Annotated in this window: 104 protein-coding genes and 1 riboswitch (2 of these 105 cut by a window edge); of the genes, 57 read left to right on the top strand and 47 right to left on the bottom strand. The window is 36.3% G+C overall.

What is annotated here, in order from left to right:
- The 9 genes from KIK00_RS14130 to serS all read left to right on the top strand — a co-directional run.
- On the top strand, positions 1–711 hold the 3' portion of the coding sequence (locus KIK00_RS14130) for a (Fe-S)-binding protein (RefSeq protein WP_255813020.1). The gene continues 627 nt to the left of window position 1, outside the view; 711 of the gene's 1,338 nt are visible here — the last part of the coding sequence; its start codon lies off the left edge, out of view; it ends in the stop codon at positions 709–711.
- A gap of 88 nt (positions 712–799) precedes the next feature.
- Positions 800–1,585: a (Fe-S)-binding protein gene (locus KIK00_RS14125; protein WP_047377320.1), complete on the top strand. Its 786-nt coding sequence runs from the start codon at positions 800–802 to the stop codon at positions 1,583–1,585.
- Positions 1,586–1,605: 20 nt separating this feature from the next.
- Entirely contained in the window at positions 1,606–2,742 is a 1,137-nt protein-coding gene (locus tag KIK00_RS14120; protein ID WP_255813019.1) for a hypothetical protein, read from the top strand.
- 109 nt (positions 2,743–2,851) lie between these two features.
- Positions 2,852–3,340 (top strand): hypothetical protein, encoded by a 489-nt coding sequence (locus KIK00_RS14115; RefSeq protein WP_255813018.1) that lies wholly within the window; start codon positions 2,852–2,854, stop codon positions 3,338–3,340.
- A gap of 97 nt (positions 3,341–3,437) precedes the next feature.
- The gene (locus tag KIK00_RS14110; protein ID WP_255813017.1) at positions 3,438–4,571 is read left to right on the top strand and encodes a glycosyltransferase; all 1,134 of its coding nucleotides are present in this window, start codon (positions 3,438–3,440) and stop codon (positions 4,569–4,571) included.
- A 5-nt stretch (positions 4,572–4,576) separates the two neighbouring features.
- Positions 4,577–5,830: a polysaccharide biosynthesis C-terminal domain-containing protein gene (locus KIK00_RS14105; protein ID WP_255813016.1), complete on the top strand. Its 1,254-nt coding sequence runs from the start codon at positions 4,577–4,579 to the stop codon at positions 5,828–5,830.
- A gap of 66 nt (positions 5,831–5,896) precedes the next feature.
- On the top strand, positions 5,897–7,795 hold the full coding sequence (gene asnB / locus KIK00_RS14100; RefSeq protein ID WP_255813015.1) for an asparagine synthase (glutamine-hydrolyzing): 1,899 nt from the start codon (positions 5,897–5,899) through the stop codon (positions 7,793–7,795).
- A gap of 38 nt (positions 7,796–7,833) precedes the next feature.
- Positions 7,834–8,352, top strand: coding sequence for a hypothetical protein (locus KIK00_RS14095; RefSeq protein ID WP_255813014.1), 519 nt, complete (start codon positions 7,834–7,836; stop codon positions 8,350–8,352).
- 66 nt (positions 8,353–8,418) lie between these two features.
- Positions 8,419–9,687: a serine--tRNA ligase gene (gene serS / locus KIK00_RS14090; protein ID WP_255813013.1), complete on the top strand. Its 1,269-nt coding sequence runs from the start codon at positions 8,419–8,421 to the stop codon at positions 9,685–9,687.
- A gap of 54 nt (positions 9,688–9,741) precedes the next feature.
- On the opposite strand, the gene KIK00_RS14085 is transcribed toward serS, so the two are convergent.
- From KIK00_RS14085 to KIK00_RS14045, 9 genes are all read right to left on the bottom strand, one after another.
- Positions 9,742–10,479 (bottom strand): hypothetical protein, encoded by a 738-nt coding sequence (locus KIK00_RS14085; RefSeq protein ID WP_255813011.1) that lies wholly within the window; start codon positions 10,477–10,479, stop codon positions 9,742–9,744.
- Between the two features lie 18 nt (positions 10,480–10,497).
- Positions 10,498–11,223 carry a sulfite exporter TauE/SafE family protein gene (locus KIK00_RS14080; protein ID WP_255813009.1) on the bottom strand — a complete coding sequence of 242 codons (726 nt, stop codon included), beginning with the start codon at positions 11,221–11,223 and terminating at the stop codon, positions 10,498–10,500.
- Positions 11,214–11,666 (bottom strand): FixH family protein, encoded by a 453-nt coding sequence (locus tag KIK00_RS14075; RefSeq protein ID WP_255813008.1) that lies wholly within the window; start codon positions 11,664–11,666, stop codon positions 11,214–11,216. Before KIK00_RS14075 ends, KIK00_RS14080 begins: the two co-directional genes overlap by 10 nt.
- Positions 11,667–11,676: 10 nt before the next feature.
- Positions 11,677–13,131 carry a cytochrome c oxidase accessory protein CcoG gene (ccoG, locus tag KIK00_RS14070; protein WP_255813007.1) on the bottom strand — a complete coding sequence of 485 codons (1,455 nt, stop codon included), beginning with the start codon at positions 13,129–13,131 and terminating at the stop codon, positions 11,677–11,679.
- Positions 13,132–13,225: 94 nt separating this feature from the next.
- Positions 13,226–14,107, bottom strand: coding sequence for a cbb3-type cytochrome c oxidase N-terminal domain-containing protein (locus tag KIK00_RS14065; RefSeq protein WP_047377332.1), 882 nt, complete (start codon positions 14,105–14,107; stop codon positions 13,226–13,228).
- Between the two features lie 10 nt (positions 14,108–14,117).
- Complete coding sequence (locus KIK00_RS14060) at positions 14,118–14,318, bottom strand: cbb3-type cytochrome c oxidase subunit 3 (protein ID WP_002983870.1); 201 nt, start codon at positions 14,316–14,318, stop codon at positions 14,118–14,120.
- 16 nt (positions 14,319–14,334) lie between these two features.
- The gene (gene ccoN / locus KIK00_RS14055; protein WP_213277360.1) at positions 14,335–16,596 is read right to left on the bottom strand and encodes a cytochrome-c oxidase, cbb3-type subunit I; all 2,262 of its coding nucleotides are present in this window, start codon (positions 16,594–16,596) and stop codon (positions 14,335–14,337) included.
- Between the two features lie 21 nt (positions 16,597–16,617).
- Positions 16,618–16,830 (bottom strand): cbb3-type cytochrome oxidase assembly protein CcoS, encoded by a 213-nt coding sequence (gene ccoS, locus KIK00_RS14050; protein WP_255813006.1) that lies wholly within the window; start codon positions 16,828–16,830, stop codon positions 16,618–16,620.
- Between the two features lie 109 nt (positions 16,831–16,939).
- On the bottom strand, positions 16,940–19,318 hold the full coding sequence (locus KIK00_RS14045) for a heavy metal translocating P-type ATPase metal-binding domain-containing protein (protein WP_255813005.1): 2,379 nt from the start codon (positions 19,316–19,318) through the stop codon (positions 16,940–16,942).
- Positions 19,319–19,406: 88 nt separating this feature from the next.
- Here KIK00_RS14045 and KIK00_RS14040 point away from each other — a divergent pair, with 88 nt between their 5' ends.
- The 12 genes from KIK00_RS14040 (at position 19,407) to KIK00_RS13985 (ending at position 29,010) form a co-directional block, all read left to right on the top strand.
- Positions 19,407–20,120, top strand: a complete 714-nt coding sequence (locus KIK00_RS14040; protein ID WP_034692595.1) for a Crp/Fnr family transcriptional regulator — start codon at positions 19,407–19,409, stop codon at positions 20,118–20,120.
- A 61-nt stretch (positions 20,121–20,181) separates the two neighbouring features.
- Complete coding sequence (gene panB / locus KIK00_RS14035) at positions 20,182–20,997, top strand: 3-methyl-2-oxobutanoate hydroxymethyltransferase (protein ID WP_255813003.1); 816 nt, start codon at positions 20,182–20,184, stop codon at positions 20,995–20,997.
- A gap of 3 nt (positions 20,998–21,000) precedes the next feature.
- Positions 21,001–21,315, top strand: coding sequence for a hypothetical protein (locus KIK00_RS14030; RefSeq protein WP_047424697.1), 315 nt, complete (start codon positions 21,001–21,003; stop codon positions 21,313–21,315).
- 11 nt (positions 21,316–21,326) lie between these two features.
- Positions 21,327–22,007, top strand: coding sequence for an RluA family pseudouridine synthase (locus KIK00_RS14025; RefSeq protein WP_255813002.1), 681 nt, complete (start codon positions 21,327–21,329; stop codon positions 22,005–22,007).
- Between the two features lie 139 nt (positions 22,008–22,146).
- Positions 22,147–22,242, top strand: a riboswitch (TPP riboswitch).
- Between the two features lie 57 nt (positions 22,243–22,299).
- The gene (gene thiS / locus KIK00_RS14020) at positions 22,300–22,506 is read left to right on the top strand and encodes a sulfur carrier protein ThiS (RefSeq protein ID WP_255813001.1); all 207 of its coding nucleotides are present in this window, start codon (positions 22,300–22,302) and stop codon (positions 22,504–22,506) included.
- 24 nt (positions 22,507–22,530) lie between these two features.
- A complete protein-coding gene (gene thiC / locus KIK00_RS14015) occupies positions 22,531–24,342 on the top strand; it encodes a phosphomethylpyrimidine synthase ThiC (RefSeq protein ID WP_255813000.1) in 1,812 nt (603 codons plus the stop codon).
- Complete coding sequence (locus tag KIK00_RS14010) at positions 24,339–24,926, top strand: thiamine phosphate synthase (protein WP_255812999.1); 588 nt, start codon at positions 24,339–24,341, stop codon at positions 24,924–24,926. Before thiC ends, KIK00_RS14010 begins: the two co-directional genes overlap by 4 nt.
- Positions 24,902–25,639, top strand: coding sequence for a hydroxymethylpyrimidine/phosphomethylpyrimidine kinase (locus tag KIK00_RS14005; protein ID WP_255812998.1), 738 nt, complete (start codon positions 24,902–24,904; stop codon positions 25,637–25,639). Before KIK00_RS14010 ends, KIK00_RS14005 begins: the two co-directional genes overlap by 25 nt.
- A 5-nt stretch (positions 25,640–25,644) precedes the next feature.
- Positions 25,645–26,259: a thiamine phosphate synthase gene (locus tag KIK00_RS14000; protein WP_255812997.1), complete on the top strand. Its 615-nt coding sequence runs from the start codon at positions 25,645–25,647 to the stop codon at positions 26,257–26,259.
- Entirely contained in the window at positions 26,256–27,032 is a 777-nt protein-coding gene (locus KIK00_RS13995; protein ID WP_255812996.1) for a thiazole synthase, read from the top strand. The genes KIK00_RS14000 and KIK00_RS13995 overlap by 4 nt, the downstream gene beginning before the upstream one ends.
- Positions 27,033–27,041: 9 nt before the next feature.
- A complete protein-coding gene (gene thiH / locus KIK00_RS13990) occupies positions 27,042–28,160 on the top strand; it encodes a 2-iminoacetate synthase ThiH (RefSeq protein ID WP_255812995.1) in 1,119 nt (372 codons plus the stop codon).
- 142 nt (positions 28,161–28,302) lie between these two features.
- Positions 28,303–29,010, top strand: a complete 708-nt coding sequence (locus tag KIK00_RS13985; protein WP_255812994.1) for a HesA/MoeB/ThiF family protein — start codon at positions 28,303–28,305, stop codon at positions 29,008–29,010.
- 103 nt (positions 29,011–29,113) lie between these two features.
- On the opposite strand, the gene KIK00_RS13980 is transcribed toward KIK00_RS13985, so the two are convergent.
- The gene (locus KIK00_RS13980; RefSeq protein WP_255812993.1) at positions 29,114–31,339 is read right to left on the bottom strand and encodes an outer membrane beta-barrel protein; all 2,226 of its coding nucleotides are present in this window, start codon (positions 31,337–31,339) and stop codon (positions 29,114–29,116) included.
- Between the two features lie 131 nt (positions 31,340–31,470).
- The gene (locus KIK00_RS13975; protein ID WP_255812992.1) at positions 31,471–33,594 is read right to left on the bottom strand and encodes an outer membrane beta-barrel family protein; all 2,124 of its coding nucleotides are present in this window, start codon (positions 33,592–33,594) and stop codon (positions 31,471–31,473) included.
- A gap of 191 nt (positions 33,595–33,785) precedes the next feature.
- Between KIK00_RS13975 and KIK00_RS13970 the strand changes: the two genes are divergently transcribed.
- A complete protein-coding gene (locus KIK00_RS13970; protein ID WP_255812991.1) occupies positions 33,786–34,805 on the top strand; it encodes a sensor histidine kinase in 1,020 nt (339 codons plus the stop codon).
- Complete coding sequence (locus KIK00_RS13965) at positions 34,798–35,475, top strand: LytTR family DNA-binding domain-containing protein (protein WP_255812990.1); 678 nt, start codon at positions 34,798–34,800, stop codon at positions 35,473–35,475. Before KIK00_RS13970 ends, KIK00_RS13965 begins: the two co-directional genes overlap by 8 nt.
- A gap of 166 nt (positions 35,476–35,641) precedes the next feature.
- On the opposite strand, the gene KIK00_RS13960 is transcribed toward KIK00_RS13965, so the two are convergent.
- Both KIK00_RS13960 and KIK00_RS13955 read right to left on the bottom strand, forming a co-directional pair.
- Complete coding sequence (locus tag KIK00_RS13960) at positions 35,642–37,909, bottom strand: aconitate hydratase (protein WP_255812989.1); 2,268 nt, start codon at positions 37,907–37,909, stop codon at positions 35,642–35,644.
- A gap of 320 nt (positions 37,910–38,229) precedes the next feature.
- Positions 38,230–41,013 (bottom strand): bifunctional aconitate hydratase 2/2-methylisocitrate dehydratase, encoded by a 2,784-nt coding sequence (locus KIK00_RS13955; RefSeq protein ID WP_255812988.1) that lies wholly within the window; start codon positions 41,011–41,013, stop codon positions 38,230–38,232.
- 287 nt (positions 41,014–41,300) lie between these two features.
- Here KIK00_RS13955 and KIK00_RS13950 point away from each other — a divergent pair, with 287 nt between their 5' ends.
- The 8 genes from KIK00_RS13950 (at position 41,301) to KIK00_RS13915 (ending at position 50,933) form a co-directional block, all read left to right on the top strand.
- A complete protein-coding gene (locus KIK00_RS13950) occupies positions 41,301–42,071 on the top strand; it encodes a WG repeat-containing protein (RefSeq protein ID WP_255812987.1) in 771 nt (256 codons plus the stop codon).
- Positions 42,072–42,349: 278 nt separating this feature from the next.
- Positions 42,350–44,467 carry a TonB-dependent receptor gene (locus tag KIK00_RS13945; protein ID WP_255812986.1) on the top strand — a complete coding sequence of 706 codons (2,118 nt, stop codon included), beginning with the start codon at positions 42,350–42,352 and terminating at the stop codon, positions 44,465–44,467.
- Between the two features lie 204 nt (positions 44,468–44,671).
- Complete coding sequence (locus KIK00_RS13940) at positions 44,672–45,424, top strand: hypothetical protein (protein WP_255812985.1); 753 nt, start codon at positions 44,672–44,674, stop codon at positions 45,422–45,424.
- Positions 45,412–45,954 carry an acyl-CoA thioesterase gene (locus tag KIK00_RS13935; RefSeq protein WP_105702355.1) on the top strand — a complete coding sequence of 181 codons (543 nt, stop codon included), beginning with the start codon at positions 45,412–45,414 and terminating at the stop codon, positions 45,952–45,954. Before KIK00_RS13940 ends, KIK00_RS13935 begins: the two co-directional genes overlap by 13 nt.
- A gap of 163 nt (positions 45,955–46,117) precedes the next feature.
- Entirely contained in the window at positions 46,118–47,047 is a 930-nt protein-coding gene (locus KIK00_RS13930) for a 2-hydroxyacid dehydrogenase (protein ID WP_255812984.1), read from the top strand.
- 335 nt (positions 47,048–47,382) lie between these two features.
- Positions 47,383–48,645 (top strand): serine hydrolase, encoded by a 1,263-nt coding sequence (locus KIK00_RS13925; protein ID WP_255812983.1) that lies wholly within the window; start codon positions 47,383–47,385, stop codon positions 48,643–48,645.
- 25 nt (positions 48,646–48,670) lie between these two features.
- Positions 48,671–50,470, top strand: coding sequence for an Ig-like domain-containing protein (locus KIK00_RS13920; protein ID WP_255812982.1), 1,800 nt, complete (start codon positions 48,671–48,673; stop codon positions 50,468–50,470).
- Positions 50,471–50,474: 4 nt separating this feature from the next.
- Complete coding sequence (locus KIK00_RS13915) at positions 50,475–50,933, top strand: heme-binding domain-containing protein (protein WP_255812981.1); 459 nt, start codon at positions 50,475–50,477, stop codon at positions 50,931–50,933.
- Positions 50,934–51,038: 105 nt separating this feature from the next.
- On the opposite strand, the gene KIK00_RS13910 is transcribed toward KIK00_RS13915, so the two are convergent.
- The 5 genes from KIK00_RS13910 to KIK00_RS13890 form a co-directional block, all read right to left on the bottom strand.
- Complete coding sequence (locus tag KIK00_RS13910; RefSeq protein ID WP_255812980.1) at positions 51,039–51,551, bottom strand: NUDIX domain-containing protein; 513 nt, start codon at positions 51,549–51,551, stop codon at positions 51,039–51,041.
- Positions 51,548–52,462 (bottom strand): site-specific tyrosine recombinase XerD, encoded by a 915-nt coding sequence (gene xerD / locus KIK00_RS13905; RefSeq protein WP_255812979.1) that lies wholly within the window; start codon positions 52,460–52,462, stop codon positions 51,548–51,550. The genes KIK00_RS13910 and xerD overlap by 4 nt, the downstream gene beginning before the upstream one ends.
- A gap of 6 nt (positions 52,463–52,468) precedes the next feature.
- Positions 52,469–52,891, bottom strand: a complete 423-nt coding sequence (locus KIK00_RS13900; protein WP_034692520.1) for a dCMP deaminase family protein — start codon at positions 52,889–52,891, stop codon at positions 52,469–52,471.
- 52 nt (positions 52,892–52,943) lie between these two features.
- Positions 52,944–53,711, bottom strand: a complete 768-nt coding sequence (locus KIK00_RS13895; protein ID WP_255812978.1) for an enoyl-CoA hydratase-related protein — start codon at positions 53,709–53,711, stop codon at positions 52,944–52,946.
- A gap of 105 nt (positions 53,712–53,816) precedes the next feature.
- Positions 53,817–55,304 (bottom strand): catalase, encoded by a 1,488-nt coding sequence (locus KIK00_RS13890; protein ID WP_255812976.1) that lies wholly within the window; start codon positions 55,302–55,304, stop codon positions 53,817–53,819.
- 134 nt (positions 55,305–55,438) lie between these two features.
- Here KIK00_RS13890 and KIK00_RS13885 point away from each other — a divergent pair, with 134 nt between their 5' ends.
- From KIK00_RS13885 to KIK00_RS13845, 9 genes are all read left to right on the top strand, one after another.
- Positions 55,439–56,389 carry a LysR substrate-binding domain-containing protein gene (locus tag KIK00_RS13885; RefSeq protein WP_047377365.1) on the top strand — a complete coding sequence of 317 codons (951 nt, stop codon included), beginning with the start codon at positions 55,439–55,441 and terminating at the stop codon, positions 56,387–56,389.
- Positions 56,390–56,629: 240 nt separating this feature from the next.
- Complete coding sequence (gene metK / locus KIK00_RS13880; RefSeq protein ID WP_255812975.1) at positions 56,630–57,910, top strand: methionine adenosyltransferase; 1,281 nt, start codon at positions 56,630–56,632, stop codon at positions 57,908–57,910.
- Positions 57,911–57,994: 84 nt separating this feature from the next.
- A complete protein-coding gene (locus tag KIK00_RS13875; protein WP_255812974.1) occupies positions 57,995–58,486 on the top strand; it encodes a hypothetical protein in 492 nt (163 codons plus the stop codon).
- A gap of 195 nt (positions 58,487–58,681) precedes the next feature.
- Entirely contained in the window at positions 58,682–59,272 is a 591-nt protein-coding gene (locus KIK00_RS13870) for an RNA polymerase sigma factor (protein ID WP_047377368.1), read from the top strand.
- A gap of 202 nt (positions 59,273–59,474) precedes the next feature.
- On the top strand, positions 59,475–60,170 hold the full coding sequence (locus KIK00_RS13865; protein ID WP_255812973.1) for a YjjG family noncanonical pyrimidine nucleotidase: 696 nt from the start codon (positions 59,475–59,477) through the stop codon (positions 60,168–60,170).
- A gap of 224 nt (positions 60,171–60,394) precedes the next feature.
- Positions 60,395–60,844 carry a PepSY-like domain-containing protein gene (locus KIK00_RS13860; RefSeq protein WP_255812971.1) on the top strand — a complete coding sequence of 150 codons (450 nt, stop codon included), beginning with the start codon at positions 60,395–60,397 and terminating at the stop codon, positions 60,842–60,844.
- Positions 60,845–60,878: 34 nt separating this feature from the next.
- Positions 60,879–61,085, top strand: a complete 207-nt coding sequence (locus tag KIK00_RS13855) for a hypothetical protein (RefSeq protein ID WP_255812970.1) — start codon at positions 60,879–60,881, stop codon at positions 61,083–61,085.
- 206 nt (positions 61,086–61,291) lie between these two features.
- Positions 61,292–61,963 (top strand): response regulator transcription factor, encoded by a 672-nt coding sequence (locus KIK00_RS13850; RefSeq protein WP_255812968.1) that lies wholly within the window; start codon positions 61,292–61,294, stop codon positions 61,961–61,963.
- On the top strand, positions 61,963–63,249 hold the full coding sequence (locus KIK00_RS13845; protein ID WP_255812966.1) for a HAMP domain-containing sensor histidine kinase: 1,287 nt from the start codon (positions 61,963–61,965) through the stop codon (positions 63,247–63,249). Before KIK00_RS13850 ends, KIK00_RS13845 begins: the two co-directional genes overlap by 1 nt.
- Positions 63,250–63,328: 79 nt before the next feature.
- On the opposite strand, the gene trpS is transcribed toward KIK00_RS13845, so the two are convergent.
- The 7 genes from trpS to ileS all read right to left on the bottom strand — a co-directional run bounded on the left by trpS (position 63,329) and on the right by ileS (position 70,293).
- Positions 63,329–64,297 carry a tryptophan--tRNA ligase gene (gene trpS / locus KIK00_RS13840; protein WP_255812964.1) on the bottom strand — a complete coding sequence of 323 codons (969 nt, stop codon included), beginning with the start codon at positions 64,295–64,297 and terminating at the stop codon, positions 63,329–63,331.
- A gap of 325 nt (positions 64,298–64,622) precedes the next feature.
- Positions 64,623–65,267, bottom strand: a complete 645-nt coding sequence (locus KIK00_RS13835; RefSeq protein ID WP_255812962.1) for a vancomycin high temperature exclusion protein — start codon at positions 65,265–65,267, stop codon at positions 64,623–64,625.
- Between the two features lie 15 nt (positions 65,268–65,282).
- Complete coding sequence (locus tag KIK00_RS13830) at positions 65,283–65,924, bottom strand: lipoprotein signal peptidase (protein WP_255812960.1); 642 nt, start codon at positions 65,922–65,924, stop codon at positions 65,283–65,285.
- Positions 65,924–66,118 carry a DUF2683 family protein gene (locus KIK00_RS13825; RefSeq protein WP_255812958.1) on the bottom strand — a complete coding sequence of 65 codons (195 nt, stop codon included), beginning with the start codon at positions 66,116–66,118 and terminating at the stop codon, positions 65,924–65,926. Before KIK00_RS13825 ends, KIK00_RS13830 begins: the two co-directional genes overlap by 1 nt.
- A gap of 16 nt (positions 66,119–66,134) precedes the next feature.
- Complete coding sequence (locus tag KIK00_RS13820; protein ID WP_047377377.1) at positions 66,135–66,380, bottom strand: DUF6576 domain-containing protein; 246 nt, start codon at positions 66,378–66,380, stop codon at positions 66,135–66,137.
- Positions 66,381–66,458: 78 nt separating this feature from the next.
- Complete coding sequence (locus KIK00_RS13815) at positions 66,459–66,839, bottom strand: TraR/DksA C4-type zinc finger protein (protein WP_002983772.1); 381 nt, start codon at positions 66,837–66,839, stop codon at positions 66,459–66,461.
- A 58-nt stretch (positions 66,840–66,897) separates the two neighbouring features.
- The gene (ileS, locus tag KIK00_RS13810) at positions 66,898–70,293 is read right to left on the bottom strand and encodes an isoleucine--tRNA ligase (RefSeq protein WP_255812957.1); all 3,396 of its coding nucleotides are present in this window, start codon (positions 70,291–70,293) and stop codon (positions 66,898–66,900) included.
- A gap of 431 nt (positions 70,294–70,724) precedes the next feature.
- Here ileS and KIK00_RS13805 point away from each other — a divergent pair, with 431 nt between their 5' ends.
- The 3 genes from KIK00_RS13805 (at position 70,725) to KIK00_RS13795 (ending at position 74,478) form a co-directional block, all read left to right on the top strand.
- Positions 70,725–72,413 carry a M23 family metallopeptidase gene (locus tag KIK00_RS13805; RefSeq protein WP_255812956.1) on the top strand — a complete coding sequence of 563 codons (1,689 nt, stop codon included), beginning with the start codon at positions 70,725–70,727 and terminating at the stop codon, positions 72,411–72,413.
- Positions 72,414–72,504: 91 nt separating this feature from the next.
- A complete protein-coding gene (locus KIK00_RS13800) occupies positions 72,505–73,797 on the top strand; it encodes a phenylacetate--CoA ligase family protein (protein WP_255812955.1) in 1,293 nt (430 codons plus the stop codon).
- A gap of 75 nt (positions 73,798–73,872) precedes the next feature.
- Positions 73,873–74,478 (top strand): hypothetical protein, encoded by a 606-nt coding sequence (locus tag KIK00_RS13795; protein ID WP_255812954.1) that lies wholly within the window; start codon positions 73,873–73,875, stop codon positions 74,476–74,478.
- Positions 74,479–74,510: 32 nt separating this feature from the next.
- Here KIK00_RS13795 and KIK00_RS13790 read toward each other — a convergent pair whose 3' ends face one another.
- Complete coding sequence (locus KIK00_RS13790) at positions 74,511–75,767, bottom strand: NAD(P)/FAD-dependent oxidoreductase (RefSeq protein ID WP_255812953.1); 1,257 nt, start codon at positions 75,765–75,767, stop codon at positions 74,511–74,513.
- 98 nt (positions 75,768–75,865) lie between these two features.
- Here KIK00_RS13790 and hutH point away from each other — a divergent pair, with 98 nt between their 5' ends.
- The 10 genes from hutH to KIK00_RS13740 all read left to right on the top strand — a co-directional run bounded on the left by hutH (position 75,866) and on the right by KIK00_RS13740 (position 88,601).
- Positions 75,866–77,386, top strand: coding sequence for a histidine ammonia-lyase (gene hutH, locus KIK00_RS13785; protein ID WP_255812952.1), 1,521 nt, complete (start codon positions 75,866–75,868; stop codon positions 77,384–77,386).
- An 81-nt stretch (positions 77,387–77,467) separates the two neighbouring features.
- Positions 77,468–78,199, top strand: coding sequence for a 3-oxoacyl-ACP reductase FabG (gene fabG, locus KIK00_RS13780; protein WP_255812951.1), 732 nt, complete (start codon positions 77,468–77,470; stop codon positions 78,197–78,199).
- A gap of 105 nt (positions 78,200–78,304) precedes the next feature.
- Positions 78,305–79,525, top strand: a complete 1,221-nt coding sequence (locus tag KIK00_RS13775) for a beta-ketoacyl synthase (RefSeq protein ID WP_255812950.1) — start codon at positions 78,305–78,307, stop codon at positions 79,523–79,525.
- Positions 79,526–79,529: 4 nt separating this feature from the next.
- Complete coding sequence (locus KIK00_RS13770) at positions 79,530–79,784, top strand: acyl carrier protein (RefSeq protein ID WP_034692469.1); 255 nt, start codon at positions 79,530–79,532, stop codon at positions 79,782–79,784.
- 119 nt (positions 79,785–79,903) lie between these two features.
- Positions 79,904–80,788 (top strand): lipid A biosynthesis acyltransferase, encoded by an 885-nt coding sequence (locus tag KIK00_RS13765; protein WP_255812949.1) that lies wholly within the window; start codon positions 79,904–79,906, stop codon positions 80,786–80,788.
- Positions 80,789–80,962: 174 nt separating this feature from the next.
- Positions 80,963–82,489 (top strand): NAD(P)/FAD-dependent oxidoreductase, encoded by a 1,527-nt coding sequence (locus KIK00_RS13760; protein ID WP_255812948.1) that lies wholly within the window; start codon positions 80,963–80,965, stop codon positions 82,487–82,489.
- A gap of 1 nt (position 82,490) precedes the next feature.
- On the top strand, positions 82,491–84,179 hold the full coding sequence (locus tag KIK00_RS13755; RefSeq protein WP_370647711.1) for a C45 family autoproteolytic acyltransferase/hydolase: 1,689 nt from the start codon (positions 82,491–82,493) through the stop codon (positions 84,177–84,179).
- Complete coding sequence (locus KIK00_RS13750) at positions 84,176–84,541, top strand: hypothetical protein (protein WP_255812947.1); 366 nt, start codon at positions 84,176–84,178, stop codon at positions 84,539–84,541. The genes KIK00_RS13755 and KIK00_RS13750 overlap by 4 nt, the downstream gene beginning before the upstream one ends.
- Before the next feature lie 8 nt (positions 84,542–84,549).
- A complete protein-coding gene (locus KIK00_RS13745) occupies positions 84,550–85,803 on the top strand; it encodes a DUF3887 domain-containing protein (protein ID WP_255812946.1) in 1,254 nt (417 codons plus the stop codon).
- 158 nt (positions 85,804–85,961) lie between these two features.
- A complete protein-coding gene (locus tag KIK00_RS13740; RefSeq protein ID WP_255812945.1) occupies positions 85,962–88,601 on the top strand; it encodes a T9SS-dependent M36 family metallopeptidase in 2,640 nt (879 codons plus the stop codon).
- Positions 88,602–88,653: 52 nt separating this feature from the next.
- On the opposite strand, the gene KIK00_RS13735 is transcribed toward KIK00_RS13740, so the two are convergent.
- The 16 genes from KIK00_RS13735 to KIK00_RS13660 form a co-directional block, all read right to left on the bottom strand.
- Positions 88,654–89,826: a DUF2062 domain-containing protein gene (locus KIK00_RS13735; RefSeq protein WP_255812944.1), complete on the bottom strand. Its 1,173-nt coding sequence runs from the start codon at positions 89,824–89,826 to the stop codon at positions 88,654–88,656.
- Positions 89,827–89,830: 4 nt separating this feature from the next.
- Positions 89,831–90,307, bottom strand: coding sequence for a hypothetical protein (locus KIK00_RS13730; protein ID WP_255812943.1), 477 nt, complete (start codon positions 90,305–90,307; stop codon positions 89,831–89,833).
- The gene (locus KIK00_RS13725) at positions 90,304–90,684 is read right to left on the bottom strand and encodes a 3-hydroxyacyl-ACP dehydratase (protein WP_255812942.1); all 381 of its coding nucleotides are present in this window, start codon (positions 90,682–90,684) and stop codon (positions 90,304–90,306) included. The genes KIK00_RS13730 and KIK00_RS13725 overlap by 4 nt, the downstream gene beginning before the upstream one ends.
- A gap of 84 nt (positions 90,685–90,768) precedes the next feature.
- Positions 90,769–91,404, bottom strand: a complete 636-nt coding sequence (locus tag KIK00_RS13720; RefSeq protein ID WP_255812941.1) for a hypothetical protein — start codon at positions 91,402–91,404, stop codon at positions 90,769–90,771.
- The gene (locus tag KIK00_RS13715; protein ID WP_255812940.1) at positions 91,370–91,996 is read right to left on the bottom strand and encodes an outer membrane lipoprotein carrier protein LolA; all 627 of its coding nucleotides are present in this window, start codon (positions 91,994–91,996) and stop codon (positions 91,370–91,372) included. Before KIK00_RS13715 ends, KIK00_RS13720 begins: the two co-directional genes overlap by 35 nt.
- Entirely contained in the window at positions 91,989–92,744 is a 756-nt protein-coding gene (locus KIK00_RS13710; RefSeq protein ID WP_255812939.1) for a polysaccharide deacetylase family protein, read from the bottom strand. Before KIK00_RS13710 ends, KIK00_RS13715 begins: the two co-directional genes overlap by 8 nt.
- Positions 92,745–92,927: 183 nt before the next feature.
- Complete coding sequence (locus KIK00_RS13705; RefSeq protein ID WP_255812938.1) at positions 92,928–93,989, bottom strand: beta-ketoacyl synthase N-terminal-like domain-containing protein; 1,062 nt, start codon at positions 93,987–93,989, stop codon at positions 92,928–92,930.
- Positions 93,986–95,185 (bottom strand): beta-ketoacyl synthase, encoded by a 1,200-nt coding sequence (locus KIK00_RS13700; protein WP_255812937.1) that lies wholly within the window; start codon positions 95,183–95,185, stop codon positions 93,986–93,988. The genes KIK00_RS13705 and KIK00_RS13700 overlap by 4 nt, the downstream gene beginning before the upstream one ends.
- A gap of 83 nt (positions 95,186–95,268) precedes the next feature.
- Positions 95,269–95,526, bottom strand: coding sequence for a phosphopantetheine-binding protein (locus KIK00_RS13695; protein WP_034692439.1), 258 nt, complete (start codon positions 95,524–95,526; stop codon positions 95,269–95,271).
- 99 nt (positions 95,527–95,625) lie between these two features.
- Positions 95,626–96,165 (bottom strand): 3-oxoacyl-ACP synthase, encoded by a 540-nt coding sequence (locus KIK00_RS13690; RefSeq protein ID WP_255812935.1) that lies wholly within the window; start codon positions 96,163–96,165, stop codon positions 95,626–95,628.
- Between the two features lie 10 nt (positions 96,166–96,175).
- Positions 96,176–97,333 (bottom strand): beta-ketoacyl synthase N-terminal-like domain-containing protein, encoded by a 1,158-nt coding sequence (locus tag KIK00_RS13685; protein WP_255812934.1) that lies wholly within the window; start codon positions 97,331–97,333, stop codon positions 96,176–96,178.
- On the bottom strand, positions 97,330–97,758 hold the full coding sequence (locus KIK00_RS13680; protein ID WP_255812933.1) for a thioesterase family protein: 429 nt from the start codon (positions 97,756–97,758) through the stop codon (positions 97,330–97,332). Before KIK00_RS13680 ends, KIK00_RS13685 begins: the two co-directional genes overlap by 4 nt.
- 76 nt (positions 97,759–97,834) lie before the next feature.
- Positions 97,835–99,103, bottom strand: a complete 1,269-nt coding sequence (locus KIK00_RS13675) for an ABC transporter permease (RefSeq protein WP_255812932.1) — start codon at positions 99,101–99,103, stop codon at positions 97,835–97,837.
- Positions 99,090–99,848 (bottom strand): ABC transporter ATP-binding protein, encoded by a 759-nt coding sequence (locus KIK00_RS13670; protein WP_255812931.1) that lies wholly within the window; start codon positions 99,846–99,848, stop codon positions 99,090–99,092. The genes KIK00_RS13675 and KIK00_RS13670 overlap by 14 nt, the downstream gene beginning before the upstream one ends.
- 1 nt (position 99,849) lies before the next feature.
- Entirely contained in the window at positions 99,850–100,845 is a 996-nt protein-coding gene (locus KIK00_RS13665) for a BtrH N-terminal domain-containing protein (RefSeq protein WP_255812930.1), read from the bottom strand.
- A 59-nt stretch (positions 100,846–100,904) separates the two neighbouring features.
- On the bottom strand, positions 100,905–101,309 hold the full coding sequence (locus KIK00_RS13660) for a hypothetical protein (protein ID WP_255812929.1): 405 nt from the start codon (positions 101,307–101,309) through the stop codon (positions 100,905–100,907).
- A gap of 359 nt (positions 101,310–101,668) precedes the next feature.
- Between KIK00_RS13660 and KIK00_RS13655 the strand changes: the two genes are divergently transcribed.
- Positions 101,669–104,581, top strand: coding sequence for a pitrilysin family protein (locus KIK00_RS13655; protein WP_255812928.1), 2,913 nt, complete (start codon positions 101,669–101,671; stop codon positions 104,579–104,581).
- 402 nt (positions 104,582–104,983) lie between these two features.
- Here KIK00_RS13655 and KIK00_RS13650 read toward each other — a convergent pair whose 3' ends face one another.
- The 5 genes from KIK00_RS13650 to KIK00_RS13630 are packed head-to-tail and all read right to left on the bottom strand — an operon-like array spanning position 104,984 to position 111,617.
- Entirely contained in the window at positions 104,984–105,427 is a 444-nt protein-coding gene (locus KIK00_RS13650) for an ABC transporter permease (protein WP_079243425.1), read from the bottom strand.
- A 7-nt stretch (positions 105,428–105,434) separates the two neighbouring features.
- Positions 105,435–105,866 (bottom strand): hypothetical protein, encoded by a 432-nt coding sequence (locus tag KIK00_RS13645; protein WP_255812927.1) that lies wholly within the window; start codon positions 105,864–105,866, stop codon positions 105,435–105,437.
- On the bottom strand, positions 105,866–107,005 hold the full coding sequence (locus KIK00_RS13640; RefSeq protein WP_255812926.1) for a beta-ketoacyl-ACP synthase III: 1,140 nt from the start codon (positions 107,003–107,005) through the stop codon (positions 105,866–105,868). Before KIK00_RS13640 ends, KIK00_RS13645 begins: the two co-directional genes overlap by 1 nt.
- A gap of 1 nt (position 107,006) precedes the next feature.
- On the bottom strand, positions 107,007–107,921 hold the full coding sequence (locus KIK00_RS13635; RefSeq protein ID WP_255812925.1) for a dialkylrecorsinol condensing enzyme DarA: 915 nt from the start codon (positions 107,919–107,921) through the stop codon (positions 107,007–107,009).
- A 42-nt stretch (positions 107,922–107,963) separates the two neighbouring features.
- Positions 107,964–111,617, bottom strand: a complete 3,654-nt coding sequence (locus tag KIK00_RS13630; protein WP_255812924.1) for an MMPL family transporter — start codon at positions 111,615–111,617, stop codon at positions 107,964–107,966.
- A gap of 192 nt (positions 111,618–111,809) precedes the next feature.
- Here KIK00_RS13630 and KIK00_RS13625 point away from each other — a divergent pair, with 192 nt between their 5' ends.
- The 3 genes from KIK00_RS13625 to KIK00_RS13615 form a co-directional block, all read left to right on the top strand.
- Positions 111,810–112,817 carry a hypothetical protein gene (locus tag KIK00_RS13625; protein WP_255812923.1) on the top strand — a complete coding sequence of 336 codons (1,008 nt, stop codon included), beginning with the start codon at positions 111,810–111,812 and terminating at the stop codon, positions 112,815–112,817.
- 1 nt (position 112,818) lies between these two features.
- Positions 112,819–113,958, top strand: a complete 1,140-nt coding sequence (locus KIK00_RS13620; protein WP_255812922.1) for an EpsG family protein — start codon at positions 112,819–112,821, stop codon at positions 113,956–113,958.
- Between the two features lie 204 nt (positions 113,959–114,162).
- Positions 114,163–115,343: the 5' end (the start) of a T9SS type A sorting domain-containing protein gene (locus tag KIK00_RS13615; RefSeq protein ID WP_255812921.1), read on the top strand. Its footprint extends 2,239 nt past the window's final position; 1,181 of the gene's 3,420 nt are visible here — the first part of the coding sequence; it begins with the start codon at positions 114,163–114,165; its stop codon lies beyond the right edge, outside the window.

The following is a 115,343-nucleotide window of genomic DNA, read 5'->3' as shown; positions in this document are numbered from 1 at the left end:
TTTTTGATGTTCACAGAGAAAGGAGCTTGGTGGTTTCACTTTGTAGGAATCCTTTTCTTTATGAATTATCTTTATTACTCAAAACACTTGCATATTATCCTTGCATTTCCAAGTACATGGTATGCAAATCTTGATAAAAAAGGAAAATTCAATAACCTTGAGTCTGTAACAAAGGAAATCAAGTTAATGATGGATCCTAATGCAGATCCTTATGCTGCACCAGCAGAAGGAGCTGAAGCTGATGGGCCTTCTAAATTCGGTGCTGAAGATATCTTTGATCTGAACCAGGTACAGCTGCTTAATGCTTACTCATGTACAGAATGTGGACGTTGTACTTCCGTTTGTCCGGCTAATATTACCGGTAAAAAACTTTCTCCGAGACTCATCCTGATGAAGACAAGAGACAGGCTTGAGGAAGTAGGAAGAAACATTGATAAAAACGGAAAATTCGTTGATGACGGTAAAAAACTGCTGAACGATTATATTACAAAAGAAGAACTTTGGGCCTGTACAACATGTAATGCATGTACAGATGCTTGTCCGGTATTGCTTGATCCGCTTTCCATTATTTTTGAAATGAGAAGATTCCTGGTAATGGAACAGTCTGCTGCTCCACAGGAACTTAATCTGATGATGACCAATGTGGAAAACAATGCAGCCCCTTGGCAGTATAATCAGGCTGACCGTCTGAACTGGGCATCGGAAAACTAGATAATTAATCAATTTGAAAATTTGAAATTGATACAGATCTATATCATTTCAAATTTCCAAATTCTCACATTTTCAAATTGAAAAAGAAATGGATTTCAATATAAAAACAATGGCAGAATATGCTGCCGAAGGAAAAGCCCCGGAAGTTTTATTTTGGGTTGGATGTGCGGGAAGCTTTGATGACCGTGCTAAAAAAATTACAAAAGCGTTTTGCAAGATATTAAATAAAATAGGGGTAGAATTTGCGGTTTTGGGACAGGAAGAAAGCTGTACCGGAGACCCTGCAAAAAGAGCAGGAAACGAATTCGTTTTCCAGATGATGGCCCTTACAAATATTGAAGTGCTGAATGCTTACGAAGTAAAGAAAATCGTAACGGCTTGTCCACACTGTTTCAACACCCTGAAAAATGAATACCCAAGCTTAGGTGGTCATTTTGACGTAGTACACCATACCCAGTTCCTTAAAACCTTAATGGAAGAAGGAAGGCTGAAAATAGAAGGAGGAGCATTCAAAGGGAAAAAAATCACTTTCCATGATCCGTGTTACCTGGGACGTGCCAATGACGAATATGAAGCTCCGAGAATGCTGCTTGAGAAGCTGGATGCTGAGCTTGTAGAAATGAAGCGTTGCAAGACCAACGGTCTTTGCTGTGGAGCAGGAGGAGCACAGATGTTTAAAGAACCTGAAAAAGGAAATAAAGACATCAATATTGAAAGAACAGAAGAAGCTTTATCTTTTGAACCAAAGGTAATTGCCACAGGATGCCCTTTCTGTAATACCATGATGACAGATGGTGTAAAACACTTTAACAAAAATACCGAAGTTGCCGTAAAAGATATCGTTGAACTTCTTGCTGAAGCAGAAGATTTATAATTGTAATCTTATACAGGTTTATGAAGGTAGAATGGAGACTCTCCTTTTTGTTTATAATTTCGATACTAGCTGCTCTTACATTCTGGAATTACCAAAACAGAGTATATGACTGGGATATGCCGGGTTATTTAGGATGTATGTATACTTCTGAATTTCCGAATTCACCAGATAAAGTTCGAATCATCACCTATGATGAAATAAAAAAAGAGGCTCCCGCAGACCATTATACAGACATCATCGGAATAAAGCAGTGGGATATTCCAAGGCAGTATTTCGTAAAAAATACACAATCTTTTACAGAACAATTACCCTATTTTCAAATCAAAGTAGGGTATATTCTTGTGATCACTATTTTTTATAAGCTGGGACTTTCTTCCCCAATGGCCGTCCTGTTTACCAGTCTTATTTCTTACTTTTTTTCAGGATTATTATTATTTTATATTCTAAAGCTCCTGTTTCCAAAGAAATACTGGCTTGCAATAGGACTAACGGTTGCTGCCATGCTTTTGCCGCCAATGACGTATATGTCCAGAGTTTCCACACCGGATATGTTTATTTTTCAGTTTATCCTGATCTTTATCATTGGTTTGATCAAAAAGTGGAGCAAATGGGGCATGTTTGTGCTTTTGTTTGCAATTACTTTTATACGTCCTGACTATATTACATTTACCCTGACTTATATTATTGCTGTTTTCTTCTTTTACTACATCAGAGAAAAGAAAATTGATGTTTCCCTTATTGCACAGGGCACAGTACTTTTAGTGATGTATCTGGCGATCATTAAATTTTATCATTATCCCGGCTGGAAAGACGTCTTTTATGATACTTTTATCGAGAGAAGACCTATTATTTCAACACATCCCATCGAAGTCAGCTTAAAAGACTATCTGAGCATTATTTATATCAAGATTATCTACTTTAAAAAGGTGACCTTGTCTGTAAGCATCATGATTGCAGTCGTATTTTGGCGTTCCAAAGATGCGTGGGTAAGGATGATTTCAGTACTTTTCCTGGTGAATGTGTACATCAAATTCTTTTTCTTTCCGCAGTCGGCAGCATTAAGGTTCTTCTTCCCGTTTATTTTTCCGCTTTTCATTATGATGCTCTATGTGTTGAGTAAAAAATACAATGATCTCAAACTCGAGAAAATTGCGTAATTTTGTCTTTAAAATGATAAGGATTTGAAATCACAATTACAGTAACATTCTGTTCAATAATCAGAACTGAAAGTGATTGCGCAGTTCCTTGAAAATAAATACTTACATTATGAAAATCGAAGAATCTAATATTGTAGAAACCAACGACTACAGAGTCATTATATATCCGGCTTCAAGACCTTTTGAAACGAAAGAAGCAAAAGCAATTACCGAAAAACTGTTTGATTTCCTTGCTACATGGGCCGCTCACGGAAAACCACTTTCTTCTTCATTTAAAATTGAAAAGAATCAGTTTATTGTGGTGTGTGTAGATGAAGAAAAAGAAATGGCTTCAGGATGCAGCATTGATGCTTTAGGAAAGGTAATGAGAGAAATTGATGAGGAATATCAGTTGGGGCTTTTCGACAGAATGAAAGCTAGTTTTATAGAAAATGGTGAAGTGAAGACTTTAAAGCTGATTGATTTTAAAACGAAGTTGAGAAATGGAGAACTTTCAGAGGATATTCAGGTTTTTGACTTTTCAAAAAATACCTACCTTGACTTTTTGAGCCACTTCCTGCTTCCTTTGGAGAAAAGCTGGGCGGCTTCTGTAAAATAAACGCTATTAAGCTGATATAGACGAATAATCTTAAAGTGGGAACCTGTTTCTCACTTTTTTGTTTTAATGTATCTTTGTACAGATTCGAGTAAGACTAATGCCTAAAGTACTTTTTTTAACGACATCCCACAGCTATAATGATGACCGAATTTTTTATCATCAGGCGAAGGCTCTTAGAGATAACGGGTATGAAGTAAAAATATGCAGTTTATATGCAGAATATAAAGGCATTATTGAAGGAATTGAAATAGAATCTTATGCCGTTCTGGAGGAAAGTATAGAAAAGAAAATGGAAACATTCCGTAAGGTTTGTGACAATTTTCAACCCCAGACTATCGTTTGCTCTGAACCTCTTGCAGTGGTGGCATCAAAGAAATTTGTAAAAGAACATAATGCAAGCTGTATCTATGATGTTACAGAATGGTATCCTTCTATGTCAATGCTTGGCAAGTATCGGTTTCCAGCTAAAATCTTTCAGACCATTAAGTTTTCTCTTATTCAATGGTATGCAGGATTTTTGAGCACTCATTTTATTTTTGGAGAAACTACCAAAAAGTTTCCTTTAGCGTATTTTTTTTGCTTTAAAAAGCAGATGATCCTTCCTTATTATCCAGATACTGCTTACATCAATGAAAATATCAAAAATATTGATTCTGATGCTATTACCCTTTGTTATACAGGTCAGATTTCTAAAGATAAAGGAATTGAAAACTTTTTTAATGCCATAGATAAGCTTTGTCAAAAAGTCCCAGCACTTCATGTCAGGATTCTGATTATCGGATCAACAGTACAGGAAAGTGATGAACTTTATTTTTCAGCGCTACTGAAGAAATATTCTTTTGATCATATTGAGCTCAGAAAACCCACGACATTTGAGCGGTTTACAGAAGCATTTGCAGATGCAGATATATGTTTTGACCTTCGTGAAATCAATTTTGAAAACAATCACTCACTGCCGATAAAATTGTTTTACTTTATGGGAGCAGGAAAACCGGTGATCTATTCAAACTTGAAGGGAATCCGAAAACATATGGGTTCACTTTCATTTGGCAGTCTGGTAGATCCGCAGAATGCTGATGCCATTTCAGAAGTTATCCTTAATTATATAAGAAATCCGGAGCTGTATCATTTGCATGCTCTCAATGCCAGGAAAGAATTTGAAGAAAAATATAATTGGAGCACGATAAAAGAGTCCTTTGTTGATTTTGTGAAAAGATCTATTGATAAATAATTGCTATGCAGCTTACTATTATTAAAACTTTTGTCTCACGTTTTCTTATTCTGATTCTGAGTTTCGGCCTGGTGATCTATTCTACGAATATGTGGGGAAGTGAAGGAAAGGGAACTATTTCTATTGTGATAGCCAATGCTGCAGCGGTGAGTTTTTTCAGCAGTATTTTTTCAGGAAGCAGTGCTTCCTATTTTGCTTCAAGGTTTAAAATAGAAAAGGTTTTATTATTTGCCTATCTGTGGTCTCTTCTGACAGGGCTTTTAATCCCGTTTTTATTCAGTCTGGCTTCTATTCAGGATGAATACCTTTTGTATCTTATCGGTATCTCTGTTTTTTCTTCACTGTTATCTACCAATATTAGTTTATTTATTGGAACACAGGATATTAGGAGTTTTAATGTTTACACTGTTTTACAACAACTTGTACATATTATCTTTATCGGAATATTGGTATATCTGTTTGGTAAAAAAGATGTTTCAGTATACTTTCTTGCACAAATCGGGTGTCTGGCGCTTCTCTTCCTGACCAGCTTTTTTCAGATCATCAAAAAATGTAATATTTCCGAAATATCATTCTGTAAAGATGTTGCCAGAAATATGTTTGAATATGGCTGGAAAACCCAGCTGAGTGCTTTTGTTCAGTTTCTGAACTATAGACTTTCTTTTTATTTCCTGGAATATTTTGAAGGGATCGCCAGCGTAGGAATATTTTCTATCGGAGTGACTTTTTCTGAAGCCATATGGACAATTTCCAGAAGTATTGCTGTGGTTTTATATTCAGATGTGGTTAATAGCAAAAGCAGGGAAGAATCTGTAGAGAAAACCAAGAATTCTTTAAAACTGACCTTTATTTTGATGATAGGTTTTATACTGGGAATCATTATCATCCCGTCACAGATCTATGAATTGATTTTCGGAAAAGAATTCAGGGATACTAAAGAAATCATGCTTCTTTTATCCCCGGGAATTTTTGCCATTGCTGTAAGTGACATGGTAGGACATTACTTCTCAGGAATGAGGGAGCTAAAGATTCTCAATGTAAAATCAATAGTCGGGTTGGTTGTTACAGTTATATTTTCTTTCATTGCAATACCCAGATGGGGAATTTTGGGAGCCTGTCTTGCAACCACATCATCTTATTTGGTTTCAGCGTTCCTGCTGTTCCGGAAATTTTATAGTTCTACTACATTCAGTTTGAAAGATTATATGGTGTCAAAAGAGGAAATTCAGCTTTTAAAAGAAAAATTTCTGAAGAAATAATTTACTCTGTTCAGGTACAGAAAACAAAGTCATTTTCCTATTTTTACAAATCTATTAAGTCATACTATGTGCGGAATCAGCGGTTATTATTCATTTCATAAAAGTATTTCCTCAACAAATATTCTGGAAATGAATCAGGCGATCAGACATCGCGGACCGGATGATGAAGGATTCTGGCTGTATGATCATGACCAGGGGATTTCTTTTTCAGGAAATGATTCTACCTCAAAAATTAAAGAACAGTTTCCGGTTTTAGATGAAAGAAGTTCAGAGATTGCCTTGGGTTTCCGCAGACTATCCATTATTGACCTGTCCGAAAAAGGCCATCAGCCTATGCTCTCAGAGAATCAGCAGATCATTATTACTTTTAATGGAGAGATTTATAACTTTAAGAAATTAAAGAAAGAACTTGAGATTTTAGGACATTTTTTCCAAAGCAATTCTGATACGGAAGTTATTCTCGAGGCTTATCAGGAGTGGGGAAATTCAGCCTTTGCAAAGCTGGATGGGATGTTTGCGATCTGTATTGTTGATCTCTCCAGCCAGAAACTTACATTGGCAAGAGACAGAATAGGGATGAAACCACTCTTTTACCATCAGAGTGAAGAAGGATTGGTTTGGGCTTCGGAAATAAAAGCATTGTTGAAAAATGAATTTGTAAAACCTGAAATCAACTGGAATGGAGTGTATACCAATTTTCTTTTTCAAACAACATTGGCTCCCCAAACCTGCTTTCAGGATATTTTATCCCTGGAACCTGGTTCTTTTATGGTCATTGATTTAACAGATCAGAAAATTACCAAAGAAAAATTCTGGACACTGCCTTCACCGTCTATGAAGGATGTTTCGGAAGAAGAAGCTGTAAGAAAAATAGATGAATTGCTTTCTGAAAGTATATCAGAACAATTGTATGCAGATGTTTCTGTTGCAGTGATGATGAGCGGTGGGATAGATTCTACCTTAATTGCTTCAAAATCAAAATCTTTTAATCCAAATATTAATACTTACACCATATCTTACCCATTTTCTGAAGAAGAAGTAAAAAATGCATCTCTGGCTGCCAGACATTTTGGCGTTTCGCATGATATAAAAGAGGTGAGTGATCATGAAGCGCTGGAGCAGCTTAAGGAAAATATCCAGCACTTTGAAGAACCTTACAGCAGCTTTGAAGTCTTGATCAATGCAGCAAAATATGCACATGATAAAGATTTTAAAGTTGTACTAAGCGGAAATGGAGCCGATGAACTTTTTGCCGGCTATTCCCATACTCTGAAGCTGAATAGATGGATGCTGATGAGGAATTTCAATTTTGTAAGCCCTTTTATTTTCACAAAAGATAAATTTTCTCAACGGGTAAAAAATTATTTCTCTCAGGATCATATGTTTGATTTTTTCAGACAGAGTCAGATCAGCATGATGCCTCATGAGGCTAAATCTCTCCTCCAACCAGATATTTATACTAAACTTGACTCAAAGCTTTCAAAATACCACGCTTCGGAATCAAAAAACTATTCCGGGTATTTTGAATATGATATGAAATATTCGCTGTCTTCCCATCATGTATTTCGGGATGATCTGAGTGCGATGAAATATAGTGTGGAATTCCGTTATCCTTACCTGAGCAACAGCCTGATCAATTATGTAGCTTCATTGCCTGAAAAGATTAGATTTAATGGAATTCAGAATAAACCATTACTGCGTAAAACAGCTGAAAAATATCTCCCTGAATCTGTTTTGAATATGCCTAAAAAAGGGTTTTCCTTTCCGGTTCATTATTTCATTAAAAACGAAAAAAGAGTGAGAGATTTCATTGTTGAAAATCTTGAAAGTTTAAAAAAGAGAAATTTCTTTAACGCTGCAGTGATTGATGAATGGTGGAACCACCAGGAATATGAATATGACTGGGTGAAAATCTGGCAGCTGGTTACTTTTGAACTGTGGTATCAGAAATATTTTGAAAAATAAAGAAGCAGCCTAAAGATTAATATTTTACCTTTGTATTTATGATGAAATATTTTTGGGGCATACTTGTTGTGGTTTTTGCACTTGTAAGTTGTAAAAGTGATGATGATTCTTTGCAGAGAATAGATCAGTTAATGAATATCTATGTGAGAAACAGCGCTGGTCAGGATCTGCTGAACAATAAGAAAACAGGATCTTTTACAGGTTATTCTGTGAATGATATTTTCGGGACTAAAGATATTGCTCCGGTAAGCGTTTCTTTGAAGATGACTGCGGATTCATTGTTTTATATGGAGTATCTGGCAGGAGCCAAAAGAAGAAGACTGGATTCTATTAGCCCTGAGAATCCTGGAACAGGAACTTCCTATTATTCCAGAATGCAGATTACGTATACGAAAAGTACGAATGCAAGTGATAATGTTGTTGACACTTTGGAAGTTCAGTATCGTAATACACCAACGGTATTCCAGGTTTCAAAAGTTTTATATAACAATGTTCCGGTATTTTCTAAGGATGAAAATGCTCCCACTTCTATAAATACTGTTACGATCACAAAATAATTTTTAAATTTGTACAATTGTTAGCTTATTATGAGCTAAACATCTAATATTTAACATCTAAATAAAATGTTACAAGTCAATTTTTTGCGCGACAATAAAGAACGCGTTTTAGAAGGTCTTAAGAAAAGACAATTCAAAAATCTTGAGTTGGTGGACGAGGCTATCGCTGCCGACGACGAAAGAAAAAGAATCCAGTTTGAACTAGATTCCCAGCTTTCCGAAATCAACAAAATTTCGAAAGAAATCGGGCTTTTGATGAAAGAAGGGAAAAAAGAAGAAGCGGAATCTGCAAAATCTAAAACAGCACAATACAAAGAGTCGAGCTCAGAATTGAAATCCCAGTTAGAAGTTAAAGAAAACGACTTACTGAATATTCTGTATCAGCTTCCGAACATTCCAAATGAATTGGTAAAAAGCGGTGCTTCTGCTGATGATAATGAAATGATTTTCCAGTCTCATCCGGTAGAAGGTCTTGGTGAAGGAGCTATTCCTCACTGGGAACTGGCCAAAAAATATAACCTTATTGATTTTGAATTAGGGGTTAAAATTGCAGGAGCAGGTTTTCCTGTTTATTTAGGGAAAGGAGCAAGATTGCAGAGAGCTTTGGTTCAGTATTTCTTAGATAAAAACGTAGAGAAGGGGTATACAGAAGTAAATCCTCCTCACGTTGTAAATGAAGCATCAGGTTTTGGAACCGGGCAGCTGCCGGATAAAGAAGGACAGATGTATTATATCAACGAAGATAAATTATATCTTATTCCTACAGCAGAAGTACCTGTAACGAATCTTTACCGTGATGTATTGCTGGATGAAAAAGATCTTCCGATTAAAAATACAGCATTCTCTCAGTGTTACAGAAGAGAAGCGGGAAGCTACGGAGCTCACGTAAGAGGATTGAACCGTCTTCACCAGTTTGAAAAAGTAGAGATTGTAAGAATTGAAAAGCCTGAAAACTCTTATGCTGTTTTGGAAGAAATGGTAGAGCACATCAAAGAAATTCTTACAGACCTTGAGCTTCCATTCAGAGTATTAAGACTTTGTGGGGGTGATACTGGTTTTGCTTCTGCAATGACGTATGATTTTGAAGTATGGAGTGCAGCTCAGGAAATGTGGCTGGAAGTAAGCTCTGTGTCTAACTTTGAAACGTTCCAGGCTAACAGATTGAAATGCCGTTACAAAGGAGATGGCAAATCTCAATTGGTTCACACTCTGAATGGATCTGCAATGGCACTGCCAAGAATTATGGCGGCATTGCTTGAAAACAACCAGACAGCAGAGGGAATCAAACTTCCTAAGAAGATTGCAGAATACGCTAGATTTGAAGTAATCAACTAAACTATCAGTTTTAGTATGCAAATAAAAACCCACCGGATTCCGGTGGGTTTTGTTTTATTCTGTAACGATGATAATCTTTTTATCTGCGTTTTTTAGTTTTGAATCTTTATCATAAATGGCTTTCAGATCATATTCTATTCTTATCGAATGATCATCAATCTGCTTTACCCAGTCATGTTTTCCTGTAATTGATTGTATGGGATTTTCAAACTTTAAAGTAGTACCAATCTTTTTGAAAAACATGATCATCATACCAGCTATTTTTTCAGCTTCTTCCTTTGAGCTTTTGGATTGGATGGCTTCTTCAATACTTTTAAGATTAAAATTCTCTGTATCAATCTTCAGGGTTTTCCCATCCCAATTGTTGTAAATATTCTGATCCATTGGGATTTTTTCAGTTTTTGTAAAACTTTTCAGAACCAGATAATCTTCCGGCGAAAAATGATCCATCTTAAAAGAAAACCCTGCAAGTTTGTTATCTTCTTTCGTAGACTTCATGAAGATTTTTTTCATGATTCTGATTGAATCCGGATTTTCTGGTTTTAATTTTCCTTCCTTTTTGGCAACATCGTACATGCTTGTCCAGATAGTCGGAAGTCTGTCCATTTCTCCAAATTCCTTTTGCTTTAATGAATCTGGTGTCATAGCCATCATCTCTGTCATAAACTCTCTTGTATCAATATCCATTACGGAAGTAGAGGCGGAATCTTTGTGATAGACAATTTCAGAATTCACACTGCAGGATTGCAGCATAAAAAGGCTTATCAGAAATAAGACAATGGTTTTCTTCATGGTGTATTTAAATACAAATTAATGGCAGTTAACAGCTCCGTTTGGATCTTTAATAATCGTCATAGCTTCGGCTTTCGGAGAAACATAGGGAATTCCCAGCTCAAGACCTCTTAGAATGAATAATCCTCCCAATATGATCATGATGACCGGAACTGCTTTCAAAACTTTTACCCTGAAGGCCTGATTCATCAGATTTCCGGCTAAAACGATAGCAAACATGAACGGAAGGGTTCCAAGACCAAATAAAGCCATATATAAAGCTCCCTGCCATATTCCTCCTCCTGCAAGACTGGCAGTAAGTGCCATGTAAACCATTCCGCACGGTAAAAACCCATTCAAAACTCCTGTAGAGAATCTTGAACGGTAATCTGCCTTCTGAAGTAGTTTTCCTAAGTTTAATTTGACAGTGTATAAAAATTTGGAAAGGAAGGGGATTTTCGAAGCAAAATCTTTTCCACCAAATGAAAATACAGCCATAATAATTAGAAGAGCTCCTGCAGTAATAGTCAGGTATTTCTGGAAGCCTGCCATTTCAAATCCCTGCCCAATAATTCCAAGAAGTGCGCCTAATAATGAATAGGTAAATATTCTCCCCAATTGATAGGTAAGGTTCTGAAGATAGAAGTTAGCTGCCTGTTTTTTGGTTAATCCCATCGACAGGGCAATAGGACCGCACATTCCGATACAGTGAAAACCGGAAGCAAAGCCTAAAGCAATAGCCGATACAATAAGTCCTATTTCCATATCACGTCATAATCCATTCGGTAGTCTGCTTTATCTTTTGTCCAACTTAATCTTAATGTGTAGTTTCCTACTTTCAATACCTGTGCTGGTATTGTGAAAGACTGGCTGGCATCAAGCTGTACAGATTTTTTGATATCTAAATTCTGGTCGTCGGTTCTGTTTAAAACAAATTTTACCGTAGTATTTGAGTTGTTATATTCTTTTGGAAAAGTAATTTTAATTCCTTTGGTATCCTGGCTGTATACAGGTTTTTCCTGTAACTCATCTGCTTTTTTCTTCGCATCAATCACATCTTGGTACTTCAACTCCTCTTCGTAATAATTATCTGTTACCATTTCAGAGTTTTTCTGCCCGTTCGGGAAAAGAAACATCATGGATAGTATAAAAACTATGAATGCAAGTAATGCAATTACAACACCGTGTCCCCAACTAAAGTTCTTCATTTTTTTCTAATTAAAATTGCAGTTTAAATGGCCCTTCAAAATAAGTCTGGTATGAATCAATCAGTTTACCCTTCATATCATAAACGCCAATTGTGATATTCTGTTTAGAGAGTTTCATTTCATCTTCCGGGAAGCTGATATTAATCGTTCCTTTTGAAATTTTATCCCTGTCTACCTGAATTTTGCTTGATGCACTATAAGTAATTTCACCATGTGCCGGATCAATCACTTTGATAGTAACGATTTTTTTGTCGTTTGTTTTATTAAGGAAAGTATAATTATAGGTATTGGTAATTTTACCATCTCTTACAAAGAATGTACTCCCTGCCGGCTTGATGAATTTAGCCTCCATCTCACCACGGCTGTACAGAAGGTATCCTAAGAATCCTACCAAAAGGAATAAGAATACTGTAAATCCTTTCATTCTGCCTGTAAACTTAAATTGAGTTTGTTTTTCAATTTCGTTTTCAGAAGCATATCGGATCAGTCCTTTCGGAAGTCCTACTTTTTCCATTACTTCATCACAGGCGTCAATACAGGCTGTACAGTTTATACATTCCAATTGTTGTCCGTCTCTGATGTCAATTCCGGTAGGACATACTACTACACACTGGTGACAGTCTATACAATCTCCTTTGCCAGCAGCCTGACGGTCTTCACCTTTTCTCCATTTTGATCTGTTTTCTCCTCTTTTAAAATCATAGAAAACATTGATGGTGTCTTTATCAATCAATACTCCCTGAAGTCTTCCGTATGGGCATACCAATGTACAAACCTGCTCTCTGAACCATGCAAATACAAAATAAAATGCAGCGGTAAGAAGAATCATTACGATAAAATTGGTAGGATGTGCAAATGGTCCTTCACCAATGATCTTAAATACCTCTTCATATCCTACAATATACATGAACATAAAGTGGGTGATCACCAATGAAATGATGATATAAACAGACCATTTCAAACTTCTTTTCCAGATCTTTTCACTGTTCCACTCCTGTCTGTCCAGCTTCATCTGCTTGTTTCGGTCACCTTCAATCAGATATTCTATTTTACGGAAGATCGATTCCATAAAAATTGTCTGAGGGCAAATCCACCCGCAGAAAATTCTTCCGAACGCAATCGTAAAAACAATAATGAAGATTAAAGATGCAATAGCACCTAAAGTGAGGATAAAAAAGTCTTGTGGATAGAAAGGCTGTCCAAAGATGAAAAACTCTCTGTCTATGACATTGAACAACAATAATGGATTACCATTGATTTTGATAAACGGTAATGTAAAATAAATAATTAATAATAAATAGCTTACAATGTTTCTATAGTTGGTATACTTCCCTTTAGGCTTTCTTGGGAATACCCATCTTCTTTTTCCGGATTGCTCCATTGTCCCTATAGAATCTCTGTAAGTCTCAGGGTCCAGAACCTGTCCCTGTCCGCCGCGTACTTCTATTTCTTCTATGTCTGACATATGTAATAGGTTTTAAAAAAGAAAAAACATAATTCGTTACTATTTTTATCTAATAACAAATTATGTTTTTTTCATATGTTTCTAATTTTTTAAATTATTCTTTTTCCCAATGTGCTTCAGTTCCTTGAGGAGCTGCTCCTCCTTGAGCCTGAGTCACCGGTGGTTGTTCCTGATTGATGTGATATACATACGCTGCAATCTTTTCAATCTCTGCACCTGAAACTTCTCCGTTTTTACCGAATGCTCTCATCGCAGGGTTAGTAGGAGAACCATTCCAGTCCATATGGAATACGTTTTTGAATAACGTTTTCTCAGGCTGGTTGATCCAGTAGTTATCAGTAAGGTTTGGTCCGATACCTCCACTACCGTCTTCTTTGTGACAAGATGCACAGTTTGTTTTAAATAATTCTTTCCCTTCTGCAATATTATCAGCAGAGTATTTTGCTGTTTCTATCGTAACAGGAGGTTGAGTTTTTTGATATTCTTCAATACTTGCCAACTGTTCTTTATATTCTTTTTCATATTCGCTTAACGGGTGAGCGAAGTCTGTGAAAGAGTATGCTGCAATATACACAATACAAAATGCGGTCCCAAAATAGAATAAACCTACCCACCATTTTGGTAACTGGTTATCCAGCTCCATGATTCCATCGAAACCGTGGTCAATAAGGATATCTTTTTCTTCAGTTTCAGATTGCTTTTTGAATGCAGCCAAATACATTCTTTTTAAGAAAGGAACTTTCTTTTCAGCTAGATAAGCTGCTTTCTCTTCTGGAGATAATTTTTTGAATTTGTTGTTTTCAATCAGATCTCCAATTGCACCATGGATATAGGCAAGGATACCAGCGATCACAACAGTTCCCCAGAAGTAAGGCGAAGCTAGGAACGCGTAGCTCTGTACAAATAAATAATAAAAAACTATTAAAAGCCCGATTATTATTAAGATGTTTACGACAACAGGTGTTCTTTGTTTCATAAAAAATAGTTTAATTTTTTAAATTAAAATCGTCATCCTCATCATCCCCAAGTGGTGCTTCTTCTTCTTCTTTGTAATATTTCTTAGGTCTGCTAAAAACATAGATTACTAAAGCTATGAAGAACAGCATAAAGAAAATCAGAGCCAGCGTCTGGTAAAAACCAGCGTTTTCTGTATTGGATAATATATCTTTAAAGTTCTGAGGAATCATATGAACCTTTTAATGTTTAGTTATTACTAGCTGTTTTGATTTCAGTTGTTTTGATATCTGTACCTAATCTCTGAAGATAAGAAATAAGAGCTACAATTTCTTTTTTCTCTAATTCTCCCTGAGGTCTCTTAGCATAAGCCTGCTTAAGGTCATTTGCTTCAGAGAAGATATCTTTTACAATTTTTGCTGATTGGTTGTTAGCCCATTTATCTGCAGAATCGATTTCAGCCTTAGAATAAGGAACATCGAATACATTTTTCATCAGCTTCATTTTGTCTACCATCTTAGTTCTGTCTAAGTCAGTAGCAATTAACCAAGGGTAACGAGGCATGATGGAACCTGCAGAAGTAGATCTTGGGTTATACATGTGCTTGTAGTGCCAAGAACTTGGGTTTTTACCACCTTCTCTATGTAAATCCGGTCCTGTTCTCTTAGAACCCCATAGGAATGGTCTGTCGTATACAAATTCTCCAGCTTTGGAGTATTGTCCGTTTTTACCGTTGAATCTTGTGATCTCATCTCTGAACGGTCTGATCATTTGAGAGTGACAAGCGTTACATCCTTCACGGATATAAATATCTCTACCTTCAAGTTCAAGTGGTGAATAAGGTTTTACCGCTGAAATCGTAGGTACACTTTTCTTAAGAGATAGCGTAGGAATGATTTCAATTGAACTACCAATAGATATTGTGATGAAAGATAAAATACCTAATAATACCGGAGTTCTTTCCAGCCAAAGGTGAGTACCTTCTCCTTCTTTTCTGTTTTTACTGATGTTTGCTAATGCAGGAGCTTCAGCAGGAACTTCTTTCTGGAATGATCCTTTTCTTACCGTAGCAATTACGTTTACGATCATTAAGATAGATCCTGAGATATAGAATAAACCTCCTACAAATCTCATTTTAAAGTAAGGGATAATAGCAGTTACTGTATCTAACCAGTTTTTCCATAATAATGTTCCGTCTGGGTTGAATTGCTTCCACATTAATCCTTGTGTGAATCCTGAAATATACATTGGAACTGCATAGAAAATGATTCCTAAAGTACCTAACCAGAAATGCCAGTTAGCTAATTTTACAGACCAAAGTTTTGTTCTCCACATAATTGGTACCAAATAATAGATAACCCCGAATGCCATGAAACCATTCCATCCAAGAGCTCCTAAGTGTACGTGACCGATAACCCAGTCTGTAAAGTGACCAATTTTGTTGATGTTTTTAGTTGCCAAAAGTGGTCCTTCAAACGTTGCCATACCATAACAAGTTACAGCTACAACGAAGAACTTAAGGATAGGATTTTCTCTTACTTTATCCCAAGCTCCTCTTAGCGTAAGAAGACCATTTAACATTCCTCCCCAAGATGGTGCAATAAGCATGATAGAGAACCCTGTTCCTACCGCCTGAGCCCAAGCCGGAAGAGCTGTATACTGAAGGTGGTGAGGACCAGCCCAGATATATACGAAAATTAATGACCAGAAGTGAATAATAGACAGTTTATAAGAGAATACCGGTCTGTCTGCAGCCTTCGGAAGGAAGTAATACATTAAACCTAGAACCGGAGTCGTCAATACGAATGCAACCGCATTGTGTCCATACCACCACTGTACAATAGCATCTTTTACCCCTGCATATGCTGAATAAGATTTCCAGCCTGTGAAAGATAAAGGTACTTCAAGGTTGTTGAAGATGTGAAGCATTGCTACTGCAATCCATGTACCGATATAGAACCAGATTGCTACATAAAGGTGTCTCACTCTTCTCTTTGAAATAGTCAGGAACATATTGATACCAAAAATGATCCATGAGAATGCGATCAATATGTCGATCGGCCACTCGTGTTCAGCATATTCCTTAGAGGTATTGATTCCCATAAAGAACGTAATGAACGTAGCAACGATCATAAACTGCCAAGTCCAGAAATGTAACCAAGACAATGTGTCACTGTACATTCTTGTTTTTAATAATCTTTGTAATGAGTAATAAATACCCGTGTAAACAATGTTACAAACGAATGCAAAGATTACGGTGTTGGTGTGCAGCATTCTGATTCTACCAAAACCAAATGCACCATGAGTGTTTATTAACCCTTGAATGTTTCCTGATGCCAAACTTTTGATGGTTGTATCATCTGTCCCGAAAAAGAATTCAGGTAATTCAGGGTAGAAAAGCATTAATGCCGCCGTAAGCCCGAACGTAAACCCTATAAGACCGAAAACTAAGGTCGCATAAAGGAACGCACGGACAATACTATTGTCATAACTAAACTTCTGTGTTTCCATATCAACTATTCACTATTTTTCTCAATTTTTATTATTTTCTCCTATTTTTTTCTCGTCTTTATCTTTGTTGCCTGCTTCATCATTTTCTTTGATTTTTTCATCATCAAAAAGGATTCTGACAGCCGGAGATTCATCATCTTCAAACTGTCCTTTTCGGGCATACACTATAAATACGACCAAGAAAATCGCAGCCAAAGAAACACTGCAGAGGATCATTAAATATAGAATATCCATTGGACAACAAAATTAACCTATTTTCGGGGTTCAAATTTAGTGAAAAATAATGACATTCATCACGAAATGCCGATTTCAGCTAATTTAAAATCAGTCTAAATAAGGGCTTCTACGCCTGTTTTTTGAAATGTTTACGTCCTAATATCCAGGTTGAAAGTGTAGTAAAGGTAACCACCGTGATGGAACTGATTGGCATGATGATTGCAGCGAAGAGCGGATGCATATGTCCTGTAACAGCGTAACTTAAACCAACGATATTGTATAGAAAACTGATTATAAATGTCATTTTCACAATGGTGATGGAACCCTTACAAACATTCAGGTAATTGTCTAATGTAACCACTTTATCACCGTTCATAATTACATCAGAAGATGGTGTAAAACTGTTGGTGTCATCAGCAATTGCAATCCCTACATTACTTTGTTTTAAAGCTCCCGCATCATTAAGGCCATCTCCAAGCATTGCTACTTTCATGTGCTGATCCTGAAGCGCTTTAATATAATTCAGTTTATCTTCCGGATTCTGATTAAAGGCCATTCCTTTGTAATTTGGAATAAGCTCTTTAAGCTGGCTTTCTTCCGAGGAATTATCCCCACTCAGGATAAATATTTTGTAGTTGGTGAGTTTTGTGAAAAGTTCTCTCAGTTTCGGACGGTATTCATTCTTAAAAATGAATTTTCCTAAATATGCTCCGTTTTTGCTGATATAAACCGCTGTTTCCAGGTTTTTAGGTTCCTGGTCATTATAACGGGCAGACCCAATTTTATAAAGAGATCCTCTTACGCTTGCTTCATAACCTTTTCCTGAGATTTCAACAAATTTCTCTACAGGGAAATACTCATCATTTACTTCGATGAATTCATACAATGATTTTGAAAGCGGGTGGTTGGAGTTCTTTAATAATGTTTTGATATTCAGGGAATCAAATTCGTTGATTTCAGGTCCTTCGTATTTGATATTTGATTTTTTTCTGTGGGTAATCGTTCCGGTTTTATCAAAGACAATTGTATCAAGCTTCGCGATTTTTTCAATCGTTAAAGTGTCTTTTACATAGAATTTATTTCGACCTAAAATCCTCATAATGTGTCCAAAAGTGAACGGTGCAGACAAGGCAAGCGCACAAGGGCATGCAATGATCAGAATGGCAGAAATAACCTGGAACATCTTCTCCAAATCAATAAATGCCCAATAGGTTCCCGCAACGAGAGCAATACCTAAAATAATGAATGTGAAGTATTTACTGATGTTGTTTGTTAATGTGTCAAGTCCGGTCTCATGTTTCTTAAAGGCCTCCTTGTTCCACAGCTGGGTAAGGTAACTTTGATCTACGTCTTTGATAACTTCCAGTTCCAGAGATGATCCTATTTGCTTACCTCCGGCAAAAATCTTATCACCAGGCTGTTTGCTGATACTTTCACTTTCTCCGGTAATAAAACTGTTATCAATATTTCCTTCTCCGTTGATCAGAATGGCATCTACCGGAATGATTTCCTGGTTTCTAACCAGAATTCTATCACCCACTTTTATTTCAGACAGTAAAATATTATCCTGTTTTCCTTCAAAATCAACTTTCGTTACGGCAATGGGATAGAAAGATTTATAATCTCTGTCATAGGAAAGAGCACTGTATGTTCTTTTTTGGAAAATTTTTCCGAGAAGCATAAAGAATAAAAGTCCACAAAGGGTGTCAAAATATCCTGGGCCATAATCTGTTACAACTTCGTAGATACTTCTTCCATATAGGACAAAAATTCCTAAGACAATCGGAACATCAATATTGACGATCTTATTTTTTAAACCATACCATGCAGATTTATAATAATCTGAAGCTGAGTAAAATACAACAGGTGTTGCCAGAAGAAATATCAAAGTTCTGAATAAACCTTTATAATGGTCCATCCAATAATCTTCACCTCCAATATATTCAGGAAAGGCAAGGAACATTCCATTACCAAAAGCAAAGGCGGCAATGGCAAATTTTACTAATAAGGATTTGTCAAGATGATCTTCATTTTTATCAGCAGTTTCAAGGCTGATAACCGGTTTATATCCTAGATTAGTTAAAAATTTAGCTAGTTCGCTTAATTTCATATCATTATGATTGAATGAAATCTGTAAGGTCTTTCTTGTGAAATTAACCTGCGAATATTTAATATGCTTATTTAACGTGTGAAGGCTTTCTAACAGCCAGATACAAGAAGAACAGTGAATGACAGGGATTTTGAATGTAACCAGACTGGTGTTTCCTTCAGAAAAATCAGTAACTTTTTCAAAGATTTCCGGTGTGTCCAAGTAATCAAATTGAGAAGAATTTTCATCATTCGGACGAATTCCCGCTCCTTTATTAAGCTCATAGAAATTGCTTAAATTATTTAAATTTAGAATTTCGTAAACAGACTTACATCCATTACAACAGAAAGTCTTTTCATCAAATAAAATTCTCTCTTTTTCTATCCCTTGACCACAATGAAAACAGTTCTCGCTCACCCCATAAAATATTGAACTACAAAATTATAACAAATTTTTTTGTTTATCGCGTTAAAAAGTTCTATTTTTGTGATAAATATCATATAAAATGCCGCAGGAACAACAGATAGCAATTGAAGAGAGGTTCGCCAGAGTTTTTAATGATAAATCATTTAAAGAAAGACTTTCTAGCGCAGATTTTGAAAAATACATTAATGGCAAAAAGAAACTGAGTTTTCAGAAACATGATACCATTTTCGAGGATGGTGAAACTCCGAAGGGAGTATTTGTTTTGGAAAAAGGTGCTGCCAAACTTTCAAAATCAGGAGCGTTCGGGAAAGATCAAATTTTAAGATTTATCAAAGAAGGGGATATCATCGGCTATCGTTCTTTGCTTTGTGGGGAAAATTTCCAGGCCAAAGCAGAAGCAATGACAGATATTGAATGTGTTTTCTTACCCGCAGATATTTTCATGTATCTTCTGGAAGTAGACCCACAGCTGTCTTTCGTCATGCTTCAGAAAATCTCATACGAATTAGGAGAATCTTCCAACACCATCACTTTCCTTGCTCAGAAAACGGTAAGAGAAAGGTTGGCAGAAATTCTTTTGCTTCTGGAACAGAAATTGGGAGTAGATCCTGAAGGCTTTATCAAGATCTCATTAACGAGAGAAGAAATTGCCAATATTATCGGTACCGCTACAGAAAGTGCCATCCGTCTGATATCAGAATTCAAACAGGATAGTCTCATTGAAGTAGACGGAAGAAATATCAAGATCTTAAATCACGACAAACTCATGAAACTCGGTCACGTAGTTTTATAAATCATACAAAAACTTAAGTCGGCTCAAGGCCGACTTTTTAACTTTTAAAAATAGATAAATTATGTCTGTTCACTCTGAAATTAAAAAAGTTACGACTGAAACCTTGCGTAAAATGAAATTCGACAAGGAAAAAATAACAATGCTTACAGCCTATGATTTTACCACAGCAAAGATGGTAGATGCAGGTGGAGTAGACGCTATTTTGATTGGAGACTCTGCAGCGAATGTAATGGCTGGTTTTGAAACTACATTGCCCATTACGCTGGATCAAATGATCTATCATGCTCAAAGTGTGGTAAGAGGAACCGATAGAGCTTTGGTGGTAGCAGATTTACCTTTCGGAACTTATCAGAGTAATCCTGAAAAAGCACTGGAGTCTGCGGTAAGAATGATGAAGGAAGGTGGAGCACATGCTGTGAAAATTGAAGGCGGAAAAGAAATTTCCAAGTCTATCAAAAAGATCATCAATGCCGGAATTCCGGTAATGGGACATTTGGGATTAACACCACAGTCTATCTATAAATTCGGAACATATAAAGTAAGAGCTAAGGAAGAAGCAGAGGCTGAAAAACTGATTGCTGATGCACAACTTTTGGAAGAATTAGGATGTTTTTCAATCGTATTAGAAAAAATTCCGGCAGAATTAGCTAAAAAAGTAACTGAAAGCATTTCTATCCCAACCATCGGAATCGGGGCCGGAGCAGATTGTGACGGACAGGTTTTGGTTTATCATGATATGGTAGGGATGAACAAAGGTTTCAGCCCGAAATTCTTAAGAAGATATCTTGACCTTTATACAGAAATTACTGGAGCTGTTGCTCAGTATGTAAAAGATGTGAAGAATGTAGAGTTTCCAAACGAAAACGAAAGCTATTAATCCATGCAGAATCAACAATCTATCCAGGGAATATTATCTATCGCAGCACTGATTTGTCTTGCTGTGGGATGGTTTAATTTATTTTCCCCGGAAATCAATCATTTACTTTCAAGAAAAGTCTTTTATGTTCTCATAGGAGCGAGCTTCTTTATTCAGGCACCCCTGCTTACCAATAAAAACTTTGTATATGCAATGTATGCTGCTGCTGCAATCTGTGTATTGGGTGCATTCATTCCGGAAGGTTCAAAACTTTCAGCCGTTAAAACTGTAGGTCTTCTGGCAGGAATTATCCTTTCTTTATCCAATAGAAGAAGATAGACGAAAGAAATATGAAGGAGCAGATTATATATGAAGACAACCATCTTCTGGTGATTAATAAAAAGGTTGGCCAGCTTGTACAGGGTGATAAAACCGGAGATGAATCACTATTAGAATCCATCAAGAATTTTATAAAAATAAGAGATGCTAAGCCGGGAAATGTTTTTCTCGGCTTGGTTCATCGTATAGACCGTCCTACATCAGGACTGGTAATATATGCAAAAACGTCCAAAGCACTTTCCCGTTTGACACAGATGGTGAAAAACCGCGAAGTGAAGAAAACGTATTGGGCTGTTGTAGGAAAAGAAATGATTCCACAAACTCAAAGGCTGGTACACTATTTAAAGAAAAACGAAAAGAATAATAAAGCCATTGTTTTTCCAAAAGCTACGGAAGGAGCAAAAGAAGCGATTCTGACTTATAACGTGATCAAGACTTTGGATAATTACCTGCTTCTTGAAATAGATCTTGAAACTGGAAGACACCATCAGATCAGAGCACAATTATCTAAAACAGGAATTCCGATCAAAGGTGATCTGAAATACGGAGCACCACGTTCCAATCCTGATGGAGGAATCAATCTTCATGCAAGAAAGCTGGAATTTATTCATCCTGTTACTAAAGAAAATATTGAAATTACAGCTCCGGTGCCGCAGAATGATGCGATTTGGAGAGCTTGTGAGGAACAATAAGAGAAAAATAAAAATAGGCTGGGAGTTTTACACTTTCAGCCTATTTTTTTTGATTAAATAATTTCCAAATTCCATTATCGGGTTTCAAACAGTGTATTACAAAAAATTTTGCACATTCTAAAAAAATGTCTAACTTCGTTCCCAACTTTAGGGGTGTCTGTATCAACAGACTGAGACTTTACCCTTTGAACCTGATCTGGATCATACCAGCGTAGGGAAAAGTAGATGACTTTTGCTGTACATTCTATTGTACAATAATAGCCATTCCTAAAGTATATTTAAATTATTAGGAATGGAACTTATAATCAACCACACCCGAAAAACATTTGATGTACTTCCCGAAAATCTGGAAGCATTACTGGCTATGGAGCTGCCCGGAAAGAAAAAAGGCATCGCTGTAGCTCTCAACAATCGCATTATTCCCCTGTCAGTCTGGGCGGAAACCATCCTTAATAACAACGATTCAGTTTTAATCATTACTGCCACTCAAGGTGGTTAATTCTCATATTTAATACCAATATTTATGGCTCACTCCATTACATGTTCGCCATTTCCGAACTCAAAGAAAATCTATATTGAAGGTACATTACACCCTATCAATGTAGCAATGCGTGAAATACAACTTAGCCCAACCAAACTGACCAATGGCGGCTTTGAACATAATGCTCCGGTAACCATTTACGACACTTCAGGTCCTTATACCGATGAAAATGCAGTCATTGATATTCAGAAAGGACTTCCAAGAATCAGAGAACAGTGGATTCTGGACAGAAATGATGTGAATATCCTGGACGGAATTACATCTGAATACGGAAAAGCTCGTTTAGCAGATCCACGTCTTAATGAATTAAGGTTTTCCTATGATCATAAACCTAAAGTAGCACAGGAAGGAAAAGAGCTTACCCAGCTTTACTATGCAAAACAGGGAATCATCACTCCGGAAATGGAATATGTGGCAATCAGAGAAAATCAAAGAATAGAACAGCTTGATTCCGTATCCAAAGAAATGGCTTTTCAACATCCCGGACATAGTTTTGGAGCCAATACTCCGAAAAGCAAGATCACTCCGGAATTTGTAAGAGACGAAATTGCTGCCGGAAGAGCAATTATTCCCAATAACATCAACCATCCGGAAAGTGAGCCGATGATCATCGGAAGAAATTTCCTGGTGAAAATCAATGCTAATATTGGAAACAGTGCCGTTTCATCCAGTATTGAAGAGGAGGTAGAAAAAGCGGTATGGGCCTGCCGATGGGGAGCTGATACCATTATGGACCTTTCAACCGGAAAAAATATTCATGAAACAAGAGAATGGATTATCAGAAACAGTCCGGTTCCCATTGGTACTGTTCCCATCTATCAGGCATTGGAAAAAGTAAAAGGAGTTCCGGAAGATCTTACATGGGAAATTTTCAGAGATACCCTGATTGAACAAGCTGAACAAGGGGTTTCCTACTTCACGATCCATGCAGGCGTTTTGTTGAGATATATTCATTTAACAGCGAAAAGAGTAACCGGAATTGTTTCCAGAGGAGGATCGATTATGGCGAAATGGTGCTTATTTCATCATAAAGAAAGTTTTCTGTACACTCATTTTGAAGAGATCTGCGAGATCATGAAGAAATATGATGTGGCTTTCTCTCTGGGAGATGGTCTTCGTCCCGGATCTATTGCAGATGCCAATGATGCCGCTCAGTTTGCAGAACTGGAAACTTTAGGTGAACTAACCAAAATTGCCTGGAAACACAATGTACAGGTAATGATTGAAGGACCCGGACACGTTCCGATGCATATGATCAAAGAAAACATGGAAAAGCAATTGGAAGAATGCCATGAAGCTCCATTTTATACCTTAGGGCCTTTAACAACGGATATTGCACCGGGTTATGATCATATCACGTCCGGAATTGGAGCAGCAATGATCGGATGGTTTGGCTGTGCGATGCTTTGCTATGTAACTCCAAAAGAACATTTAGGTCTTCCGAATAAAGAAGATGTAAAAGTTGGGGTAATTACTTATAAGTTAGCTGCACACGCAGCAGATCTGGCAAAAGGTCATCCCGGAGCTCAATACAGAGACAATGCATTAAGTAAAGCAAGATTTGAATTCAGATGGGAAGATCAGTTCAACCTTTCATTAGACCCTGAAACAGCAAGAGCTTATCACGATGAGACACTGCCGGCAGAAGGAGCAAAAATTGCCCATTTCTGTTCAATGTGCGGGCCGAAATTCTGTTCGATGAAAATCACTCAGGAAATACGTGAATCTGCAGAACAAGGAATGCTGGATAAATCACAGGAGTTTATCGAAAAAGGGAAAGAAATTTATATATGATCCTAGTTATCACTACTGAATTGATTCTCCCGAACGAAACTGATCTTATTAATCAAATGTTTCAGGAAGGACTTGATTTGCTTCATATCCGTAAACCATGGCTCAGCCGCAATGAAATGCTTGAATTCATCACTCAGATTGATAAAACCTTTCATTCACAATTGGTGCTGCATACGTATTATGATCTTGGGAAGGAATTTAATATTTCAAGATTTCATTTCAGGGAGATTGATAGAAGGGAAGAAGCATATAAACCTTTTGTGGAAGAAAATACGATTTCAACTTCAGTACACGATATCACAACATACAATACTTTGGACAAAGAATGGGAGTATGCTTTCATAAGCCCGTTCTTTCCGAGTATATCCAAAAAAGGATATGGATTGGATTCTACTATTAAGGAAGAAGTAAAACACCGGAACAATCCGGATGTAAAATTGATTGCCCTTGGAGGAATTAATCAGGATAATATTCATGAAGTTTTCGAAGCAGAAACAGATGGAGCCGCTTTATTAGGTGCCATCTGGGAAAGTGAAGAACCCTTAAAAGTATTCAGAAAATGCAGGAACGCCCTTATGTCATAAGTATTGCAGGCTTTGATCCCAGTGGTGGAGCAGGCCTGTTATCAGATAGTAAAACCTTTGAACAGTCAAAAGTAATAGGACTGGGAGTATGTACTGCATTGACATTGCAAACCGCTGCCAAATGCCTGAGCTTAGAATGGCGTCCTATAGATGAAGTAACCGAAGCCATTCAGATGCTGATGGAAAATTATCTCATTTTAGCCGTGAAAATCGGAATTGTAAAGGATGCAGAATTTTTGAATAAGATTATAGAAACATTAAAGAAAGCAAATCCTGAAGTGAAAATCGTTTGGGATCCTGTTCTGAAAAGTACTTCTGAATTCTCTTTTTTTGATACTGAAACACTTCATCAATTAAAAAGTACGGTTAATCAACTCAGTTTAATAACTCCCAATTATAATGAATATGGTGTTTTAAAAGAAAATAATCTTTTACCAGATACCAATAAATGTGCATTGCTAATTAAAGGTGGGCACAGAGAAGATCATTTAGGAACAGATATTTTAGTTGAAAACGGAAAAGAAACTCTTTTAGTTCCCACTGAGGACAATACCATATATTTTCCTAAACATGGTTCCGGCTGTGTTTTATCATCAGCAATTACAGCAGAACTCGCCAAAGGTCAAAATAGGGAAACCGCCTGTAGAAATGGGAAATTATACATCGAAAAATTTTTAAAAAGCAATCCCTCTTTACTGGGAACACATTCATAGTAAACATGGAAAAATTACAATACATATCACAGGGAAATACCCAACAGGAACAGGAACTTTGTATCCGTAAAGCCCTTGATAACGGGATCAAATGGGTGCAGGTTCGATGGAAAAATGCACCTGAAAATGAATTAATCAGCCTTTGTGAAGTTTCAAAACAACTTTGTTCAGAATATCAGTCGGTTTGTATTATCAATGATCATGTACAAATAGCCAAAGAAATAGATGCTGACGGGGTACATTTAGGATTAAACGACAGCACTATCGAAGAAGCAAGATTGATCTTAGGCGAAAATAAAATTATTGGAGGAACGGCTAATACCCTTTCAGATGTCATCCAGAGAATCAAAGAATCTTGTGATTATATTGGTTTGGGACCATTGAGGTTTACTACAACCAAAGAAAAACTAAGCCCGGTTCTTGGGTTTGAAGGATATCAGTATATCATTGATGGATTAAGAGAAAAATCAATAGACATTCCCAGAATATTTGCAATCGGAAGCGTTACTCTTGAAGATATTTTGCCGTTACAGGAGATCGGAATTTATGGTGTTGCCGTATCCGGGCTCATTACAAAGCAGCCGACTATTATTAATGAACTAAAAAAAGTAATGATATGAACAATCAGAAATTAGAAATAGCAGGAAGAATTTTTGAATCAAGACTGTTTTTAGGAACAGGAAAATTCGGTAGCCTGAGAGATATGGTACAGTCTGTTATCGCATCCGAAACCAATATGGTAACAATGGCGCTAAAAAGAATTGATGCCCAATCTAACGAAGACGATCTGCTTGATTCATTAAAAGAAACCAATGTTCATCTTCTACCAAATACCTCCGGCGCAAGAACTGCCAAAGAAGCGGTATTAGCCGCACAATTGGCCAGAGAAGCGCTGGAAACGAACTGGGTAAAACTGGAAATTCATCCGGACCCGAAATATTTACTGCCGGACCCTATTGAAACCTTATATGCCACTGAAGAATTGGCGAAATTAGGATTTATTGTAATGCCTTACATTCATGCAGATCCTGTTTTGTGCAAACGTCTTGAAGATGCCGGAACAGCTGTAGTAATGCCTTTGGGAGCACCTATTGGAACCAATAAAGGATTAAGAACACAGGACTTTTTGGAAATAATCATCAGCCAGAGTAATGTTCCTGTCGTGGTAGATGCAGGAATCGGGGCGCCATCAGATGCTGCAAAAGCAATGGAAATGGGAGCAGATGCTGTTTTGGTGAATACAGCCATTGCCGTTGCCGGAAATCCTTTGAATATGGCTTTAGCTTTTAAAGAAGGCGTAATTGCTGGAAGAAGAGCCTTTGAATCTGAATTGGGAGCCATTGCTAACCATGCTGAAGCTTCAAGTCCACTTACTTCGTTTTTATTTGAATAAATCAGACTCATGAAAAGCTTTAAAGATGTTTTTGAAAACTACCGATGGGATGAGGTAAAAAATAAGCTTGAAAAAGTAAGTCTGGCTGATGTAAAATACAGTCTTCAGAAAAAGAATAAAACCCTTGATGATTTTCTGAATCTCCTGTCACCAGCCGCTTCTCATGAACTGGAACTGATGGCAAGAATGACGCAGATGCTTACCCAAAAACGATTTGGAAAAACCATTCAGTTGTATGCTCCGCTGTATCTCAGTAATGAATGTCAGAATATCTGTACCTATTGCGGCTTCAGTCTCGATAATAACCTGAAAAGGAAAACCCTTTCTGATATGGAGCTGATGATTGAAGCATCTGTTCTGAAATCAATGGGAGTGAATCATGTATTGCTGGTAAGTGGTGAAGCCAATAAAATAGTGGGAGTCCCTTATTTCCAGAATGCTGTCCGTAAGTTAAAACCTCATTTTTCCAATATTTCCATTGAAGTTCAGCCATTAATGGAAGAAGAGTACAAGTTACTTCATGAAGAAGGAGTACATTCCGTTTTGGTGTATCAGGAAACCTATCATCAGGATGTCTACAGAGAATACCATCCGAAAGGGAAAAAATCAAATTTTCATTTTCGCCTGGAGACTCCGGACAGAATAGGACGAGCTGGAATTCATAAAATAGGACTCGGAGTTCTCCTTGGGCTTGAAGATTGGAGAGTTGATAGTTTTTTCAACGCACTACATATAGATTACCTTCAGAAACAATACTGGAAAAGCAAGTTTTCTGTTTCCTTTCCAAGGCTCAGACCTGCTGAAGGAATTATTGAACCTAATTTTAGCATGGAAGACAAAGACCTTCTTCAGTTGATCTGTGCCTACAGAATCTGGAATGAAGACCTTGAAATCTCCATTTCTACAAGAGAAAATGAAGTATTCAGGAATAATATAGTGTCTCTGGGAGCAACAGCAATGAGCGCAGGATCAAAAACAAACCCGGGAGGTTATGCTGTAGATAAAGAATCTCTGGAACAGTTTGAAACCAGTGACGAACGAAGTATGGATGAAATCAGACTCATGATCAAAAAAGCAGGCTACGATCCTGTGATGAAAGACTGGGACTCTGTTTATAGTGGATTTTAAAATTTTTAAACCATTAAGAACTTAGAAGAGGTAAAGTTAATTAAGAAAAATCGAAGATTTTTTAAGATAGCATCTTTTTAAAGCGAAGCTCAACTTAATTTTCCTTGTAAACTTAAAGAATCTTAATGGCTCAATAATAATTATGAAAGAAGATCATTTTTCACGATACAGCCGGCAGATATTTATCGAAGAAATAGGATTAGAGGGACAAAAGAAAATAAGTTCTTCCAAAGTTCTTATCGTAGGTGCAGGAGGCTTGGGAAGTCCGGTTATACAATACCTGGCCGCTGCAGGAGTAGGAATCTTAGGCGTTGCAGATTTTGATGAGGTTGAGCTTCATAATTTGAACCGGCAGATCATTCATACTGAAAATAGGGTAGGATTATCCAAAGTGAAAAGCGCAGAAACATTTGTAAAAGAACTTAATCATCAGGTTAAATTGATAGGAATTGAGGAAAAAATCAATGAGAATAATGCCGAAGAAATCATTTCTCAATATGATCTTATTGTTGACGGCTCTGACAATTTTTTCACAAGATATCTGGTGAATGATACCTGCGTGAAACTGAAAAAAACTTTGGTTTATGGAAGTATTTTAGGGTTTTCAGGACAGGTTTCTGTGTTTAATCATAACGGAAGTAAAAACCTGAGAGATATTTTCCCGGAGCCTCCTTTTGATGAAAATATACCGGATTGTGACAGCCTTGGCGTATTGGGGGCTCTTCCCGGAATAATAGGCAGTATGATGGCTCTTCAGATTTTAAAAATTATCACGGATCTTCCGGTAAGTGTCAATCAGTTGACATTGGTAGACACGCTGAACTGGAGATTTCAGACGATAGATTTTTAATGTAAACACTAATATCACAAATATTTTCACAAATAACACTACTTCAATATCTATAGAAAGAGGCAGTAAAAATAATTACTGCCTCTTTTATTTATCTTAAGAATTATTGTGCCTGCTGCATAACACCTCCATTATCTTCTTTTTTAGTCTGGTTAAGGATATTCGGATCCTCTTTCGCCAGCTTATTTCTTGTCGGAATTTTATAGTTGATAGAAAATCCGAAATTTCTCGTGTCATACTTGCTGCTGATCATTACCGGAGTTCCTGATGGTGGATTAGAACGTACCTGCATCATCTGTCCGTTGAAAATATCATTCGCAAAAACAGAAAGCGTCAGACGGTTGTTCATAAACTTCTTTGTTAACGTAATATCCAGAGAGTTGTTGAACGGTTTTTCTGCCGTGAAGTAGAAATATCCTGCCTTTGGAGTCAGATAGCTGTAATTGGCTGTCATTTTGATGTCTTTAGGCAAAAGAATCTGAGTCATAATATTGAAAATCCAGAACCCTTTATTATTCAGATTGTCGATTTCATGTTTCTGATAACCGGCATATAAGTACATGAAGTTAATTTTATCAGGATTGAAATCAAACTTCATGATTTCGCTCAAAGGCTTGCTGAAAATCATGAAAGGAACCGGCAGACCCACGTTAAAGTTATGAATTTTCATATTCGAAATATTCACCTGCTCGTTGTAAAGTTTTCTTCCGTCTTTTCGGATGATCTGTGCCACCTGATTGCTTGCCGAACTTACGCTGTATCCGATAAATGCATAATCAAAAGCCGAAATTTTCAATTCATAATTATCAAAAATAGTAGGCTGTAGATTAGGGTTACCATTTACTTCCGTACTTGGTCCGGAGAACGTCACGTTATTCGGGTTCAGGGCAGAAATACTTGGTAAGCTGATTTTTCTGTTATAATTCGCAGCAATATAAACCTGATTCATCATATTATACTGTATACTCGCGTTCGGGAAAAATTTAAACTTATTGAAAGGAATCAAATTAGCCTCTACCAATTTTGCATCTTTATCAAAATACCTTGTTACCCCTGAAATGTCATAGTTCTCAGCACGGGAACCCAATGTGAAGTCAAATTTTTTCAATTTTGCCTGAAACTCCAAATACGTAGATGCCGTTTGTCTCTGATATTCAAGATTGGTTAGTCCAAAACTTTCCGTATCATAATCCTGTTTTTCGTACAATCCTCCAAAGCTCACTTTTCCGCCATCAAGAAGCTTGATAGGCTGGGCATAATCTACTTTGAAATTGGCAATATTCATCACCGATTTATTGTTCAGAATATCTTTCAAACCATTGGTAGGGCTGTTAATAGGTAAATAAGGTGCTGCTGCAAAATTACCGTTCTGAAAGAAATTATCCTGTGCAAATTTACTGTCTGATCTTGTATACCCAAGCTGGAAGTCCAGTTTTTGAGATTTGTCAGCAAAACGTTTCTGATATGTTACCACGGCTTCCTGTCTCAGGCTATTGGTGTGGGCAACATCCGAAGACGTATAAAAAGCTTCTCTTAAATCTTTTGGATTATTCTGAAAAGGTAAATCTCCATGACCGTTACTTAAAGTATAATTGTCATTATTATTGTGATAAATATCGTAGTTTAATAATAATCTGTCCTGACCCAAGTCAAAAGTTAATCCAGATTTTGCAAAATATCCGCGTCCATATCTGTCGGTATGACTCGTTAAAAGTTCATCCTGCTGACCATTCAGCATACTTTCACGGTAATTTTGACCTACGTTCAGCTGCCATCCGAAATATTTATTCCTTGCATTTAAATTAACAGAATTGGTCGTTCTGTTTCTGTATTTATCATAATTCGTGAAAGAATAGTTCCCCGAATACGTAGCGGTTAAATATTTATTGGCGTTTTTGTTGGTAATAATATTCATGATGGCACCTCCGGAAGTAGCCGGAAATTCAGCACCGGGCTGTGTGATTACCTCAATTCTTTCTACAGAATTGGCAGGCATTCCTTCAAGGAAGGAGTTTAATTCATTGGATGTGATGTTCAAAGGTCTCCCATTCAGGTATACTTCAAGCATTTTTCCCTGATACATCATTCCTGCGATGTCGGTAGATACAAGTCCCGGAAGTTTTTTAATTCCCTCCAAAACGTTCCCGTTGTTCAGCTGAGGCTGTTCGGAAAAGTCAAAAATAGTACGGTCTGCTTTTTGTTCAACGGCTTTTTTAGTTTTGGTGATAACTACCCCTTCAATTTGTTTTTCCTGAGGTTTATTACTTTTCTCCTGCGAGAAAACAAAAACAGAGCCTAATAAAGATAAAGCGAAAATCGTTTTTTTCATAATGTTTTTACTGATATCCGGTTAGACGCTGAAAAAGATAATTTGTTACGCTAAAATGTTGAAAATCGAAAATTTAGGATAAATATTTTTTTATTTTGCATGACATTATAATTGTTTAATCTTCTGGCAAGTTATTGAGCACGGTTTTTCTCTTCAAAATTGACAGCCCTACTATTTGATTTTACTTTTTGATTCCCCAAATTATAAGTGATACTTAGTGTCAGTCTCCTGGCATCCCAATAGTTGTTGAAAGATTGTGTATTATCAGTAAAATACATATCAGCTCTCAATCCGGACTGTCTGAAAATATCGCTTACAGAAAGATTGACCTGAAGGGCTTTTTCCGCAAAACTCATTTTGATTCCCACATCCAGGCTTGCTGTGTTTTTCATAGAAAAATATCCGTCTCTGGAAGGAAGATTATTCCAGTAATTGACAAATAGCATGAATGTCTTAGCTTTATTCAGTTGGAAAGTATTGTTCAAAGAAAAATAAAATGACTGTCCGTTTTTAGCAACCAGATTGAACTTTGTAATCTGAGTTTCATTATAACTGAATGAGGTTGAGATATTACTTTCCCAGATTTTGAAAAACGTATCCGTATAATTGAAATTGAGCCCGTAAATATTCTGATTGTAATAATTTTCATAGGTACTGACAAGGTTAATTCCGTTCAGGAATGAAATCTGGTCAAAATTATTTGTGGTTCTCTGGTAGTAAAGATTGGCAGAGAATTTACTTTTAAAAATATAATTGAATTCAATATTATGGTTAAAAGACGGTTGCAGGCTTGGATTTCCGGCATAATAGGTATTAGGATTAGAATACCATCGGAACGGATCTAAAGCCCGGAAATAAGGACGGTTGATTCTTCGGGAATAATTAATGCTGAACTGATTATTGTCATTGGCTTTATAAGATAAATAAGCTGTTGGGAAAAACTTTCCGTAATTATTCTCGGATCTTGACTGTGCAGTAGGGGAGAAACCACTGGTTTGTGAATATTCATAACGGAGCCCCGCCTTTACTGACCATTTTTCGCCAAGGTCTTTGCTGGCACTGATATAAGCTGCATAATTCTTTTCATTATAATCAAAAAGATTGCTCTTTGCAGGATCTATGATATAATTCCCGTTGGTGAAATTAAAATATCCGATGTCCGAATTATTAGAAAACTGGCTGTATTTCGCACCGGTTTCTAACTGGATTTTTTTGAAATTTAAAATTAAATCTGCCTGTCCGGAGTAGATTTTATAATCTACCGAAGAGAGGTTTCTTACAACCTGTATTGCATTGCTGGCGACATTTCTGGTTGTGAAATTAACTTCCGTATCGGGCAAATTTCCATAATAGTTGGCTCCAAAACTAAGTTTATGCTCCCCCAATTTTTGATCAAAATAGAGATTAAGCATTTGGGTTGTAAAAGGAGAACGATGCTTTGAGTCCGTCTCTGTTTGTAAAGTAGATGTATCATCTGTAAAGTAATTTTGCGTGGAATTGATATCCATATTAGAATGCCCCTTGGTAATATCATATACCAATCCTATATTGGAATTTTTAGAAAGAGAATAATCAAAATTAGCATTCAGACCAAGTCCGTCATTCATATCCCGTCTATCATTCTTACTTATAGAAGAATTTTGACCGATAATATTATATTTTTCTACTGATCTTTTATCTCCGTCATAACCCATAAGCTTAACGGAAGCTTTCATTTTTTCATTCTGATAATTTATTCCTGCCACACTGCTGAAACCGGCATATGTTTTTTGAGTATAATTGGTAGTCAGATAGCCATTCCAACCAAGATTCTGATTCTTTTTAAGAATGATATTAATAATTCCGCTGTTTCCCTGCGCTTCATATTTGGCAGGAGGGGTAGTGATCACTTCTATTTTCAATATATTTTCAGAACGCAGATTTCTAAGATAATTGATCAGTTCAGATCCGGAAAGATTGAGCATACGGTCGTTGACCATCACAGAAACCCCGTTTTTTCCGGCAATGGAAAGAAGACCTTTGTTTTCATCCACCTGTAATAAGGGAGTGCCGGCAAGAACTTCCGTACCGGAACTTCCCTGAGATAGCATAGAATTCTGAACATTGTAAACAAGGCGGTCCACTTTACGTTCTACCAAAACTTTTTTACCATTTACCGTTACTGCCTCAATTTTGTTGATATTGGCAGAATCTTTTGTTTGTGCTGTTATAAAAGAACAAAAAAGGGTAGTTATAAATAAAAGGTGCTTTTTCATAGGTTATCAATGACAGATTAAATGATGTTTATATTAAATTTCTCTGACAAAAGTATAGGAAGAGCCCTTCAGTGGAAATAGCGTTTAGATGAAGTCCAGGATTATACACGTCAAAATAGTTTCGTCGGAAAAAAACAGGTTTTTATCGAAAAGGGTTGATGAATTATCCCCACAGAGATTTATATTTGAGTATGAATAAAAAGCAAATTATCTGGCTGCAAATTATTTATTGGGGGTTCAACTTTTTTGGAACCGTCATTACGCCTAATTTTTTTGTACCGGAAACCAATCGTACTGAATTACATATTCTGAGAATTACCTTTTTTATTGTAAAAATTAGCACATTCTATATTTCTTATCTGTTTATATTTCCGAAGGTTTTTAAGCTTGAGAAATTGTATTCGGCGGTTTTCGTTTTTATCCTGACACTTTTATGTTTTGCCAGTATGAGATATGCTTTAGAAGAAATGATTCTACCTTCTACTCTTGGTTTTCGGAATTATGATGAAAAAACAGGACTTCTCTACTATTTCTTTGATAATATATACAATAGCTCACTGACTACTTTTATAGCAGGTATTCTATGGATATTGGAGAGATATGGTATAGCAGAAAATGATAAAAAGCAACTTCTGATCGAAAAAAAACAAGCGGAGCTGCAGGCGCTAAAAACCCAGATCAATCCCCATTTTATTTTTAATTCATTAAATAATATCTATTCTTTGGTCTATCAGAAATCAGATAAAGCACTTCCTGCCATTGAAGAACTTGGGCAATTGTTGAGGTACAGCACAAAAGACCTTGAAAAAGACTCAATTTCTCTGGATAAGGAAATTGGATATATTGACAGTTTAATTGCTCTGGAGAAACTTAGGATCAGAAATCCTGACCTGTTGAGTATAGAAAAAGATATTCAGTATCTACAGCTTAAAATTTCACCGATGCTCTTGGTTCCTTTTGTTGAGAATGCATTTAAACATGGTGATTTTCGTGATAAAGGTTTTGAAATGAAAATCTCAGATCATGATAAGGTGCTGCACTTTTATCTTTTAAATTTTAAAACGCATAGAATGAAAGATACTGTTTCAGGAATAGGTATTCAGAATGTGAAAAAAAGACTGGAAATATTATATCCTAAGCATCAGCTTGAAATCCGGGATTCAGAAACAGAATTTATTGTAGATTTAAAAATTGATTTACGGGATGAATAAGATAAAATGTATCATCGTTGATGACGAGCCATTGGCAATCTCTCTTCTTGAACATTATGTAGAAAAAATACCTTTTCTTGAGTTGGTTTTTTCTACAGAAAACCCGATTCTCGCTTTAGAATATCTTCAGAAGAACGATTCTGACCTCATCTTTCTGGATATTCAGATGCCGGAGCTTACGGGAATCAATTTTATGAAGATTGTTGGGCCTGATCAAAAGTATATACTGACAACAGCTTATTCAGAATATGCCCTGGAAGGATATGAGCATAATGTTGTGGATTACCTTTTAAAACCTATTTCCTTTGAAAGATTTCAAAAAAGCGTATTAAAGGTTCAGGAGCGGTTTTCCTTTCCACAGGAGGAAAATACCCATTTCTTTGTGAAATCCTCAGGACAAAGGTATCGTATTGGCTTTCATGAGATCCTTTATGTGGAAAGCATCAAAGACTATGTCAATATCCGGACAGAAAATGATGAGTTTATTGTTCTTGATACTCTTAAATCAATGGAAACCCAGCTTTCTGAAAGATTTGTACGGATTCATAAATCTTTCATTGTCAATTTGGATAAAGTCAAAAGTATCGGGGCTAAAAAAGTTATTCTTCCCGACTATGAAATTCCTATCGGGGAAAGTTATAGGGCAGGTCTTCTTGAGAGATTAAAGTGATGAAATATCATGATATTAATTTGAGAGTTAAACCTTACAGGTTTCTAAAACCTGTAAGGTTTGGAATATTTGCCAAATCTCAACAAAGGATATTTCAATACAGTTAAAATAAAAAAGACGACTTCTAGTGAAGCCGCCTTTATATTAATTAATCTAACAATTAATCTTATTTTTCCTGTTGTTTGATCAGATTCAGAGCAGAACCAGCCTTAAACCAATCAATTTGCTGATCGTTGTAAGTGTGGTTGGCCATGATGATGTCTTTAGTTCCGTCAGCATGAACGAATTCTAAAGTCAGTTGCTTTCCTGGAGCAAACTGGTCAAGATCTAAGAAGTTAACTGTGTCATCCTCCTTGATTTTATCATAATCTGCTTCATTAGCGAAAGTTATTCCAAGCATCCCTTGTTTTTTAAGGTTGGTTTCATGGATTCTCGCAAATGATTTTACCAATACAGCTTTCACACCAAGGTGTCTAGGCTCCATTGCAGCGTGTTCTCTTGAAGAACCTTCACCGTAGTTCTGGTCTCCCACAACAATTGTTGGAACGCCTGCCGCTTTGTATGCTCTTTGTACAGCCGGAACCTCACCGTATTCGCCGGTTAATTCATTTTTAACTTTATTGGTTTCCATGTTGTAAGCATTTACAGCTCCTATCAACATGTTGTTTGAAATATTATCTAAGTGACCTCGGTATTTCAACCATGGTCCAGCCATAGAAATGTGGTCAGTAGTACATTTTCCGAAAGCTTTGATCAATACTTTAGCTCCTTCAATGTTTTTACCATCCCAAGCCGGGAATTCTTCTAATAACTGAAGTCTGTCTGAAGTAGGGCTTACGTTGACAACAACACTGGAACCATCTTCTGATGGAGCCTGATATCCATTATCATCTACTGCAAATCCTTTTGAAGGAAGCTCGAAACCTTTAGGTTCGTCAAGTTTTACCTGTTCGCCTGCTTCATTAGTTAAAGTATCAGTAATTGGGTTAAAATCTAGTCTACCTGAAATCGCAACAGCAGCTACCATTTCAGGAGAAGCTACGAATGCGTGGGTATTTGGGTTTCCGTCAGCTCTTTTTGCAAAGTTTCTGTTGAATGAGTGAATAATAGAGTTTTTCTCTCCTTTTTCAGCACCTTCTCTGTCCCATTGTCCGATACATGGCCCACAAGCATTAGTAAAGATTCTTGCATTTTCAAATTTTCTGAAAGAATCTAAGAAACCGTCTCTTTCTGCAGTAAATTTCACCTGCTCAGAACCAGGGTTGATTCCTAAGATTGCTTTAGGTTTTACCCCTTTGGATACAGCGTCTTCTACAATTGACGCTGCTCTTGATAAATCTTCATAAGAAGAGTTGGTACAAGAACCGATAAGAGCCCACTCAACTTCTAAAGGCCATCCATTAGCTTCAGCTTTAGCTCTGAATTCAGCAACTGGAGTCGCCAAGTCCGGAGTGAAAGGTCCGTTTAAGTGAGGAGTCAGTTCAGAAAGATTAATTTCTATTAATTGGTCGAAATATTGTTCAGGGTTAGCATATACTTCAGCATCACCCGTTAAGTGTTCAGCAATTTTATCGGCAGCATCCACTACATCCTGTCTTCCTGTCGCAGAAAGATATCTTCTCATAGAATCATCGTATCCGAAAGTAGAAGTTGTAGCTCCAATTTCAGCACCCATGTTACAGATTGTACCTTTACCGGTTGCAGAAAGAGATTCAGCACCTTCACCGAAATATTCTACGATGCATCCTGTACCTCCTTTTACGGTAAGGATTCCTGCTACTTTTAAGATAACATCTTTTGCAGAAGTCCATCCGCTCATTTTACCGGTTAATTTTACCCCGATAAGTTTAGGCATTTTAAGCTCCCATGCCATTCCTGCCATTACGTCTACCGCATCAGCACCTCCTACACCTATTGCTACCATTCCCAATCCTCCTGCATTTACCGTATGAGAGTCAGTACCAATCATCATTCCTCCAGGGAAGGCATAATTTTCCAATACAACCTGGTGAATGATACCCGCTCCCGGCTTCCAGAATCCGATTCCGTATTTATCACATACAGAACTAAGGAAGTTGAATACCTCAGAGTTTTTGTTGATACCTTCCTGCAAGTCTTTGTTAGCCCCTACTTTCGCCTGGATTAGGTGATCCGCGTGAGCAGTGGAAGGAACGGCTACTTTAGTTTTTCCTGCCTGCATGAATTGTAAAAGTGCCATCTGTGCGGTGGCATCCTGCATCGCTACTCTGTCTGGTGCGAAGTCTACATAAGAGTTTCCTCTTTCATATTCTTTTGTAGCATTTCCCTCCCAAAGGTGGGTGTAAAGAATTTTTTCTGAAAGGGTAAGAGGTTTTCCCACGGTTTGTCTTGCCGCAGCAATTCTTTCCGGGTAACGCTCATACACCTTTTTGATCATATCAATATCAAAAGTCATATCTTAATTTAGTTTTGTTCTTTTTCCGTTAATGCTTCTTTTTCTACTGTCTGAAAAAGAAAAATCACTTTGTTTATATATCAAAAAACGTTCCTATAATCCATAAACAGGGATGTTTTTGATTCCAAAATCAATAGATTTTATAACTTTCAATTTAAGAAAAAATAGAATTTATTTTCCGGATTTTATCGAAAAAAAAACGTAACTATCTTAAAATAGAAACGTTCTAAACAAAAAATTGGAAAATTTTAAATCCTTGAGGACTAAAATCTTCCAATTATATAATTTTCAATAGTCTTGCGACGTATTTATTAATACTCTTAGTGAGCGCTTGTACTTGTCAATTCTTTAATAGAAGGTACAAAAGTGGTAAGGTCTATACCCTCAACCGCAGCTTTATACTCGTCAATGCTAGGAATTCTTCCGATGATTGCAGAAAGAACAACAACCGGAGTTGAAGCAAGCAGGGATTCTCCTTTTTTACGTTCAGAATCTTCAACTACTCTTCCCTGGAAAAGACGGGTAGAAGTAGCTAAAACAGTATCTCCTTTAGCTGCTTTTTCCTGATTACCCATACAAAGGTTACATCCAGGACGCTCAAGGTACATTACGTTTTTGTATTCAACACGAGCTTCTCCTTTTGGAGCATTGTCATCAAATTCAAAAGCTGAATATTTTTCTAGTAATTCCCAGTCTCCTTCTGCCTTTAATTCATCAATGATGTTGTAAGTAGGAGCTGCTACTACAAGAGGAGCACTAAATTCTACTTTTCCTTGTTGCTTTTCAATGTTTCTAAGCATCTGAGAAACAATCTTAAGGTCTCCTTTGTGAACCATACAAGATCCTACGAAACCAAGGTCTACTTTTTTCTCACCTCCATAATAAGAAAGATCTCTGATGGTATCGTGTGTATATCTCTTAGATACATCGTCGTTGTTTACATCCGGGTCAGCAATCATTGGTTCAACAATTACGTCAAGATCTACCACTACTTCAGCATAATATTTAGCGTTTGAATCAGGAGTCAAAGCAGGTTTTTCTCCTGATCTGATCTCTGCAATTCTCTTGTTTGCTTTGTCAATTAGTCCCTGAAGAACTTTATTATGGTTATCCATACCCTTGTCAATCATGATCTGGATTCTGCCTTTTGCAATTTCCAGTGATTCAATCAAAGTATTATCTTCAGAAATGTTGATAGAAGCTTTTGCCTTCATCTCAGCAGTCCAGTCTGTAAATGTAAATGCTTGGTCAGCAGGAAGTGTTCCGATGTGAACCTCAATGATTCTACCCTGGAATACGTTTTCTCCTCCAAACTGCTTTAACATCTGAGCTTGAGTAGCATGAACCACATCACGGAAATCCATGTGTTCTTTCATGTTTCCTTTGAACGTTACTTTTACAGATTCAGGAATTGGCATTGATGCTTCACCTGTAGCTAATGCAAGAGCAACCGTTCCTGAGTCAGCTCCGAAAGCTACTCCTTTAGACATTCTTGTATGAGAGTCACCTCCAATGATGATGGCCCACTCGTCTACAGTGATATCGTTAAGAACTTTGTGGATAACGTCAGTCATCGCGTGGTATTCACCTTTCGGGTCACGGGCTGTAATAAGACCGAACTCGTTCATGAATTTCATCAGTTTTGGAATGTTAGCCTGAGCTTTTTTATCCCATACTGAAGCGGTGTGACATCCTGACTGGTAAGCACCGTCAACAATTGGAGAAATCACCGTTGCTGCCATGGATTCAAGTTCCTGAGAAGTCATAAGACCTGTTGTATCCTGAGATCCAACGATATTTACCTGTACACGAACATCTGAACCGGCGTGTAAAACTTTTCCTGGCGTAGTTCCAACAGCATTTCTGTTGAATATTTTTTCTACAGCTGTAAGTCCTTGTCCTTCATGAGAAATTTCCTTTGATGGAGCAAAAACAGCAGGAGCTTCAACTCCTAAAAGCTGAGCTGCAAATGTCTGTAGTTTTTTGCCAAATACGATAGCATAAGATCCGCCCGCTTTGATGAATTCCATCTTTTGCGGAGTGAAAGATCTCGTAAGATCAATTAATTCCTTATCTCCGTTATATAGTTTCTTTTCTTTTGTATTAATCGTTAAAACAGTTCCTGTTGCTACAGAATAAGCTTCCTCAAGAACTATGTCACCATTTTCGTTACGAATAGGATTTCCGTTTTCGTCTAATTTTTTCACCCAGTTTTTAAGGTCAATACCAATACCTCCGGTAACGTCTACTGTTGTAAGGAAGATCGGAGAAATACCGTTTGTTCCTCCTACAATTGGAGCAATGTTTACGAATGGTACATATGGGCTTGCCTGTTTTCCTGTCCAAAGAGCAACGTTATTTACTCCGGACATTCTTGATGACCCTACACCCATTGTTCCTTTTTCAGCGATAAGCATAACGCTTGCATCAGGATGTTGTGCCTGTAAAGCTTTAATTTCTTCCTGAGCCTGAGGAGTGATCATGCATTTACCATGAAGTTCACGGTCTGATCTTGAATGGGCCTGGTTACCCGGAGAAAGTAAATCTGTAGAGATATCTCCTTCACCAGCGATAAATGTTACTACTTTAATTTCTTCAGCAACTTCAGGAAGTTTTGTGAAAAACTCTGCTTTTGCATAGCTTTCAAGAATTTCTTTTGCAATTTCGTTACCGCTATTGAATGCTTCTTTCAGACGGTTAGTATCTGCCTCATAAAGGAAAACCTGTGTTTTAAGAACAGTTGCAGCTTCTTTAGCAATAGCTGTGTCATTACCTAAAGCAAGATCAAGCAATACTTCAATAGAAGGTCCGCCTTTCATGTGAGATAATAGTTCAAAAGCATATGCCTGAGAAATTTCTTCTACTATGGATTCACCCAGAATAATTTCTTTTAAAAATTTTGCTTTTACTCCCGCTGCACTTGTAGTTCCGGGTAGCGTGTTATAAATGAAAAATTTAAGAGAATCCGATCGGTCTGCATTACCTGAATCTTTAATCTGTGTAATGATTTCGCTTAGTAATTCAGCACTATCAATTGGCTTTGGATGAAGCCCCTGGGTTTTTCTTTCTTCAATCTCTTTGATGTAATCCTTATAAATATTCATAATAGAAGGTCTTTCAACATTAAAGGTAGGCCTGCTTCTTCTTTACCGGTCTGTACAAATACAGTTAATGACATTTTGAGTTCTCGCATTTTGATGCAACATTAACCGAATAAAGTCAGCATAATCTACACTTTTTTAAAAGTTTTTTAAAATTATCAAACAATTCAAAATGTTCCCAAAATTACGAATTTTTAATATTTTATAGAAACGAAATTATTTAGATTCTTTATAAATATGAATTTTATAATATCTATTTTTGGTCGTATTTTTGTAGACAAATGGTGAATATGAAAAATATCCTGATTGTTTTATGCGTTTTTATTTCGGCTTTCGTTTTTTCACAGACTAAATCTGTGAAGAAAATGACGGTGAAAAAAGGGGCTAAAACTATGGTTAAGAAAGGGGTTAAAGCCAATAAGCCTAATCCAGATTTGGTGTTAATCAATAAAGATATTCCGGTTTTGATTCCTAAAAAGAAGGGAGATCATTTCGGGTATGTTAACCAGAATGGAAAATTTATTATTCAGCCGGAATATCATATTGCTGTATTTTTTTATGAAGACTGTAATCTTTTGAATTCACCCAATGAAAAAGTTAGAAAATTTGGAACAAAAAACTATGCTACCGTAGAAAAAGATATGATTTCTTACCGTATAGATCAGTCGGGAAAGAGAGTTTATCAATTTAAAGAAGCAGACTTTGGTAAATGTAAATTTGAAGAATATAAGCAGCAGTTATTTCAGGCTTACACTTTGAACGGCTTTTACGGAATCATTGAAAAATCAAAATTTGTCAATGCTGCAGATTACAGGCAGTTCCAGATTTATCCTCAATATCAGTATCTGTATATTATGGAAGGAGATGATGTAGCCAATCCAATGATTGTTGCTTCCAATAATGATAAATTTGGAGTGATTGATGTTAACAATAAGATCATTATTCCTTTTGAGTATGCCAATATTAAAAGAAACTTCAGCTGGAAACTGGGGAAGATGTTTGAAGTTACGAAAGATGGAAAAAGCTACTATTATGTTGACTCAGACAACAAAACTTACTAAAGAATTATAAATGATGAATAACTCGTATTTTTCATAATGTTTTTGCCATCCTGTAACCCAATATCCTGCAACCCATAACCTGAATTTTAAATTCTCATTCATCTCATATATTTTTTGTAATTTTGCGGCTGAAATAAAGGGGTGCTTTAACAGGCTGAGATTATACCCAATGAACCTGGAACAGGTAATGCTGTTTAGGGATGCGTCATTATAGAGCGCTGAATTGTATAATATCTTATCGATCCCCTTTTATTCATTAAATGTCAAAGATTTATAGAATGAAAGGATTATTTTTTTTAGCGCTTAGCGTAGGTTCTGTGGCCTTTATCCAGGCTCAGAATAAGGATTCTCTGAAAGTCAGAGAAATAGAAGCCGTCAACTTTACCAAAAGACTGCCGGTAGCGAAGGAAATCATCAATGTACAGAAAGATTTAGACGGGAAAAATTTAGGACAGGATCTTCCTATCCTTTTAAAAAATCAAACCTCCATTATTTCTACTTCAGATGCAGGAAATGGGGTAGGATATACCGGTTTTAGAATTCGTGGAGTTTCAGGAAGCGGGATTAATGTAATGATGAATGGTGTCCCATATAATGATTCTGAAAGTCAGGGAACATTTTTTGTCAACGTTCCGGATTTAACAAGCTCTGCTTCACAGATTGTCATTCAAAGAGGGGTGGGAACTTCCAATAACGGTGTTTCAGCCTTCGGAGCAAGTATCAATGTGATTTCTAAAGATCCTGAAGACAAGTTTTATTTTAAAACAGATGACAGCTATGGCTCATTTAATACCTATAAATATTCAGCTGAGATAGGTTCCGGCAAGTTCTGGAAAAACCGTCTTTCCGTAATGGGAAGATATACCCATATTCATTCTGACGGATATATCGACAGGGCTTCATCAAACTTACATTCCTATAATTTTACTGCCTTATTTGAAGAAGGGAACACCAAGTTACGCTTAATGGCTTTTGGTGGAAAAGAGAAAACGTATCAGGCATGGAACGGTATTGACCGTAAAACATGGGAAACCGATCCTAAGTTTAATGTCTCAGGAGCAATTTATGATGCCAATTGGGAGAATATCGTAAGTTTCTATGACAACGAAACAGACAATTACAGACAGAACCACTATCAGCTGCTTTGGGAACAGAAATTCAGTGACAGATGGAATCTTGAAACTACTTTTCACTATACCAAAGGAAAAGGATATTACGAAAACTATAAGCAGGGAGATCCTTTTTCCAGATACAATTTACCTGATTTGACTGAAGGAGGGCAAACTATAAAATATTCAGACTTTATCAGAAAAAAATGGCTGAATAATGATTTTTATGGAATCGTTTCAACACTTTACGGAAAGTTTGAAAACTTAGATTTGAATGCAGGAGTAGTAGCCAACCAATATTACGGAAGGCACTACGGAAATGTTACAGGAGTATTTTTTCCTCAGATTGATGAAAGTGAGTATTACAGAAGCCGCTCGATAAAGAATGAAATTTCCGGTTTTGCAAAAGCTTTGTTAAGAGTAAATGACTTTGAATTTTTTGGTGATTTACAGCTTAGAAAAATCAACTATAACACCAAAATCCTGATGGCAGGTGATGGCGAAGGAGCAGATTTAAGCAAAAACTGGCTGTTCTTTAATCCAAAAGCCGGAGTAAATTACAGAATCGAAGGAGGTAAAGTATTTCTGTCATACGCTCATGCCCACCGTGAACCAAACAGAGATGATTTGATGGCTAATAACGATGTGAAAGCTGAAAAACTTCACGATATTGAGGCTGGTTTTGAAAAACAGTTCGGGGTTGTATCATTTACTGCAAATGTCTATTATATGTACTATGTGAACCAATTGGTTTTAAATGGGGAACTTAATAATGTAGGAGCGTTCATCAGAACCAATTCCGGAAAGAGCTACAGGAGAGGTGTTGAGGTTGGCGCTTTGGCAAAACTATCCAAGCAATGGGAGGTTTCCGGAAATGTAACACTAAGCCAGAACAGAAATCAGGATTTTAATATTCAAAATGGAGATATTCCTAAGAGCCTGGGAAATACTCAGATTTCATTTTCTCCGAATGTTATTGCCAATTTAAGCTTGAAATTCAATCCCACAAAGAATTTCCAGTTTGCTTTAATGAATCAATATGTAGGAAAACAATACCTGGATAATACAGAAGATGCCAACCTGCAGCTTAAAGATTACTTCCTGACAGATTTCAATGCTCAGTATCAGTTTAAAATTGCCAATAATGAAATTGCTTTAAAACTATTGGTGAATAATCTATTCAACAAAAAATATGTCAACAATGGATCTGTTTACGAAGGACAGCCGTATTATTTTTCACAGGCAGGAACCAACTTTATGTTTGGTGTGAGCTGGAAGATTCAATAATGAGAAGGTTAGGGAAACAAATAAGTGAATCTGCAAATCTGCTCTTTTACTCATTTCATTATAATTGTTAAGCTTAAAAAAAGAAGTTTAAATACCTGTATTCCTGTTTTGATACAGAATAATCAAAAGACTGTTTCGGCGGTCTTTTTTTATATAGGTTAAATATCTTAAAAAGTCATGAAAAAGTTATAAATTTGCTGCCAAATGAATATTTCAGCATACATTTTAGAATACTTAAAACAATTTGGAACTGCCACGGTTCCAGGCTTTGGGGTGTTTTCACTGAAAAATTCTAAGGCAATTATCAATTCCGAAAACGGGAGCATCTTACCTCCGGCCAGTCAGATTGAATTTACAATAGACTACGAAGTACAGGCTGAAGATCTTACTGCTTTTATTGCAGGACAGAAACAGATGTCTTTAGAAGCTTCAAGAAGTGATCTGAAGATCCAGACAGATTTTTGGAAGAAGAAACTTCAGGCCGAACAGGTTCTTGAAATTCAAAACCTTGGAACAGTCTTCATTGAAGAAGGACATACCCATTTCAAAGGAAAAAGAATAGAATCAGGACGTCCGGACTTTTATGGACTGGAAGAGATCAGATTTTCAGATATCAATAACGGAGAAAAGGTTAGTCCTTCAGTCAATCGCGAAAAAGATTTTAAATTCAGAAAGACTATTCTCTGGGTTTTTCTTTTGATTATTCCGGTTTTGGGGATTTTATACCTTGCATTTACCCAGCAGGAGCTTCTTTTTGGTAAGAAGTCTTTCAATAAGGTTTCTGTACAGACCTCTACCCACAGAATTGTAAAAGATACAACTAAGGTGATGGTACATACCCCGAAAACATCCGTTTCAGATTCTTTGAAAAAAGATTCATTAGCAAAACCTGCCGGAAAAGGAGTAAAACCAGCTCCGGCCGTTCCAAACAACACTAAGACTAGATGGCAAAAATAAAAAAAGCGTCAGAATCTCTGACCATTATGACCAATATCGTTCTTCCGAACGAAACCAATTCTTTAAGAAATCTTTTTGGAGGTGAACTTTTAGCGAAAATGGACCGTTGTGCGTCTATTTCTGCAGCAAGACACTGCGAAAGAAGAGTGGTAACAGCTTCTGTAAACCACGTATCTTTCAATCACCCGATTCCGGAAGGCGGAGTAGTGGTATTGGAATCTAAAGTTTCCAGAGCATTCTCTACTTCTATGGAAGTATATGTGGATGTATGGTTGGATGACCCAATCAATCAGAAGAAAATTCACACCAATGCAGGTATTTATACCTTCGTTGCTGTAGATGAATTCAACCGTCCGATTCCTATTCCGGAAATGATCCCGGAAACAGATGAAGAGAAAGAAAGATTTGCAGCTGCATTCCGTAGAAAAGAACTTTCATTAATTCTTTCCGGAAGAATGAAACCTTTGGAATCTGTAGAACTTAAAAAACTCTTCCAGGAACCGCAGGAATCTAAGAAAGACAAAAAATAGAGTTATATACTTTATCAATAAAAATGCTTTTAAACTTTGCTGAGTGCTAACGCCTTTGCGAGCTTAAAAGCATTTGTTTTTTCAGAAATTTGCGAACTTTGCGGTAGAATAAAAACAGTAATCTTAGGAATATGCTCCTATCTCTAAAACCATTAAATAAAAAATGAAAATACTTCTTTTAGATAAAAACCATCCTCTTATCACAGAACAGTTGATTGCTAAAAACTTTATACTGGAAGAGGATTTTACATCGTCTTATGATGAGGTTTGTGATAAAATTGGAAATTACGACGGGATTATTATCAGAAGCCGTATTCCTTTAGACCAAAACTTTCTGGAAAAAGGTAAGAACCTGAAATTTATTGCAAGAGTAGGTGCCGGAATGGAAAATATAGACATTCCTGTTGCTGAAAAGCTGGGAATCCAACTGATCAATTCTCCGGAAGGAAACAGAGATTCTGTAGCAGAGCATGTGGTAGGAATGCTGCTTGTGATCATGAACAGACTTTTTATTGCTTCTCAGGAAGTGAAAAACGGGATCTGGAAGCGTGAAGAAAACAGAGGAGATGAATTGCTGGGAAAAACTGTGGGGCTTATCGGATATGGAAATATGGGGAAGGCAACTGCTAAAAGGCTTTCAGGATTCGGATGTAAAGTGATCTTCCATGATATACTCCCTGATCTTTCGGATGAATATGCAACACAGGTTTCACTGGAAGAGCTGAAGCAGTCTGCAGAGGTTTTAAGTTTACATATTCCTTTGACTTCAGAAACTCATTATCTTATTGACGAAAATTTCATTGCAGAGATGAAAAATGACTTCTATTTTGTCAATACGGCAAGAGGAAAAAATGTGAAAACTAAAAGTTTAGTAGAAGGATTGAAATCAGGAAAAGTAAAAGGCACCTGTCTTGATGTATTGGAATATGAAAAGTCTTCTTTCGAAAATATTGAAGCAGAAAATGAAAATCTAAAATACCTTCTTGAATCCGAAAAAGCGATTGTAACACCACATATTGCCGGATGGACGCATCAGAGTAAAGAAAAACTGGCCCAGTTTATTGTGGATAAAATTGTAGCTTCACATTGTTAAGCTAATAAACGAAGAAAATAAAAGCTAAAGGCGGATTTACAAAAAGTAAATTCGCTTTTTCGTATATTTTCAATTTTATATTGATTTTTAAACAAGTAAGAAACTCTGTAATCATGATTTGGACACCAATAACAATTGAAGAAATCTTAGAAATGATTTTCTCCACAGAAAAAAGGGTCTTCCTGTTTAGAAAACAAATTTTTGCTTCTGGTCATCTTGGCTATTTTATCTATTCGCGATTTTCACTCTCATTTATGTTAAATAATTCATAATATGCCTATCTTATTTATTATTTATTTTTGAGTTTTATTAAATTGCCGCTCATTTTGAATCTCATGACGAAGCGTAATTTTGTACTTATCCTAACTGTTCTTTTATCAATATTTTCTTGTAAAAAAAAGTCTGAAGCCACAGAAGCTTCAGCAGAGAATGCAACCAATCTTCCTAACTATGGAAACGTAGATCTTGGGGACATTTTCACTAAAGGTGATGGACAGCTTCTGAACAGGCAGACAACAGTAAGTTATATAGATCAGTATTACAAAAAAATATGGGATGGAGGAGATCTTAGCGGTGGAATTTTAGTTGCTAAAGGAGATGAGATTCTTTACGAAAACTACAGAGGTTTTGGAAGAGAAGGCAATCAGATGCCGATTGATAAAAATACACCTTTACATGTAGCTTCGGTTTCAAAAACATTAACAGCAATGGCAATGATGAAACTTATTGAGGCAGGAAAAATAAAACTTACAGACCATCTTACCCAATTTTTTCCGGGATTTCCATATCCGAATGTTACCGTTCAGACTTTATTGGATCAAAGAAGCGGTCTTCCGAAATACGAATATTTTATTCCTAAAATACAGCCTGTACCGGCAGAACTTTCCAAACCGTTTATTACGAACCAGGATGTATTGAATATGATTATTAAATACAAACCTGATCTGGCAAGAGATACCGATACAGGATTTATGTACTGTAATACCAACTTTGCTTTATTGGCTTTATTGGTTGAAAAAGTAACAAAAACTCCTTTCCCGCAGGCGATGAAAGAAATGGTTTTCACTCCGTTGAAAATGAATAATACTTACATCTTCCAGGAAAAAGATATTCCAACAGCTTCACAGTCTTTTTATTATGGGGGAAATAAATTGTATCCTTTAGACAGACTGGATCTTATTTATGGTGACAAAAATGTGTACACTACCCCAAGAGATTTGTACAATTTCTCAAAAGCAATGTTTTCGAAAAACTTTCTGAAACCAGAACTGATGCAAATGGTTTTCACTCCTTACAGTAATGAAAAGGCAGGAATGAATAACTATGGTTTAGGATTCAGGATGAAAATTTTTGATAATGGTGAAAAGCTGACGTATCATAATGGATGGTGGCATGGTACAAACTCTGTATTTGCCCACCTTTTAAAATCTAAAGTTACCATCGTGGCTATCGGAAACAAATATTCAAACAAAGTATATACAGCCCTTGCATTATCCGGATTATTCGAGGATTTTCCTTTACAGAAGGAGAAGCTGCACACCGTTATGCATGACAATAAAGATACTTTAAATTCCGGACAGGAAGTTTTTGGAGAATAATGTTTATTTTTGCTTAAACATTTTCATGAAAAGGTTTCTTTTATTATTTGTTATCTGTTTTCTTGTACATTCATGTGCAAGAGTGGGATCTCCTGTTGGAGGGCCTAAAGATACTCTAGCGCCAAGGTTTTTAAGTTCAAACATTGATACTACAAGAATTAACGTCAAAAAAGATATTCACGAGCTCCGTCTGGATTTTGATGAATATGTGACATTGAAGGATATCAATAAAAACCTGATTATTTCACCTCCTATTAAAGGGATAACGAGGATTCTTCCTTCAAATATAGCCAACAAGTTTGTGCTGATCCAATGGACGGATACTCTTCAGGCCAATACAACTTATAATTTCAATTTCGGAAATTCTATTGTAGATAATAACGAGTCGAATATACTGAGGTATTTTAATTTTGCTTTTTCTACGGGAGACAAACTGGATGATCTTTACATCAGTGGTGAGGTAAAAGATGCAATGGATATTAAAAAGAAAACGGGAACAACAACAGAAAATAAGCTTGTGGTTGGATTGTATCAGGTAAAAGATACAATGGATTATAAGAAAAAACCTTACTATATCACCAAGGTAGATGAAGATGGGTATTATGAACTGAATTATCTTACCCCTGGAAAATATAAAATTATTGCTTTTGACGACGAGAACGGAAATTCTATGTATGACCCGGGAAAAGAAAAGGTTGGGTTTCAGAAGGATCCTGTAAATGTAGAGAAATCTATTTCAGGATTGAATTTAAAAGTATATCCTTCCAAAAAAGCAGTGAAATATGTGGAAATGAAAGAAATCGCAGGAGGAGCTTTGATGACATTTGAAGGAAATCCTGATGACGTAAAAGTTCAGTCACTGAATGAGAAAATAAAAGATATCAAAATAACGCATAACCCAAAATCCGACTCTGTCAGAATTTGGTTTGATGCAGTAAAAGATGATGTGGGGCAGACAGCGAATGAAAAACTCACGTTTACTCATAATAAAGGTCCGAAAAAAGATAGTGCCTACAGCGTTTCTTTATTTTACAGATATAATAAGAAGAATGCGATGGATGTCGTGAGCGATAATGATGGAACTTCAATCGCTCCAAAAGCAGATTTAAAGCTTGCATCAAACTATATTGTAGATAAAATTGATCCTTCAAAATGGACATTAAAAATCAAAGGCGACAGTTTAACAACTATACCATTCACAGCTAAAATTTCAGAAACAAATCCTTATCAGATCCATGTTCAATCGGATTTTGTGATGGGAAAAAGCTATGAACTTACTGTTCCTAAGGAAACCGTATCTTCATTCTATACAAAAAATAGCCAATCAAAGCGTTTCGACTTTGATGTTGCTAAAATAGATCAGTTTGGAAGTGTTGAGTTCTCTATTTCAAATGCTCCGGAAGCAAATTATTGGATTCAGCTGATAGATTCTTCGGACAAAATTGCCTATCAGAAATATATAAAAGGTGACAAAGTAAAGTTTGATATATTGAGACCTGCAGAATATATTGTAAGAATTCTGGTAGATAATAACGGAAATAAATACTGGGATGAAGCAGATTTCGCTAATGATGTATTTGCTGAAGATGCATATATCTTCCATAAAAAAGTGATCGTAAGAGGATTGTGGGAAACAAGAGAAGATTGGGATCTGAAGGATACCAGAACACTCGATAGCCCTAAATCAGCATCAGGAGCTTCGGCACCAACATCAACCTCTATTCCGGTATCAGAAACTCCACAGCCTGTAACACCTACGACAACGAAGGCACCGCTGAAAAAAGAATTTAAATCCGGTAATGCTGTTTTAACTCCGGCAAAGTAAGCAGATGAAAATGGCTAAGAAAATCATATTTTGGATATTGGTGGGTTTTGCCCTGATTCAGTTTTTTCCTATTGACAGGACCAATAAACCGGTTGATTTTGCAACGAATTTCGTTGATGCAAGGAAAACACCCGAAAAGATTGGAACACTGCTTAAAAATGCATGTTATGACTGCCATTCCAATGAAACAGTTTATCCGAAATATGCTTTTATTGCACCTGTATCATGGTCTGTAAAAAGCCATGTAAATGAAGGCAGAGAACACCTTAACTTTTCTACCTGGGAAACGTATAATAAGGATTTGAAGGAGAATATGATTACTAAATCTATTCAGACTATCCAAAGCAAGGCAATGCCAATGCCGGGCTATATTGTCTATCATAAAGAGGCCAATCTTTCAGAAGCAGAAAGAGCATTGCTGATTCAGTATTTTGAAGAAATGCTTAAGGCTAAAACCTATTAAATTTTATAACAAAAAAACTCTCGCAGATTTTGCAAATTGAGCAGATTGTAAAAACACAATCATCTGCTGGATCTGCAAAATCTGCGAGAGAATATATTACAAAAATTATTTCTTTAAATAGCTCTCAAAAAATCTCTTCTGAGAATCAAAAGCAATATCTTCAAGGTCTAGCTCCTGTAAAGGAATCCATACCGCTTCTGAGATCTCTGTGAGTTCAAGATTTACCTCAAACTTTTCCGAAACATTATACTCATAAAAGAGATCGATGGTATTGTAATCGATTTCCTTGTATTGATAGATATTAGGGAGGCTGGTAAGGTATTTCAGGTTAGAAATATCGATGTCAAGCTGAAGTTCTTCAAAAAGTTCTCTTTTACAGGTTTCCTCTGCACTTTCTTTAGGGTCAACGAATCCTCCGGCAAGATCGAGTTTTCCTTTTTTAGGATCTCTGTTTCTTCGGGTAAGGTAAATTTCGTTACCACATCTTATGACAACCGCCACGGCACCTGCCACATTATTATACAAAGTAAAACCACATTCCGGACAGCTCCATTTCTTTTCACCGTCCCAGTGTAAGGACTCTTTGCCACAGCTTGGGCAATATTTCAATAGTTTCATTGAGCAATATTAATATTTCTCGGGTGATAACTCAAAATAACATCCCTTAATTCTTCTGTTTTCAGATGTGTATAGATTTCCGTTGTGGTAATACTGGAGTGTCCCAGCATTTCCTGAATATAGCGGAGATCTGCTCCATTCTGCAGTAAATGCGTAGCAAATGAATGTCTGAAGGTGTGTGGAGATATTTTTTTGTTAACCCCTGCTTTATCTGTAAGTTCTTTAATGATAAGAAATACGATTACTCTGGACATAGAGGTCCCACGGCTGTTCAAAAACAGAGTATCTTCATATTTCTTATTGATCTTACCTTTAGAACGTACCTCTTTGATATAAGTTTCCAGCAAATCAGCGGTATAGTCGGCCAAAGGAACAAAACGGGTTTTGTTTCCTTTTCCATTTACCTTGATATATTGCTCTTTAAAGTTGATATTGGAGATCTTCAGATCAATCAGTTCAGAAACGCGAAGTCCACACCCATATAGTACCTCTATGATGCAGTGGTTTCTTTTTCCAAGATCTGTATTGACCTCAATAGCAGCGATAATTTTGTTGATATCAGGCAGGCTTAAAGTATCAGGTAGGTATAATCCCAGTTTAGGGCCTTCAAGTAACGCAGCAGGATTGTCTTCACGATATTCATCTTCAAGTAGAAATTTGAAAAAAGCTTTGATGGAAGATATCCACCTTGCCTGTGATCTCTCACTGAATTTCTGTTTGGAAAGATTGAAAATGTATTCCTGCAGGTTTTCGTAACCGATAGAGTCTGGACCGACATTTTCCAGATCCTCTTGTGCGTAATCTTTTAATTTCTTAATGTCCCGAACGTAGGCGTCGAGCGTGTTTTCTGAAAAATTTCTTTCGAAACGAAGAAATATTTCAAAATCTTTGATCTTTTCATCCCAAGTCATTTGTGCTTATTTTTTTAGTTCACAGTCCGATATTTGTTCTATTTCAATGTTATGGTTTCTTAGGAACGATATTCCATCGTCATCCGAATACTCATTAATATACACCAGTCTCGTAATTCCTGCCTGCAGAATCAGTTTACTGCATTCTTTACAAGGAGAAAGCGTCAGATATAACGTTGCTCCCTTTGCAGATTGAGTAGAAGCGGCCAGCTTTAATATAGCGTTGGCTTCAGCATGCAATACGTACCAGTGTGTTTTTCCTTCTCCATCTTCACAGCAGTTTTCGAATCCCGAAGGAGTCCCGTTGTAACCATCTGAAATAATCATCCTATCTTTTACGATAAGAGCTCCCACCTGTTTTCTCTTACAGTAGGAGAGTTTTGCCCATTCCTGAGCCATTTTTAGATAAGCTTTATCAAACTTATTCATACCACAGCATTGTTTTTTTCGAAATAATTTGGATTAAAATCTTTTAGAAAGTTTAGAAGTTCGGCTTTCTCTTCTCTAGAAACGCAGTAACTCCTTCTTTCTTATCTTCCATTTCAAAAAGTTCCCCGAAATATTTGATTTCAGTTTCAAAACCTTTCTCCGTGTCAGATAAATTCACGGCATTTATAGCCTTTGATATTGCCATTGGTGAATTGTAGGCAATAGTGTTTGCTAATTCTTTCGTTTTGGTTAATAATTCTTCAATAGGGTATACTTCATTTACCAGCCCGATCTCTTTTGCTTTTTGAGCAGCGATCATTTTGGCAGAGAAGATCATTTCATTGGCAATACCTTTTCCTACAAGCTTTGGAAGCCTTTGAGTTCCTCCGTATCCCGGGATTAATCCAAGAGTTACCTCAGGAAGTCCTAATCTGGCGTTTTCCGATGCGTATCTGATGTGGCATGCCATGGCAAGCTCCAAACCTCCTCCTAATGCAAAACCGTTTACGGCTGCAATGACAGGTTTAGACATGTTTTCAATTTTGTTGAACAATATATTTTGTCCGTTTCTTGCAAGTTCTTCCGCTCTTTCCTGTCCGAAGTCGCTGAATTCCTTGATATCAGCTCCCGCTACAAAAGATTTTTCTCCACTTCCGGTAAGGATAATTACTCTGCAGGAAGTATCAGCGTTAAGCTCATCCAGTGCGGTACTGATTTCCTGAATTGTTTTTGCATTTAAAGCATTTAAACTTTCAGGTCTGTTTATGGTAATGATAGATAATTTATCTTCTTTTTTTAATAATATGTTCTCGTAACTCATTTTTCCACTTTAAAATATCATCCTTTGCAAATTATGAATTTTTTACAAAAAAAAGGAAAAAATATTATTTTTTTTTCCTTTTTTTTAATTTATCATTCAATATGATTATTTGGAATGATTCATCATATTTGCATCAATATTGACGTTTAGTTGAGATGCCACTTTCATGCCAAGCTCAATGTTAGCACGGAAAAAGTGACATAACTGTCGGTTGATAATCTCGTCTTTTTTCGGTCCGGTGATACCATTCATGCTGCCTACAATATTTTTGATCAAATGATCCCTGTCGTCCGCATTCATTGCTTTTGAATACAAAAGTCCCGGTTGAGTATAGTGATCACTGTCGTTATCATTTCTGTTGTAACTGGCAACGTGAGCACTATCTAATTCATACTCAAAGCTTTTATAATCAGAATCTACCTTGATATCATCAAAGCTGTTCGGATGGTAATTCGGTTTGTCCTGATAGTAGCTTGAATCTGCCATATAGCCGTCTCTCTGGTAGTTGTTGACAGCAAAAGGACATCTGTTCACCTCCAGTTGATGTGCATTGACGCCTACTCTGTAACGGTGTGCATCAGGATAAGAGAATAACCTTCCCTGCAGCATTTTGTCCGGTGAAAAGCTGATTCCGTTGATCAGGCTGCTTGGTGAAAATGTTGACTGCTCAACATGGGCAAAATAATTAACAGGAACTTCATTCAGCTCCATTTCTCCTACCTCAATCAGAGGGAAATCATCGTGGAACCATACTTTTGTTACATCAAACGGGTTCCATCTGAAATCTTTTGCCTGCTCCTCTGTCATCACCTGAATGTACATAGTCCATTTTGGGAACTCTCCATTTTCGATAGCGTTGCAAAGATCTTCCTGCGCAAAATCCGGGTTTTCTCCGGCCATTTTTACCGCTTCTTCATTGGTGAAGTTTTTTACCCCTTGTTTTGTTTTGAAGTGGAATTTTACCCATACTCTTTCATTTTTATCATTGATCATAGAGAAAGTATGAGACCCAAATCCATGCATATGTCTGTATCCGTAAGGTGTTCCTCTGTCTGACATTAATATAAGAACCTGATGAAGTGATTCAGGATTTAAACTCCAGAAATCCCACATCATTGTGGCACTTTTTAAATTGGTTTTTGGAAGTCTTTTTTGAGTATGGATAAAGTCCGGAAATTTTTTTGCATCCTTAATAAAGAATACCGGAGTGTTATTTCCTACAAGATCCCAGTTTCCGTCTTCTGTATAAAATTTTAAAGCAAAACCTCTAGGGTCTCTTGCAGTATCTGCACTTCCTTTTTCTCCTCCCACAGTGGAGAAACGGGCAAACATTCTGCATGAGTTTCCCACTTTTGAAAACAGTTTTGCTTTTGTGTACTGGCTTATATCATGGGTTACGGTAAAGGTTCCGTATGCTCCGCTTCCTTTAGCGTGCACTATTCTTTCAGGAATTCTTTCCCTAACGAAATGGGCAAGATTTTCCTGAAGAATAAAGTCTTGCAGCAATACAGGGCCTCTTGGTCCTACCGTCTGTGAATCCTGATGCTCAAAGTAAGGTGCTCCGTTGCTTAACGTTAATTTTTTAGAATCCATATAATTGAAGATTTGAATAATTCTTTTTCCTTTTTCTAAATCGAAGTGTAAAGGTAGTGAATATCAAATTTACTTGAATTTTTAATTGCTAATAACAAAAACGTTATATCTTTGTAATAGATAATATTAATCAAATGAACATTCAGCAACTGGAGTATCTTATCGCTGTTGATAAGTATAAACATTTTGGTAAAGCAGCTCAGGCATGTTTTATTACGCAACCTACGTTAAGTGCCATGATACAGAAATTTGAGGATGAACTGGATGTGAAGGTTTTCGACAGAACTACTCACCCGATTCGTACCACGGATGTAGGTCTTCAGATTATTGATCAGGCAAAAGTTATTATAGAATCTGTCAATGAGCTGAAAAACAAAGCGAATCTGTTGAATAATATTTTAGGAGGAACTCTTAATCTTGGAATTATTCCTACTGTTTCTTCTTTCATTCTGCCTACGGAAATTTTCAAATTCCTTGAAGATAATCCAAAGATTCAGATGAATGTAAAAGAAATGACAACGGATAATATTATTAAAGCTTTAAAAGCCGGAGAGCTGGATGCGGGAATTATCTCAACGCCATATGACACAGCTGATGAGTTTTATCAGGATTTCTTATTCAACGAAGAACTGATGATTTACAGTTCCAATACAGAGGCCAACAAAAAAAATTCTTACATCATTCCGGAAGATCTGAATGTAGAAAAAGTATGGCTGCTTGAAGAAGGAAACTGCCTTAGAAATCAGTTTGAAAACATTTGCCATCTGAAAGAAAATACATTGAAGCCTAAAAATTTAGATTTCCTGGCTTCCAATATCCAGACCCTGGTACACATGGTAGATAAAGTAGGGGGAATCAGTATTCTGCCGGAGCTTGCATTGAGTCAGCTTTCAGAAGAACAGAAGAAAAATGTTTTCAGATTCAAAAAACCTTTCCCTTATCGAGAAATCAGTATTATTTATTATAAGCCAACATTTAAGCAGAAAATTATTGACGAATTGTCACATTCTATCAAAACTTCTTTAGAACTTAAGCTGAATTATCACGAAAGTCCAAAAGAATTTGTAAGCATTAAGCCTCAGTAATGGAAATGCTTTAAAGTGATAGAAATCATCAATTTAAATAAAATAATAATTAATAAACAAAATTTTTGAGTATTACGAAAATAGTACTTAAATTTGCTGACGTTTATTACGAGGAAAAATTTGACCTGATTGCAACCTCTATAAAAATATGCTAAAACAGTATTCTTTTTTTCTGGGCAATTTTATTTCATATTTTTCTTCAATACAATTTTTTTAAATCTTTAAAAACAAAAGAATTATATGTCTTATTTATTTACATCTGAATCAGTTTCAGAAGGACATCCGGATAAAATTGCCGATCAAATCTCTGATGCATTAATCGACCATTTTTTAGCATATGATAAAGACTCAAAAGTAGCATGTGAAACTCTTGTAACTACCGGACAGGTGGTATTGGCAGGAGAAGTAAAATCAGATGCTTATCTTGATGTACAGACCATTGCCAGAGAAGTAATCAACGGAATTGGGTATACAAAAGGAGAATATATGTTCAATGGAGATTCTTGTGGAGTGATCTCTGCTATCCATGAGCAGTCACCTGATATCAACCAGGGAGTTGACAGAGCTGTAAATGATGAGTCTTTCGAAGCAAAAGCAAATGCACAGGGAGCAGGAGATCAGGGAATGATGTTTGGATATGCTACCAATGAAACGGCTAATTATATGCCTCTTGCATTGGATCTTGCCCACACGATTCTAAAAGAACTTTCTGCAATCAGAAGAGAAAATAAAGAAATCACTTATCTTCGTCCTGATGCAAAGAGTCAGGTAACTATTGAGTATTCTGATGACCACAAACCAATTAGAATTGATTCTATCGTAGTTTCTACTCAGCATGATGATTTTGCAGCTGAAGAGGAAATGCTGAATAAGATCCGTGAGGATATTAAAAACATTCTGGTTCCCAGAGTTATTGCACAGCAGACAGAGGAAATCAAGGCTTTATTCAACGATCAGATCAAATATCATATCAATCCTACAGGGAAATTTGTAATCGGAGGACCTCACGGGGATACAGGTCTTACAGGTAGAAAAATCATCGTTGATACTTACGGTGGTAAAGGAGCTCACGGTGGTGGTGCTTTCTCTGGAAAAGACCCTTCTAAAGTAGACAGAAGTGCTGCTTATGCTACAAGACATATTGCTAAAAACCTAGTAGCTGCAGGAGTAGCTGATGAAGTTTTAGTACAGGTTTCTTATGCTATTGGAGTAGCTGAGCCTTGTGGTTTATACATCAATACTTACGGGACTGCAAAAGTAGACCTTCATGATGGTGATATCGCGAAAAAAGTTTCTGAGATTTTTGATTTAAGACCTTATGCTATCGAGCAGAACTTAAAATTAAGAAATCCGGTCTATCAGGAAACAGCTTCTTACGGACATATGGGTAAAGAGCACTATATAGCTGATAAAACGTTCAATAAAGGGCATAAAAATGAGCTTACATTGAAAGGGCTAGAGTTCTTTACTTGGGAGAAACTAGACAAAGTAGAGGAAATTAAAGCCGCTTTTGGAATTTAATTTCCCTTAAAGAATAATAAATGAACTGCTTTATCTTTGGATAAGGCAGTTTTTTTTAATTTTACACCTTAATAATATAGAAAGATGATGAATTTTCGAGCTGTAGTTGCTGTCCTGTCCCTGTTTTTGCTAAGTACATTAGCAAAGGCACAATATACCATGCATAAAATGATTACTGTAGGGTATACTTATCAGAATCAAAGTTTTGGTGAAATAGGAGGGAAATTACTTTTTCTCAAAAATGATGATGTGATTTACAGATTGGGAGGATCTGCACTGATGGGAGTAGCGGACTCCAAATTTGCTATCATGCCAAAGCTGCAGGCGGATGTTCTTCTTAATTTTGAAAAAAATGTGGACTTCTATCACTCTTATTACTTTTTGGCAGGAGTAGAAGGAACCAATAAATACATTGCCCCTAAGATAGGAGTCACCTTGTTTGGGATGCTGGACCTTACCGGAGGCTATGCTTTTCCTATAGGAGACACCCGATTGAACGGAAAAGAGATGAAAGGTCTAAATATTAATTTTACATTAAATATCCCTACAGTCTTTATTCATGACATGTTTAAATGATTTTTTTTAGATTTTTCTCTATAAAATTTAATAATAGGTTAACAGTTATTAAAAAATTATTATATTTACATCATAATAATTGTACTACCGCCTATAGAAGAGACTCTACTCTAGAACTGTTTTGTTTATACAGCAAAGGCCAGAAGAAATATCTGGTAGAATGCTTGTCTGCAAATATTTATATTGAGAAGAGTTATGAAATCAAAATCGGATAGTTTACTAATTTCCCTTTACCAGAAAGGAGACGAGGGTGCGTTGTCAACCCTTATTCATCGACATCAGAGAGAACTGTTTACATTCATTTTTTACAAAATTAATGATGAAGATTTAGCTAATGATATCTTTCAGGATACATTCATGAAAATTATTGTTATGTTGAAAGAAGGGCGCTATAACGAAGAAGGTAAATTTATCCTTTGGGCAAAAAGAATTTCCCACAATTTAATCATCGATCATTTCAGATCAAAAGCAAAGAATATAAAAGTTTCGGAAACTACTTTTGAAACCGATGAATATTCTATTTTTGATTTGATCAGAGAGCCTTCTGAAAATATTGAAGATCAGCTTGTGACGAATCAAATACAGGAGGATCTTTTAAGGATGCTGCAGTTTTTACCACAAAATCAGCAAGAAGTAATCAAACTGAGATTTTTTGACGGGCTTAGCTTCAAGGAAATTGCAGATCATACGGATATGAGCATTAATACTACCCTTGGAAGAGTACGGTATGCGCTCATAAACCTGAGAAAAATCATGGATGAAAATAATATAATATTAACCAGATAAATAATATTTCGGGAAATTTCACGTTTTAAGGAAAACATACTTCGCTTATGAAAAAAAATGACTCCTTAAAAGTGAAAACTTTGAAACCTAAGAAACAAACCATTGATTTTTTGCTGAATTTTTCTAAAAGCCTTGAAATTGTGAAAAGCAAGAGCAAAAATTATCCTATCTCGAAAAATTAAAATTATTAACTTTGTGCTGTATGAAAATGCAGCACGTTTTTTTTGACCTGGATAATACACTCTGGGATCACCGCAGAAATGCCTATCTTACCATCAAAGAACTTTTTGAAAAACAGGAAATTACTTCAAAGTATCATATTGATTTTGAGGAATTTCACTCTGTTTACCATGATATCAATGAAGATTTATGGGAAAAGATCAGAGATGGGATTATTGGCAAAGAGTACTTGAGAGAACACCGTTTTTATGATTCATTTAAACATTTTGGAGTAGATAATAAAGAACTTGCTCTTTATTTTGAAGAAAACTTCCTTGATAATATCGTGAGTCATAATGAATTGGTAGAAGGAGCTGAAGATGTTTTAGAATATCTGAAAGCTAAGAATTATACATTACACATTATTTCCAATGGATTTCAGGAAGTAACAGAAAGAAAATGTACCCTGTCCGGAATTGCACCTTATTTTAAAACGATTACCAGTGCAGATGCTGTAGGAGTAAGAAAACCCAATCCCAGAATTTTTGAATACTCCTTAGGGCTTTCTGAGGCCAGAAAAGAAGAAAGTATTCTGATTGGGGATGACTGGATTGCTGATGCCATGGGAGCAACAGATTTCGGGATGGATGCTATTTTCTTCGATGTCTATAAAGAAGACAGGCAGAAGGAAGGATTAAAAGCCATTACCCATCTTCAGCAGATTAAAGAATATCTATAATAAGATCATAAAATCTAATAAAAAGCCATTAAGTTTTACTTAGTGGCTTTTCTGTTTTTAATACTTTTCTAAAAATCAACGTAAACATCTGTTATCATCTCCGAAAATCTGTGGTCAAATTTAAACTTTACCCTATTTATTTTTTAACGAAATAATTTTTCCCAATTCTTTCCCAAATTGATTTGGAACTTTGCTCCATAATAATGACAGAAAAATTAAATGTTATGAAAAATGTAAAGAAAATCACAGGAGTATTGATGATTATGTTTTTATTAATAGGAGGCTTAATTTCGGCACAGGACAGAGCGATCAATGCTAATCAGCTACCTAAAACAGCTAAAAACTTTCTTGCTGCCCATTTTAAAGGAATCCCTGTAAACTCAGCCATAGAAGACAGAGAAATCTATGGAGTAGACGAATATAAAGTATATCTGACTAATGGAATGAAAATGGAGTTTGACAGCAATGGAAACTGGAAAGAAGTGGATGGAAAGCATCAGAAGCTTCCGTATGGTTTTATTCCGGTATCCATCAGAAATTACAGTACAAAGAACTTTCCCAACACCTACATCATCAAGATCGAAAAGAAAAGATGGTCTTATAAAGCAGAGCTTTCCAACGGATTGGAGCTTGAATTTGACAGTAACGGAAATTTTAAAAGAATTGATGATTAATTCACAACTAATATAAACACTAAATTTTAATAATATGGTTAACTGGAATTTAATAAACAGTAACGGAAGAAAGATCTCTTCTGCCCAGATTAGAAAGAATATGGTCTCATTTATGACAAGGAATCATCCTTGCAGCGTAATCCATTCCATCGAAAGAAAATATAATGCCTATAAAATCCATTTGATGAACGGTAAATGTCTTGTTTTTGATGCAGAAGGCTGCAATGTGAAATCAAATTAGATTATTCATGAAAAAGCACCTGAGGGAAGAGGGCAGAGAGTATTTCCATTTTATAGATATCTTATCGGTGATATATCATATAACACTTATACTGATCCTGTTTTCTTAGACTTTCGGATGTGAATTTCTATCTCCGGCTTCCCTCCTTATAATTTCCTATATTTGATATTAGTTAATCATGCAGCAGAGCATATAGACCCAGAGGTATGAAGATTTTAATAGTAGAAGATGAACCCGAACTGAAAGATACAGTCCAGAAATTTCTTGAAGCAGAGCATTTCATTGTGGAATATGCAGAAAATTACAGCGGCGGGCTGGAGAAAATTATTTCTTACGAATATGACTGTATTTTGCTGGATATTATGCTGCCTGACGGAAACGGAATAGATCTGCTGAAAGAAATAAAAAAAATGCACAAGAAAGATCCCGTAATCATCCTTTCTGCTAAAGATTCAGTAGATGATAAGGTAACCGGACTGGAAATTGGAGCTGATGATTATCTTGCAAAACCTTTCCACCTTGCGGAGCTGATGGCGAGAATCAAATCTGTGATCAGAAGAAAAAATCAGGATGGCGAAAATATTATCCGTTACAAAAATATAAGTATTGATCCGGAGAACAGAACAGTAAAAATAGGAGATGAGGAGCTGGTTCTCAACCGTAAAGAATATGATCTTTTGTATTATTTTGTTATCCATCCGGAAAAAACCCTGCAAAAGACAACTCTGGCAGAAGCCATTTGGGGAGATTATATAGATCAGGCAGACAGTCTGGATTTTATTTATTCCCAAATCAAAAATCTTCGTAAAAAATTAAAAACACTCAATGCAGAAGCCGATTTCCAGGCTGTGTACGGAATAGGATATAAATTCATCTGATGAAAGTCTCTTTAAAATATTATACCATAAAATACCTGATCATAATCCTGCTATTTATTATTGCAGTTTGGGCAGGATTGTTTTATGCCTACATTCTGGATGAAGTACATGATAATGTAGATGATGGATTGAGGAACCGGAAAATACAGATCATCAAAGCTGTTTATCTTAATCCTCAGCTTTTGAATAATAATGATTTTGGATTCAATGAATTTAAAATCAACCCAATCAAAGCTGAAGAATATCAAAACAAAAGCAGGCTTTACAACAAGATGTACTACATGGAATATGATGATAAAGACCAGCCTTACAGGGTTCTTGAGGCAGACTTTATTGATCAGTTCAAAATGAATCAACGGCTTATCATAAGAACTTCCACCGTAGAAGAAGATGAATTGATATACGATCTTACGACAGCCTTGATTGTGCTTTATCTCCTTTTGGTCATAAGTATTGTTGTAATCAACGGATATCTGTTGAATAAAGCAATGAGGCCTTTCTATCTGATTTTGGATAAACTTAAAAAATATCAGTTTGGAATCCCTTTTTCGCAGGAAAAGCAGACTTATAAAATCACCGAGTTTGAAGAATTGAATGTGGAAATCAATGAAATGATTGAACGTAACGAGCTTGTTTTTTATCAGCAGAAACAGTTTATTGAAAATGCTTCTCATGAGCTTCAGACTCCTTTGGCTATTGTGATCAATAAGATTGATCTCATGGTTCAGAATGATGATCTTGATAAAAAGAATCTTACCTTTCTTACTGAAGTGAAGAATGATCTGAGAAGAATGGTAGGGTTAAATAAATCCTTACTCATGCTTTCCAAAATTGAGAACAGCCAATTTAATAAAACTTCAGATGTTAATTTTAATGGGATGATTGCTCAATTGGTTCAGAATTATGAAGATTTCATTACATTTAAAAAAGTAGAGGTCAATATTATTGAGAAAGGGCAATTTATGGCAGATTTTAATCAGGATCTGGCAGATATTCTGTTATCCAATCTTCTTAAAAATGCTGTTAAATATAATAATGAAGAAGGAACCTTAAATATTATCGTTGAAAATAACAGGATCACATTCCAAAATAGCGGAACATCTGTACCTTTAGATAAATCAAGAATTTTTAACCGTTTCTATAAACAGGGATCAGATCATACATCCACAGGCTTGGGACTGTCTATCATTAAAACCATTATAAAACAATACCCAGGCTGGGATATTGTCTATGAATTTGGAGATCAGATGCATTACTTTATTCTGACAAAGAATAATGCCCGTTAAAAAGTAATATTTTATATCAATTTATATCAATAGAAAAAGCCTTTCAAACGAAAGGCTTTCTTATGTTTAAAACTCGGAATTAAAATCCTAAGCTTGTTCTTACTCTTTTAAGAGTTTCCAGTGCGATAGGTCTGGTTTTCTCAGCGCCTTGCTGTAGTTTTGCTTCCAGCTCGTCAAGATTGTTCATATAATAATTGAACGTTTCTCTTTCCTTCTCAAAACGTACCAGAATAAGATCCAGTAATTCTTTCTTAGCATGTCCGTATCCGAAGTTTCCGGCAAGATATTTTGCTCTTAATTCTTCAGTCTGTTCAGGTGTAGCAACAAGTTGATAAATCTGGAATGTTTTATCTGTTTCAGGATCCTTAGGCTCTTCTAAAGATTTTGAATCCGATTCAATACTCATTACCTGCTTTTTAAGTTCCTTTTCAGGTAAGAAAATATTGATGATATTTCCTCTTGATTTTGACATTTTCTGACCGTCTGTTCCAGGAACATATTTGGTGTCTTCCTGAAGTTCAGACTGTGGCAGCACAAGAATTTCACCCATCTGATTGTTGAATCTTGAGGCAACATCTCTGGCAAATTCCAGGTGCTGAAGCTGGTCTTTTCCTACAGGGACAATTTCAGCATCATACAGTAAAATATCTGCAGCCATCAAAATAGGATAAGTAAAGAGACCCGCATTTACATCCTGAAGTCTGTCAGCTTTATCCTTGAATGAATGGGCCAATGTTAATCTTTGATAAGGAAAAAAACATGATAAATGCCAAGAAAGTTCACAGGTTTCAGCGATATCACTTTGTCTGTAGAAATATGTTTTTTCAGTATCCAATCCACAAGCAAGCCAAGCCGCAGCAATCTCGTAGGTATTTTGTCTTAACGTCTGCGCATCTTTAATCTGGGTAAGCGTGTGAAGATTCGCAATAAATAAAAATGATTCATTTCCTTCCTGCTTGGATAGTTCAATAGCAGGAATAATTGCCCCCAATAAATTTCCAAGATGGGGTGTTCCGGTGGCTTGAATGCCGGTAAGAATTCTTGACATTTGTTTAAAATTTATATTTAAAAATTAATGAATAGCAAATTTACGAGGTTTGACGGGAATAATGGTGTAAAAGATTAAAAGATTAAAAGATTAAAAGATTAAAAGATTAAAAGATTAAAAGATTAAAAGATTAAAAGATTAAAAGATTAAAAGATTAAAAGATTAAAAGATGTTGTCATTTAAAATTCAATAGGAGCTTTAGCCTGGCCAGCTTTAAATTAAGAACTCGTTCAATAGCTTTAGCCAAAACCTATCAATCCACAAAAATCTAGCATGTTCAACCCAATCATCTGTGAAAATCTGCGTAATCTGTGGTTAAAAAAGATTAAGGAATCACAATCTTCTCTCCTCCAAATTTAGGCTCTACCCCAAAAAGAAGATCCCAGTAAGCTTTTGCTTTGGCAGCATATTCTCTAATGTTGGTTTTTAACCCTGCATATTTATTTACATCAGCAGCATTATATCCAAAGGCTTCCATTCCATTTTTTCTGGCCAGGAAAACGGCTCTTTCATTGTGGAATTTCTGAGAAATAATGATCAGCTTTGTCTGGCTGAAAATATCTTTTGCTCTTACCACAGAATCCAGCGTTCTAAACCCGGCATGGTCTAAAATAATTTTATCCTGTGGAACTCCTTCCTGCATCAACGCCAGCTGCATATCTTCAGGTTCATTATAGTCTTTGGTACTGTTGTCGCCACTTACAATGATATATTGTACTTTTCCGCTTTTGTATAAATCGCTTGCAGCCTTAATTCTGTTGTAGAAATACGCATTTGGGGTTCCGTTGGCCAGAAGTTTTCCGGTTCCCAGTAACAGTCCTGTTTTGGCTTCCGGTACATCAGCGATATTGTAAGATACAAATGATTCGCTGTCCTTTTTGATGCTGTAATTCGCCCAGGCAATAAAAATAATTCCTGCAACCAGAAGAAGCAGGAAAATTTTAAAAATATTTTTGATTATTTTTTTCATCCGAAAATACATCTTTTAAAACTCAAGCCCATTTGGGAATGCTTTTTTTCTGAAGATTAGAAGGAAAGCCGCACCTATTGTGATAGCAGAATCGGCAACATTGAAAATATATTTGAAGAACTCAATATGTTTTCCTCCTATTAAAGGCCAGCTTTCGGGAACGTACCAGTCTACTACCGGGAAGTGAAGCATATCTACCACACAGCCTTTCATAAAGGTAGAATATCCATGTCCGAAAGGAACAAGCTTAGAGATGCCTCCATATCCAATCCATCGGTCGGTACTGGCATCATATACTGTTCCGGTATCGAAGATCATTCCGTAAAACATTCCGTCAATAAGATTTCCGATTGCTCCGGCGAAAATGATAGCCATTGGAATCAAAAGATAATTGGAAGCTCCGTCTTTTAACCATTTTTTAAACATATATACCATTCCTCCGATCAGGAAAACTCTTAGGATTACCAGAAAGTATTTTCCGATGATTCCGCCAAAATGAAATCCATAGGCCATTCCCGGGTTTTCAACAAAAGTTTTGTTAAAGAAACCGTTTATCACAGGAATGCTTTCATTCAGTTCAAAATGAGTTTTGATGTAAATTTTTGAAGCCTGGTCAATTAACAACACTAAAAATGTTATCGCTAATATCTTTTTCATTACTGTCCTTTAGGTTTTGACGGTTTTGCAGCAGGTTTTATATTGTTATTATCGCTTGCTTTCTTAACCACTTTCTGTCCGTTATACGAACTTTTAACATGAGCTTTTTCAAATTTAATGTTCATTTCTTTCAGTACACTTTTCAGTGCACTAAGCTCCATTGAATTTTTTGGATGTACTATAATAGATTCCATTTCTTATATTTAATTTTTACATTTTGGACAATTCGTCGAGTCGTTTTCTATCTTTTTCAGACAAATCATTGATTCCGTTTTTGCCCATTTTGCTTAAAAGTCTGTCGATCTCTTTCTCCCGCTCGCGTTTATCAGAATTGAATTGATCATCAATAGTATAGTTTTTCTGCTGATCAGGGAAGAATCTGTTTTTGATCCATTCTCTGTTGAAAAACAGTAGAATTATTGCGATAATAAATCCTAAAATTAATAATTCGCTCATGGGTATACATTAAAAATTAGGTTTATAAAGTATCCGTGAATACGATATAAACCCAATAGTATTTTACAAACCTTACGGTTATTTTTGCATATTTTTCGCTTCAATGCTCAGCGTAGCATGAGGAACGGCTAAAAGTCTTTCCTTAGGAATCAGTTTTCCTGTTACTCTGCAAACACCATACGTTTTGTTTTCGATTCTGATCAAAGCATTTTTAAGGTCACGCACGAATTTTTCCTGTCTTCCTGCCAAAATAGAGTTTTGCTCTTTGCTTAATGTTTCTGCTCCTTCCTCAAAAGCTTTGAAAGTAGGAGAGGTATCATCAGTTCCGTTATTCTGGTCGTTGATGAAACTTTCTCTGATAAGCTGAAGATCTTTTTCTGCTTTTTCTATTTTTTCTTTGATGATCGCTTTAAATTCCTGTAAATCAGCATCGCTGTATCTAACTCTTTCGTCTGACATATTCGTTCTCTTTTTTAATAAAATTATGAAATGGAATTTGAAATATAATAACTACATGTTAATTTTTTTCAACATTTATCTTAAAATTAACCTCATCTATTTCGATTTCGTTAAAATTTGAAAGTGAAGATACAATTTCTATTTTATTTGACAAGACTTCAGAAGAAATATATTCTTCATTTTTCTTAATATCATCAAGGAAAGGTGAGTTTTCTTCAATGGAGATATTAATCTTGTCTGTCAGTTCAAAGTCTTTATCTTTTCGCAGGTTTTGAATTCTGTTGATGAATTCTCTTGCGATACCTTCAGATTTTAGCTCATCGGTTAACGTCAAATCTAATGCCACAGTTGTTTTACCATCGGAAGTAACTGTCCATCCCGGGATATCTTTTGTAGAGATTTCCACATCATCAAGTGTGATCTCATATCCCTGAACATCTATTTTTCCTTCTTTTTCAAGACCGGCAATCTGTTCTGTGGTAAGATTTGCAATCTCGGCACCTACCACCTTCATGTCTTTTCCTAACTTAGGACCAAGAGCTTTGAAGTTAGGCTTTATCTGTTTTACAATTAAGTGAGATGCTTCTTCAGCATTGATTAACTGTAATTCTTTCACGTTTACTTCCTGCTTGATCAGATCTGCAACAGCAAGAATTTGCTCTTCTGTTTTAGAATCCAATACAGGAACCAATACCTTTTGTAACGGCTGGCGAACTTTTACATTTTCTTTCTTTCTCAGTGAGAAGACCATGCTTGTAATGTTCTGAGCCAAATGCGTCTTTTCAACCAGATCCTGATCAATTAAGCTTTCATCAGCTACCGGGAAGTCTGTTAAGTGTACAGATTCACAGTTCTCTTTACCTGTTACTTTATTCAAATCCTGATATAACTGATCCATAAAGAACGGAGCAATCGGAGCAGATAGTTTAGCAACTACTTCAAGGCATGTATATAATGTTTGGTAAGCAGAGATTTTGTCGTCAGAATATTCTCCTTTCCAGAAACGTCTTCTGCATAATCTTACATACCAGTTACTCAGGTTATCATTCACAAAAGTACTGATTGCTCTTGCTACTCTTGTTGGTTCATAGTCTTCATAGAAAGCCTTTACTTCTTTGATCAGAAGATTCAGTTCAGAAAGGACCCATCTGTCAATTTCAGGACGGTTTTCCACTTCTTTTTCTGAATAGCTGAAGCCATCAACATTCGCATATAAAGCAAAGAATGAATAGGTGTTATAAAGTGTTCCAAAGAACTTTCTTCTTACTTCGTCAATTCCTTCAATGTCAAACTTTAGGTTTTCCCATGGGTTTGCATTGGAGATCATATACCAACGGGTAGCATCCGGTCCATATACAGAAAGTGTTTCGAAAGGATCTACTGCATTTCCTAAACGTTTTGACATCTTTTGTCCGTTCTTGTCCAGAACAAGACCGTTACTCATTACGTTTTTATAAGCAACAGAGTCAAAAACAGCCGTACCGATAGCGTGAAGCGTATAGAACCATCCACGCGTCTGGTCAACACCTTCTGCGATGAAATCAGCAGGGAATGCTTTGTTATTATCTATTAATTCTTTGTTTTCAAAAGGATAATGCAACTGTGCATAAGGCATAGAACCTGAATCGAACCAAACGTCGATCAAGTCACTTTCACGTTTCATTGCTTTTCCTGAATCAGAAACCAATACTACTTTGTCTACTACATTTTTGTGAAGATCCACAAGTTCATAGTTAGACTCAGCCATACTTCCGATGATGAAACCTTTGAATGGGTTTTCAGTCATCAATCCAGCTGTAATTGATTTCTCTATTTCATTGTAAAGTTCTTCTACAGAACCTATGATCTTTTCTTCTTTCAGGTCATCTGTTCTCCAGATTGGCAACGGAATACCCCAATATCTTGAACGGGAAAGATTCCAGTCGTTTACATTCTCCAACCAGTTGGCAAAACGTCCTTCTCCGGTAGCTTTTGGCTTCCAGTTGATCTCTTTGTTTAAATTAACCAGTCTGTCTTTTACAGCAGTCATTTTCACAAACCATGAATCCAACGGGTAATACAATACCGGTTTATCTGTTCTCCAGCAGTGTGGATAAGAGTGAACATATTTCTCTACTTTGAAAGCCTTGTTTTCTGTTTTCAACAGGATCGCAAGTTCTACATCCCATGATTTCTCAGGAGCAGTTCCTTCATCGTAATATTCGTTTTTGATATAGGTTCCGGAGAATACCTCAGGAACATTTTCTCCTTTGATGAATTTCCCTTGTAAATCTACCAATGGTACAAGATTGTCATTTTCATCTTTTACCAACATCGGTGGAACCTCAGGCTGAGCCATTTTAGCCACTCTTGCATCATCAGCACCAAAAGTAGGAGCTGTATGAACGATACCTGTACCGTCCTCAGTCGTTACGAAATCTCCTAAGATTACTCTGAATGCATTCTCAGGATTATCATTAGGTGTAAACCAAGGAACTAATTGTTCGTATCTAGTATCAACAAGTTTTTCTCCCGTAAATTCTTTTAATATTCTGAATGGAATTACTTTCGTTTCCGGCGTATAGTTGGCAAAATCCTCATCTGTACCTTCTGCATATTTTTTACCGAAAACTTTAGGTAAAAGAACGCTTGATAACACAACCGTTACAGGTTCAAATGTATATTGATTGAAGGTTTTCACTACAACATATTCAATATCTCTACCTACAGTAAGAGCGGTATTGGATGGAAGCGTCCATGGAGTCGTCGTCCATGCAAGGATATGTACATCTCCTTCAACATCATTGAACAATGCCGAAGAGTCTTTCTTTACTTTAAACTGAGCCACAACCGTTGTATCCGAAACATCACGATACGTTCCAGGCTGGTTAAGTTCATGAGAAGAAAGTCCTGTTCCTGCTTTTGGAGAGTAAGGCTGGATTGTATAACCTTTGTACAACAAGTCTTTGCTATACAACTGTTTCAATAACCACCAAACGGTTTCCATATATTTTGACTTGTACGTGATGTACGGATCATCAAGGTCTACCCAATATCCGATTTTCTCTGTAAGGTTATTCCATACATCGGTATAACGCATTACTGCCTCACGGCAAGCTTTGTTATAGTCTTCAATAGAGATTTTTTTGCCAATATCTTCTTTCGTGATTCCTAATTCTTTTTCTACACCCAGTTCCACAGGAAGACCATGCGTATCCCAGCCAGCTTTACGAAAAACCTGCTTTCCGTTTTGAGTCTGGTAACGGCAGAAAATATCTTTCAATGCTCTTGCCATTACGTGGTGAATTCCAGGCATACCGTTTGCTGAAGGCGGACCTTCATAAAAAACAAACTCAGGATTTCCCTGACGAATCTCAACACTCTTATTGAAAGTTTTATTTTGTTTCCAAAATTCCGCTACATTCTCTGCTACGTCAATAAGGTTGAGGTTTTTGTATTCTTTAAATTGGCTCATTGTAAATATCTCAATATCGTTGATTAATTAAGTCTGCAAATTTACTAAAATTTGTCGGTTTATAATATATGTTTTATTTAGGTAATTTCTATTAAAAAGTTCAATTTCAGAAATATAAATGAAGAAAGTGGCAAAAAGTGAATGATGAGTGGTGAATGAGTGAGTTTTTCCGACTGTTTTTTATATAAAATTTAACGCAGTTTATTCAATAGAAGTGGGCTTTAGCCCGCTTAATTAATATAGAAAACGATCCTCAGGCTTTACCTAAAACTTAAAAATAATTTTCCATAGATCTACAACATAATCATCTGCGAAAATCTGTGAAATCTGTGGTTAAGAAAATAAATTGATTCTAAAAATAGGTTATAGCAACAACCGTTTATTGGCCGGAATTTTGTACATTTAAATAGACGTATAAACCCAAATGCTGTATGAAAATCTTTTATCACCTGATGCTTTTTGTTTGTTTTATCAACATGGGCATTGTAAACGCTCAAAATAAGTACCCTCAGAATTATTTCCGGAACCCCTTAAACATTCCTATGCAGCTGGCTGCCAATTTTGGCGCTGTCCGTACCAATCATTTTCACATGGGATTGGATTTGAGAACCAATAGTCAGGAGAATTTACCGGTTCTTGCAGCAGCAGAAGGCTATGTGAGCAGAATAAAAGTGGAGCGGTACGGATTTGGAAATGCAGTATACATCACCCATCCCAACGGTTATACCACAGTATATGCCCATTTGAATAAATACTTCAGTAAACTGGATGAATATGTAAAGGAAAAACAATATAAAGACGAAAAGTGGGAACAGGACATTACTTTTCAGCCAGGACAGTTTCCGATGGAGAAAGGGCAGCAAATTGCTTTGAGTGGAAATACCGGAGGCTCTGCGGGGCCGCATCTGCATTTTGAAATAAGAGATACCAAAACAGAAGAATGTCTTAATCCGTTGCTTTTTGGCTTTAGCATTCCTGATAATATCGCACCAATTATCAGTGGATTGTATTGGTATGACCGTCGTTTCAGCACTTATGAACCAGGGGCGAATGGAATCGCAGTAAAAAAAGCGGGAAATGTTTATACTTCTAATCTCGTTCAGGTTAATTCTCCAGAAATAAGTTTTGCCATTAAAGCAGTAGATAAGGCTAATCAAGGATTTAATCTGGGCATTTATAATGCAGAACTATTGATGGATGGCAGGCTGATTTACAGTTTTAAAATTGATAAGGTGCACTATGATGATACCCGTTATATCAATGGCTGTATAGACTATACTAAATTCATCAGGGATAAAATGGGAATTCAGCATTTATCTGATTTACCGGGAATGAAGCTTCAGAATTATAGTCTTTCAAATTTAACAGGGATTATCAACCTTCAGGATGAAAATGTTCATACTATTGAAATTGTTCTGAAAGATGTTAAAGGAAACACGAGCCGGTTAACAACAAAACTGCAGTTAAATAAAACTTCAGAAAAAATATCTTCTACAGGAAAAACTGTAATGCCTAACGAAGGGAAAACCATTATCACAGAAAATACAGAGATCGGTTTTAGCAAAAATGCAGTTTATGATGCGGTAAATTTTAATGCCTATGAAAGACCTGATAATGATCCAAATGCTGTTTCAAATACAATTGTCTTGCATAGCCCGTATATTCCTGTTCAGGATGAATATACTTTGAAAATAAAACCGAATAGAAAGTTAACCACTGCAGAAAAAGATAAAGCTGTTATTCTCCTTGATTATGGCAGTGACAAAAATGTCGTAAAAGTAAAATGGAATGGTGATCGGGCAGAAGGACAATTCAACAGATTAGGGACAGCAAAATTATTGATTGATAATAATCTGCCGTCTGTTTCACCAGGCTGGGCTGAAGGAGCAATGGTTAATGGCAATTCATTACTGTTAAAAGGAACAACGAAAGTGGGAGATATTATTTCATTTCGGGCTGAACTGGATGGAAAGTGGCTCCGCTTTGCCCGTGTAAAAGATAATTTTGTATACACTTTTGATGAAAAATGTCCAAAGGGATCTGGCTCGCATACGTTGAAAGTAACTACAGTCAATACTGCTGGAAATACCAATATGCAAACTTTTACGTTTCAGAGATAAATCTGTAGCTGACATCATGAATACATTTTACATGAATACCTTCTACAATCTTGTAATTTTAAATAAATTTGCCTTTTAAAAATTAAAATCATTGGAATTTCATCCGTCAATCGAGAAAGCAGAGATTCAGGAAATCAAAATATTTCAGGAAGAAAAACTTCATGAGCTTTTGATCTATCTTGAGACTCATTCATCTTTTTATCAGAAACTGTTCAAAGAAAACAATATCACTATTGCTGACATTCGTACGTTGGAAGATCTTCAGAAGATTCCCACCACCACAAAAAATGATCTTCAGCAGTATAACCATGATTTTTTCTGTATAACACCTGATAAAATTGTTGATTACAGCACCACTTCCGGAACTTTGGGAGATCCGGTTACTTTCGGATTGTCCGACAGTGATCTTGAGAGGCTTGCGTACAATGAAGCGATATCGTTTGCCTGTGCAGGAATTCAAAAGGGAGATGTTGTTCAGATGATTACCACCATAGACAAACGGTTTATGGCGGGGCTTGCTTACTTCCTGGGCTTAAGAAAAATGGGTGCAAGTGTGGTGAGAATGGGACCCGGAATTCCTGAACTGCAGTGGGATTCTATTTTCAGATATAAACCTAAATATCTGATCACAGTACCTTCTTTTCTGCTGAAAATGATTGATTATGCCGAAAAACACGGATTAGATTATAAAAAATCGAGTGTTTACGGTGCAGTATGCATCGGAGAAAGTATCAAAAATCAGGATTTTACAGATAATATCCTTTCACAGAAAATCAAGGAGAAATGGAATATAAAACTCTTTTCAACCTATGCTTCTACTGAAATGAGTACCGCTTTTACAGAGTGCGAATTCCAGATCGGAGGACATCATCATCCGGAACTGATCATTACAGAAATTCTTGATGATAACGGAAATCCGGTAAACGAAGGAGAAAATGGTGAACTTACCATCACTACTTTAGGAGTAGAAGCCATTCCGCTCTTAAGATTTAAAACCGGAGATATTGTAAAAGCTCATTATGAACCATGCCAGTGTGGAAGAAATACAATGAGATTAGGACCTGTAGTAGGCAGGAAACAGCAGATGATCAAATACAAAGGAACAACTTTGTATCCGCCTGCTATGAATGATATTTTAAATGACTTCAACAATATCTTATGCTATCAGATCGTTATTCAGGCCAACGAAATAGGGCTTGATGAAATAATCATTAAACTAAGCACAGAAGAAGAACATGATAGCTTTGTCAATGAAGTGAGAGATCATTTCCGGGCAAAATTGAGAGTAAGTCCGAAGATTGAAATCATTGATTTTGATATCCTGTCTAAAACTGTTTTTAATCCAAACAGCAGAAAACCAATTACTTTTATAGATTTAAGATAAAATTAAATATAAAGAAAGACCGGGAACTGCATTTTTATATATCTTTGGTGGCTTAAAAATTAGAACTAATACACTATGAAAAAACTATTATTGTTGATTTTTGTAACAATCACAACAGTTGCTTTCGCTCAGAACCAAATCAATTTTGAACAGGGGAATTTTGATTTTTTAAAAGATCAAAACGAAGTAAATGTTCAGTTGGTATTTGATAATGCAGTCTATCAGGAGAAGAACCTGACGGAAGCTCAATATCTGGAAAACAGAAAAACTGATATTACAGCTAAAAAAAGCGAAGCTGTGTGGAAAAACTGGATTTATCAGTGGGAACAGTTTAAAAATTCTGAATATTTGGACTATTTTCTCAAAGGTATTAATGGTAAATCCAAAAAAGTAGTTTTCAAAAAGGATGCACAAACAAAATATACTCTGATTATTGATGCAAAATGGATTTATGCGGGCTGGTATGGCGGAATGATAGGTTCTCAGGAAGCAAAATTAACAGCAGATATGAAATTTGTAGAAACTGATAATCCTTCGAAAGTAGTGATGAGATTACAGGCAGATAAAATAGGTGGTAAGCAGATGAATAAAGAATTTGCATGGGAATACGGAAGAATAGCCGCAGCCTATGAGGTTACAGGGAAGAAATTGGGAAAAGAAATTAAAGCAGTTATAAAATAATAAAAAACGGTCTGAAAATTCAGACCGTTTTTTTATGCTTGGTTTTGCTGTTCCTGTTTTTCTAACTTGATCAGGTTGGCAAGGTTTTTAATAGCCGTATCATGTTTTTTTACAAAAGGATTGTCTTTGTTCCAGACATAACCTGCTAAAACAGCACAGATTTTTTTCTTTACATCAAGATTTTCTGGCTGGTGGAAGAAGAGCTCCTGAAGATTTCCGGTATACCATTCTTTTACATACGTGGTGAAAACATCCACACCGTATAAAATATAATCGGAGTATTCCGTCTGCCAGTCAATTTTTTCTCCGTTTAATTGTCTTAATGCCAGTTTTGCAGCCAACATTCCGGATTCTGTGGCAAAAGCCATTCCTGAAGAAAATACTGGATCAAGGAATTCTGAAGCATTTCCTGTTAAAGCAAACCCGTCACCGAATAAACTTTTAACCGAACAAGAATAATCTTTCAGATGTCTTGGCTCAAAAAGGAAATCTACATTCCCAAAACGTTTTACATAATAATCAGAAAGAGAAATAGCCTTTCTTAAAGCCTCAGTCGTATTTCCGTTCTCAGATAATTTGTCGATATATTCAGTAGGTCCTACAATTCCAATACTGGTGTTTCCGTTGGAAAAAGGAATTACCCAAAGCCATACTTCTGTTTCAATGATATCAAAAGAAATTAAAGTACCTTCCTCTCCCGGTTCTCTGTTAATATCATCCACATGAGAGAAAATGGCAGAATGAGGAGACAGTTTTGAAGGTTTTTCTAAATCAAGCAGACGAGGCAGTACTCTTCCGTAACCACTGGAATCAATAACAAATTTAGCATGAATTTCTTTCGTTTCTCCATCCTTAGTTCTTACCGTAGTTACAGAATCTGTTCCGTCAAATTTTATGTCAATAACTTCAGTTTCAAATTCAAGATCAATTCCTTTATTAATGACTTCCTGAGCAAGAGTATTATCAAAATCAGCTCTCGGAACCTGCCAGGTCCAATCCCAGCCTTCCCCGAATTTGTTGCTGAAATCAAAAATGCAGACTTCTTCACCACGAAGGAAACGGGCTCCCAACTTTTTTTCAAAGCCCATTTTGTCTAATGCAGGGAAAAGTCCGGCCTCATCAAAGTGGTCCATTACCCTCGGAATTAAGCTTTCACCCACTACCAGTCTGGGGAATTTTGTCTTTTCGACTACTTTTACGCTGACATTATTGTTCTTCAGGTACGAAGAAGACACGCATCCGGAAGGTCCGGCTCCGATTACAAGAACGTCAACAAATTCTTTGCTCATCTTTGATTTTTTATTTTAATAATAACTTTTATCTTTGCCGCAAAATTAGTGACAAATAATTAATATTTTACAAAATTATCAACTATTACTTTTAATTGATGAAAATAAATAACTTTTTAGAACTGAAAGACTTTCAAAAAATTATCATTGAGAATGAAAAAATAGAACTGGATGAATCACTTTTATCAAGAGTGGATAAGAGTTTTCAGTTTTTAAAGGAGTTTTCAAAAAATAAAGTAATATATGGTGTAAACACCGGTTTTGGGCCTATGGCTCAGTTTAAAATCAGTGATGAAGATACGCATCAGCTTCAGTATAATCTTATCAGAAGCCACTCCTCAGGAATCGGAAACCCTTTGCCTGCAGATGAGGTGAAAGCATGTATGCTGGCAAGACTGAATACTTTGTCATTAGGAAATTCAGGAGTACATCAGTCTGTTATTTATCTTCTTCAGGAACTGATCAACAGAGATATTACCCCATTAATTTTTGAACATGGAGGTGTAGGAGCAAGCGGTGACCTTGTTCAGCTGGCTCATCTGGCTTTGGTACTGATAGGAGAAGGAGAGGTCTTTTATAAAGGAGAAAGAAAATCTACCAAAGAGGTTTTTGAAACTGAAGGATTGGAACCGATAAAAGTAGAGATCCGTGAAGGTCTTGCTTTGATGAACGGAACGTCCGTAATGTCAGGAATCGGTATTGTGAATGCCTATAAAGCGAATCAGCTTACAGATATTTCTCTGAGACTTTCTTGTGCGATCAATGAAATTGTACAGGCTTATGATGATCACCTGTCAGAAGCATTGAACGGAACGAAAAAGCATTATGGTCAGCAGAAAGTTGCAGAAAGAATGAGAGCTCATCTGGCAGACAGTAAACTGATCAGAAAAAGAGAAGATCACCTTTATACCCACTTTGAAGAACAGGAGAAAGTATTCAAAGAAAAAGTTCAGGAATATTATTCTTTACGATGTGTTCCTCAGATCTTAGGCCCGGTATTGGATACGTTGGAATATACAGAGAAAGTTCTTGAAAATGAGATTAATTCTGCCAATGATAACCCGATTATCAACGTTGAAGACCAACATGTTTATCACGGAGGAAACTTCCACGGAGATTACATCTCTCTGGAAATGGACAAACTTAAGATTGTGGTAACCAAACTGACAATGCTTGCAGAAAGACAGTTAAACTATCTTCTCAATGCTAAAATCAATGAAATTTTGCCTCCTTTTGTGAATCTAGGTAAATTAGGTTTCAATTTCGGAATGCAGGGAGTACAGTTTACAGCAACTTCTACCACAGCCGAAAGTCAGATGTTATCGAACTCTATGTATGTTCATAGTATTCCAAACAACAATGACAATCAGGATATCGTTAGCATGGGAACAAATGCTGCGGTGATCTGCAGAAAAGTGATTGAAAATGCTTTTGAAGTATTAGCGATCGAAGCTATTACGATTATTCAGGCTGTTGAATATCTTGGTTTCCAGGATAAAGTTTCATCCTCTACAAAAGAACTGTATGATGAAATCAGAAAAATAATTCCTGCTTTCTCAGATGATATGGTGATGTATCCGTATCTGGAGGAAGTGAAGAAATATCTGAAGGGAATGTAACTATTGGCTGTCATGAATTGTCTATTCAATAAAGACATCCTCTCAACTTAAAAAAACTAAAAACGATATAAACACTAACGCATGAAATGTGCAATTGTAACAGGAGGCTCCAGAGGAATCGGGAGGGCAATCTGTATAAAACTGGCTGAAGAGAAAAACTATCACATCCTTATCAACTACGCTTCAAACGAAACCGCAGCAAACGAAACGCTGGCTAAAGTGGAAGAATTGGGTGCTACGGGAGAAATCCTTAAATTTGATGTAGGAAATACCGAAGAGACAAAAACTGTTTTGACGGACTGGCAGGAGAAAAATCCTGACGCAGTGGTAGAAGTTATCGTCAATAATGCCGGAATCACAAGAGATGGTCTTTTTATGTGGATGCAGAAAGAAGACTGGAACAGTGTGATCAATACAAGTCTGGATGGATTTTTCAATGTAACCAATTTCTTCATCCAAAAGCTGCTTCGTAACAAATACGGAAGAATCATCAATATGGTTTCCGTATCCGGAGTAAAAGGAACCGCCGGACAGACGAATTATTCTGCTGCAAAAGGCGCTGTGGTAGGTGCTACAAAAGCCCTTGCTCAGGAAGTTGCCAAAAGAAATGTTACCGTAAATGCCGTAGCTCCAGGTTTCATCAAAACAGATATGACTCAGGACTTTAATGAAGAAGAGCTGAAAGCAATGATTCCTGCCAACAGATTCGGAGAAGCAGAAGAAGTAGCGGATCTGGTAGCATTTTTAGCATCTAAAAAATCTTCCTACATTACAGGAGAAGTGATTAATATTAACGGAGGAATTTACTCATAATAATCTAACAATATATCGATGTACCAGTGTACCAATGTTGGATGAATCTCAATAAAATATTGTTACATTACTAGACTGCTACATTGTTAAATCAAATATAAGCAAATGGAAAATAGGGTTGTAATTACCGGAATGGGAATTTATTCCTGCATCGGGACGTCTTTAGAAGAGGTCAGGGAATCCCTATATCAAGGAAAATCCGGTATTGTTTTAGATCCGGACAGAAAAGAATTTGGTTTCAGGTCTGGCCTTACAGGAGTTGTTCCGAAACCCGATCTGAAAAACCTCTTAAACAGACGCCAGCGTATCAGTATGGGAGAAGAAAGCGAATATGCTTATCTGGCTACCATTGATGCTTTAAAACAGGCAAATCTGGATGAAGAATTCTTAGATTCTCATGAAGTGGGAATTTTATATGGAAATGACAGTGTTTCCCAGGCAGTAGTAGAATCTATTGATATTGCTAGGGAAAAGAAAGATACCACACTGATGGGGTCGGGAGCGATCTTCAAGTCAATGAACTCAACAGTAACAATGAACCTTTCAACTATTTTTAAACTGAAAGGGATCAATCTTACCATCAGTGCAGCATGCGCAAGCGGATCCCATTCTTTGGGCCTGGCTTATATGATGATCAAAAATGGTTTTCAGGACATGATTATCTGTGGTGGTGCTCAGGAAACCAATAAATATTCCATGGCAAGCTTTGACGGATTGGGAGTTTTCTCAGCCAGAGAAGATGAACCCACAAAAGCATCCAGGCCTTTTGATGCAGAAAGAGACGGATTGATTCCAAGTGGTGGTGCAGCCAGTCTGATTGTTGAAAGCTTAGAGTCCGCTCAAAGAAGAGGAGCTCCAATCATTGCAGAAATTATTGGATATGGTTTTTCTTCAAACGGAGGACATATTTCAACACCCAATGTAGATGGGCCGGCTTTGGCAATGGACAGAGCACTAAAACAGTCAGGATTAAAAGCTTCAGACATAGATTATATCAATGCTCATGCAACTTCTACTCCAATTGGTGATGCCAATGAGGCAAAAGCAATCTATGAAATCTTCGGAGGTGAAGTTCCGGTAAGCTCTACCAAATCCATGACCGGACATGAATGCTGGATGGCAGGTGCAAGTGAAGTTATCTATTCAATTCTGATGATGCAGAATGATTTTGTAGCTCCAAATATTAATCTGGAAAACCCTGATAATGAAGCACAAAAGATAAATTTGGTCGCAAAAACAAAAAATCAAAAAATTGATGTATTTTTGTCGAATTCTTTTGGGTTTGGGGGAACCAATTCTGCACTAATAGTTAAAAAATTTGATTAAAAACATGGAAAGGGAAAAAATTGTTGCTATCGTTAATGATTTTCTGGTAAATGAATTCGAGGTAGACGGAGACGAAATCAGTAATGATGCCAACCTTAAAAATACACTGGGCTTAGACAGCTTAGATTATATCGACATGGTAGTCGTGATCGAATCCAATTTCGGGGTGAAATTAGGAGAAGCAGATTTCAAGAAAATGGTAACATTTGATGATTTCTATACAACGATTGAACATAAGATTGCTGAAAAAAACGCTTAGTTATTGAGTAAATCTTTATTCTATAAAATGTGCCAATGTAATAATATCATCGTGTTTCGGTAACGTACACTTCTAAAAGGTATTATTACATTGGTTCTCTGTTATATTAAATTCTATATATGAACAAGTGGAAAGGTAAATCTAAAGGAACAGTACTCGGATACAGAATATTCGTCTGGTGTATTAGAAATATCGGGATCAGAAGTTCATATGGTGTGCTGTACTTTGTGGCAGCTTATTACTCACTGTTTCAGAAAAAAAGCAATCAATACATTCTTTATTACTTTCAGAAAAGACTGAACTACGGATACTGGAAATCCAAAAAATCTATATTTAAAAGTTATTTTACCTTCGGAAAAGTTCTGATTGATAAAACAGCTATTTCTGCCGGACTCAGAGAAAAATATACCTATGAGTTTGACGGTATTGAAAACCTCAGAAATCTTTTGGCTGCTAAAAAAGGAGGAGTACTGATCAGTGCTCATATCGGTAATTTTGAAATTGCAGAGCATTTTTTTGCTGATATCGACTTTGACTGTCAGATCAATCTTGTGACTACAGATCAGGAAGTTACCGTGATTAAAGAATATCTGGAGAGCGTTGCCGTAAAAGAAAGTAATATCAAATTTATTTATGTAAAAGAAGATATGTCTCATATCTTTGAGATCAACCAGGCTTTATCCAATAATGAATTGATCTGCTTTACCGGAGACCGCTATTTTGAAGGATCTAAGTACCTGGAAGAAGAACTGCTTGGGAAAAGCGCAAAATTTCCGGCTGGTCCGTTTTTGATTGCCTCAAGATTGGGAGTTCCCGTAGTATATGTCTATGTGATGAAGGAAAATAACCTTCACTACCATCTGTATGCAAGAGTTGCCCAGAATATCAAAAACCGTGATTCACAGGGGCTTTTGCAGTCGTATGTTCAGAATCTTGAAACCATGGTAAAAAAATATCCACTTCAATGGTTTAATTATTTTGATTTTTGGGACGATATAGATTAATTTTTCTATTTTTATCCCATAAAAACTAACGAAAAACTAAAAACCATTAAGATTTACTAAGAATTGAGATCATTAAATAATATTTCCAAATAGAATTTCTTTGCTTACTGTACGAAAGTAATCTTTAAATATCTTAAATTCCCTGTTTCTTAATCATTAAAAGCACATTCTCTTTTGAAGAAAGCATACGACATACTTGTAATCGGCAGCGGATTGGGAGGTCTTGTTTCAGCTCTTATTTTGGCGAAAGAAGGTCTGAAAGTGTGTGTGCTTGAGAAAAATAATCAATACGGAGGAAATCTGCAGACTTTTTCAAGGGACAAGCTGATTTTTGACACGGGAGTTCATTACCTTGGAGGTTTATCCAAAGGTCAGAATCTGAACCAGTTCTTTTCCTATCTGGAAATTATGGAGGATCTTGAGCTTCAGCTGATGGATGAAGACGGATATGACAGGATCAGTTTTGGGGATGATGAAATAGAATATCCACATGCACAAGGCTATCAGAATTTCGTTGAGCAGCTTTCTAAGTATTTTCCTGAAGAAAAAGGAAACCTTGAAAACTACTGTGAAGAGATTCAGTATGTCTGCAGCCAGTTTCCAAGATATCATGTTGTAGGAAAAGATAATTACAACGAAGAAATTCTGCATCTTAATACCAAAAGATTTATTGAATCCGTTACCCAGAACAAAAGACTTCAGGCAGTTTTGCTGGGTTCCAATTTTTTATATGCCGGAGACTCTGAAGATGTACCTTTCTACGTACATGCTTTAACGGTAAATTCCTATATCCAAAGTGCTTACAAATGTGTAAAAGGTGGAAGCCAGATCTCTAAACTTCTGATCAGAAAACTTCGGGAATATGGAGCGGAAGTTCATAAACATTCAGAAGTTTCCGAATTTGTTTTTAATGAAAATAATGTATTGACATCCGTAAAAACGAAAGAAGGAAAAGAATATTCGGCAAAACAGTTTATTTCAAATATAGAGATTCGTTCCACTATTAAACTGATAGGAGAGGAAAGACTAAAGAAATCCTTTTTGAACAGGGTTCTGAGCTGGAAGCCCGTTTCATCATGCTTTAGTATTTATCTGGTTTTAAGACCTCATAGTCTTCCGAATTTCAATTACAACAGATATCATTATTCATCAGAAGAACAGGTCTGGAATGCATTCCGTTACCGGAAAGAGTCATGGCCGGAAACTTATATGCTCTCCTCTACACCTTCGAAACATCATCCTGAATTCGCAGAAAGTCTTACTGCTATTTCTTATATGGATTTTGATGAGGTTAAAGAATGGGAAAATACTTTCAACACGGTAGCGGATGAGCATGAAAGAGGAGAAGCGTATGAAAGATTTAAACTTGAAAAAACAGAAAGGATGCTTGACGCTCTGGAAAAGAAAATTCCGAATGTAAGGCATGCCATCAAAACGATATATACTTCTTCCCCCTTGTCTTACCGGGACTATATCGGGAATTTTGAAGGAAATATGTACGGATATATGAAAAGCTCTGAGAATCCCCTTAAAACAATGGTTTCTCCCCGTACGAAAATTGATAATCTTTTTTTAACGGGACAATCTGTTAATATGCATGGGATTTTAGGTGTTACCATCGGCGCTTTTAATACCTGCGCGGAGATTCTGGGAAAAGAAATGATAGACAGACGGCTGACACAAATGATTAATAAAAACTAAAGTGAAAAAAACGAATACCATTCATCCATCTTATACAAGAGCTCTTTTTTACCTTACTTTTTGTTTTTTCCTCATTTCCTGCGGAATATCAAAATCTATCCATCACATTCCCGATGTAAAACAATATGCTCTGGAAGTTCCGAAAGTAAAACAGATTAACGACAGCACTTTCAGCTATAATCAGAATTATCTTACCAAAAATAAGCAGCAGCTCTGGGAGCTTTATATTAAAGGTAATCCTTTGCAGCTGGGATATAATAACGGAGCATTGACCCAAAGTTTAATGCAGAAGCAGGAAGGCATTTTCTTTTCAAAAGTGGAAGGGTTTGTACCCTCAAAATTCAAACAAAGGCTGTTAAGAGGCTTTTTAAAATGGTACAACAGAAAAATGTATCTCAATGTAAGAGAAGATTATCAGGCAGAATTATATGGCTTGTCACAATATTCATCTGATCAGTATAATTTTATTGCTCCCAAATATTTAAGAAATCTTTACCTGCACGGAGCTCATGATATCGGCCATGCCATGCAGGATTTGGCTATGGTAGGCTGTACTTCACTTGCCGTGTGGAATGAAAATACCGAAGATGGAAACCTGTTGATCGGAAGAAATTTCGATTTTTATGTAGGAGACGATTTTGCAAAAAATAAGCTGGTAGAATTTGTTCAGCCCGAAGAAGGAATTCCATACATGTCCGTAAGCTGGCCGGGAATGATCGGCGTAGTTTCCGGAATGAATAAAGAAGGAATTACCGTGACGATCAATGCTGGGAAATCAAAAATTCCTTTGACAGCAAAAACACCTATTTCTCTTGTAACAAGAGAAATTCTGCAGTATGCTAAAAATATAGAAGAAGCGATTTCTATTGCTAAAAAAAGGAAAGTTTTTGTTTCAGAATCTATCCTTGTGGGAAGTGCTGCAGATAAAAATGCTGTAATTATTGAAGTTTCACCTAAAAATTTCGGGGTGTACAGCGTACAGAATACAAGCAGGGTTCTTTGTACCAATCATTTCCAGTCTGATGCCTATAAAGATGATAAAAGAAATCTGAAGCATATTGAAGAAAGCCATTCGGAATACCGTTATGAAAAACTTCAGGAGCTTTTGCAGAAAGAAAAAAAGATCACTCCCGAAAAGATGGCTTCCATTTTAAGAAACAGAACCGGCTTAAAGGATGAAAGTATCGGTTATGGTAATGAAAAAGCACTCAATCAGCTTTTGGCTCACCATGCCGTTATATTTTCGCCTCAGAAAAAACTGGTATGGGTTTCTTCCAATCCTTATCAGCTGGGAGAATTTGTTTGTTATGATCTGAACGAAATCTTTTCAGATAAAGGATTACAGCCGGATAATCTTTCAAAATCAAGTCTGAATATTCCACGTGATCCCTTCGCAGATTCTGAAGAATTCCAAAACTATGAATTGTCTAAAATGTACGGTAAAGAAATAAATGAAGCCGCAGACGATAAAAATACTCTGTTGACAGATGGTGTTATCCCTTCTTATCAATCTATGAACCCGGATTTTTGGCTGGTCTATTATCAATCAGGAAAGTATTATTTTAACAAAAAAGAATATTCAAAGGCAAAAACTGAATTTGAAAAAGCTTTGACGAAAGAGATTACGACTGTTCCGGATAGAAAAAATGTAGAAAAATACCTGAATAAAACTTTAAAGAAACTGAAATGATTCCTAAATATATAAAACTGCTGTTCTGTATTCCCTTTGTTATCATCATCGGCCATTCAGTATACTTATCTACGGTTTACAGCTCAATACCTGACATTATCCCTATTCACGGTTACGGAAATATGAAAGATAATTACGGAAGCAAAATGTTTCTTATCATGCCGGTGATCATGAATCTGGTTATTTTGTTTTTTATCTGGTTGATTATCAGAAGACCAGATAAGATAAAATTTACTTTTGAAATCAACGAAGATGAAAAGGAAAAAACCTATCATATTACACAGCTGGCTTTGGTAATTATTGCGATATTTGCAACCATAATGATGACACCATTGTCATTTTATGATGTGGTTTATAAATAACTGATTATATGAAAAAACTTTTAACCCTATTTCTTGCCGTATATTCTCTATTATTATTTTCTCAGGACAGAAAAGAGCTCGGAAATACTTTCATCAAAACTTTGCTGGTGGATAAAAATATAGAAAAAGCACATTCTTATTTTGATTCTTCCGTAGCAGGGCAGATTCCGGTGGAACAGCTTAAAGCTATTACAGAACAGCTTCAGGGACAGATTGGAAGCTTGAAAACAATTCTTGAAGTGAACAACGAGGGAAATACTTACTATTATTATTCAGAATTTGAAAAGACTAAACTGGACGTTCAGCTTACCTTTGGAGAGAATAATAAAATGCTCGGCTTCTTTTTAGTCCCTCATAAACCATTTGAAAAGCGGGATGAGACGACCACATTAAAAATAAAAAGCGATGCAATTGAACTGAATGGAACACTATTAATTCCTCCTTCCAACAATAAAAAGAGATTGGTTATTTTCGTTCATGGTTCCGGAGCTCATGACAGAGACGAAACTATTGGAGAAAACAAACCGTTTAAAGATATTGCGGAATATCTTCTCAACAACGGAATATCTTCTTACCGATATGATAAAAGAACATATTCTTACCCCGAAACATTCAATGAAAAGTCTACTGTAGAGGAAGAAACCATCAATGATGCAGTAAATGCAGCCCAATATTTTAAAAACAATTCAGATTATAAAGGTTATCAGATCATTATACTGGGACACAGCCAGGGTGCATATATGATGCCTAAAATTGCAGAAAAAGCTCAGGTTTCAAAATATGTTTTTATGGCTGGGAACGCAAGACCGCTACAGGATTTATTGGTGGAACAGTATGATTATCTTCATTCTATAGATCCTGCTAAAGTTCCTGCTGAGGCTGTTCAGGAAGTAAAAAAACAGGTTGCATATTTAAATTCATCCAAATTTAATCTAAACTCACCGGCAACAGAACTTCCGTTGGGACAACCTGCAGTATATTGGAAGTATTTAAAGGATTACAATCAGCTTAATGAGGTTAAAAAAGTAAAAGCTCCCATGTTTTTTGCACAGGGTGGAAGAGATTATCAGGTGACTGAGAAAGATTTTAACCTTTGGAAGAACGAACTGAAAAATGATAAGACAGCTGTATTTAAATTGTATCCTGCCTTAAGTCACTTATTCATTGCTGGTTCCGGAAAACCATCTCCAAAAGATTACGAAACAAAAGGAAAGGTAGATGAGCAGTTTTTAAAAGATCTGACACAGTTTATTCTGAAATAATTCTTAAGATTCTTTTAATAAATTAATATAGAATACATAGGTTGGTTTGGTGAAATTTATATTTTTAAATAAATGTTGTGTAAATGTGTAACATTTTGGATTAATTTTCTACTAACTCTTAGATTTAATCTATTAATATTTGTTAAAAAGTAATCTAAATGAAAAAAATTCGACTAAGTGTTAAGCTGTTGTTGTTTTGTTCACTTTTCGGTGCAGGTATAGTATCTGCTCAAAAATATGAACAAACAATTAAGGACTATGTTAATTCTGCTCAGGGATCGTTTCAGAGAGTTAATCCGGAACTGAAAGTATTTAAAATTATTAATGTAGACCCTTCAAAGAGCTTAAATGGAGATGTTGTAGGGATACAGCAAACAATTAATGGAATTCCTGTTTTTGGAAGTTCTGCCAATGTTTTAATCAGGGATGGAAAAGTTTTAAATTTTTCAGATTCCTTTATTAAGAACTATCCTTCTGCTATTAAAGGAAAAGAAAGTGGCAAAAAAGACGCTTTAGTAGCAAGTACAATTCAAAAACTGAATGGATTGTCTTCTGTAAAGGATATTGATGGGAAAGAACAACCCATAGCAATTAATTCCGTTTATTTTGCAAAAGGAGGAGAATTGATAATGGGTTATCAGTTCTATGTTGAAGAAAAAGGAACTGGTAATGTATGGAATACTATCGTAAGTACAGATGATGGTACTGTTTTGTATCAGGAAAATACAACTTTATCTTGTAGTTTTCATGATGAAGCCTATGACCATCATTCCGAATCAGTTGTACAAAATACTCCAACATCTTTGCCAGCAAATATAGCAGCTGTAAATCTACAGAATCCCGCAAATTTTGTATTAGTACCAGATAATGCTTCTTATAATGTATTTGCATTTCCTACAGAAGCGCCTACGTTTGGTGCAAGAACACTTCTTACAAACCCATGGGATCTGACCGCTTCACCGGAAGGATGGCATTCTGATGGTACGAACCATTATACAATAACAAGAGGGAATAATACATTTGCATATACCGACGAGAATGCTACCAATACACCACAGTTTTCTCCTGATGGTGGAGCCAACAGAGTATTTGATTTTCCTTTAGATGTAACAGCTGCCCACACTACCTATACTTCAGCAGCAGTAACCAATTTATTCTACAACTCCAATAAAATGCACGATGTATTTTATAAGTTTGGATTTACAGAATCTGCAAGAAACTATCAGGTAAACAATTTTGGAAACGGAGGAGCTGGCAACGATCCTGTTCTGTCGGAATCAAGAGATGGTAGCGGCCTTAATAATGCTAACTTTAATCCAGGGGTCGATGGAACAAGCGGAAGAATGCAGATGTTCCTTTTCTCACCTAGTGGAAATGTAAGATATCTTTATTATAATTCACCATCTACATATACTGCTAGAGCTCCGATAGCTACTACTGCGAATTTTGGACCTCAAATTATGGGAAATCCACCTGTAACAGGGGATCTTGCTCTTTCTACTCCAGCTGACGCGTGTACTGCAGTTACAGCCGGGAGTCTTATCGGGAAAATTGCAGTAGTAAACGCTGCAGGATGTGGTTTTGCTGTAAAAACAAAGAACTTACAGAATGCAGGAGCTGTAGGGGTTATACAATACCACCCGTCAAGTAATACGCCTATAGGGATGGGAGGAACAGATGCTACCATCACTATTCCTACAATTATGGTAGGTATGACTGAAGGGCAGTTTTTAGTAAATGATTTAACTAACGGTATTGCAGGAAATGCAACAATAAAAACAGATGCTGTTTATAAGGATGCAAGTTTGGATAATGGAGTAATCAGCCACGAATATGGTCATGGTATTTCTAACCGTCTTACCGGAACGGGAAGCTCTTGCTTATCTTATATTTCTTCTAATGAGCAAATGGGTGAAGGATGGTCTGATTTCTTTGCTTTGATGATGACAACCAGACTAGGAGATACTTCTTCTATGGCTAGAGGTGTAGGAAGTTTTGTTTCAGGACAGGCTACGACTGGCGGAGGAATTAGACCTGCAAAATATTCACCTGATTTTGCGATCAATGATTATACTTATGGACGTACGAACGGTATGAAAATAAGCACAAGTATCTCTGGAATTCCTGTTACAGTTCCAGATGTTCATAGTATCGGGTTTATCTGGGCTTCTATGCTTTGGGATCTTAACTGGAAATATGTAGATAAATATGGATATAATAGTAATGTTCTTGCAGATCCTAACAGCGGAAGCGCTCGAGTTTTACAGCTTGTAGTGGATGCTCTTAAGCTACAACCATGTAACCCTACTTTTGTACAGGGTAGAGATGCTATTCTTGCTGCTGACCAAGCATCTACAGGAGGACAAAATAAATGTATGATTTGGACTACGTTTGCTAAAAGAGGATTAGGGGTAAATGCTTCTGCAGGTGCTCTTAACGGCTTGGAATTTGGTGCGAATCAACCTTTAGCAGACATGAGTGATCAGGTGGAAGATTTTACAGTTCCTGCAGAATGTTTAACATTAGCTGTAAAAGAAGTCAATAATTCTAAAGGAATATCGATTTATCCAAACCCTGTAAGAAATGAATTTACGATAAAAACTCCTTCAGATATTAATCTATCAGGAATTACAACAGTTTCTATCTTTGATTTTACAGGAAAACTGATCTCTAAAGAAAGTATCAATCTTAACAAGCAAAATACCATCAGTGCAGAAAAACTGATTAATGGTGCTTACATTGTGAAAGTAAGCAATAATTCAATTGATTATTCTCAGAAAATTATCGTTTCAAAATAAGAAATAGTCATAACTAAATTATAATGAGCCTGGAATTTTGTTCCGGGCTTTTTTAATTATTTTCCGGACTTACTTTATTCAGAAAGAAAAAAGCAGTTACCCCTGCAATAGCAGAAAGCGTAGTGCTTAAGATAAAACTGCCGATGATATATTGAAGCAGATTGTTTTTAATCAGTTCAAAATTTAAATCCTGACTTAAAATATCGCTGTCACCACTTACAAATGGTGCTCCAAGAAAAAGAGAAGCGGCAATAATAAAAGGAATAAAAGGAGGAAGACTCACATTGGATGCTACAAATGCAAGTACTTTATTAAGTTTGAAAAGTACTGATAAACTGATGACCAGAAGTGTCTGGAATCCCCAGAAAGGAGAAAGTCCTATAAAGACTCCCAGTGCAATAGAAAATGCCTTTGTACGGTTGCTTCCGTCGCTTTCTAAGACATCTTCCTGGATGAATTTTTTAAAGCTTTTTTTTTTGAAATTATTCAGAAAATTTCTCGGAATAATATAAAGCAAGGTAATTGTTACCAGAATTGTATTCAAAATACTTATTCTCGTAAAATCTTTGAAAGGCCTGAAATGTGAAACCCGTTCTGCTGGATCATACAAAACCTTGATAGGAACATTCTTTACCGGAACATGCCTCCATGCGGTTCTTACAATGATTTCGATTTCAAATTCAAACTTAGGGGTAAAATATTTCTTTGGAATTTTATGCAAAGGATAAAGCCTGTAACCGGACTGCGTATCTTCCAGTTTTATGCCGGTTTCAAACCAGAACCAGAAATTGGAAAAACGGTTTCCAAAACTACTTTGCTTAGGAATGCCATCCTGAGACATATTTCTGTTTCCGATCAGAAGAACTTCTTCTTTTTCCTGAAGAAGAGCTTCTACAAATACAGGAATATCATCAGGATAATGCTGTCCGTCTGAATCAATAGTAATGGCATAATCATACCCTGATTTCTTTGCTGCTCTAAAACCTGTTTTTAATCCATTTCCTTTTCCTTTGTTCTCCGGTAAGGAGATTACCGTAATCTGAGGATATTGGGCAAGTATCTGAGGGGTAGAATCCGTGGAACCATCATTGATCACAATAATACTTCCGGTGTAATTCAGAACACCGTCAATAACCCTATTCAGGGTCTTTTCATTATTGTAGGTAGGTATTAAAACGCATATTTTCTTTTCAGAAATTGCATTTTGTACTTCAGCAAGGAACATTTTTTTATTTTAAAGTGGCTCTTTCCGCCTCTGTAATGGTTTTAGACTGCATTGCAAACCTTTTGATATAGCCTTTTAATGCTGCATTCTGTTTGCTGTAATTATTTAGCAGGAAAGCTTTATCATCCTTCAGGCTCCCGCGGTATCCAACAATTTTCGGGATGTTTTCCTGAACACTCATTCTGATCAGACGAAGCTCTGCATTGTTGGGGTTACTTTTGATAACTGCTTCAAGACTTGTAGCTCCTGTTTTTACCAGTGCTTTTCTGTTGTTTTTGGTAATTTTTGCTTCCATGATCTTTGCTGCAGCTTTATACCCTACACTCACAGCATCAGAACCGGATTGTTTTTCCGCAGTTTCGATGAAGTTTTGTGTATTAGTGTTAGACTCGTTGGCTTTAGCATAGCTGTTTCTCAGCGTTTCAAGATCAGACTGAAAGAAAAAAATAAATGCCGTGAAGAAAGATAAGATAAGATTCATGACGATAATTTTTTATAGCTTACAGACAGTTTTAATGCAATAGTCTCGCCAAAAGAAGTTGTATTTTTTACTTTCACATCATCTTCACTTTCGTTAATGTCCAGTTGAAGTTGTAAATCAGGGGTCTCAAAAGGATTGATGATTGCCATGAATTTTACATTGGATGCTGTTTTTAAGAATAATTTTGAACCTGTAAATTCCTCGGTCAGTTCTTTAATAATCTGCATCATACAAACACCGGGAGTTACCGGGTTTCCAGGGAAGTGTCCTTTGAAAATATCGTGGTCTTTATTAAGATGAATGTGAGCAGTAAACTTTCCGTCTTCTGCCTTCTCATACGATGTTAAAGTATAAAAATCTGTAAGAATGGTTTGCATGATCTTATTTTTTAAGATTGAATGTACAATATACTTCGGCTTAAAAACAACACTAGTATGTTATACAGTTTTTCCTGTGGGAAATTACTCTGTTTCGGTTATTTGAAATAGTTTTATATTGATCTTAAAATCTTTGTGCTGTAGATTTAAGCTATCCGCGAAGATAGGTTTTTTTGCATCAAAAGTAAAATCGATTTTTTCCTTATTATTTTTCGTGTAAATGATCTGTTTCAGTAAACCGTTTTCCTTGCTGAAGAATAAATAATAGCTTTTATTCTCAATTTTTGAGAGATAAATTTTAGCATTGTCATTCTCAAAACTCTCGCTTACAGGATACTCTCTTTTCAGAAGCTGCTGAAAGTCGTTCTTCAGAAAATTGATCACTATTTTTTTATCCAGATCAGGAAGTACATAATTCAGCTTGAAATTATCATCAGAAACTTCAAAATCAATCAGTTTATTTCCGAAATCTGATGTTAAAGCGACACGATGCGTTGTTGCATTCAGTTTTTTGATGATCAGAATTCCGCTCACATGGTTTTTATAAATGTCCATCTGGCATTTGTATACATAATCTTCGCCTGAAGAAAAGTATAAATTCTCAACCATCTTTTCAGAAGAGGAAACAGGTTTTGCTTCTGCTAACTTGTATGTTTTACAGGAAACAGCCAGTATCAGAATCAGGCTATAAAGTAAACTCTGACGCAGGAATTGAAGCATTGATCTTTGTATTTTTGAAAACAATATTCGTAGTATCTCCGGAAGCCTCGGTCATATTCACCTGAGAAACTGTTGACTGGTTCTTTGGGAAAAACAGTTCAATCTGTTTGATATATTTCAGCAGCTGCGATGTCTTGGGAGTAAACTTCGCAACATTGTAATTTCCGTTCTTAAAATACGTTACAGTGAACTCAGGATCGTTGAACATTGTTCCGTTTGAACTTCCTACAATCAGTTTGTTGATTTTTTCAAATGTTTTGCTCTTGGCATCTACAGACGATTTTTTTCCCTGATCATTAATGAAGATCTTGTTGCTTTTAAAAACAATACTGTATTGATAAGGTTTTGTGTATTTCCAGCTCAGCATATTAGGAGTCTGCAATGACATCTTCCCATAGGTAACAATGCTTTTATCCAGGAAGTCCATTTTTTTGGTCTGGGTAAAATCACTCTGCAAGGTTTTAATCTCTTTCGTATCAGAAGAAACCTTCGATACAAATGCTTTGGCTTCAGCTCCTGACATTGCCGTGTTTTGTGCAAAAAAGAAACCGGAAACCAGTAAGAATGCTCCTAAAACAATATTTTTAATCATTTCTATTTGAATTTATCACTGTATCAACAGTAAAGGTTGAATATTTTTTATCCTCCAAAAATACTAATAAATCTGCCAGCACACGATAGGTCTTTTCTGAAGTGTCGTGAAGTAGAATAATACTTCCTTTTTTCAAGCCTTTGGTCACTCTGCTGTAAATTTTCTTTTCATCATCAATGATGGTATCTAAAGACCGGACATTCCATCCTATGCTTGCTTTATGCATTCTTTTGATTGCTTTCGCAATATTGGGGTTAGTCACTCCAAAAGGGGGCCTGTAGAGATTGGTTTCAATATTTCCAATATTCTTAATGACTTTATCACATTTTTCAATTTCCTCAATCATTTTTAAAGTAGATAAAAATCCTGTAGAATTAGAATGTGATAACGTGTGATTTCCAATAGTATGGCCTTCTGCAATGATTCTCTGAAATGTTTCAGGATATTTTTCAATCTGTTTCCCGATACAGAAAAAGGTTGCTTTTACCTGATGTTCTTTAAGTAAGTCTAAGAACTTTGGGGTAAACTCAGTAGGGCCGTCATCAAACGTAAGGGCAACTTCTTGGGCTCTGGTCCGCTTATGAGTAATACTGTTGACAAAATATCCCAGTTCGATATCAAATGAGCCCCAAACTACCACTGCAGAAAAAGCAAAAAAACAGAACAGATACACCCAAAAGCCTCCTTGGAACGCATAAATAAAAACGTTACAGAAAAGATAGAACAGGATGAATGGATAGTGTTTCATTGGTGGCTGTTTTATATTGTTGATCAATTGGAAATCTCTGTTGTACTTTTGTCACTACGCAGGAGTCCAGATAAATACAATTAATTTAATTTACTTCTTTTAGATTCCACGCTTCACCTCGTTTTGCTCTTAATGACAAATAGACGGTAATAGGACTTATTAAGCAAATTACCTTTTCGCCAATTAAGCTTTTTCCAATAATACCAAGCTGTGATCATTACCCGTGAGATGATTGTAAAGAAGTACATTTTTCACACTTTCCTTTTTGTTTGCATTGATCATCATGATTTCCGGGATCTGCTGTTTCTTAAGGATATGACAGGCCATAAATGTTGAAAAACCGCTGGCAGTATTGAACTCTCCGCTCAAATGTTTGTAATAAAGCAAAGATGAGTCCGGAAACAGATCCATAGCTTTGGTATAATAAACATCAGAATCTGCATCTCCACTGAATCCTAAAATAACAGCATCAATATCATGAGCTGAAAGATTGTTTTGAGTTAAAAAATTCTGGATAAAATCCTGAACTTTACTCAGCTCTACTTTATTACTGATACTAATGTTTTTAAGCTTTGCGTAAGAATTTTCGGTCTTATTTTTTCCTACAACAAAGAAGCTGGCGCCTTCACCCCAGATTACACCATTGGTAGTAGATCTCAAATAATCAGCAGGAAGCTCAGTTTCTTTTTTGATTGTATTATTTAAACAGTAAAGTTCCATTGTTCTGTGGGTCTGTTCATCTGTAGAACCTACAAGAACATTTTCTGCTTCTCCGTCATTGATCTGAAGCTGAGCGTCCAATAATGAAAACTCCAGTGAAGAAGAAGTATTTACGTAAGTGAAATTATAAGCATGGCATTGTAATCCAAGAGCAATCTGTCCTGCTACCGTGTTGTGGGTAGACTGGATAAAAAAGGTGGGGGTAAGGAACTCTTCATGATTATCAATCACATTTTTCAGGAACTTTTCAGAATCCTGAGAACAGCCCATTCCGGTTCCTACGATGATAGCATCCGGTTGTTCAATACCAGCTTCTTTTAAAGCATAATGTGAGGCTACAGAACTCATTTTTACCGTTTTGGACATTCTTCTGATCATGGCAGGAGGAATGAATTCCTTGTAATTAGGTTCTATTGCTTTGATGATGTTGGAAGAATTCTCAGGGGTTAGGTTCTGAAGGATATTTTCGTTTAAAGTGTCCTGAACGGAGATACAGGATGCACTGTTGATGTATACTGCACTCATGATTTAGAGAAAATTAAGGTCGAACAGTTTCCTCCAAATCCGAACGAGTTGGAAAGCACATGATTGATGCTTTTCTCTTTCAGTTCAGTAACAGGAGTAAGATCAAACTCTTCCATTTTTGTTTTAAAATTCAGGTTCGGGAAGATAACACTGTTTTGCATGGCTAAAATTGAAAATACAGCTTCAATTCCTGCTGCTGCTGCCAAAGTGTGTCCTGTAAAGGCTTTTGTAGAGCTGAACTCAGGAACCTGGTTTTCTCCGAATATTCTTATCATGGCAATTCCTTCGGATAAATCATTGTTGGGAGTAGCCGTTCCGTGAACGTTGATATAATCTATATTTTCTTTTTCCAATCCGGAAACTTTCAGGGCCTGTCGCATCGCTAAAAATGCACCCTGTCCGTTTTCTGAAGAAGCGGTCTGATGGTGCGCATCATTGGCATTTCCGTATCCGGAAAGATAGGCCAGAACTTTTTTGTTTTCTTTTTTGATCATTTCTTCAGATTCAAGGACTAAGAAGGCTGCTGCTTCCCCAAGATTCAGACCTTTTCTGTTGTTGTCAAAAGGAGTGTTGTAAGAATCCGTAAGAATCATGAGGGTATTGAAACCATTCAAAGTAAATTTTGAAAGAGAATCTGTTCCCCCGACAATGACACGGTCCAGAACTCCGTTTTTAATCAGCTTAGCACCCATCATAATAGCATTGGCTGCCGATGAACAGGCTGTACTGATGGTAGAAACCATACCTTTTAATCCCAGATAATCGGCAATAACCAATGAGGAATTTCCGGCATCATGGGCATCAATATATTTTTGCTTCTCAGGAAAGTCTTCATAAGAGTAGAAATATTTTTCAGTAATATCCATTCCTCCTACACTGGTAGAAGAGATCAGCCCGGTTCTGCAGCTGTTGATATCTGAAATTCCTGCACTTTTTACAGCTTCTTTTGCTGCCATCATTCCCAATAAAGAAGTTCTTGTCACATTGTTGTCTTCATCTAACTGAAGTTTCTGTACAAGTTCTTCATTGGATAATTTTATCTCACCCGTTTTAATGATTCCGGCATGGCGGGTTTCAAACATTTCAATATCTGAAATTCCATGTTTTCCGGATTGCAATGAAATAAAATTTTCCTCCACATTGTTTCCGATGGAGGAAATGATGCCCATTCCTGTTATGGCAATTTTTTGACTCATTATATTAAATAATGTAACAATGTATCAATCTAACAATTATTGATAATTGCTACACTGTTACACTGTTAGATTGTTATATTGATTTATTTTGTTCTGTTGTCTTCGATGAATTTTGCCATCGTGTCAATAGATTGGAAAATTTCCTTTCCTTTTTTAGGATCAGCTAATTTTATTCCGTAGTCTTTATCAAGAAGAACAATCAGCTCCAAAGCATCGATAGAATCTAATCCTAATCCTCCTCCGAACAATGGATCAGTATCTTTGATTTCTTCTACAGATACATCTTCAAGATTAAGAACTTCAATAATTTTGTGTTTCAATTCTGTTTTTAAGTTTTCCATAAATATTATTTTAATGTAACAATATATCAATGTACCAGTTTACCAATAGTTGTTATTGCCTTTAGCATTGGTACATTATCAGATTGGTACATTGTTAAATTATAATGTGAGCAAATATACAAAAGCTTTGTAATTTTCCTGATACAATTCTACCCAGCCGCATAGTACTTTGTCGGCTTTTCCGGACAGAAGGATTTGTTCAGAATAGTTGTTTAAAAAATTTTCGTCAAATTCATCCAAAACAAAAAAAGCATTTTCTGTCTGCATTTTGTGCTTAATGCTGATTTCTCCTACACAGATGTTGGGTAAAGTATAGACAAAAACTGCCGGACTCGGATAAAAATTATCCTGATCGTTAATGCTTTCCTGATATTTGAAATCCGTATCCAGGCTGGATGATTTGTTGGCGAAAACGATAGCTGTTCTGCTGTGATCTTCGTCTTTCAAAATGGTTTCAGCGGAAAGAAAAGCCAGTTTGCTCAGATTATCCATTTTATGAAATTTAGGATAGCTGGCATCTAAGCTTTTATAAGCTTCTTTGGCAAATTCCTGAAAGATTTCGCTTTGACTTTCAAAAATAAAATTTCCGTTAACGGTTATTTTTGAATGTTCTATGGTACAGGTGCTTGTTTTCTTCATCACATTCAGTTTAACATTTTTCCAGCACAACAGCTGCATTACATCCGCCGAAACCTGAAGCGGTTTTTAGAATATATTTAATATTAGCAGTTTGATTTTCTTTGATGATATTCAAAGGCTGGGTTACTCCTATTTCTTCAAAATTCTTTGAAGGAAGCAGAGTGCTGTGAAGAGCACTTTCCATAGAAATAATACTTTCAAGAAGTCCGGATGCACCAAGGCAATGGCCATAATATCCTTTCATACTGTTGAGCGGAATATTCTGAAGACCCATTCTGTTGAAGGCAATAGCTTCCATTTCGTCGTTATATAAAGTGGCCGTTCCATGGGCAGAAATAAAATCGATTTGTTCCGGAAAAACCTTCGCTTCTGCCATTGCATTTCTGATACTGGCATATAAACCGTCTCCTGTTCTTGAAGGTCCGGAAATGTGGTTGGCATCATTTACGGCAGAATCTCCCAGAACTTTAAATCTGAATTTTTCGTTTTCTGAGATTCTTTCTTCGTCAGAATGACAGCTAGTCATATAGACAGCAGATGCGGCTTCACCAATGTTGATTCCGTCCCTGTTTTTATCATAAGGCTTACATGGTCCTGATCCTATTGCCTGAAATGAATTGAATCCTGAAATAACAAATTCAGAAAGTTCATCACCTGCAATGATAAAGGCGTCTTTATATCTTCCTGCCTGAATCATATTTTTGGCAACAGAAATGGCCATTACTCCCGAAACACAGGCATTGGAAACAACGATAGGCTTTGTTTTGAATCCAAAGAAGTCTGCTATTTTCTGTGCTAATTTTGATAGATAAACGCCTTCTGGTAATTCAGATTGGTTTTTTAAAAGACTTATGTTTCCTTTTGTTGTTGAAAGGATAAGAGCTGTGTCTTCTGATAGGGCATGTTTTTCAGTAAGAGGCTGTAAGCTTAAAAGAAGCATCTTCTCCAGTCTTGTAAAATTAATAGTATTCTGAGTAAAGAATCTGTTGAATTCTTCATCCAGTTTTTGAGAATCAATCATGGAAGCATAAAAAGCTTCCTGATTGTCTATAATTTTATGTAAAGCAACTCCTGATTTTCCTTCTAAAAGGGCGTTCCAGTTGGAGTCAACATTAAAGGCCAACGGAGTTACACAATTGTAGTCTGTGATATAAATTTCCTTCTTCATGATAATCCCATTTTATCTTTCCAGTTTTGAAAAAATTCTGGATTGTACAGGCATAAGCTTCCGTTACTGTCCAGAAATACCTGAATTGTTTCACCACTGCATACCAATTGATCTTCGTTGTTGAAGATTTCATATCTATATATCAGTTTGGCAGATATTGAATTTACATAAGTCGTAACAATCCTGAAAGTTTCCCCATATTTTAAAGGAAGAAAATGTTCGCAGGTACTTTTTACAATCGGCGTCACATATCCTGCATTCTGAATGTCAAGGTAAGTGAGGCCATGCTCACGGCCAAAAGCTTCTCTTCCGTCTTCAAAATATACGATATAATGCCCATGCCAGACAATTCCCAGCGGATCTGTCTCATTGAATCGTACTCTTACTTCTTCAGTACAGGTTAATATATTTTCTTTAGACTGCATTTTGTTTTCTTCCGGAATTTTTATTGTTTTGTTTGGACTTCAGGAAACTCCTGGTAATATTTGACATAAAAATAAATTAAATATTTTGGAGTTTTCTTTCGTAAAAAATAGAAATGGCTACGGTGGCAATATAGAAAAGGAAAAGTAAAATCAATTCTTTGGCAATTCCGCCAATTCCGCTATTTCTTAAAATAATATCATAATAGGCATTCAGTCCCCAGTTCATAGGAGAGAATTTTGCCACGGTCTGCATGAACTCCGGCATTAAAAATACAGGAACCCAGATTCCGCCGATAGCTGCCAAAACCACAACAGAAGTTGCTCCAAATGGGGCAGACTGCTCTTGTGTATTGGCAATAGTTCCCAATAAAACTCCAAATCCAATAGCTGCCAAACCTGCAAAAAGTGTTACTGTCACAAGCTGGAACATTTTTCCGGATACATCAAAAGCCGGAAGGTCCATATAAGGGAAAAGATAAATTCCTACGGCAACCATCAGTAAAAACTGAATGATACAGATGATAAGGTAGGTAAATGTTTTTCCTAAAATATGTACAAAATAGGGTGTAGGGCTTATTCTTGCTCTTACACTCGTTCCCTGGCTTTTTTCTTTTACCAGATTAATAGATAAAGGAACTACAATAAAGAAGATGGCAAAAAGAGTCCATGCAGGAACGTTGTGCTGAACAGAATTCGGCATTACATCCATTTTTCCTTTCTTGGGCGTGATTTCTTTAAAGCTGATTAGGTTTTTATTTTCGTCAAGATTCTCAGTAGTTCCCAGCTGATCCTGGAATGCTTTATAGATCTTTTTATTTTCAATCTCAAAAACCATTTTATTGACAGAGTTCATCACGGAGTTTTTGAACCCTGCATTGGTGGCAGGATCAAAGTATAAGTGAATTTCTTTCGTTTTAGGAGCTTCTGTTTTTACTTTTGCAGAATCCCCTTCCAGTCCAAATGAACTTACAATGGTCTGAACTTTAGAATCAATATTGGAATTTAAATCTTTCGTTAAATTTTCCGGAATGACAATCGCCATCTGATAATCTCCAGAGAAAACAGCATCCTGAGCGGATTTTTCATTGAAATTGGTCAGCAGCTGGAAGGTTTTGCTGTTTTCAAGCTCTGCCTTTATGTTTTTTGAAACTTCAGATTTATCCTGATCAATAAAAATAATCGGAATCTTTGATCCTTCAAGATTTTTAAAGGTAGAATCCTGAATAAGGGTAATCGTTACAATCAGAAGCAGCGGCATCACAAAGATGATGACAATACCTCCGATATCTCTTTTCAGCAGAAGAATTTCCTTAATAAAACTTCTCCACAGTTTATACAACAACATCTCTTAGTTCTTTTCCGGTTAATGAAATGAAAACATCTTCAAGGTTTTCAGCGCTTGCTACTCTGTTCACCAGTTCTTCAGGTGTTCCTACTGCATGAATTTTTCCATGGTCAATAATGGCAATTTTTGTGCAGAATTCTTCAGCTTCTGACAGGTGGTGAGATGTATAAATAATACAGGTTCCCTGTTTATTTAAATCCAGAAGGTAGTCAATAATTGCTTTTTTAGATTGAACATCAACACCTACAGTTGGTTCATCCAGGAATAAAACTTTAGGATTGTGAAGAGTTCCGGCGATGAGATTGCAGCGGCGTTTCATTCCTCCTGAAAATTGTCCTACCTGTTTGTTGGCAAATTTTGAAAGCCCCATGATTTCCAGAGATTCATCAATCACTTTTTTAAGATGGTTGTGCTTTAAGCCATACAGACTTCCAAAAAACATAAGGTTTTCCTTAGCGGTAAGTGTTGGATATAACGCATATTCCTGTGGAACAATTCCGATAATCTGTCTTATTTTGAATCCATCTGAATGTGGAGATAGACCATTGATCATAAATTGTCCTGAAGTAGGTTTTATCAGTCCTGAAAGCATAGAAATCAAAGTCGTTTTTCCAGCTCCGTTAGGTCCGAGAATTCCATAAATTTCATTTTTGCTGATATTCAAAGAGATATCATTTACAGAAAACTCATCAGAATTTTTGTATTTCTTATATAAGTTTTTGATCTCAATCATATTTTCTGCCATATCAGATCGCTTTTCTCAGTTTTTTATAGAAAGCTTCTTCCAAATCTGCAATGTGCAGCATTGTTTTTGAAAGTTCGTTATAGATATTGCTTTTTGAGTTTCTGTTTTTATAAACACGGGCAATATCTACAGCAAAATCTCTCCAAAGGTCACCAATAGAAGTAATTTCTTTTGATAATTCCTTAAGCTCATCATTTTTAAGAATGACAGCCGCTTCCTGAAGAAATGCACCATAAATAAATCTGAACCCTCCGCCTCCGGTCCCGATTTCTTCCTGCATTCTAATCAGCTGTCCCAAATAATGGTTAGTTACTTTTGTTCCCTTCTTTTCGGCCCATTTTGGGATGCTTTTGGCTACCCATCTCATGGCCTTAACTCCGATAAGCGGTACAGGCGCCAGCATATTTTTGCAGGTATCTTTAATTCCTTTTTTGATGGCTTCTTCTAGGTTCACATTTTCAGGAACATAAATAGGGTAATACATATGTCCTTTTGGAGGAAGTGCTCCTTTTGCATATCTTACTTTTTCCAGTTCCGCTTCAGAAAGGGAGGTTGTATAATCCATTACCGGGTCACTGATAAGGAATTTTCCGTCTTCTTTTCCATAGACCACAAGGTTGTGGGCATTGAAGTGGAATTTATATTCTTCAGGGAAATAGGTAAGGTTGAAAACTCCCACCTGAAGTCCAGTAGGGATATTTTGTTCCAGATTTCTTTCAAGAGCTTTTTGGGCGTCTTTAGGGTTTGAGAATTTTTCTCTTTTGATTTTAATTCCTAATCTTTTGGCTGCTTTACTGAAAATAGCACCCGGCATCGGACGATAGCTGAAGCCCGGAGCAAAATTCACCTTTAAAAAGGGAAGATAGACAAAAAACAGCCCGGAACCGATCCCGAAGATCATAGGCTCGCTTAGTTTCAGTCCCTTATTAAGCAGTAGATTAGAAGCAACACCGTTTTCGCAATGCGCAGTCTGATGGTGTTCAAAGTTTAATTTCATTTGCTGATTGTATCTTTTCATTGGTCAAATGGAACAGGCTTTATATTGCCTCATTTCATTTATTTTCCGTTGAAGTTTTTTAATTCATCCACTGAAATTCCGAATGCATCGGCATATTTTTTCAGTGCATTTTCGCTTAGTGTTTTGAATGTTTTTGGTTTAAAATGCCTTTTTACCCTCCATTGCCACATGCCTACATAAGAAGCAAGTACACCCAGATCCATTTTGTTCAGTTCCATGAAATAAACAATGGGACTTACCGTATTATTGGCAACATTTTGTTTTGCTTCCTCAATTCTCTCATGAATAAGTTCCATAGATTCGTCCAGAGCAGCTTTCTTGGCATCCCAGCCCGTACTGTTTGCTGTCGTGTAGTTGTCGTTCTCATCCGTCACATACAGAACTTCTGTCATGTTGGCGGATTTCAGGTTACTTTCGTCTTGAGGCAGGTCTTGTTTTTTCATCTAAATAATGTTCATTTTTTTAGATTCCAGATGAGATAATGTTCACCTGGTTTTGATTCTTTTAATCAGGTGGCTAAAATAGTGAAAATACATTATATGTAAATCATATTAAATCTGAGGGAGTTATTGTAGTGGAATAGAGGTTGTATCATCAATAAATCTCCGAAATCATAATAACAAGATTTTTATTTTCCCCCATTTGGACAGAAGTCTTTAACTAATCAAATATAAAATAATCTTTAACTAATCTCATAAGATTTATTATTTCCACTTGTAACGGTTCTCTTGTAACAAGTGTCTGTATAAATAAGACTAATGTTTTGAAATTTGGATTGAAAAATAATTATTAAATAACTACTATGAAAAAGTTTTTTATTTCTGTTTCGCTTTTCTGTATGATCAGCGCAATGGCACAGAAATTTGAGACCCAAAAGCTCACAGACGCTCAAGGGTACGCTTATGAAACTGTAAAGAACGATCAGGCCGGTGTACGTGTATATACACTGAAAAACGGTTTAAAGGTTTATCTGGCAAAAAATGATGATGCCCCGAGAATTCAGACTTACATTCCTGTAAGAACAGGATCTAATAACGACCCAAGTGACAACACAGGATTAGCTCACTACCTGGAGCATATGGTTTTCAAAGGAACCTCACATCTGGGAACTCAGGACTGGGCAAAAGAAAAAGTTTTACTACAGCAGATTTCTGACCTTTATGAACAGCATAAAGCAGAAAAAGATCCTGAAAAAAAGAAAGAACTTTATAAAAAAATTGATGAAGTTTCCCAGGAAGCCTCCAAATATGCCATTGCTAATGAATATGATAAAGCTATTTCTTCGTTAGGAGCTACAGGAACGAATGCTCATACATCGCTGGATGAAACGGTTTATAAAAACAATATCCCTTCTAACGAATTAGAAAAATGGTTAAGAGTGGAGAAAGAACGTTTTTCAGAGTTGGTATTACGTCTTTTCCATACAGAGCTTGAAGCGGTATATGAAGAATACAACAGAGCGCAGGATAATGACAGCCGTCTTGTATTCTATTCATTGATGCAGGCCCTTTTCCCAAAACATCCGAACGGACAACAGACAACAATAGGTACTTCAGAACATTTGAAGAGCCCTTCTATGGAAGCAATCCACAGGTATTTTGATACGTACTATGTGCCTAACAATATGGCTGTAGTATTGGTTGGAGATCTGGATTATGATAAAACTATAAAATTAGTTGATCAGTATTTTGGTGCATTCAAGTACAAAGAACTTCCAATGAAAAAGATGGTTACTGAAGAGCCAATGACCAGCATTGTTACAAGAACTGTAAAAAGCCCTACTACGCCAAGAATGACGATTGCATGGAGAACAGATTCTTATGGAACGCAGGAAGCAAGATTAGCAGATGTAGTATCTGAAATCTTAAGCAACAGAGGAGATGCGGGATTAATTGACCTTAATATCAACCAAAAGCAAAAAACTCTTGGAGCAGGAGCATATGAGTCTCCTTACAAAATGTATGGTACATTTGGATTGGTAGTAACTCCTAAAGAAGGACAAAGCTTTGATGAAGCTAAAAAACTTCTGATGGATCAGCTTGACCTTGTGAAAAAAGGACAGTTCCCGGACTGGATGCTGAAAGCTATCGTAAATGATAAAAAAGTTCAGCGTATGAAAAGCTGGGAAACTGCTGACGGATTAGCTACCGAATTGTATGATTCTTATATCAACGTAAGAACGTGGGAGCAGGAGCTGGATGAGATCAATCAGTATGACAAGATCACAAAAGCTGATGTAGTGAAGTTTGCCAACGATTTCTATAAAGACAATTATGTTGTTATTTATAAAGAAAAAGGCGTGAATGACAAGCTTGTCCGTGTACAGAATCCGGGAATTACACCTATTAAGCTGAACAGAGAAGCTCAGTCTCCTTTCCTTAAAGACATTCTGAATACAAAAGTACCGGAAATCAAGCCTGAATTTATTGATTTTAAAACAGCTATTCAGACTTCAAAAATCAAAGATAAGACGGTAAGCTTTGTGAAGAACAAGTATAATGAGATCGCTCAGATAAGCTATATTTTCCCTTTCGGAACAGATAATGATAAAGAACTTTCTATTGCAGGAACTCTTTTTGAATATCTTGGAACGGATAAATATACTCCGGAACAGCTGAAAGAAGAATTTTATAAGTTGGGAATCAGCTACAGTCTGAGAACTTCTAACGATCAGATGATCATTACATTAAGTGGTCTTGAAAGCAATATGAAGAAAGGTGCAGAGCTGATGAACCACTGGATGACGAATGTAAAAGCTGATAAAGCGATTTATGCTCAAACGGTAAAAACAATCCTGGAATCAAGAGCTGCAGCTAAGAAAGATAAAGTGAGAATTATGGCTGCTCTTTCAAACTATGCTAAATATGGTAAAAATTCCAGAATGACGGACATTGTTTCCAAAGAACGTCTTGAGAGCATTGATGCTGTAGAATTAATGAAGAAAGTGAAAACGCTGAACCAATATCCTTATCAGGTGCTTCTTTACGGGCAGGATCAGGCAGGTTTGGAAAAAGCTGTGAAGCCTTTTATCATCAATACAAGCCTTCAGCCATCACAGGCAAAAGAATATGCTGAACCGGCTGCTGAAGGAAAGGTATACTTTACGAATTATGATATGGTACAAATGGAAATGTCTAAAGTAGCAAAAGCCAATACAGTAAACCTTGGTAATTTCGGGAAAGCAAATGTTTTCAATGAATACTTCGGAAGAGGACTATCTTCTATCGTTTTCCAGGAAATCAGGGAAAGTAAATCATTGGCTTATACAGCTTATGTTTCTTATGCTAATGCTTCGGAAAAAGGTAAAGCAAACTATGTGACGAACTATATCGGAACACAGTCAAACAAGCTTCCTTTAGCTGTAAATGCTATGAATGATCTGATGGTATCTTTACCACAAATCCCTGCTCAGTTTGAAAATGCAAGAGGTTCTGCGTTAAAACAGATCGCTTCCAACAGAATCAACAGAACGAATATTTTCTTCAATCAGTTAGCCTTGAAAAAATTAGGGGTTGACTATGATCTTAGAAAAGATGTTTACGCTGAAATTCAGGGATTGACATTGCCACAGCTTACAGGATTCTATAATACTGAGGTGAAGCCTGTACAATACAATACCGCCATCATTGGTAAGAAAGAAAACCTGAATATGGAATCTATCAACAAAATGGGAGAATTTAATGAAGTATCTCTTGAAGAGATCTTCGGGTATTAATCCTTTTGTTAAAAATAATGATAAAAGCGGGACAGAAATGTTCCGCTTTTTTATTGTTTAAAACTGTTTCTCTCTGATGATCAGGGTTTCACGGATTTTCCCAATGTTTCACGTGAAATAATTCATTGTATGATGAGGTTCTTTATTTGTATCAGTTTGGTTATCAGTTGTATTATCGTGGATCTGATTAATTTGAAAATAAATAAAAAATAAATATTTTTTATTGTAAAGATTTTGTAATCATTTAAATGGGAGTGGACTTTAGCTAAAACTTAATTGTAATCACAAAGGCACAAATGGATTGCACAAATTTTCACTGATCTATTAGAGAATATAAAATGGTTAACAACAAAAAAAGCTGTACAAAACGTACAGCTTTTCTATTCTATGTTGAATTGATCTTTATGATTTTACTTCCTGAATAAACAGGTTGATTTCCGCTCTGATCAATAACTCATCATTATTAAAAGTTTCACAGAAGATGTGGCAGATGTTCTCAAACTGTGAGATAAGTGAGGCTTTGGAAATGATTTTGTCATTTACTTTTGGAAGGGCAAATATTTCAATTTTCTTGATATTGGTAATAAACCCGATTACTTTTGTATCTGCTTCAGGATTTTCAAAGAAGCTTTGTCCAAGAATAGAAGAGCAGGTTTGTGCCAGATTTTCAATTAATCCGGCTTCAGCAAACTCATTGTTGTGAACAAATATGTTATCTTCTTTTATTTCAAAGGAAGTCACTACTTTTTCTTTGGTCAGTTCCAGAATATAGTCTGCCATAAGCATCGGTTCGCGATGCGGTAAAAAGTTGTGTATATTGATGATATTCTCTTCCTTTATTTCCATTTCCAGTTTATTTTACAGCGGTTTTCATTTGAGATTTTGCAATCACTTCACCGTTCAGTTTTGTAACGATATCCACAAGGGTTACTCCCATTATTTCATTGAGGATTGTTACTTCAGATTTCAGATGATCTCCTACTTTAGGCAGCATTTCAGCTTCAAAAGATTTGATGGCTCCGATATATCCGGTTGGGGCATCTTTCCCCAACAGATAATATTTATATCCTGTATGCAAGGCCACACTCTGTGCCTGATGCTCAATAAGCCCTGAAGCTTGAAATAATCCGTCCTGGATGAAAAGATTATCTTCTTTGATTTCAAAACCGGATAAAAGATGGTTTTCAGAATAATCTGATAGCTCATGAACCATCACAAAGGGAAACCGTTGCGGAATAAGGCTTTCTACGAAATCTTTATCAGATGTGGGCAGTCTGTTTTCCATTAGCAAACCGTTAGTAAAGCACATGAATAAGCGAATCTTCCACTTTCAGGAACACAAAGAAGTACTTTTTCTCCTTTTTTCAATGTCCCGGAATTCATCAATTCTTCAAGGGCAATAAAAATAGATCCTGCTCCGATGTTTCCAACCTCAGAAAGATTGTAGAACCATTTTTCTGCAGGGAAATCCATTCCTTTTTTAGCAAATTCTTCTTTCAGTCCGTCTTTGAAATAACCTGAAGAAATATGAGCCAATACGTGATCAATTTTTTCCGGATCCAAATTATGTTTGTCAAAAGAAGATCTTAAACTTTCTGCTCCTTTTACAAGGATATATTTATCAAGGATTTTAGTGTCCTGTTTGATGGCAAAAATAGATTGCTTCAACCATTCATCAGAAGGGTAATCAGCCCATGACTTAAGGCTTCCGTCTTCCAGCTTATCACATCCTGCATACATACATGCTTCAATTTCGTGTGCGTAAGAATAGAAATCAATGAATTCTACTTTTAAAGAAATACCGTTTTCTCTCGGTTTGTTTTGCAAAAGGAAAGCACCCGCTCCGTCAGAAAGCATCCATCTCAGGAATTCTCTTTTGAAAGCAATGATAGGTCTTTCTTCCAGTAATTTTAAATTTTCAGCCTCATGGTTGAATTTATCAGCTGTCATCCATGCAGACATTCTTTCGGAACCTGCACATACTGCACTTTCCTGTACACCGGCTTTTACAGAAAGGAATCCATAATTTAGGGCGTTCATTCCTGAGTTGCAAAGACCAGTTGAGGTATTAATCTCAATAGATTTTCCGATGTTCAGCTCACCATGCACCATAGAAGCGTGAGAAGGCTGTATCTGGTCTGGTGAAGTAGTTCCTACGGATAATAATTTCATGTCTTCCTTTTTGAAATGTTCGTCAAAAAGTCCTTCGATTGCTTTTGCTGTAAGCTGCGCGTTAGAGTGCGTAGGGTTTCCTTCTTTATCTAAAGCGTAGTATCTTGTCGTGATTTTATTATTTCTTAGGATAAGTGATTTTGCTTTGGATGGCGCATCATTGATAAGCCCAAGATAAGTCTCCATTTCATCATTCGCTACCGGCTCATTGGGTAAGTATTTTGATGCTTTTGTTATAAATACGTCGTACATTCTATTTTAAATTAATTCCTTGTAAATATCTTTTTTGTTTTTGTCTTTTAAACCAAAATATAGGGGTTGTAAGCAGGTGTAAAACTAAAACGACAGGTGAGATGATCCATATCGCTGCCATCAAATATACCTTAAAGAATTTTATCAGCAATGGACGTTTCTCTTTTTTCTTGATAATCAGGTTAGACCATACTGTAAATATTTTATTTCCCACCTTTTCTACGCGTACTAAAAATGGGCGAATTTCAATCGCTCCATTTTTCACAAGCTCCGGCTGCAAATTATTAAGGTCGTTATTGCTAAAGTGTCTTTCAATAATCTCGCCATACTTTACCGAACCTGTGATTTCTTCATCGGAAACTCCTGCAGCAGGAAGCATTCCTGATTTTTCTTTTTGGCCTGTTGTAAGCCATCGAAGAATGGTTAATACACTGGTATAATTGTCATGTCTGTCTACCAATGCAATATTCCCCACAAGTTTTGCCTGTAAATCTCTTAAGTATACCTTTAATTTCTCCTGAGACAGCATCCACATATTTCTGGTTCCGGAGATAGTGACTACAGATGTATCTTTAAGGATGCGTTCTGCATAACCACTCTTTAAAAATGAAATGATAGGGATGGATGGTGTGAGATACCATACCTGATATCCGAAAAGGATGAGGTCATACTTTTTGTTCAGAATTTCTTCCGAAGGAGGCAGAATTTCTTTTGGAATCTGTAAATAAGACTCTGGAAAGGTATTGAAAAAAACATCACCTGGCCAGGGAAAAGGAAAATCTTCCTTTAGCTGAATGTTGTAATACGTAATATCATAAGCTTCCTTTTTAGCTTCAAAAGGTTGGGCTATGTTTCTCACGATATCTTCGAGTTGTCCGGTTTGTGAATAATATATGACAAGTATATTTTTCTTCATTAGTTTTCTTTAGCGTTTACAAAAATATGTTTTTCATATTTATTATTTAGTTTTAAATACTTTTAATGACTCAGAACTAAATTTCAGCGTATAGTTCTCATTTTCAAACGAAGCGTTCTTTGTATTGACAAAAATGATTGTCTCAGGAAGAACCTGAATATCATTGAAGCTAAAATTATCATGTGAGATCAAAAGAACATCAATCTTTTTAGTCACTTCTGAAAAGTCTTTTATATACTGTATCTTTCTTCTTTTTACCAGATAGCTGTGTGAAGCTATTGCTCTTTTTTCATCACTTTTTATTAGAGAAAAAATTCTTCGGCTGGCCTGGTATAAAGTCAATAAAGCATCTTTCTGTCCAAAATCATCGGCCATATGAAGGATGTTGGCTTCATTGGAAATATGCTTATTCAGTTCGAAATATACTGATTTTTTGGTGTTGAAGTCTTCTTTTACTTCTTTTACCACTTCACTGTCTTTATAAAGATAGCTCAGGAACAGTTTCTTTTTGAAATAATTTTCATTCTCGATCTCTTCTCTCAGTTTTGCAAACTCTTCTCTGAAATAAGCATTGATCTTCTTTGTTCTTTCAGAATAGTTTTTCCCGAAACTTATATCGTCTTTGCTAATTCTGCTGCCTACTTTTACGGTAATGCTTCCATCATAAATAATAAAATCTCCCTTCGGTAATACTTCAGAATTACCATGAATGTAAAGCGGAAGGACGTCCAGCCCGAATTGCTCTGCAAGATAAAACGCTCCTTTATGGAATCTTTTGACATCATTGGTATAAGAACGTTCTGCTTCAGGGAAAACAACTAGGGAGTATCCCTGTGCAATCTTTTCTTTCAGCTTATCCATTCCATTTTCAATTCCCTGTGAAACCGGATAGAAGCCCAGAGCTTTTACCAGTTTTCCGAAAACAGGAGACTCATATACCCAGTCATTCACCAGATAGATGATTTTGTGGGTAGTCATGGCAATGGCCAGGGTATCTAAGAAAGAGGTATGATTGGCAATAATAACAGCCGGTTTGCTGAAATCTTCAGCTGTATTTTTAATGACTCTTTTCTTAACAAAAGGTGTTAAATAAAGTACTGATGTTAAGAACTTAGCCAGAATCAGTTTGATAATGTCTAATGTTTTTCCTTTGGCATTTTTAATAAATAAACTTCCGAAAGCTGAAAATACCAATCCTCCCAATCCGTAATATAAAAACGAAAATACAGCCCGTAAAAACAGTCTGAAAGTAATGGGAGAAAGGCCTTTCTTCGCCCGGTTGGTAATGAATAATCTGAACCAGAAAGGATATAAGGTAGAGGTAATAATAATCACAGAAAACATTCCGATCAGGGCTACTAATGCTAAAGAATGCAGCGCCGGATGCTTGGCAAAGATCAGAGACCCAATGGAAAGAATGGTAGTGAAAACCGCAAGAATAATGGATGTTCTGTAGGTGGGTAATTCATTTTTACCTGTTGTATGTTCTTTTTGCATAGCCTGCGTCAGGAAGATACTGAAATCATCCCCAACCCCAAAAACCAATGTACATACTACGGTACTGAAAATATTGAGTTCTAATCCTAAGAAATAAAGAATTCCCGCTGTTACAATTCCCGTTAAAACAATCGGGAACATGGTAAGAATTGTTAATTCAAGATTTCTGAAAAACACAATAATTGTCAGAACAATTGCTAAAAGAGAATAATTGATTAACGTATTGAAATCTCTCTTCAGCAAGCCGAGGAAATTTTCGTTCATCTGCTGGCGGTCAATGGCAAGAGCATCATGTTTCTTTTCAATATCTTTGATGAAGGCATCTCTCTTATTTTCGTCTACTTTTACCACATTGGAAACCGTGTAAAAACCATTTTCGCTGCTCATGAATTCTGAGATCTGAAGAGCCTTTACTTTTTCATAGTCTTTCAGGCTCAATGCAGCATAGTTTTTATGCAAAACCTCATTGAAGTTGTCAAAAGCTGAACCGTTGAACCCAAATTTGTTTCCATTACTAACCAATTCGGAAATAGTCTGATTTTTCTTAGAATCATTCCAGAAGGTGTTCCATTTCTCAATCTTTTTTTGCTGATCTTTTTCCGAAAGAACAATGCTTCCGATAGAATTGTAGCTTAATATTTTGCCTTCTTTTTTCTCTTTTTCAAGGAAGTTGCTCAGTTCAGAATTTCTGGTTAATGCCTCCTCTTCAGAATTTCCATAAGAGATGGTGTAAATAGATTTTGAAGTAATGTCAGAAAGCTTTTGTAGTTTGGCTTCACTGATTTTCAGATCTTTTGGAATATAATTAAGATCACCAATGTCTTCATTGAAACCTACATGTCTGAATCCAAAAAGGCAGGCAAGAATGATGATAGAGCATCCTATAATCAAAGGTTTGTTTTTCTCATAAGGATAAGATCCTATCTTGTCAATGAAATTCGTGTTGAGGTGTTCTCCTTTTTCTTTGGGTTTATAGAGTTGAGGAACGATAATTAATGCTGAAACTGAAGAGAGAATGACGGTGATAGCAGCAAAAAGCCCGAGGTCTTTCAACGCTTCAGAACGTACAAAAACCAAACACAGGAATGAAACAGCCGTCGTTGCACTACTTAATATAATAGGCTGGGTGATCTCTTTGTAAAGCTCTTCAATATTATTGTTATGCTTATAATGGGTAAGAATGTGCAGGGCGTAATCTATCGTAATCCCGATCAGAATGGCTCCTACACTTAATGAAATCGCTGAAATTTTATCTTTAATAAAATAAAGAACAAGTAGGGCAAGCAGTACGGAAAATACTGTTGGTAAAAAGACGATGATGGGCGTAAAGAAATTTCTGAAATAATAGATCAGAAGAACCAAAAGCACCGTCATAGAAATGACTACCGTATTCTGAATATCTTTTTTGATCTGTTGGGCATTGGCCACGGCAATCACCGGAGAACCGAAATAGCTGATCTCTGTTTTTCCCTTGAACTGTTTATTAATGCCTTCTTTTATTGAGTTGAGCTGATCTACAAAAACTTCATTGGCTTTCGTGTCATTACTCTTGTTTTTCGGATCAATAAAAAGTAATAGGTTTTTCCCGTCTTTGGTTACAATATAGCTGTCTTCAAGCTTGAAGTCTTTGCTGATGTTTAATGCATTTAATTTTTTAATTCCTAAAAAAGTAAGCCCCAAGGGATCTTTTTTGATAAACTCCTTGGTAACAAGACTAGTTGGAGAAACCAGCGAGATATAATTATTCTCTACCTGTTTGGCAATACTGTCTTTCAGAAGTTTGCGGTCAATTTCCTTATAATCATTTTCATTAAGGAATAAAGGTAAGTTTTGGCTGACGAAATCAAATGTTTCTGAAATCTCATTATCATTCACTTTGCCCTGAACGGAACCTATATACTTGTGTAGAGGCTCTATCTTCTGCAAAAAAGTATCTGCCGTTTCCGAAAGCTGGAAGCTGTCTTCACCGGATTTATTCTCTATAATAACGATGATCTTATCCGAAAAATTAAGCTGCTTAAGAACCTTTGCCGTAAGATCAGATTTTTCATTTTTAGGAATGATCTGATTGATATCTTCCTCAAAATTGATCTTTGATGCAAAAAACAGGCATAAAACAGCAATTCCTAAGGCTGTAAGTACAGATAGGATTTTATTTCTGGAGATCAGATAATATAAAAATATAAAAAAACGATGCATTGCATGTGAATCAAGTCTGCAAATTTAATTTTTTAAGCATTAGTTCAAAATAGTTAGAGATAAGTTTTGACTGAAAATCAATAAAATATTCTAGGAAGAACGAAAAAATATTCTACTTTTGCAAAAGTTCCCCTTTAAAAAAATGTATTTTAAATCACAATTATTATTAAAAAATAAGAATCTGTTTTAGATATGTTGAAAAGAAATGATGAAAAAATAAACGGATTTCTATTTGTAATAGTACTTCCGCTTCTGTTGTTTGCCATGTCTTATTATGGATTTGAATCTTCCTATACAAGACTGAAAACATCAGAGACAACACCTGACTTCTTATTTTCCTCCGTATACGCTTACAGAGTGATTCCCAATTATCTGAGTGTGCAGATGACAGATTTAATGTATTATCTGATCAATGGTCCTTTTTCTTTCTTTAAAGATTTTTTGTCCAAAAACGGAACACCGTTCTACCATGGGCTTTTCCTGATGAATAGCGTGTTTTTTATTGGGTGCTCCCTGATCTTAGATGCTGTATTTAAACTGAAGGCCACAGGGCTTCTGCTAAATCTTAATGCAAGAAGAATTATCCACCTTTTATCCATTTTTTTTATCGTAATAACCCAGTATGCACCAACAAATTGTGATACTATTGCTCTTTTCTGCTACCTGACAGGTGTATTTTTAACACTGAAATATTTAGATACCAGGAAAAATATTTTCTTTTTTATTCTCATTGGGCTTATCACAATCTCCACATTGGTAAGAGAAACAGCCTGCCTGAATATCGCTTTTTTTGCCGCAGTATTTTTCAATATTGCTGAATTGAAAAAAGGAAATTATAAGGTAATCTTGAGAATAATACCTCTGGTTATTGCTTTTCTTGTTCCTTATCTGGGGTTAAGAGCTGTGCTTGTTCAGGATGAAACTACGTTTGTAGAAGGTTTTTATATCAACAGGAACTTTTCCAGTCCTTTCAATCTTGCGGGATTGACCTTTGCCATCATTGTGATTTACTTTATATACAGACTTTGTACTGACGAAGAAAACAGAAATGTTTTTGGAAAATATTTTTTCTTTTCAATCCCCTACCTTATCATGATCACATTAGTAGGTCTTTTTTGGGAGGTGAGGCTTTTTCTGCCTTTAATTCTGACCGGAATTATCACGGCATATCATCAGTTTAAAAAAACATCAGAGATTTAGCATGAGTTTACTACATCCATATTATATTATTGCCATCGTCTATATGCTGTTCTTCAGTATTCAGGAAGTGTATGGAAAAAAGGTTGATAAAAAATGGTTCTGGTTCCTTGCTGTTTATTTCATTATTATTGTCGGGCTTAGAAACGAGGTAGGTCCTGACTACGGAAGTTATAAAGGCATTTATATCTACTCTGATACCAAAAGCTATTACAGTATCTTTATGAAGATGCTCCATATGGAAGGAACTGAAAATCTGGATGTAGAGTGGCTGTATACATTGATTAATAAAATACTCCTCAATTTTTTTAACGCTCCTTTTTATATGTTGACTCTGGTCATTGCTATTTTTGCGATGATCTTTAAAGTTGAATATACAGAAGACAATACATTTTATCCATTTACCTTTACCCTTTTTATGTTTATCCCCAACTTTTTTATCGGGGAAAGTGGGCAGATCAGGCAAAATCTGGGAACCTTTATCGTTTACTTTGCGATACGATATATCAAAGAACGGAAATTCTGGCACTACTTATTTTTCATATTTATAGGATCGGGTATCCATAGTGTCTGCTATTTATTCCTGCCAATGTACTGGCTGGCCCGTGTTCCTTTGAACAAAACGGTGATGCTTATTATGATCATTGGTTCTGTCTTCCTGTCTCCGTTTGAAGTATACAGAAGCTTTGGTGGCTTCTTGGATGGGATGGCCTCGAATAGTACACTTGTAGAAGGGTTCAACGGATATATGGATGAAACAGTACAGCGATTAAATGGTGGTATAGGGATTCCGGAAGTAATGATGGCGATCCTGACCTTCTTTCTTTTTGTTTTTGATACCAAGATGAAAGAGCTTTACCCTTATTATGAATACCATAGAAACTATGCTGTCATTGGGATTAGCATGTATTTTATCTTTAGAAATAACCCTATTTTCTCATCGAGGCTTGCAGGAGCATTCATCGGGTTCTCGTATATCATTATTCCGAATGCCATGTATGTTGTTTCTGCGAGGACCAAGAACATGATTTATGCGTTTATTATTTCACTCGTTGTCTTTAATTTTGTCGTCTTCTCACTCTTTAATAATATCAAGGCGGGACGATTTTCAATAGAGCGTTACAAAAACCATATTCTTCCATAGTATTTTGGACATAAAAATATAAAGGCAGCTTTTTAGCTGTCTTTTTTTTGTGAAAAGGTTGTTCATGTTTGTACTGTTTATTAGTTTTGTTTTGAATTATTAATATCATAATTCAAATATGTTATTGATATTTATAAAATAAATCTCTTTTTATTGAAATAGGCTTAAAAATTGTATTTGGATAATGACACTAAATTATAAGGTATGAAAAGGTTAGCTGGAAAATTAGCGGCAGTCTTCTGTCTGATATCACTCAGTATCTGTTTGAAGGGTAATATCAGAGGAGGTCTTTCTTCAGTTGAGTATATAAAAGCAATATCGGTTGCTAAAAACGTGGATTCATTGGTCAGGCCGGCACATGAATTGAAAAAAATATTTCTTCCGGATTGGAAAAAAGCACCCAACAGCTACATCTTTGATCCCAGCCAGAATAGTGAAGGCTTACTGGTTCCGGTAAAGAAAGCATATGCTATGTGGGAAGGGGGAGGCTATCTCAATGGGAATGGTATTCCGGCAGGAACAGTGACTGCAGATGTACTGTGGGAGGATGTTCACGGTCTGATAAAATCAGGAGTAAATTATGCTCTCGAAATAACAGGAACAGGGCAGGATGCTAAAATCAAAGTTCCCATCAGCAAAGCAAAAAAAGGAAATGCAGTGGTTGCCTTCAAAGTAAATGGAGAAATCTATTGGAGCTGGCATATCTGGGTTACTGATGATCCCACAAATGGAGCAACTTATCGAAGTTTCAATACTATTAAAAGGATGAAGTCAGATGGTACAACTGAAGTGATTCCGGATACAGATTGGAAATGGATGGACAGAAATCTGGGTGCACTTACAAGCTCTATCACTGCGTCAGACTGGAACAAAAGTATAGGACTTCTTTATCAGTGGGGACGAAAAGATCCAATTCCGCCATTGGTTACCAGAGGGAATGATTTCTATGAAGCCTCAGGATCCATAGGAAGAGTCAGACATAGAGGAGCGAAAAATATGACCAATGCTGTAAGTATTGATGATCTTAGGAAATTCGTTTTGCTTTCCGGTGCAGAGGTTACCAATAACTTAAGACTTTCTGTAAAAAATCCCTTGAGTCTTATCTATGTCAATAAAGAGGACAATTCCGGTCAGGCTTATTACAATAATAATATCAATCTACCTGTCAATTGGTTTGGAAAATCTACAACTTTGCCTACTAACAGGCTTTCAGAACTTAATCTTTGGTCTGATAATGCACAGGGAAAAATAGAAGCCGTTTACAATACCGATGATAAAGCAAAACCTTATAGGGACAAATCTTCTTATGATCCTTGTCCCAACGGATGGCGTATACCCTCTATGCTGGTAGCAAATCTGGCCTCTGGCTCCTATGTTGATGATAT

The organism is Chryseobacterium sp. MA9 (genome assembly GCF_024399315.1).
Classification (GTDB): Bacteria; Bacteroidota; Bacteroidia; order Flavobacteriales; family Weeksellaceae; genus Chryseobacterium.
Note: the sequence above shows the minus strand (reverse complement) of the source record. Positions and strands in the feature narration are given on the sequence as shown.

Coding starts and splice junctions, on each gene's coding strand:
- KIK00_RS14125 (WP_047377320.1), top strand. CDS start 800: ATGGATTTCAATATAAAAACAATGGCAGAATATGCTGCCGAAGGAAAA.
- KIK00_RS14120 (WP_255813019.1), top strand. CDS start 1,606: ATGAAGGTAGAATGGAGACTCTCCTTTTTGTTTATAATTTCGATACTA.
- KIK00_RS14115 (WP_255813018.1), top strand. CDS start 2,852: ATGAAAATCGAAGAATCTAATATTGTAGAAACCAACGACTACAGAGTC.
- KIK00_RS14110 (WP_255813017.1), top strand. CDS start 3,438: ATGCCTAAAGTACTTTTTTTAACGACATCCCACAGCTATAATGATGAC.
- KIK00_RS14105 (WP_255813016.1), top strand. CDS start 4,577: ATGCAGCTTACTATTATTAAAACTTTTGTCTCACGTTTTCTTATTCTG.
- asnB (WP_255813015.1), top strand. CDS start 5,897: ATGTGCGGAATCAGCGGTTATTATTCATTTCATAAAAGTATTTCCTCA.
- KIK00_RS14095 (WP_255813014.1), top strand. CDS start 7,834: ATGATGAAATATTTTTGGGGCATACTTGTTGTGGTTTTTGCACTTGTA.
- serS (WP_255813013.1), top strand. CDS start 8,419: ATGTTACAAGTCAATTTTTTGCGCGACAATAAAGAACGCGTTTTAGAA.
- KIK00_RS14085 (WP_255813011.1), bottom strand. CDS start 10,479: ATGAAGAAAACCATTGTCTTATTTCTGATAAGCCTTTTTATGCTGCAA.
- KIK00_RS14080 (WP_255813009.1), bottom strand. CDS start 11,223: ATGGAAATAGGACTTATTGTATCGGCTATTGCTTTAGGCTTTGCTTCC.
- KIK00_RS14075 (WP_255813008.1), bottom strand. CDS start 11,666: ATGAAGAACTTTAGTTGGGGACACGGTGTTGTAATTGCATTACTTGCA.
- ccoG (WP_255813007.1), bottom strand. CDS start 13,131: ATGTCAGACATAGAAGAAATAGAAGTACGCGGCGGACAGGGACAGGTT.
- KIK00_RS14065 (WP_047377332.1), bottom strand. CDS start 14,107: ATGAAACAAAGAACACCTGTTGTCGTAAACATCTTAATAATAATCGGG.
- KIK00_RS14060 (WP_002983870.1), bottom strand. CDS start 14,318: ATGATTCCTCAGAACTTTAAAGATATATTATCCAATACAGAAAACGCT.
- ccoN (WP_213277360.1), bottom strand. CDS start 16,596: ATGGAAACACAGAAGTTTAGTTATGACAATAGTATTGTCCGTGCGTTC.
- ccoS (WP_255813006.1), bottom strand. CDS start 16,830: ATGGATATTCTATATTTAATGATCCTCTGCAGTGTTTCTTTGGCTGCG.
- KIK00_RS14040 (WP_034692595.1), top strand. CDS start 19,407: ATGCCGCAGGAACAACAGATAGCAATTGAAGAGAGGTTCGCCAGAGTT.
- panB (WP_255813003.1), top strand. CDS start 20,182: ATGTCTGTTCACTCTGAAATTAAAAAAGTTACGACTGAAACCTTGCGT.
- KIK00_RS14030 (WP_047424697.1), top strand. CDS start 21,001: ATGCAGAATCAACAATCTATCCAGGGAATATTATCTATCGCAGCACTG.
- KIK00_RS14025 (WP_255813002.1), top strand. CDS start 21,327: ATGAAGGAGCAGATTATATATGAAGACAACCATCTTCTGGTGATTAAT.
- thiS (WP_255813001.1), top strand. CDS start 22,300: ATGGAACTTATAATCAACCACACCCGAAAAACATTTGATGTACTTCCC.
- thiC (WP_255813000.1), top strand. CDS start 22,531: ATGGCTCACTCCATTACATGTTCGCCATTTCCGAACTCAAAGAAAATC.
- KIK00_RS14010 (WP_255812999.1), top strand. CDS start 24,339: ATGATCCTAGTTATCACTACTGAATTGATTCTCCCGAACGAAACTGAT.
- KIK00_RS14005 (WP_255812998.1), top strand. CDS start 24,902: ATGCAGGAACGCCCTTATGTCATAAGTATTGCAGGCTTTGATCCCAGT.
- KIK00_RS14000 (WP_255812997.1), top strand. CDS start 25,645: ATGGAAAAATTACAATACATATCACAGGGAAATACCCAACAGGAACAG.
- KIK00_RS13995 (WP_255812996.1), top strand. CDS start 26,256: ATGAACAATCAGAAATTAGAAATAGCAGGAAGAATTTTTGAATCAAGA.
- thiH (WP_255812995.1), top strand. CDS start 27,042: ATGAAAAGCTTTAAAGATGTTTTTGAAAACTACCGATGGGATGAGGTA.
- KIK00_RS13985 (WP_255812994.1), top strand. CDS start 28,303: ATGAAAGAAGATCATTTTTCACGATACAGCCGGCAGATATTTATCGAA.
- KIK00_RS13980 (WP_255812993.1), bottom strand. CDS start 31,339: ATGAAAAAAACGATTTTCGCTTTATCTTTATTAGGCTCTGTTTTTGTT.
- KIK00_RS13975 (WP_255812992.1), bottom strand. CDS start 33,594: ATGAAAAAGCACCTTTTATTTATAACTACCCTTTTTTGTTCTTTTATA.
- KIK00_RS13970 (WP_255812991.1), top strand. CDS start 33,786: ATGAATAAAAAGCAAATTATCTGGCTGCAAATTATTTATTGGGGGTTC.
- KIK00_RS13965 (WP_255812990.1), top strand. CDS start 34,798: ATGAATAAGATAAAATGTATCATCGTTGATGACGAGCCATTGGCAATC.
- KIK00_RS13960 (WP_255812989.1), bottom strand. CDS start 37,909: ATGACTTTTGATATTGATATGATCAAAAAGGTGTATGAGCGTTACCCG.
- KIK00_RS13955 (WP_255812988.1), bottom strand. CDS start 41,013: ATGAATATTTATAAGGATTACATCAAAGAGATTGAAGAAAGAAAAACC.
- KIK00_RS13950 (WP_255812987.1), top strand. CDS start 41,301: ATGAAAAATATCCTGATTGTTTTATGCGTTTTTATTTCGGCTTTCGTT.
- KIK00_RS13945 (WP_255812986.1), top strand. CDS start 42,350: ATGAAAGGATTATTTTTTTTAGCGCTTAGCGTAGGTTCTGTGGCCTTT.
- KIK00_RS13940 (WP_255812985.1), top strand. CDS start 44,672: ATGAATATTTCAGCATACATTTTAGAATACTTAAAACAATTTGGAACT.
- KIK00_RS13935 (WP_105702355.1), top strand. CDS start 45,412: ATGGCAAAAATAAAAAAAGCGTCAGAATCTCTGACCATTATGACCAAT.
- KIK00_RS13930 (WP_255812984.1), top strand. CDS start 46,118: ATGAAAATACTTCTTTTAGATAAAAACCATCCTCTTATCACAGAACAG.
- KIK00_RS13925 (WP_255812983.1), top strand. CDS start 47,383: ATGACGAAGCGTAATTTTGTACTTATCCTAACTGTTCTTTTATCAATA.
- KIK00_RS13920 (WP_255812982.1), top strand. CDS start 48,671: ATGAAAAGGTTTCTTTTATTATTTGTTATCTGTTTTCTTGTACATTCA.
- KIK00_RS13915 (WP_255812981.1), top strand. CDS start 50,475: ATGAAAATGGCTAAGAAAATCATATTTTGGATATTGGTGGGTTTTGCC.
- KIK00_RS13910 (WP_255812980.1), bottom strand. CDS start 51,551: ATGAAACTATTGAAATATTGCCCAAGCTGTGGCAAAGAGTCCTTACAC.
- xerD (WP_255812979.1), bottom strand. CDS start 52,462: ATGACTTGGGATGAAAAGATCAAAGATTTTGAAATATTTCTTCGTTTC.
- KIK00_RS13900 (WP_034692520.1), bottom strand. CDS start 52,891: ATGAATAAGTTTGATAAAGCTTATCTAAAAATGGCTCAGGAATGGGCA.
- KIK00_RS13895 (WP_255812978.1), bottom strand. CDS start 53,711: ATGAGTTACGAGAACATATTATTAAAAAAAGAAGATAAATTATCTATC.
- KIK00_RS13890 (WP_255812976.1), bottom strand. CDS start 55,304: ATGGATTCTAAAAAATTAACGTTAAGCAACGGAGCACCTTACTTTGAG.
- KIK00_RS13885 (WP_047377365.1), top strand. CDS start 55,439: ATGAACATTCAGCAACTGGAGTATCTTATCGCTGTTGATAAGTATAAA.
- metK (WP_255812975.1), top strand. CDS start 56,630: ATGTCTTATTTATTTACATCTGAATCAGTTTCAGAAGGACATCCGGAT.
- KIK00_RS13875 (WP_255812974.1), top strand. CDS start 57,995: ATGATGAATTTTCGAGCTGTAGTTGCTGTCCTGTCCCTGTTTTTGCTA.
- KIK00_RS13870 (WP_047377368.1), top strand. CDS start 58,682: ATGAAATCAAAATCGGATAGTTTACTAATTTCCCTTTACCAGAAAGGA.
- KIK00_RS13865 (WP_255812973.1), top strand. CDS start 59,475: ATGAAAATGCAGCACGTTTTTTTTGACCTGGATAATACACTCTGGGAT.
- KIK00_RS13860 (WP_255812971.1), top strand. CDS start 60,395: ATGAAAAATGTAAAGAAAATCACAGGAGTATTGATGATTATGTTTTTA.
- KIK00_RS13855 (WP_255812970.1), top strand. CDS start 60,879: ATGGTTAACTGGAATTTAATAAACAGTAACGGAAGAAAGATCTCTTCT.
- KIK00_RS13850 (WP_255812968.1), top strand. CDS start 61,292: ATGAAGATTTTAATAGTAGAAGATGAACCCGAACTGAAAGATACAGTC.
- KIK00_RS13845 (WP_255812966.1), top strand. CDS start 61,963: ATGAAAGTCTCTTTAAAATATTATACCATAAAATACCTGATCATAATC.
- trpS (WP_255812964.1), bottom strand. CDS start 64,297: ATGTCAAGAATTCTTACCGGCATTCAAGCCACCGGAACACCCCATCTT.
- KIK00_RS13835 (WP_255812962.1), bottom strand. CDS start 65,267: ATGAAAAAAATAATCAAAAATATTTTTAAAATTTTCCTGCTTCTTCTG.
- KIK00_RS13830 (WP_255812960.1), bottom strand. CDS start 65,924: ATGAAAAAGATATTAGCGATAACATTTTTAGTGTTGTTAATTGACCAG.
- KIK00_RS13825 (WP_255812958.1), bottom strand. CDS start 66,118: ATGGAATCTATTATAGTACATCCAAAAAATTCAATGGAGCTTAGTGCA.
- KIK00_RS13820 (WP_047377377.1), bottom strand. CDS start 66,380: ATGAGCGAATTATTAATTTTAGGATTTATTATCGCAATAATTCTACTG.
- KIK00_RS13815 (WP_002983772.1), bottom strand. CDS start 66,839: ATGTCAGACGAAAGAGTTAGATACAGCGATGCTGATTTACAGGAATTT.
- ileS (WP_255812957.1), bottom strand. CDS start 70,293: ATGAGCCAATTTAAAGAATACAAAAACCTCAACCTTATTGACGTAGCA.
- KIK00_RS13805 (WP_255812956.1), top strand. CDS start 70,725: ATGAAAATCTTTTATCACCTGATGCTTTTTGTTTGTTTTATCAACATG.
- KIK00_RS13795 (WP_255812954.1), top strand. CDS start 73,873: ATGAAAAAACTATTATTGTTGATTTTTGTAACAATCACAACAGTTGCT.
- KIK00_RS13790 (WP_255812953.1), bottom strand. CDS start 75,767: ATGAGCAAAGAATTTGTTGACGTTCTTGTAATCGGAGCCGGACCTTCC.
- hutH (WP_255812952.1), top strand. CDS start 75,866: ATGAAAATAAATAACTTTTTAGAACTGAAAGACTTTCAAAAAATTATC.
- fabG (WP_255812951.1), top strand. CDS start 77,468: ATGAAATGTGCAATTGTAACAGGAGGCTCCAGAGGAATCGGGAGGGCA.
- KIK00_RS13775 (WP_255812950.1), top strand. CDS start 78,305: ATGGAAAATAGGGTTGTAATTACCGGAATGGGAATTTATTCCTGCATC.
- KIK00_RS13770 (WP_034692469.1), top strand. CDS start 79,530: ATGGAAAGGGAAAAAATTGTTGCTATCGTTAATGATTTTCTGGTAAAT.
- KIK00_RS13765 (WP_255812949.1), top strand. CDS start 79,904: ATGAACAAGTGGAAAGGTAAATCTAAAGGAACAGTACTCGGATACAGA.
- KIK00_RS13750 (WP_255812947.1), top strand. CDS start 84,176: ATGATTCCTAAATATATAAAACTGCTGTTCTGTATTCCCTTTGTTATC.
- KIK00_RS13745 (WP_255812946.1), top strand. CDS start 84,550: ATGAAAAAACTTTTAACCCTATTTCTTGCCGTATATTCTCTATTATTA.
- KIK00_RS13740 (WP_255812945.1), top strand. CDS start 85,962: ATGAAAAAAATTCGACTAAGTGTTAAGCTGTTGTTGTTTTGTTCACTT.
- KIK00_RS13735 (WP_255812944.1), bottom strand. CDS start 89,826: ATGTTCCTTGCTGAAGTACAAAATGCAATTTCTGAAAAGAAAATATGC.
- KIK00_RS13730 (WP_255812943.1), bottom strand. CDS start 90,307: ATGAATCTTATCTTATCTTTCTTCACGGCATTTATTTTTTTCTTTCAG.
- KIK00_RS13725 (WP_255812942.1), bottom strand. CDS start 90,684: ATGCAAACCATTCTTACAGATTTTTATACTTTAACATCGTATGAGAAG.
- KIK00_RS13720 (WP_255812941.1), bottom strand. CDS start 91,404: ATGCTTCAATTCCTGCGTCAGAGTTTACTTTATAGCCTGATTCTGATA.
- KIK00_RS13715 (WP_255812940.1), bottom strand. CDS start 91,996: ATGATTAAAAATATTGTTTTAGGAGCATTCTTACTGGTTTCCGGTTTC.
- KIK00_RS13710 (WP_255812939.1), bottom strand. CDS start 92,744: ATGAAACACTATCCATTCATCCTGTTCTATCTTTTCTGTAACGTTTTT.
- KIK00_RS13705 (WP_255812938.1), bottom strand. CDS start 93,989: ATGAGTGCAGTATACATCAACAGTGCATCCTGTATCTCCGTTCAGGAC.
- KIK00_RS13700 (WP_255812937.1), bottom strand. CDS start 95,185: ATGAGTCAAAAAATTGCCATAACAGGAATGGGCATCATTTCCTCCATC.
- KIK00_RS13695 (WP_034692439.1), bottom strand. CDS start 95,526: ATGGAAAACTTAAAAACAGAATTGAAACACAAAATTATTGAAGTTCTT.
- KIK00_RS13690 (WP_255812935.1), bottom strand. CDS start 96,165: ATGAAGAAAACAAGCACCTGTACCATAGAACATTCAAAAATAACCGTT.
- KIK00_RS13685 (WP_255812934.1), bottom strand. CDS start 97,333: ATGAAGAAGGAAATTTATATCACAGACTACAATTGTGTAACTCCGTTG.
- KIK00_RS13680 (WP_255812933.1), bottom strand. CDS start 97,758: ATGCAGTCTAAAGAAAATATATTAACCTGTACTGAAGAAGTAAGAGTA.
- KIK00_RS13675 (WP_255812932.1), bottom strand. CDS start 99,103: ATGTTGTTGTATAAACTGTGGAGAAGTTTTATTAAGGAAATTCTTCTG.
- KIK00_RS13670 (WP_255812931.1), bottom strand. CDS start 99,848: ATGGCAGAAAATATGATTGAGATCAAAAACTTATATAAGAAATACAAA.
- KIK00_RS13665 (WP_255812930.1), bottom strand. CDS start 100,845: ATGAAATTAAACTTTGAACACCATCAGACTGCGCATTGCGAAAACGGT.
- KIK00_RS13660 (WP_255812929.1), bottom strand. CDS start 101,309: ATGAAAAAACAAGACCTGCCTCAAGACGAAAGTAACCTGAAATCCGCC.
- KIK00_RS13655 (WP_255812928.1), top strand. CDS start 101,669: ATGAAAAAGTTTTTTATTTCTGTTTCGCTTTTCTGTATGATCAGCGCA.
- KIK00_RS13650 (WP_079243425.1), bottom strand. CDS start 105,427: ATGGAAATAAAGGAAGAGAATATCATCAATATACACAACTTTTTACCG.
- KIK00_RS13645 (WP_255812927.1), bottom strand. CDS start 105,866: ATGGAAAACAGACTGCCCACATCTGATAAAGATTTCGTAGAAAGCCTT.
- KIK00_RS13640 (WP_255812926.1), bottom strand. CDS start 107,005: ATGTACGACGTATTTATAACAAAAGCATCAAAATACTTACCCAATGAG.
- KIK00_RS13635 (WP_255812925.1), bottom strand. CDS start 107,921: ATGAAGAAAAATATACTTGTCATATATTATTCACAAACCGGACAACTC.
- KIK00_RS13630 (WP_255812924.1), bottom strand. CDS start 111,617: ATGCATCGTTTTTTTATATTTTTATATTATCTGATCTCCAGAAATAAA.
- KIK00_RS13625 (WP_255812923.1), top strand. CDS start 111,810: ATGTTGAAAAGAAATGATGAAAAAATAAACGGATTTCTATTTGTAATA.
- KIK00_RS13620 (WP_255812922.1), top strand. CDS start 112,819: ATGAGTTTACTACATCCATATTATATTATTGCCATCGTCTATATGCTG.